Here is a 115,343-nt window from a genome sequence, read left to right on the forward strand (position 1 = left end):
TCAATAAAAACAAGAAGGCAGCCGATCAAAGTGATCGGCTGCTTTGTACGTATTTCTCCGCCGATACGAGAAAAACATCGAGAAACCAATTGTTCTCCATGCTACAATGAACGCCATGGAGGGGCAATACCAGCGTAGCTGACACCACCCGCAAACACATAGATAAAAATGTAAGAAACCTCCCCGTTAGCTGAATGACCTGTCTGTAAACTATGTACGGTTCACCGTACCGCTAAAGCCGCGAAGTCCCTGAAACCTTAAAGAACGCAGTAGGAGATTCGATGATATGAGAAAAATATTATCTTTCATGGATTGGGGTATATTCGCTCTTCGTTTATACCATTATATTTTGCTGTTCTCCCGGGTTTTGGCAGTAAATGAGTTTTCGAACCGAACGTTATTAAACGTGATCTGGCTGAGCATAGCTCTTGTCGTCCCGTTGCTGTTCTGGTTTCCTGGGCGCCGAATGAACAAAGTCTGGTTTTGCATACTGGAGCTATTGCTTGGCGGTTCTTATTATGTGAATTCTGTCATTCATCCGGATCTGACTTCAAAAGCGGACTATTTACTGCCGAGTCTTACAATGGGGTACTTATTGACTAAGCAAACCCTTTGGATCATTCCCGTCGTTGTTTTCATTCCTTTTTCCTTTCAGTCTTCTCTAAGATTATCTTGGGAGAAAACCCTAGGTATTGGAACAGACAATCTGCTGTTCTGCTTCATCGGCATGTGGGCAAGCTTCGTAGCCAATGCGTATGATCAGAAGAATAAACTGGTAGCCGAAGTGGAGCATCAAAATAAGCTCTTAACTCACTACTCGGCCGAGATCGAGAAAATGACTTTGCTTGAAGAACGCAACCGCATGTCCAAGGAGCTTCATGATACACTGGGGCATTCCTTTATCTCACTCATCCTGAGCCTTGATGCTTCTATTGCCCTTATGGATAGCAAGCCTGCCGAGGCCAAAGATCGGTTAATTCGCTTAAGAACATTGGCTGAGAAAAATCTGGACGAAATGAGGAACGTCGTACACGAAATGGGGGAAGAAGAGGACTCAAGTCTGATCCGACAGGTTGAATCCCTTGTGGTCCGTTTCCGGGAGCACACGGGTACGGCCCTGACTTTGAGTCTGCCGGAGACAGAGCGGTCCATACGTTTTGAAGTACGGCAAGCGGTCCTTCGGGTCATCCAGGAATCCTTTACAAACGCACTAAAACATGGACAGGCAACTCAACTGCATTTGGAGCTTAGATTTTCTGAGAGCCATCTGCAATTGTCCGTTCGAAATGACGGCAAACCGATCGACAAGCTAAATTATGGCTTCGGCTTGACCACGATGAATCATCGGGTCGAGCGGTTGGGAGGCAGCCTACACCTAACATCTGGAGAGGGAACTCCAGCGATAACCGAAGTCAGATGCGAAATCCCGCTGAAAGGAGTGATTCCACATGGTGAAAATTAAAGTGCTGCTTGCTGATGATCAAGAGTTAATTCTCGAGAGCTTACATATCGTCCTGTCCATGGAAGAGGATTTGGAAATTGTCGGTTTAGCCAAGAATGGGGAAGAAGCAATGAAGGGCTGCGAGCAGTTTATGCCGGATATTGTGTTGATGGATGTCAACATGCCAGTCATGGACGGCGTTGCCGCAACGGCCCTGATTAAAGAACGAATACCTGCAACCAAAATCATCATGCTGACTTCCTATAAGGAAGTAGAATATGTGTTAGCGGCGTTAAGCTATGGAGCAGAAGGTTATCTGCTCAAAGCTCTTCATCCCAAAGACCTGGCTGCAGGCATACGGGTGGTTCAGGCGGGAGGGACTTTAATCTCGCAGGAAATGGCGAGTAAAATGATCAAGAGCATCAACAATACCACCCCTGCGAAAAATAATGAATTCGGGCTCACTGCCCGTGAAATAGAAGTGCTGCATAAGCTGGCTTCTGGCCTGCGTAATCAAGACATTGCCGAGGCGCTGTATCTTAGTGAAGGGACGGTTAAAAATTATATATCAACGATTTATTCGAAGCTGAATGTGAAAGGAAGGCGGGAGGCCGCCCGTAAAGCCCGAGATTCGGGAATTATGGATCATTAAAAAGCCGATCCCCAAGAAGCTGGTAACTTATTAGGGTTACCGGCTTTTTTTGAATATAGTCATAGAATAAATTATGACAAAAGTGCACTGTCTCTTTATGACTTTTTCAGCCTATACTCATAGCATCAAACAATAGAGGAAGCGATATAAGACATGAAGAAAAAAATGTCTGAAAATAAAGAGATGCTGCAGAATGGCAGGAATTTAAGTGCTCGGAGTTCATTTTGGCGCTTTCCAATCGTCTGGATGATTGTGGGGGCTATCGGTATTGTTCTCATTGATACGTTATTCCGGCAGCTGACAGAGCGAGTAGAGGGGATGATTTCCCTTGTCCTTACACTAGTGACGGGGCTCTTGGCCATCTTGGTTTATAAGCTCACCCTGACATACTTGGCCCGGCGTTCCACTCCAGAGATAGCTAGACAACGCGCAGGGATTGAAGCCTTGCTGGGCGTACTTACCGGGACAATCTTTATCGCAGGCTCCGTCATTATTATTATGGCTCTGGGAGGTTACTCCTTTCAGTGGGCAAGTTCTGCGAATGCGGGTTCTGTTCTAATATCCTCCATTGGAGCAGCTTTAGGAGCAGCCATTGTCGAGGAACTTATCTTTCGTGGACTTATGTTTCAAGCCATTGATAGATTGGGGGGGAAATCGCTCGCACTCGCTGTGACCTCACTATTCTTTGGAGTTGCCCATCTTGGCAATCCAGGGGCAACATTATATAGCGCGTTCGCTATAGCCCTGGAAGCAGGTGTTCTGCTCGGAGCCGCCTTCTTGTGGCGGCGGAACTTGTGGTTTACCATAGGCTTGCATTTTGCTTGGAATGCCATTGAAGGCTTGCTTGGCATTCCTGTTTCTGGGCACTCTGCTGCCGGTCTATTTACTGTAAAGGTGAACGGAGCCGCTCTTCTCACAGGTGGCGATTTTGGACTTGAGGGCTCTATTGTTCCGGTTGTGGTCAGTCTTCTGATCTCCATACCTATGCTAATTTGGACTGAACGGAATCGAGGAGTTGAGGCCCGGAACCTTCCTGTATCAAAGTAAACGGCAGATGAATGAATGCAAACCTCATTGCGGTTGATTGATTTGGTGATTTCGGGTAGATGCCTGAACCTGTCTATACGAAAGACATTCCGTGTGAGTCACTTGTAGCATTGGCCGGCTTCTCTATGTCACATTTTTTGCGCGTGTTTGAGGCGTACACCGGCTTCACCTTCAGATGAGGATAAACGCGTGATGAGTTTACGGTTTGATCAAGGTTTACAGATCGACTCTCCAGTTGCCCATCATCTTGGCGACTTCCGGATCGCGGTACGATAAGAAAAGACTTTCCCGCGTATCGAGAGTGGAAATTTGTTCGATATCGTCCGTGCTCAACTCAAAATCGAAAATGTCGAAGTTTTCGACGATCCGCTCTTTGCGCACCGATTTTGGAATAGCAACGACTCCACGCTGAACAAGCCAGCGCAGGACTACCTGGGCGACGGGCTTGTTGTGTTTTTCTGCGATCGAGGCCAGCACTTCGTTGCCGAACATGTTGTTAAGTCCTTCAGCGAACGGGGCCCACGACTGGTGTTGAACACCCTGCTTTTTCATAAAAGCGGCGCTCTCGATCTGCTGGTAGAACGGGTGCGTTTCGATCTGGTTGACGGCGGGCACGATTTCGTTATGCACGATGAGGTCCATCAGACGGTCGGGCAGGAAGTTGCTGACACCGATCGCCTTGATCTTGCCTTCACGGTACAGGTCTTCCATCGCACGACAAGCGCCGTAGTAATCGCCGAACGGCTGATGAATAAGGTATAGATTGAGATAGTCGAGCTGCAGCTTCTTCATGGATTTAGCAAACGCCAGCTTGGCACTCTCGTAGCCGGCATCCTGAACCCAAAGCTTGGTCGTGATGAACAACTCCTCACGCGGCACACCGCTGCGCTTAATCGCGTCTCCGACCGCTTCCTCGTTCAGATAACCGGCGGCGGTGTCGATCAGGCGGTAACCGGCCATCAGCGCTTCATATACCGCGTTCTCGCATTCTTCAGCATCCGGAACTTGATAGACACCAAAGCCGATGATCGGCATTTTTACACCATTGTTCAATGTTACGGAATGCATTGTAATTCCTCCTAGTCAAGAAAATACTTGGTTTTAAATTGAACAACGGATAATGTGTGGGAAAAGTGGTGGGGGTGATCGGTAGCCCGTTAAAACGGGAAACGATAGCTCAATCAAGACATGTAGACAGCTACCTAGTAAGACTTTAAAACGAAGGGATATACGTAGTGAATATTGTAAAAAAAATGAAAGCGCATGGTCCTCACATTCGTTTTGAACTAGGACTCGACAACTTGATGGTTGAAGCATATCGAAGGAAGAGTCTTCGTCGTGCGCTAGCCATTTATCGTTCAATCTTTGGTTCTGAAGACGATGTGATTTTTATTCATCGCACTAGCCATTGTAAGAGTGACCCGTTGATGATTAGTTCCAACGGGTTTTTATTTTTTGTTAAAACGATTATGGAAGAAATTAAAAAGAGAAAGGGCATGTTACGGCAAAGGGTACAAGTTCTTGTCCTCCGACATCAACCGTCCTTGAGTGGGGCGGTCTTTTTTTGTATAGACATATGTACAAAATACGGCTTTTTGATGTGATTGGATAAGGCTCGTCCTCATGCTTCCATTCTGGCAGTCCTAGCAATGAGCGAACGGCTTGATCTCCACAGTATGGCTGATGGTATGTCATATCGGTCAGTAACATTCGGTCACTTCTTTGGGAAGGTGTGTCATATGACATTTTGACACTGTTGCACATGACAACGAGTGCAGTAGGATACGGAAGAGAGTTTGGGGAACAAGAATATCTCTTATCAAACCAAATCATAAAGTATTTAAGGAGAGGATTTTATGAAAAAGAAAATGGTTATCGCAATTGCTGCTTCGATGATCACACTGACTAGTTTTACAGGAGGTACTAATGCGACTTTGAAAGCAGAAGCTTCTGTTACAGCTCCCTACAACACAAATCAAATAGCCGAACAGATTAAATGGTTAGAAAAGCATGCAATGCCATTAAAGACAACGGATCCAACAGCATCTCTTCATGATTTAACTCCACTTAAGAATATGGTAGGATCAGCTACAATTGTTGGTTTAGGTGAAGCGACGCATGGAGCTCACGAAGTTTTTACCATGAAACATCGCATTGTTAATTATTTGGTACATGGAATGGGCTTTAACGCCTTAGTGTTAGAAGAGGGATGGGACAGAGCATTGGGACTCGATCGCTATGTTCTTACGGGTAAAGGGGACCCAAGCCAATATCTATCGCCAGTATTTAACACGAAAGAAATCATAGATCTACTTCAATGGATACGCCAATATAATGCTGATCCAAAGCATAAATCCAAAATACGGATCATTGGGATGGATGTACAAACAGTAAACAAGAATGTTTACAACAATATCATAGAGTATGTAAAGAAACATGATCCAAAACTTGTAACCCGTTTCGAAAAAAAGATGGAAGGCCTTATTCCTGTAACAAAGGATATAGATACCTTTGGCAACCTTAAGAAAGAAAGAAAAGAGCAATATGTTTCAGATGCGAAACAAATCAGTGCTTTATTAGAACAAAATAAAAGTAAGCTGAATGGAAAATCCCAAGAGTTCGCATGGATCAAACAAAATGCTCGTATTATCGAGCAATTTACGACAATGGCAGCTTCATATCCTGATAACCAGGAAGACTTTTATTTGAAACATGATATTGCCATGTATGAAAATGCGAAGTGGACAGAAGAACATGTAGGAAAAACAATCGTGTGGGGCCATAATGGACACGTTTCGAAAACAAACATGATCCCTTTCGTGTACCCTAAAGTAGCTGGGCAGCATTTAGCAGAACATTATGGAAAACGGTATGTATCCATTGGAACATCTGTCTATGAGGGACGTTACAATGTTTATAACAGTAACCAAGAATATGGGCCGTATGGAACATTAAAATTAGATGACCCGAATAGTTATAACTATTCGTTTGGACAAGTCAATTACGATCAGTATTTTGTTGATTTACGTAAGGCCAGCGGAGTGACAAAAACTTGGCTAAACGAGCAACATCCCGTTTTCGCTGGAATAACTACGGTAGGTCCGGATATCCCAACAACTGTTGATTTATCATTAGGTAAAACATTTGACATCATCGTTCAAATTCAGAAAGTGAATCCATCTCAACTGAATCCATAAAATCTTAATTAAAGTACAAATGGATGAGTTTTGAAGAAGCAAAAGAAAAAGTCTAGTCAATGATGAAGTCCTTGGATGACAAGAACATGTATGCTTAAAAGTCGCTTAGTTGCGGCTTTTTTTTGTTTTAACGATTTATGTTCTTGTCAAAAACCAATAGACTTGAAGTTTTTTAGTGGGATATGGATTACATGGCGCTTTGCTGCTAGAGAGCAATACTAGAATCATGTCGGGTGACAAAAACATAGTAACATTAGAAGCCGCTGATTATGCGGCTTTTTATATTTATGTTATCAAGTTCTTATCAAAATAGAATGACAAGAACTTGATAACATTCCCGACTGATGACAAGAACATTGTTACATTCCCGATATGATTTCATCAGCGGCGTGTCGCGGGACAAGATCTTGTTCCCATTGAGAGTCGCTATTTTAGCGGCTTTTTTGTTTTATCGGTACAAGTTCTTGTCCCGAGTCGAGGACAAGAACTTGTACCGATTGCCGTAATGGACAAGAACATTAGCCGATTCCCGATTAGATAAGTATCTTACTATGCTCCCACGCAATTTCATTAAGCTAACGGGCAGGATAGTTTGATAACTGTATGGGCAAAATAGCCAAAAGGAATGGAGGATATTTCTCATGTGGTGGAGATGTATTATTTTGATTTGGGCCATAGGGGTAATCAACTTTACAATATTGGATGGTGTTGATGCATACAGCGATGAGTCACCAACTTTGAATAATGTCGACATTCAACATAAGTGCTTAGAAGAAGTCCTTATTTTTGAACTTCGTCCTAAGATCATGGACGTACTTAGGAAAGAGTATGGTAGTAACTTTCTCATCGCTAGACAGCATATCTTACCTTTGAGAAAATCGAACTATTATCCTCAAGATGAGTTTATACTAGAGGGGCAAGTTACGACAAATTCTTACTCGGATATAGTTCAATTTACTTTTAAAGCTAATTTTGACGGATACAAAGTGAGTGGTTTTCATGCTGTTAGTCATTCATTGAACTAACAGGAAACGATAGAAAAATAAATATAGAAAAGCAGCTGGCCATAATCAGCTGCTTTTTGTTTAACTAACGGGCAGGATAGCGCAACAACGATTTTGTCCCCGGATGAGTTCAGCAATTCTCCGTGACGGGTAGCAGTTAGCAGTGGCAATGGTTGGTACGCTTAATTGCTACCCGGCTTTGTGCTGAGAAGTTTATAAAAAGCCGTGAACAACGGTAATCCAAAAGAGAGTGATAAGGGATATCAAGGGTTAAGATATTATTAAAATACAGAAAAAGAGCCGCAACCGCGGCTCAAATAAACTAGAAATTAAGATGTAGTAATGGCTTAATATGATCAGCAGCAGCACTAAATTGATCAGAAAATGCCTTAGAATGCTCATATTCTTTTGGCAAGTTATTCAGGAATAATTTGATCTGTTTAATCACTTTTATGTGTACATCTGAATCTACACGATTACCTTCTAATTGATCTTTTACAAGATAACCATATTCATCTCTAAATATTAAAAAGTCATTGATGAGAACATTTATATCAGGGAAACTTTTAGTATTTTCTTTAAGAAGTGTTAATCGGTCATTCACTAAAATAATGGAAGTATACACATCAAACATTTGCTCAATTTCTCTATTAGAGTCTATCTCACTGCTTTGAGCAAGTGTATCATCCAATTTCTGTACTCTTGAAACAAAACCAGTATAGTAACTCGAATTAACCTCAGCTTCTTTCTTACTGATTCGATAGAAGACCAAAGAATCTTAGTAGCGAAGAATATTTCAAAGAAGGATTCTGAAAATAAGACCTTTGCGGACCTCAAAAAGAATAACATCGAATTAAAAGGTATTGGATTTTAGGTTAAGGCGCTTCATACATTCGGTGGCTGTGATTGATCCGGACTTCCATTCCCCATACAACTGAATGAACTCTGCATTAATCTCGTGCTTACGTCGTCCGAATTTCACTCCGTTATTTTTGGCAACTTCTATTCCTTCCGCCTGCCGTTGCTTATTTTTTTTTCGTTCCTGTTCAGCTACGTAGGAAAGAAGGCTTAAAAATTGATCCTCCATTAACTTTCTGTGATTTTCTTCCATTCTCTAATGATACCATCATAATCCCGTCCTAATCGGGCGATAAGCCGTCATATGACAGTAAAAACGCATCATGGTGACATAATGGCATCTTGGCAGTATGACAATTACTTTGCAATCATAATCCCGTCCTAATCGGGCGATAGGCCGTCATATGACAGTAAAAGCGCATCATGGTGACATAATGGCATCTTGGCAGTATGACAATTACTTTGCAATACTCGGGGAGACAAATCGCTTCGCAACGAATGTCAAACAATAACCCTGGGGAGGAAAAAAATGAACAAGAAATTATTAACGAGGCTGGCACTTACTACAATATGTAGTATAAGTTTGGCCGGTTGTTCCACAGAAGAAATCCCATCAACACCATCCAGTTCGGGCAATACGCGCCTGCATCTAAACTTGAAACTGCCATGAAGGACAACCAGACTCCATTACAGTGGCTGGAGAAGAATGCAAGCAAATTAACAACAACAGAGCCTCGTGCTTCTTTGGAAGATTTACAACCACTTAAAGAGATGATAGGATCTGCTTCTATTGTTGGTTTAGGCGAAGCTTCTCATGGCATGCATGAAATATTCACGATGAAACACCGTATCGTACAGTATATGGTTACGGAATTGGGGTTTACAAACCTTGTCTTAGAGGAGAACTGGGGGAAAGGATTGATGCTTGATCAATATGTTCTTACAGGTAAAGGGCATCCAGACAAAATTCTTAGCCCCGTGTTTAACAATAAAGAAATGACGCAAATGTTGGAATGGATTCGTGACTACAATGCCAATCCCAAACATCCCAACAAAGTACGTGTAATCGGGATGGATCAAAAAAAATTAGATGAACATGTGTTTAACAAAATTTCGGACTATATCCAACAATATCATCCGGATTTGATTTCTCAATTAAATGACAAAATGAAAGAGCTTATTTCCGCAACAAAAGATGAAGGAAGTTTTGAGAAACTGCCGAAAGATGAGAAAGAAAAGCATCTTTCCAATGCCCGGTCTATTATTGAGCTGCTAGAAAAAAATAAAGCTAATGCCGGCAAGCAAAAAGAAGCTTACGCATGGGCATTGCATAGCGCCCGTATTATCGAGCAATTTATTCATATGCTTTCAGCTGAACAACAGCCGGAGTTCTTCTTAAGACATGATATTGCAATGTATGAAAATGCGAAGTGGACACAAGAACAATGGGGGAAAACCATTGTATGGGGTCATAACGGACATATATCCAAAACCAATACTCTTCCATTCGTATATCCGGAGATGTCAGGACAACATTTGGCTAAACATTACGGCGACAAATACGTATCCATCGGGACTTCAATCCATTCAGGTTCATGTAACGTTGTTAATGAAAGCGGCAAATTCGGTCCTTACGGAACGGTTAGAATCGATGACCCCAATAGCATTAACTATACCGTCGGACAAGTCAAACATGATCAATTTTTTGTAGACTTGCGCAAAGCAAGCGGTTCGGTGAAAACTTGGTTAGATGTAACCCGTCCTCTATTTGCCGGAATAACAAAATTGAGACCTGAAGTACCTTTGTTTGTAGACGCTGCATTCGGCAAGACATTTGACATCTTTTTCTATATCAAAAAGGTCACTCCATCACAAATGAATGAATAATACGATTCCTTAATCAAAAGGAGAAACGAAATGAACAAAATTTCTATGCTCACTGTATCGACAATGATTACCGCGACTCTATTACTGCCATTACTGCCATTACAAGGAACTGGTTTTGCAAAGCAGGCGGATCCCTACAGTCAAGATTCGCAGACCAAAGCCAAGCAACTTATCGATGAAGCTGCTAACCATCAAAATATACCGGGCATAATTGTAGCTTCCTCAAACAAAGGATCAAAATGGGCATATGCTTCCGGTGAAGCAAGCATTTACGGTACTGACCCGGTTAAGACGAACTTTACTTTCCGGATCGGTAGTCTAACAAAGACGTTTACTGCAATGGTCGTTCTTCAGCTTGTTGATGAACAAAAACTGAACCTGGATGACACGATAGAAAAATGGCTGCCTGATGTTGTTAAGGGTACTGAATATGAAGGGGATCATATCACGATTCGGCAACTATTAAACCAAACAAGCGGTATTCCTGACTATTCAGAACACAAGGATATTCTCGATAAATTACTCCCAAACCCGTTACATTCCTTTACTGCTGACGAATTAGTTCGTACTGGACTGAACATGAAGGCAACCTCTAAGCCTGGAGAGAAATGGGTTTATTCCAATACGAATACGGTACTGGCAGGGATGATTATTAAGAAGGCTACTGGAGAAACATACGGGGAACATATTAGGAAACGTTTCATAGCTCCCCTTAAGCTAACGAGCACTTATGTACCCGACGACTACTCGTTTATTCCAGGTGAACATGCACGAGGATACTTCGTACTCGACGGTCAATTCATAGACAGAACCGAAATGAATCCCTCTTGGGCAGATGCTGCGGGATCTATGATCTCCACAGCGGATGATATGAATACATTCTTCAGTGCTATACTTAGTGGCAAGCTATTAAAACCAGCTACTTTAGATCAGATGTTAACTGGGGTTGAAACTCCAGTAGGTGAATACGGCTTGGGGATCGTTGGAACAAAGCTGACGAATGGTATTACGATTTGGGGGCATGGCGGCAACTTTCCAGGATTCGCAACGTTCGCAGGTGGAACTCGCGGCGGGGATTATGTACAAACCCTTAATATCAATGCGATGCCTTCTGAAATTAATACGTTGCCTCTTTCCAAAAGCATTGCCGAGCAACTCATTGGCTCTTCATCACATTAAGAACACCAGCAAGCTGGCACCGGAAATTTCCTATTCCGGTGCCAGCTTGCTGCCATCTCGGCCCCGACCGTTTCCTCTGCCCGCGACGGAATGTCCGAGATAAACAGTTTCAATTTACGTTATAACTCACACCTGCGCGAACGCATGGGACATTTTCCTGATCGGATTACCGATGGATACGGGTGCAATCTTGGGCCAGCCCAAACATCCAAACATATGCGAAGTTTAGTTACACCCCATATGCTCTCAATTGTAAACCGCCGACATGTAACTGCCCAGAAGATCGATGCAGCCATACGTGACATTCTGAATCAATACAATACACTAAGCCTGCCTAAACTATGGGGAGACGGGAAGACAGCTGCTGCAGACGGAACGAAGTTCGATTTGTACGAAGAAAATTTGTTATCTGAATATCATATTTGTTATGGTGGGTATGGCGGAATTGCTTATCATCATATTTCAGATACCTACATTGCTTTATTTAGTCACTTCATTCCCTGCGGAGTATGGGAAGCTGTCTACATAATAGATGGCCTACTAAAGAACAAATCAGACATCCAACCTGATACGTTGCACGCTGATACCCAAGGACAATCTACTCCTGTTTTCGCATTAGCGTACCTGTTAGGGATCAACCTAATGCCTAGAATTCGAAATTGGAAGGATCTCATATTTTTCAGGCCAAGTGAAGACACCGTATACGAACACATAGATCCACTATTCAGTGATACTGTGGATTGGGATTTACTTGAAACCCATAGGAAAGATCTCTTACAGGTAGTTCTGTCAATCAAGGAGGGTAAAATTCTACCGTCAACCTTACTTCGGAAACTTAGTAACGAGAGTAAGAAAAATCGGCTCTATCAAGCATTTAGGGAATTAGGACGCGTTGTTCGGACCGTTTTCCTCCTGAAATACATTTCAGATATTACGTTACGTGAGCAAATAACGGCCAGTACAAATAAAGTGGAAGCATACAATGGATTTTCCAAGTGGCTCTTTTTTGGGGGAGATGGCGTGATCGCTGAGAATGATCCAGAAGAACAGGAAAAACGCATCAAGTACAACGATCTTGTAGCGAATGCAGTCATCTTTCAGAATGTTATAGATATCACCCTGATTTTACGGGACTTGATTAAAGAAGGGCAGACACTATTTAGGAATGATGTTGAAGCTCTGAGTCCTTATTTAACCAAGCATGTCAAACGATTTGGGGACTATATACTTGATTTAGAAAACATTCCGCAGGCACTTGAAGGAGCAATGTCAGTACCTATTTAATTGATGGGGTCATAGAAATGGTATTTTTTACCATGCTATGGCCCATTTTTACACGCATCTCGGCTGTACCCCAGATGCGTTCCATGAGCAGAGCTATTCTGCCGCGGGGAAGAAAACGACACAGGGCTCAAGCGGTTAAAAGAGAACCAGAAACATTCTGCGTGGACTGCTTTTGTTGTAAGGGAGAATGCTACCTTAGTAGGAAGCGTTATGACATGGATAGATGGAGATGGAGATGGAATCATTGAAGATGTATTTATCAGAGCACCTTGGCGGAAACAAGGAATTGCAAAGCATTTACTCTCTCAGGCGCTCACCTATCTCAAAGATCATAGATGCGCGCTCGCAGAACTACAAGTTGAGACGGCCAATAAATCCGCGCTATCTTTATATCACTCGGTAGGCTTCAATGAAGTATCGGAAGAAGTGCGGTATCTTCGAGAGCAATAAATCGTTCAACTAACGGGAAACGTTAGTTCAATAAAACTTAAGTTGAGCAGGCTGCAGGAGCCTGCTCATATTATTAAGCTAACGGGCAGTATAGTTCAATTATAATTGTTTTCTCAATCCTGTTGATACTTAGAAACAGTTAAACTGTATTTATACTTAACTAATTGGGGTTTAATAGTGAGCAAAGGTGATGAGAGAGGTTGACAAGAGAAAAAATATCGTTTTTTGAATATGACTTACAGTTCAGGGATAAGACAATTGCAAATGAGTTGATACAACGGGTTGTTATTTCAATTTATTATGATGAGGATATAAATCATGGAGAATAGCATAAACAGTAAAGTGTACCGATTAATTTCTTTGATATCTACGGACGCGGGGAACTATGTTAAAAATGCTCATATTAATCAAACGTTAACCCTTGTTTACTATGAAGAATCAGATCAAAATCATGGTGCATTTTGTATCGTTGAGAACGAAAATTATATCATCGCATTTGCGGCTTTTACTGATTACAGCCATGATGAAACATTACTAAATCTTATGGAGAAGCAGATTAGTAAACATTTTCAGCCGAATGAGACAAGAGCAATCTGTTTTAACGTATACGGAAAAAATAAAGAGTTAGTTCATTTTGTTAAAGAACTTGGTTTTGCGACCGATATGGAGGGTTTTCAGCTTCAATATGATTTCAGCAAAGAAATAAAAATGCCGGAGACGTTTCCGCTAGTAGAAAAGGGATTTACACCAGACATGCTTAGAAATTTTATTCAACTATTTGAGAAAGCTTATTATAACTTGAATGTTGAAAATGGCTGGAACACAAATACATACCAACAAAATCAAGATAATTTCTTGAATTTACTACAAAAAAACGAATTAGAAGAATGGGTAAGATCTTTTTGGATTGATGACAAATTGATTGGGGCCTATATTCTAGCAGGTGATTACATTCGAGACTTTGTTATACATCCCGAATATCAGAACCGCGGGTATGGAAGCCTTATTCTGAAAAATTGTATTCATCGAATGTCGAATGTAATGGGGATTAAAAATATATTATTGCGTGTTGCGCAATCGAATAGCGGAGCCAAGAGGTTTTACGAAAGGAATAATTTTATTGAAATCTCCAATTTTGCTGAGCATACGCTTGTGTCAAATCGTCTTAACTGATCAATTTTCAATATTATTAAGAAGGAAACTGTCTATATATATGTAAATTGATCGTTCAGAGGCTGAAAAAATTATGCAGCTAACGCCTATGCAGTAGGAATAAAAGAATTGAAGCCAGGCAAGTGATGAATTTGAAACAAAATGAGGTTCTATTCAGCTAACGGGAAACGATAGTTCAATAAGAACAAGAAGGGAGCCGATCAACGGGATCGGCTGCTTTTGTTCAACTAACGGGCAGTTTTCTTGAGCAAGTTGTTGACTAAGGTGACGGGAAAGAGTAATATTTAACCAATATCCGTAAATCAATGATGGAACAAAAGTAAATCATTAAACTCTTCACAGGAAAGGGTTTCATGACTGAGAAAACCCTAGAGTACTGATTGAAAATGCCAGTTCCAGAGTATGGCTAATACCCATCGGTTTGACCCGTTATAGTCAATTAAGGTGGCTGTGTGAAAATACAGCAACCTGGGTGGTACCGCGATTAATATCGTCCCAGAGCATTTTGCTTTGGGGCGTTTTTTTTTATGAAAATGAGTCTTTGCCCGAATGCTCTGCAGGCACGACGAAGCAGGGCTGCCGCGGGGCAGACCTTGGGCTGGAGGTGAGGGATTAGGCTGGTCGAGAGACTGTAAAGCCTTTGGCTTCAAGCTGGCGAATGACTTCTGCTTCGCGTCGCTTCTCACGTTCTTGCCGGAAATGTTCCAGATAGTCAGCACCAAGTTCTTTATAAGGGGTTTTGGTTGCGAGCATGTGGTAGACGATTCGCAGTAGGGTATGACCTAAAAAGCGACCAGCGCCTTTTTCTTGCCAAGACGCTTCACCCAGTTCCAGTACCTTGCGGAAAGTCTGGTATTGCGGGTCATGGAAGCAGCCCACGCACATTCACTCAACACGGCCTTCAAGTGGTTGTTTCCGGATCTGGCCCTTGTCCTTTTTTTACCGGCGCTCTGGTGATTGCCTGGAGTGACGCCAGCCCATGCCGCAAGATGGTGATCGTCCTTGAACGCGGACATGTCCGTACCGATTTCCGCGACGATGATGGAGGCAGCCTGTTCGTTAATGCCGGGAATCGATGTGAGAAGATCCATGGCTTCTTGCTTGTTGGCAAGACGGCCCCGGATATCCTGCTCTACCTGCTCGATTTGTTGTTCCAGATACATGAGGTGGTTCCAGGAAAAACGGATCATGTCGCGGTGATGCTTGCGCAGGCGTCCATTGAGGGACTGCAACAGTTTGGGCGACTTGTGTTTGAGTGCACCTCTCATATGGGTTTCAAGAAACTCCATGGTGATGACCTCGCCGTCCACGATCTTCTGGAGCAACAGCCGTCCCGATGCGCCAAAAATGTCGGACATGTGCGTCGTAAGCTTTATGTTCGCATCCTGTAGCGATTTATGGATGCGGTTCTTCTCCGAGGTGGCATCATGCACCAGCTTCTTGCGGTAACGGGTCAGATCTCGAAGATCACGGATGTCTTCGGTGGGAACGAAGCTTCCTTCAATGAGCCCGCAGCGCAGCAGCTTGGCGATCCACTCGGCGTCTTTCATGTCGGTCTTGCGTCCGGGAAGGTTCTTGACGTGATGCGCATTAGCCAGCAAAAGGTCCAGGTCGAATGCCTCGAGCACGTTCCACACGGATTTCCAGTAGATGCCGGTGCTCTCCATGGCAACGTGCGTGCAGCCTTCATTAACCAGCCACTCGCCAAGCTCCATGAGCTCGTGTGTCATGGTGCCGAACGTGCGCATCTCCAATTTCGGCGCGCGGTCAAGCGGTCCGGTGAGTACGCAGGCCACAACGGTTTCCTGGTGAACGTCAAGTCCGGCGCAGCGTTCAAGAATGGCTTCCAACATGGCAAATCCCCCCCGACATGAATAATGGAACCGGAAAGACAACCGAAACAAACGAAGATTTTTTTATCCGGACTCGCAGTCCGATAGCCTGTGCTTCAAGGTTGTTTGAGCAGTTTATTTTACGGGGTCGAACCACCGCAAAAAACCACGAACTGGCCGGTTCATCTCAAGTATGAAGGAAATGAAAGATAGAAAAAAGACTATGATTACATTTTCATCATAGCCTGTGACCCGGCTGGGTCATGAAAGTTTATTTTGGGAGGAGTCTATATGATATTAGAAAAAGTTATAAATAGAATTGTAATACAAAGTGAATATAAGGATTTTGTTGATAAGTATATAGATAATATACTTACCGAATTTAAAGGTAAGATTCATAGCATTTATATGTGTGGCTCGATTCCAAAAGGAACTGCTAAACCTTTTAAGTCAGATGCAGACTTTACTATTGTATGTGTAAATCCCAAAGATATTGATTACGAAAGATTGTCAAATATTAAAGACAGGCTTTTGGAAGAATATCCAGTAGTAACTAAGATTGATACCACAATTTGCTCGATTGACGATGTATTAAGTAAACCAAATGATTGGGGTTTTTGGGTAAAGATAATTAGTGTTTGCATATATGGTCATGACGTTGGTGAAAAAGTACCACCGATAATTATTTCTCCAGAGTTCATTTTAGACTTAAATGCAGAGACCAAGAAGGAAGTAGATCGTAGACATAGTTTACTTTCTAATGCTAGTGATAACACAATGAAAACTAGATTAATTAAAGGTTACTCTAAGAGATTAATTCGTGCATTATACTCTTTGGTTTTAGAAGATACAGGTGTATGGCAAGATGACATTATTAAGATGAAGAATGCCATATTAAACTATTGTGAGATTGACTCCGCTTTAATTGATTATCTGTATGCTTGTTACTTGGATAGTAATGTACTTGTTGAAGAGTTTCTGGGAATTGCAGATGAAGTATATAGCTATTTTGAGAACTCCTTAAATGCAATGGCTGTCCGGGTCACACTGAGAAGCGAGTGACCACATCCAGCCCCCTAAGCCCGTCGGGACGTCACTGCATTAGGTGTTCGGCAAGCCTCACAACTATAAGCAGCGACTCTAATTAAAACATAAGACTATTGAGCTAACGGGACACGATAGCTCAATAAAACAATGGAGGCAGCCGACCAACGTGATCGGCTGCCTTTGTTCATTTGCTTAATAATAGTATTGTCGAGAAATAAGAACATGGTACCATTCAGGGAAATACATTTACTAAATCTAAGAGGGAAAAGGGAGTACGGCAAAGGGTACAAGTTCTTGTCCTCCGAGAACAACTGATGATTAATCATGAACATTCCAGCCACCAGATACTTTGATCAATTACATATGTCCCAAATACAGCCTTTGACTAAGCAAAGAAGAAAAGGACCTGCGGTGTCAGGTCTTTTTCTTCAGTGAACATCGAAGACTTGCTTTAAGAAATCGGGTTACCTTTGATATTCATCTGGATGTATCCCCTTCTATATACAGACAAAGCACGATACAGACAAAGCACGGATTTTGTGATTAAATGTAAACTAAAGTTGATTGTTGGTTGGGAATTTTGGGCAAATAGGTTGGAAATTTAGGGTAATAAGTAATGGGAGCGTTCATAGGGGGAAACAATATGCATAGCAAAGGGTCTTTCAGGAAATTCGCATGGAGGACAAGCTTGCTGTCGATGGCGGCAGTATTGCTGCTGTCCGGATGTGGTGGTAAGCAGCAGGCAGAGTCTGTCCCGGCGCCGGTGGTGGAGGCTCCGATCGAGCAGCCAGTGGAAGTGCCTCAGGAGAATGCATCTTCTCCATATAAGGCACCTCTGACCGGATTGCCGTTAGAAGCGTCACTGACGCAGCGGCCGCTGGCCGTTATGATCAATAACGCCCCGGCGGCAAGGCCGCAGTCGGGTCTGGGACAAGCGGACATGGTGTATGAAGTGCTGGCGGAGGGAGGGATCACGCGTTTGATCGGCATTTTCCAAAGCCAGAGCGGCATTGAGAAGATCGGGCCGATTCGCAGCATTCGTCCTTATCTGATCAATCTAGGCGAGAGCTACGGCGGCGTTCTTGTGCATGCTGGTGGCAGCCCTGAAGCTTATAGCATCATCCAAAAGCAAGGCAAGCAGGATATGGACGAGATCGGAAATGCAGGCTCTTTCTTCTGGAGAGACAAGGAACGCAAAGCGCCGCATAATCTGTATTCCAGCGACGAGAAGCTCCGTGAAGGAGCAGCCAAGCTTAATTATGGCAACGACGTGAAAGTGCCGCAATATTCGTTCTATATGGAGCCGGCGGCTGCAAGCGGCGATGGTGCAGAGGGAACGGCGCCTGTGGAGGTTGTTTCCGGTGAACCCGGGGAGAAGGTAGAAATCAAATTTTTACTGGATAGTTATGTGGTGGCTTATGAGTATGACGGTTCGACCAATACGTACAAACGGTGGGTCAACGGATCGCCGCATGTGGATCTCAACGATAACGTTCAGTTGGAGGCCGCGAATGTAATTGTGCTGGGGGCGGATCATAAAGTGCTGGATGATGTGGGCCGGCTTGCCGTGAATGTGGAAACGGGCGGGAAAGCGATGCTGTTCCAGCGCGGAGAAGTCATCGAGGGGCAGTGGGTACGCGCAGCGGGCGATGCGATCCGTTTCGTGAAGGACGGCAAGGAAGTGCCGTTGGTGCCGGGAACGACGTATTTCAACATTGTGCCGAATTCGCCTTCTTTTGAAAGCCATGTGACCATTACGAATCCTTGATGCATAAGATGTGGATGGAAGATGCTCTGTCGGGATAATTTGCACTCATACGGAGATGTTAATAGGCAGGAGAATTGAAGCGATATCCATGCATCTTCTTTTTTGTTAGTTCCTTACATTTCTGAGTGTTACTTTTCTATACACACCCTGCCATGGATGTGATAAGATAGTCAAGGTTGTCTATCTTTTGAGGGCGTTCGCGGCAATTTATCGAAAAAAGGGGTTAAGAGTATGAAATTGAAGAAGAAGGATATATTCTTCCAAACGCTGGAGAATATGGCCGATACGGTGGTACAAGCCGCAGATTATTTTTCGCAGCACGTTTCCAATCTTCAAGATGTGCTTGAATTTGCCAATGAAATGAAAAAATACGAGTCCCAGTGTGATACCTATACACATACCATCATTACTGAACTCAACAAAACGTTTATCACGCCAATCGAACGCGATGATATTATGGACCTGACAACCAGCATGGACGATGTGATGGACGGATTGGAAGCAACCGCATCCCGGTTCTATATGTACAATTTGGGGAAACCTGACGAGTACATGGTACAGTTTGCTGAAATTCTGCGTCAATCGGCTTACGAAATTCAGAAAGCCATTCATTTGCTCTCTCAAAAGAAACTTCTGGCTATTCGTGAGTACACGATCCGCTTGAACGATCTGGAGAACCAAGGCGACGAGCTGCTGCGCATCTGCATCAAGGATCTGTTCGCCACCGTCTCTGACCCGATTCTGCTGATCAAGAAAAAAGAGATTTACGAACGTCTTGAAACGACCACGGACACCTGCGAAGACGTGGCTAATATGCTGGAATCCATCATTATGCGCAACTCGTAAGGGAGTCCTGAACAATGGATACAACGATGTTAGTATTAGTAATTGTTGTTTTTTTGGCGCTTGCATTTGACTTCATCAACGGGTTCCACGATACGGCGAATGCCATTGCAACGTCGGTATCAACCCGGGCCTTGAAGCCGCGGGTAGCCATATTGCTTGCAGCCAGCATGAACTTCATCGGTGCGATGATGTTCACGGGGGTTGCCAAAACCATCGGCGGCAGCGTCGCGGATCCGACCAAGCTGGATAACGGGATCGAGGTTGTTATTGCAACATTGCTTGCAGCCATCATCTGGAACCTGGTTACCTGGTGGTTCGGATTGCCATCATCCTCTTCCCATGCTCTAATCGGGGCATTGGCCGGTGCGGTATTTGTCGGCGCGGGAAGCGACATGCTGAATTACGCCGGATTTAAGGATATCGTCTTGGCGTTGATCCTATCGCCAATCATTGCCTTTGTGATCGGTTATCTGGTTATGCAGCTGCTCAAGGTTATCTTTGCTAAACACAGCCCGCATACGGTGAATAAAGGCTTCCGTACGATGCAAATTTTTACGGCAGCACTTCAATCCTTCACGCACGGCACCAACGATGCACAGAAGGCGATGGGGATTATCACCTTTGCTCTGGTCACCTCCGGTCAATTGACAGAGATGGAAGTTCCGCTCTGGGTTAAAATTTCTGCAGCGACAGCGATGGCGCTCGGGACCTCGATCGGTGGCTGGAAGATCATCAAGACCATGGGTACGAAAATTTTCAAAATCGAGCCGATCAACGGGTTCGCAGCTGACTTCTCGGCCGCATCCGTCATTTTCTCGGCTACGCTGCTTCATCTGCCGATCAGTACAACCCATGCGATCACCTCGGCAATTCTCGGTGTAGGCTCAGCGAAACGCTTCTCCGCCGTGAAATGGTCTCTGGCAGGACGCATTATTGTGACTTGGTTTATTACGATTCCGATTACGGCTGTACTGGCAGGAATCATATTTAAAATTCTTTTCTAAAACGTAATTACACATAGATAATGGATAGTAGTGGGCCAATCAGGAAGCGATTGGCTTTTTTTGTCTAACGAAACCGAAGGTGCAGGGAAAGGAGAGCTTATCATGATTCGCACGTTCGCTATTACGCCAAGTTATGAAGCGGTAATCGGCCTTCCACTTGAAGAGATCCATATTGAGGATTACGCCTGGGTCTGGGTCGATTTCAGTGAGCCCACGCCGGAGGAGGCCCGGATGCTGGAGAGCTACTTTCACTTTCATCCGCTGGCGGTGGAGGACTGCCTGCACATCCTGCAGCGGCCGAAGCTGGATTATTACGAACAGATGCAGTTTTTTGTTCTGCATGCCCTTCAGCCGGATACTCTGGAAGCTGTCGAGGTGGATCTGTTTCTTGCACCTTCGTTTATTGTCTCCTTCCACGAAAAGGCGCTGCCCGAAATGAATGACGCTTGGGAACGCGTGACCTCGGTCGCCGGTAAGGGTCGGCTGGGTCAGGACGGTCCGAGCTTCACGGCCTATACGATCATGGATAAGCTGGTGGATCAGTACTTCCCCAGCTTGTTTGCCATCGAGGACGAGCTGGCCGAGCTGGAAAGCCGAGGCGAGAAGGATTCGGTCGAGGAGCTAATGAATCAGGTGTTTGCGCTGCGTTCGAGGCTGCTTCGCCTGCGGCGGACGGTTGTGCCGATGCGGGATTTGCTGTACCGGATCGTGAACTCGCAGCATTTGGAGCACCACGCGCACCATGCTTATTTTTCCGACATCTACGACCATCTGCTGAAGCTGGCGGACATGATCGAGGCCGACCGCGAAATGACGGCGGATCTTCGGGACAGCTACATATCGGTGAATTCGAACCGGATGAATACCATCATGAAGACATTAACGGTGATCACGACCATCTTCATGCCGCTCACCCTGATTGCCGGGATTTATGGGATGAATTTTCAGAATATGCCGGAGCTGGAGTGGCATTACGGTTACTTCTTCGTGCTGATTCTCATGTTTGTGCTTGGCGGGGGCATGGTGATGTGGTTTATGCGCAGAGGCTGGTTTAAATAAAAAGGTTTATTATGACGTGGACATCGTGATGCCATTCGGAAATAGAGGCATGTTAGTCAGAGTATCGGTGGTCCAAGTCCTTGCTGGGGAAGTTATCGGATAGGCGGGAAAGGTTGTCCTGCATCATAAGGCGAATGCTAAATCGCTGGGGTTTCTTGTTTCTCCGTAAGGGGTAAAGGCTTGCAGAGGAGGGACTGCATATGAAACTCAGGCTCAAACCACATCCCAAGAAGCGTTCATCGCGTCAACCAGATGAGCCTTTGCGTTCCCGGCTGCTGCGCCGGATGCTTCGCTTGGCTTGGAAGCGAAAACGAAAGCTGGCCGTTACGAACCGCTATGAGGTGGGCATGGTCATCAGTGAGATTGCGACCGGCCTGTTGTTCATTGCAGGCAGCATCATGATGTTCTATCCCCATATGAAGCGAATCCCGACCGTACTGTACCTGCTGGGCAGTATTATGATGCTGCTGCGTTCCGGTTTGCGCGGCTCCTATTGGTTTCGGTTAAAATCACTCGAAAGCGTCGAGAATAAAGAAGCCAGCCCCGAAGGGGACTGGACGCGCTGATGAGGATATATAGGTTGATAAAAGGATATGGCTCCGGTCTAGAGTAACAGACTGGAGCCTGCTGCATGATGTATGATGTTCGGATGATCCCGCCTATGGCGACCTTCAAACGTTTCTGCTAAACCAATTGTGTCAAATATCCTTCAATGATCAAGGATACGGTGTTTCTGTGACTGAGACGGTACGGTTTAAAGTCTACCGAGCTACATAGATCAACGGCGACGTCTACTTTTGCCGGATGGTCTGCGCGAGCCGGAGCGGCGCCGGCTTCCCGAGGAACGGCGGCGTCTTCTCGGTCTGTATTCGTAGGCGTCCTCATTCTGGTCCGTAAATGTGTTTGGAGAGGATCCGCTTTTGCCTTTCTTCTTAAGTGCGCCTGCCAGCACGGAGAATATGGGGGCAAGCTGCTGGAAGCCCTGCATGAGCTTTTGTACCTTGCCAATGTTGTTGACGATGCCGTCGATGCCGCCCATCCGGTCGATGAGTCCCTTAACGTCGCTCATATTGTTGACCCCGAGCCCGCCGAGGAGCTTGCTTAATCCGCCTCCACTGCCGCTGCCGCTGCTGCCTCCTCCGCCAAGGAGACCTGCCAGGCCACCGCCGCCGGAATTCGTGGATGGAGCCAGAGCCGAAGCCGAAGCCTCCATGTCCGTTACACCGTCAGTATATGGATATAACGCGGTTTCGCCCACTTCCGGATAATCGCTGTATGGAGAGATGCCAGGGTATGGCGATGGCGCCTGGGGCAGTGATTCATTTTCAATGAGGGAGCGCTGGTTGGTCGGTCGACGGTGATAATAGTGAGAATGACGCGTCATGATATCACTTTCCTTTTTGAGTTAAGATACAATACTGTATGATGCGGGCGGGCGATGGGTTTAGGCGGATGTCCCGATTTTCGGGATAGGAGCGGAATCGGGCGATAGCCTAGGAAGATTTTGGCGAGCACTGGAGATGCGAAATGTGAGCGTGTATAAGGGATGCTGCCTCTGGCTAATGGTTGTCCTGTAGTGCGTGAAATCGTTAATGCTTGAAAATACTATATCCGCTCGGGTACAATGGGAGTGCGAGTGTTATACACAGTAACAATAGGGGATGATCATCCAGTGCAATTAAAGAAGCTAAATGATAAAAGCATCGATCAATTATTCGAAGCGATATTAACCCTGGGCAGTGTGGAAGAGTGCTATGTATTCTTCGATGATCTCTGCACCGTTAACGAAATTCAGTCCTTGTCGCAGCGGCTGGAAGTGGCGCGCATGCTGGGCAAGGGATGCACATACAACCAGATTGAAGCAGAAACGGGAGCCAGCACCGCAACGATTTCGCGTGTGAAGCGTTGCCTGAACTACGGCAATGACGGTTATAAAATGACGCTGGAGCGTTTAGGACGTTAAACTTATGACGAAGCCGGGTGTGCTGGTTATTAGTCATGGTTCACGTGAACAGAAATGGGTGTCGCTGGTGGACGAAGCCGTCCAGAAGCTGGCCTCTCATATGGATATACCGGTCGTATCTTCGTACCTGGAATTGGTAGAGGGCCGTCTGATTCAGGACGGCATTACGGACTTGGAAGACCAGGGTGTCACCGACATTGTGGTCATTCCTCTATTTGTCTCGTCCGGCAGCACACATGTCGACGAAATAGCTTATGCTATAGGAGCGAAGGCCGTTCCGGACATGGAGACGGACCTGGCGCCGTTTCGGGTCCAGTCCCGGGTTCATTTTGGCACACCGATGGACGACGACCCCGAGATGGCGGCCATGGTATGGGATAAGGTGAAAGAGCTGTCCGTTAACCCTGCGAAGGAGGTTATTCTTCTCGTCGGACACGGCAGCCGGCATGATCTGTTTCGCAGCCGCTGGGAAAAGGGTATTAACTCTTTGGCACAGCGAGTTAGCGAGGTAAGCGGAACAAGCGCGGATTATGCCTTACTCAGTCCCGGCGATGTTCGGGACAAGGTGACAGCATGGATGGAGCGCGGCTGCGATGTGATCGTAGCTCCGCTTTTTTTAAGTGAGGGGTATTTTACGGAGAAGGTGATACCTAATCGGCTCGAGGGGCTTGAATGCCGATATTCAGGCAGAACCTTGCTTCCGCATCCGCTGCTGCCGCAGTGGATGGAGTCGCAGGCTAAACTTCTTCTTCTATCCTTGAAATCATAAGTAGGTGGCGTATCGTTAATGAGAAATGCAAGGTTAATCTATAATCCAACCTCCGGCCGGGAGGAAATGAAGCGTCGGCTTGCTGATATATTGAACCGTCTGGACAGTGCTGGCATCGAAACCTCCTGTCATGCAACAACCGGAGAGGGGGATGCGACCCGTGAAGCGGCAGATGCCGTCGAACGCGGCTACGATCTTGTGATCGCAGCCGGCGGAGACGGTACGCTCAATGAGGTCATTAACGGGATGGCTGGCAGGGATAACCTTCCGCCGCTCGGTATTTTCCCGCTGGGCACCACGAACGATTTTGCGCGGGCGCTCGGCATCTCGAAGAACTGGGAGGAGTATTGCGATCTAGTGATTCGGGGCGAGACGCGTCCGATTGACGTGGGCAAAGCGAATGATCGTTACTTTATCAATATCGCGGGCGGCGGTACGCTGACCGAGCTCACCTACGAGGTGCCAAGCAAGCTGAAGACGATGATCGGGCAGTTGGCGTATTATTTGAAGGGGATCGAGAAAATGGTCAGCCTCACGCCGCAGGAGCTCATCATCAACGCCAGCGGTCATCCGGCGATCCATGACGAATTCATGGTGTTCCTCATCGCCAACAGCAACTCGGTCGGCGGCTTCGACAAAATCGCGCCGGGCGCAAGCATTGACGACGGCTTGTTCGACGTCATTGCCCTGCGCAAGTGCAATCTGGCGGAGTTCGTGCGCGTAGCTACGCTCGCCCTGCGCGGCGAGCACATCAACGACAAGCGGGTCGTGCATTTCCGCACCGACTATATGGAGGTCGTCTCTCCGGGACCGGTTCAGCTGAACCTGGACGGCGAGTTCGGCGGCGTCCTGCCGGGGACGTTCCGCGTCCTGCCGCAGCATTTAAGGATTTTTGGCTGAGATGGGGCAGGTACAGAGGCGGAGGGCATCTGGGCGCGTAAGATGTGATGGTTGCTGCCGATGGCTCAGCATGGACTGATAGCATTAGTGAAGGATTGGCGATTGGGGCGATGGGCCATTGAACGAGATGGATCGTGCCGATATCGCCGCTTAGGCTTCAGGCTCTTGTAAGTAAATGATTGGATTTGCAGGCTGAATGGATTGAATAACATACGAGGCTCCCGTATAATGATGGACGTGAGCTTGTGCGCTAAGCTCCCTTGGGGGAGCTTTTTGTTGTTTAAGCGAATGAAGGATAACGGAAGATCATCCGCTTTTATTATGGATAGGTCTCCGATAGGGAATATAGAGTAGTAGTAAGGGACAAGTTGAACGGAAAGAAGTGAACAGCACATCATGAAGAAGAACCGCAAGGGAAGCGACACGCGACGCAGCGGCAAGCCGGCGGCTTCGGCGGCCCTCCTGGACCTGCCGGTGGCCAAGAATGACGAGGTCGTGATCGATATTATAGGAATGAACCATGACGGGGAAGGAGTTGGCCGTGCAGACGGCTACACCCTGTTCGTTCAGGGCGCCCTGCCGGGCGAGAAGGCCCGGGTGAAGGTGCTCAAGACCAAGAAGCAGTATGGCTACGCCAAGCTGCTGGAGCTGGTCCAGCAGAGCCCGAACCGCATCGCGGCCCCGTGCCCGATCTACGACCAATGCGGCGGCTGCCAGCTGCAGCATATGAGTTATGCCGGTCAGCTGGAATGGAAGCGCCAGCTGGTGGTGGACAATCTGGAGCGGATCGGGAAGCTGCGGGTGGTGCGTGAGGCGGAAGGTGCCGGAGAGACGCGTGTGGGCAACGAGCGGAATGGCACAGATGGTGGAGGGGACATTGAGAATTCTGAAACCAATGGGGCGTATCCTGCCGTGTCCGGCGATGATTCAGATCAAGAGGGGATCCTCGTGCGGCCGACACTCGGTATGAGCGAGCCTTGGCGCTATCGCAACAAGTCCCAGGTGCCGATCGGCGTAACGGAAGGCGGCCTGGTTGGCGGCTTCTACGCCCGGGGCAGCCACCGGATCGTGGACATGGAGACGTGCCTCATCCAGCATGAGCAGAACGACGAGGTCGTCAGCCGCGTCAAAGCCATTGGACGGAAGTTAGGCATCACCGCTTACAATGAAGAGACAGGCCAAGGCCTGCTTCGCCATGTCGTGGTCAAGATTGGTTTTGCTACCCGCGAGATGATGATTGTGCTCGTCACGAACGGCGAGCGGATACCGCGCGTGAACGAGTGGATCTCTGCGATCCGTGAAGAGCTCCCTGCCGTGGTAAGCGTTTGTCAGAACGTGAACACACGCAAAACGAACGTTATTTTCGGGGATGTGACCCGCGTCCTGTGGGGGCGCGAGGTCATCCATGATTATATCGGCGATGTGAAGTTCGCGATTTCAGCGCGGTCCTTCTACCAAGTGAACCCGGTTCAGACGGAAGTACTGTACGATAAAACGGTGGAGTATGCGGGATTAACCGGGGAAGAGACCGTGATCGATGCCTATTGTGGTATCGGTACGATATCTCTGTTCCTGGCCCAGCATGCCAAGAAGGTATATGGGGTCGAGATCGTGAAGGAAGCGATCGAGGATGCGCGTGCGAATGCGGAGCTCAATGGCATGAAGCATGTGGAGTTTGAAGTCGGCGCGTCTGAGGATGTAATTCCACGCTGGAAAGAGCAGGGTATTGAGGCGGATGTCATCGTGGTCGATCCTCCGCGTAAAGGGTGCGATCCGCGTTTGCTAGAGACAATTCTTGAGATGAAGCCGGTGCGGGTGGTGTACGTGAGCTGTAACCCGTCTACGCTGGCGAGAGATTTGAGGGTGCTGGAGGATGGTGGGTATCGGACGGTGGAGGTAACGCCGGTGGATATGTTTCCGCATACGGTGCATGTGGAGAGTGTCTGTTCCTTGATTTATAAGGGTTTTGAGTGAGTGAATAGGGGAGTTGGGGACCAAATGGGGACGCTTAGTGATTTCGCGTCCCCATTTGTTTTTGCGGTGTTAGAATTGTCAGTAGTGTAGCACTTGACTAAGTGAGGCCGTTTAAGATTATTCGCGGGGAACCGTACCATAAGTGACGGCGTAAAATTTGTGGAATGCAAGGCAGGTATTAATAGGATAAAAAAAAATAAGCTCCTTCCACAAAATTAGTGGAGGAGCTAGATAGTTCAGCTTAATGTGCTTGTTTAGTTCTTTGGAGAAACTAATTCAGGTCTATTTTTTAGCTCTTCAGTCAAATGATCACTAAAAGTGATGTTTTTTGCAATGTTTATTAACTCTTGTTGTGAGCTCGTTTTTTGATAATCAGAGAGAATCTCTTTTAGAATAGAAAAAGCGATAGTAATATTTTCTTCGTTGACATTATCAGTATCAATTCCAGCAAACTCTCGATCATTATAATCTGCATTATTAAGTATTACTGACACCAAAATTCTTCCAACGTGGAAAGGATAGTTAGTCGCAATTGCATCCTCTTGAGCAGTAGTTGTAACCATGCTCCTTAATGTACGCTCAACCTGTTTCATAACTTCAATGCTTATTAAGTAAATTTCTGGTTGTCTGGTTACAGGAAAAAGACGTCTATAGTCTTTTTCGTTTTTTGTAAGAGTGGTGGGATTAGATCTTGCTTTCGATGGATTTTTTTGTACAAGTGCGGTTAAGCATTGGGATAAATATTTAATTGATATTATTTTATTTCTTGGCTTTCCTTGATTCTTGTAAAAATTTTTCCTTCTATCATAGTAGAAACCTTTAGATAGTAAGTACTCCTCAATATTCCTCTGTACTGTGTCAGTTGCTCTTAAAGTAGAAGGAGGAACATAATTTTGTGAGTTAGTGGATTTAATTATTGCGTCTGAAGTTTCCTTTTTTCCTGTGATAACTATTTTAAGTAGTAGTGACCTTTTATCGTCCTCGAAGGAGCCGTTTGATAATGCATTAAATATAGTGTAAGAAGTTTGTAGACCATTAACGATCTGAATGTTGTCTAAGTGGAGTGTTTTTCCGGCCAAGGTGCCTTTTTCAGCAATAATTGTTACCCCATTATTAAGCCACCAGAAATCAAACTCAGGTTTTTCAGTAACTGTTTCTCCAATTTCTTGATTTACATCAGTATTGTTTTGATAATCCCTTACGTTTGATTCAAATAAATATTTACGAAGTGTTCCGTCTGAGTCAGAGAGGAATTTATAATACTCAAAAAGTGTTGTCGATGCTATATATCCACCTTGTTCTTGCTGGTAATCGATTGTAATCGGTGTTTCATTTAATTTTAATGGTAAAGAGTATGTTGGATTTTTTCGAGATAATTCCATCAAAGACTCGGCATCTACAATATGGTATGAGTACTCAATAATGTTTCCACCAGTGTTTTTAACTTTTTGCGATAGCAGAACCATTTTTCTTAGATATGCATCGTTCTGTGTGTCAGGACCTAATGTTTTGGTTTTATTGCCCTTACATACGTGATAATAGTTCACGAGAATCTTTGGATGTCGTCCAGCAATCTTCATCCATGTACTGTGAAATAGTTTTATTTTTTCAATTAGTGCAGGATTGAAAATTTCACTAAGAGTATCAAAATCGGTACCGAGTTGAAAAATATGCTCTGCTGATGCGATAAAGCGGTCTACGACAAGTTCTTCCACGGAATTAGAATTTTTATATTGCATAAGGTGAAGTTCAAGCGTTGGTTGATTAGTAGCTTTAATTTCATCTGGATCATAGATGAATTCACCGTTCAAGAATACAAAAAAGCCATCAACTCCACCATCTCGTGAAGCCCCGATAAGACCAGACTCGATTTCCTCGGAACCAATATCTTTATCCTTTAGTATTTGCTCGGCAGAGAAAAATTCAAATGCTATATCAATGCTTTTGAAGGCTCCAGTATTCTTATATTCTTCTATTATACTATTTAAAAGATACAACTGCGTACTCGTGGTAATCACGCTACTTCCCAAATATGATAGTTATATATTAACAAAAATTAAATGGTTGGTGAATACTGGATTTAACCTTGCCGTTACAGACAACGCGGAGAATCTTACCATAGACAACGAAAAATTGATACGTTACGGCTTATAGATAGATTATTTTGCCATACATTTACCCTGTTCCTTTCATAAGTGATCGAAGATAATTAGATCATACAGCCACCTTTAAAGGTGGAAAGTTAGATACGAGTGAAATCAAGTAATGGGAGTACCTGTTAATTCCTTATAGATTGGAGTGCTGATTATGGGGGAGACTCAACTATTATTTTGGAAACCAACAATTAAAAGACATCAAGAAGAGCTAACGATAGTTTTAGATTACTATAATAAAACCAAAGATTACTTTAGCAATATAGAAGAGGAATCAAAGGAATATGGAAATAAACTATTCCGAGAGTATCCAGGAGGGGAAGATACTGATACTGCCTCAGTAGCAGAATGGGCACAAGAGGAAAGCGTTGAAATGTATCTATCGTTATTGACTATGAAGTCCAATCACTTACTGATGACAATTTCTCTTTTATATCATACTTGGGAACAGCAGCTTATTCGCTTTACAATTAATGAGTTGAGCCATGACCTTACATTTATTAAAAAGGCATTGGAGTTCAAAGAAGTTCAAACAATATTCAGGTTGCACGGGATAAATATCCCGGATACTATTTCATGGACAAAAATTCGAGAACTAAAGTTTCTTACAAATACAATTAAGCATGGCAATGGTGAGTCTGCGGATAAGTTGAGAAAGATAAGACCAGATTTCTTTCGTAGTGATCTATCTGGTGATTCATTTGATACTCTGGAATTGCATGGCGCAGTTCTGCTAAATGGGCACACATTAAGAGTCACAGAAAAAGACCTTGAAGCCTATGTATCTGCTGTTACTTCATTTTGGGACGAGATGCCAGAAAGAGCATATTGTGATGTTGATACATTACTCAGAGAGGCAGAGAAATAGTTTTTTTCAGTGTGGCTTTGGCCCGGGCGCGTTCTTCGGAACGGTTGGAAATTGTCCAGTTAATATTGCTGATATAACTTCAGGGCTTGGTTTCACCCAAAGGGGACTCATTAATGAACTGGAAGTTAAAGAGGCTGTCTCCTATGAATTAAAAGAAAGTCTTGTTAGAATACAACAAAAGTTGGCTTTGTTATTGGATTTAAATGTTGTGGCGGAACAAAGGAACATTGTAACTGAAAACGTTGACGAGTCAGTTGTAGATCTTGTGGTTTATAACGCTCCTATTGCGGGGAAGGTCTCGGCGCTGGACATTAATCCAGAAGGAAGTATTCTATTGAGGGAAATAAAAACGACTGAGGTTGATCTGCTGTGCCTTGATAGAGCGATGAGAATAGTAAAGCCTGGGGGCTATGTGTTAACGCTGCTTTCAGCGGGATTTCTTTTCAAAGGGGGAAGTACGCAAAAAGTTAGAGAGTCTCTTCTAAAGGAAGCACATGTTAAAGCGATTATAACGATGCCATCCAATTCGCTTATGCCTTATGCAGGGGTATCAACATGTATGATATTACTGCAAAAAAAAGCAGCGGAATTAGTTAAGCCAAAGGAAGTTATAATGGCCGATTTCAGTCATGTCAAGCTAGACCGGAAACTGAAAACTAGCCCTGTGGATATCGATGAATTTAATGAACTATGCCAATTGATCGCTGGAGGGATGAACAGTGGGAATTAAATTAGTCGAATACGATAAGTTGCAAGAAAGATGGGAGCCTATATTTTACCTTAAGCAACCATCTGAGAGGATTTATGATGAAACAAGGCTGCTAGAAGAGGTGTGTGATATTTTACCGGACAGTCGCAGGGTGAAATTTGATCAGAGGGAGGAGTATTTGCAATACGTAGATGGGAGTTGTATCGATAAAAGGACCGGAATGATAACGGAATGTAAAGAGGTAACTGAGGAAGTTTCCAAAAGGCTGCGTTATCGTATGACGGCAGGAGATATGTTGATCCCGCTAGTAGAAGTTGGGGTAATGGTACCGACTATTGTTTCCTCACCTCAGGACCGGTTTATCCTGGTATCAGACATTTTTGCAGTTGTTACTCCAAAGGTAGACCCGCTTTATCTTTATTGTGCTCTAACGACTGAATATGTTAGGGATCAATTCGAGGCAAGAAGCAAAGGTGCAGTTATCCGTAGAATCAGCTTGTCAGACCTGAAGGAAATAACTATACCTTGGCTAACTGAAGAAGAGAGGAAAGAAAAAATCCAAATGATTAAGCTGCAACTTAGCCATTTGGAAAATGAAGACAAGGAAACTATCTTAGAAAAAATCGATAAAATTGTTAGTAGTCATTATAGCATAAAAGTTCCTAATGATGCTATTGGGGCAGTAGTTAAATTACCGTATTCAGAACTGATTGAAAATCCACTATGGACATATGCGGCACTTAATCCCCAAATTTCTGAGTTTCAAGAGAAGATTCGGGGATGTGGGAATGTATATACATTGGAAGAGGTCTGCTTAACTATTGATTCCGGGGTTAATCCAACAAAGGAAAAGAACGGAGAGATTGAAATTGGGATAGTGAAATCGAAGAACATAGAAGTACTTACGCTTAAGGATGAGTTTGACACTATTTTGGTCGAACACCCCCGAGATAAGGAAACCCTCAACGTGGATGATGTATTATTTCGGCATAAAGGTACTATAGGCCCAGCTTCAATTGTAGAGCGGGAAAACCAAGGACTTCTTTTTCATGACCACTTATTGAGATTAAAGGTAGACCCAGAAATTATCGACCCGAGCTATCTTGTGATTTTGCTAAATTCTTTTGTAATCAGGGAACAAGTTAAACAATATGTAACCAGTAGTACCATTAGCTTTATATCCAAACAAAACTTTGGCAAGTTATTAATTCCGATACCCACCATTAACGAGCAAAAATCGCTTGTTGATCAGATACATCAACACTAAAGGGAGCCCCCTGAGATATCCATATTCAATAAATCCATCTCAGGGGACTACCTTCTTAATAATAATCCAAAGGAACTACTTGTAAGTATGATATTATAGGAACTAGGAACATCATGTCGAATTGATAATTATGAGTATTCTTGCGCTTTAACGAACATTCGTTTCCTGACAGCATAATAACATCATCACATGATTGAATGTTGTAAGTGCATATTCAGCCTGTTAATGATGAGGTGGATATATAAACACAAGTAACGTTGCCTTTCTAGCAGGAAAGTGGCCAATCCTAGCATTACTTGGTCAATTAACTGAGGAATACCTTCATAAAGACCCCAATACAGCAATGGTCAAGATTCGTCAGTTTGGGGAGACGTTTTAATGAATTTCGAAGAACTATAATTTAGTTAGAAATACCATATGAGAAAGGGAGTGATAATTCGTGATCAACAAAAAGCAGATGACTGAAGAAGACATCAAGCTCCGCTATATCACTCCGGCTATTACTACAAAATGGAGCGTTGATCATATTACGATGGAAACCAAGATCACAGACGGTAAAATCAACCTGAAAGGTAATCTTGTGTTCCGTGAAAAGCCGAAGAAGGCAGACTATGTTCTTTATATCCATGCGAATAATCCCATTGCTATCGTTGAGGCAAAGGACAACAATCACTCTGTATCCTTCGGATTGCAGCAAGCGATGACCTATGCGCAGATGCTTGATGTGCCGTTTGCGTACAGCTCCAACGGTGACGCTTTTTATGAGCATGACTTTCTGACCGGACAAGAACGGCAGATTCCTATGTCTGAGTTTCCCTCTCCCGATGAGCTGATGGCCCGTTATCAGGCTGCAAAGGGTCTGTCCGATAAAGAGAAGCACGTCATCTCTCAGCCTTACTACACGAGCCAGACCACACACGCACCGCGTTATTATCAGCGTAATGCAGTCAACCGCACTGTAGACGCTATTGCAAAGGGGCAGCAGCGACTTCTGCTTGTCATGGCTACTGGTACTGGTAAAACCTACACGGCATTTCAAATCGTCTATCGCTTGTTGAAAAGCGGCACTAAGAAAAAAGTGCTATATCTTGCAGACCGCAATATTCTTGTTGACCAGTCCATACAGCAGGATTTCGCTCCGCTCGAAAAGACTATCCATAAAATCAATTTTGCAAAAGATGACCCCATCACCATCACTTCTCATGAAGTTTATTTCTCGTTGTACCAGCAGCTTGCTGGAAATGATGATAGTGATGACGGCACGTCGGATGACGATTCCGTCATGCGCTTTGCGTCTTTGTTCCAGAAAGATTTCTTCGACCTCATCATCGTGGATGAGTGTCATAGGGGTTCAGCAAAGAAGGACAGCAACTGGCGTAAGATACTCGATTACTTCTCTTCGGCTACGCAGATCGGTATGACCGCCACGCCGAAGGAATCAAAATACATTTCAAACATCGATTATTTTGGTGAGCCAATTTACAGCTATAGTTTGCGCGAAGGTATCGAGGATGGTTTCCTTGCACCATTCAAGGTAATCAACATCCGTACCAATATAGGCGAAGGCTGGCGTCCGTATACAGGTCAGCTGGATAAGCACGGTCGGGAAATCGAAGATCGTATTTACACCAACAGCGACTTTGACTACAACATCATCCTCGAAGACCGCACATACGAGGTCGCCAAGGAAATCACGGAATACTTAAAAAATACGGATAGAATGCAGAAAACGATTGTGTTCTGTGCAACCGAGGATCATGCCGAGCGGATGAGAATCGCGCTGGTCAACCTTAACTCGGATATGGTGAAGAACAACCCGGATTATGTGGTTCGCATAACAGGCAGTGATGTGTACGGCAAGAGCAAACTCGATTATTTTATTTCCGTGTCTGCTCCGTACCCTGTGATAGCAACGACGTCGAAACTTCTCTCCACCGGTGCGGACTGCAAGATGACGAAGTTGATTGTCCTCGACCAAATGATCGGCTCTATGACCGAATTTAAGCAGATTATCGGTCGCGGTACTCGGCTCCGTGAGAAGGAAGGGAAAACACACTTTATTGTCATGGATTTCCGCAATGTAACACGACTGTTTGCCGACCCTGAGTGGGATGGCCCCATTGAGCAGGATGATGATTACGGCCAAGGTGGCACTAAACCTGGTGGTTCTGGCCCTATAACACCTCCCGGCCCTGGCCCTAATCCAATAGAAAAACCTATTGTTGATGAACAAGGTTGTACGGTCAAGGTAATTGGCAAGACTGTTTCTGTGTATGACGCCAACGGCAAGCTGCTCCGACAGGAAAGTATCATCGATTACACCAAATCCAACATTCTAGGCACATACGCTTCACTTGATAACTTCATCCACCAGTGGTCTGCCGAGGAGAAGAAAGAACACATCCGTGATTTGCTCTTGGAGCGCGGTATTGATTTAGAAAGTATGAAAGCTGACCAGAGTTTGTCCGATGTGGATGACTTCGATTTCATCTGTCATGTTGCATTCGACCAGAAACCGTTGACGCGGCGGGAACGTGCTAACGGCGTAAAAAAACGTGATTTTCTCAGTAGATTCCAAGGGGCGGCTCGTGACATACTAGAGGCCCTCCTTGAAAAGTATATGAATGCTGGCATTTATGAGATTGAGAAAACGGAAATATTGAAGCTTGACCCGTTCTTGAAATTCGGAAAGCCATCAAAGATTGCACAGTTTTTTGGCGGCAAGGATGGATATCTGAAAGCCGTCAAGGAACTGGAAAAAGAACTATATGAGGTAGGTTAATTCTATGAGCATATCAAATTTCATTAAAAGAATTCGTGACATCATGCGCAATGACTCAGGTATTAACGGTGACGCCCAGCGAATTGAGCAAATTGCATGGATGTTGTTTTTAAAGGTATATGACGCCAAGGAACAGGACTGGGATATGGACGAAGATGATTATCAGTCTATTATCCCAGAAGACTGCCGTTGGAACTGTTGGGCTGTGGATGACAAGAGCGGTAACGCCATGACAGGTGATACTTTACTGAACTTTGTTAACAACACGCTATTTCCAACGCTCAAGGAGCTGAATGTCACACCTGACACGCCTATTAAAAAATCCATTGTCAAGACGACCTTTGAAGACGCCAATAACTATATGAAAGACGGTGTCCTTCTTCGTCAGGTCATCAACGTCATTGACGAACTGGATCTGAGTGATTATGAGGAAAGTCATGCTTTCGGTGAAATCTATGAATCCATCCTGCGTGAATTGCAGAGTGCAGGTTCTGCTGGTGAGTTTTACACGCCACGTGCGGTAACAGAATTCATGGCGAGAGCCATACAACCGAAAATCGGTGATAGGATGGCGGACTTTGCCTGCGGCACCGGAGGCTTCATTACAAGCTGGCTGAAAGAACTCTCTCCGCGGATTCAGAACACGGATGACCAGGCTGAATATGATAACTCGATCTATGGTGTTGAGAAAAAGCAGTTCCCGTATATGTTGTGTATTACCAACATGCTTCTTCATGGCCTTGACATCCCCAAGATCTATCATGACAACTCTCTATTGCGGAATGTGCTGGACTATACGGAGGAAGAACAGTTCGATGTTATTTTGATGAATCCTCCGTACGGTGGGAGTGAAAAAGCAGACGTCAAGAAGCACTTCCCGGCCGACCTCGCTAGCAGTGAAACGGCAGACCTTTTCATGTCTGTCATCATGTATCGACTGAAGAAAAACGGTCGTGCAGCGGTCATCCTGCCGGACGGTTTCTTGTTCGGCACGGACAATGCGAAGGTTTCCATCAAGAAGAAACTCTTATCTGAATTCAATCTGCATACCATTATCCGTATGCCGGGAAGTGTGTTCTCGCCTTATACACCGATTACAACCAATATTCTGTTCTTCGACCGTACAAAACCGACCACAGAGACCTGGTTCTATCGTTTGGATAAGCCAGAGGGATATAAGAACTTCTCCAAAACAAAGCCTATGAAACTTGAGCATTTCGCACCGGTTGTCGATTGGTGGGTTAATCGGCAGGAACTAAGTGTAGACGGTTTTAACAAGGCAAAAAAATACACAGTCCAGCAACTTTCCGAGGAGTTAGGGTATAACCTCGACCAGTGTGGCTATCCAAATAAGGAAGAAGAGGTTCTAGACCCGATGGATTTAATTCTGCGGTACGAGGAGCAGCGGGCTTCGCTGAACGCCGAGATTGACCGGGTGTTGGCCGATATTACTTCTCTTCTTGGTGGTGCGAAGCAATGACCCCACAAGAACTGAAAAACAGTATTCTTCAATTAGCAATTCAAGGTAGACTGGTGGAACAGCGCCAGGAGGAAGGCACTGGAGAGGAACTGTTTCAGCAAATTCAAACTGAAAAGCAGAAACGCATCAAAGCTGGGACAATCAAGAAAGAAAAGCCTCTTCCAGAAATTACAGAGCATGAAAAACCATTTGACATTCCAGAGGGGTGGCTATGGACTCGATTTGGCTCCATCATGCAGCTTTTGTCAGGGCAGGATATGACTCCAACAGAATACAATGATATTGCGAAGGGTATTCCATACATTACAGGTGCAAGCAACATTGAAAACTCAGCCATTATTATCAATCGTTGGACAGAGTCTCCAAAGGCTATTGCCCACAAAGGTGATTTGCTGTTGACGTGTAAAGGGACTGTTGGTAAAACTGCGATTCTAACCGAAGACGAGGTTCACATTGCCCGACAGATAATGGCTATTACTCCATACGGAGTTGAAACAAAGTATATAATGTACTTTATTGATACCCAAATTAAGGCACTTAAGTCACAGGCAAAAAGCATGATCCCCGGAATTGAACGAAACAATGTTTTGAAACTCACTTTTCCGCTCCCGCCCCTTGCCGAGCAGAAACGGATTGTTGCCAAAATCGAAGAACTGCTACTGTACATCGACCGCTATGAACAGGCGTGGAGCAAGCTTGAAGATTTCAATAAGCGTTTCCCTGGCGATATGCAGAAATCAATCCTGCAGATGGCCATTCAAGGCAAGCTTGTCGAGCAAAACCCGGAGGAAGGCAACGGCGAGGAACTGTATCAGCAAATTCAAGCTGAAAAGCAGCGGCTTATTAAAGCCGGAACTATCAAAAAAGTAAAGCCTTTGCCGGAAATAACCGAGGATGAAAAACCGTTTGATATTCCTGAGAGTTGGAAGTGGGTAGCCCTTCAAAATATTGCTATATCAATTGTTGACTGTCCGCATTCTACGCCAAAGTATTACGAGTCTAAAACCGAATATCACACCATTGATACAACTTGTATAGATGCGAATGGAACAATCATAGGATGGCGTTATGTTGATGGTCCAACGTATACGTCTCGAATTTCCCGTTTAGAGCCAAAAGAAAGTGACATCATATACACTCGAGAAGGATCTATTTGCCGAGCTGCTATTCTTCCAGATTCAAAGAAAATATGTCTTGGGCAGCGGGTAATGCTTATCAGATGTTCAGAAGGAGTTTTGCCACAATACTTAAAGCAGTTCTTGATGGCACCTCAGACGGTACTATCGCTTACAGCCAAGCAGCGCGGAATTGGTGCAAAGCACATAAACGTATCTGATGTGTGTAGGTTGATGATTCCCCTCCCGCCTCTTGCCGAGCAGAAGCGTATTGTTGCCAAACTGGAAGAAATCCTGCCTTTGTGCGAGAAATTGAAATAAGTTTGGACTGCCTGTTATATACGGTTGGAATAGAAGAACTAAGATCAATTGGGCATAACTAGATGATTTTATTGTGCGGTTTCTTAAACCACTCTTCCAAACAACCTTAACATAATACTCTGGGGGATTGTGGTTTTGCTCAGCTACACTTCAGTGTTCCGAACTTCAGTCCCAACTACGAAGGGCACCCATGCGGGTGCCCTTAAAATTTGCTTTAAAGATGATACGGTGAACCGTACCATAAGTAACGGCGAAATTTTTTGCGAACATTGGATAGAAGATAATATTTAGGGGGGCTACAAATGAAGCATGGCGCTATTTCATTGATGGATGTATTAGGGTGGAAAGGAATATGGCAGCGAAAAACAGATGCAATATCAGTACTTAAGAGCCTAATACGTGCTTCACAAGTTTGGATTGATAGTTATAAAGAAGATTCTTTAATGTCATCACATTTGAGTGATTTAACGGTAGAAATCAGGAGCATTTCTGACACTATCGCTTTGGTTACATATGGAGAGGATATCAATAAAGCAATTGAATTTCATGGTATTATTAATCGATTTTTAGTTTGCAATTCAATTTCCAGAAAGATACCTCTTAGAGGAGCAACAGCTTATGGAGAGTTAGAATTAAGTGAGAATATAATGGTCGGTCCAGCGGTAGATGAAGTAGCTTCTTGGCATGAAGCATCAGACTGGATAGGTGTATTTCTAACTCCATCAGCACTATTTCAATTAAATACAGCTAATTTTTTTGGCAGTCGATTTAATCTCGAAAGTGAGACTGGAATTTATACACGTTATAATGTTCAAATAAAAGGGATGGGAACTTACGACACCTACTGTGTCAATTGGCCTACGATGTGGGAATCTGGCCGTCAAGGCTTAACTCAAAACTTTTTAAAAATGGGTCCAATAACCCCGGCTATTGCAAGTAAGTACATCAATACATTAAAGTTTTTCGATGAACAAAAGCCTCAAAGTTCTGAAGCTTAAGTCTAAAAGTTATAATTCAAACGCAGAGGCTCTTGTGGGGCTTCTGGGCAAGGGAAAGCCCCTCCGCTATATCGCCAGCGGAAGGGGCCATGCTTAAAGCTTCTCAGTCTCCTCGTTTAAGTCAAGCCCGATGCTGCCGGCACGCTCTCTGTTGTAAAGGTAATTCTCATCATAATCAATTTGGGAGTCGTCCGCCGTTCTATTCCACGCCGACTCCTTAGCCGCGTGACCTACCCGCACCATATGATGCATGTGCTTTTCTGGAGCAGGCGTATCGGGCGATTAGATTAATCGGAGGGACAGTGTCATAAGTGACGGCGAAAAATTGGATTGAAGGCGGGAAATCCATTTCCCGCATCGTCTGCTCCCAATAAGAAGAACGGCCTGTGCTGGTCAAGGCGAAACGTGTCTTCCTCGTCGTCGGTAAACTCGGCCTCCAACTGTCGAAAGTACTTCGCACTGTGCTCGGTTAATGCTGCGGACACTATTCCGTCCCGGCGAAGGTCTTCGACGTCCTGCGGGTTTGATGTTTAGCATGATCGTCCCTCCTGAAAAAGTTGAAGACCCCTCGTGAAAGGGGTCTTTCTTGAATTGAAATGGAAATGCATAATTGAATTCACAATAGTTTCATTTTATAACTCGGTATTTAACTTTGTTTCTCCGAAACTGGTCAACTGGGCTAAGTTCTTGTCGTAGGCAAGCAGAAACAAATGAAGTGATTGCTCTACTTGGGAAAACCAGCTTTTATGATCTCTGTATCGATCAATCGAGATATTGTTTATCTTCTCTAATGCTTTCAACAACGATTCAATCATGGTGCAGATACAAACGATAATTTCAAAGAATATTTGGTAGGTGTAAAACTCAACAAACAGCAATCCCATGAACGTTCCTTGAACTTGAGAATTTGGATGAACAAATTTACTTAGTCGTTGATAAACTTCGCGCTCCTTCTTTATATTTACAGGATATGTATCTGTCTTATTAAACCTGTCTGTTGCTAACCAACTCTTTATAGTTGTGGGTGTTTTCGTGAATGATTCAAGCAACCATATTGTTTCATATCCCTTGCGTATTAATAAATAGCATTCTTTTTCAAAAGCATTGCCCAATAATCTATATGATCCCACAACTAGGTTTACAAAATCCGACGACAAAATCGTTTGGGCAAATTGTAAATGCCTTAAATCTTCACGTGTAGTTTTGGACTTCTCGCATTGCTCTTTGACTGAAAGCAAAAGATTAATATTTTTCCAGAAGAAATCGTCACATTCTGTTTCAAGAAAAACCCTAGCTTTATTAGCATTTAGTTCATAATGATCTTTTAGATTGATCTTGATCACACCTAACATTGAGTACTGTAACTTAAATATAACAGAAAAAGCTGTCCCCCAAAAAACTTACCGTTACAGACAGCGGGGAGAACCGTAACCATCGGTGACGGCGAAAAAATATTCGCCTCGCCATATATTCGCCCTGTTCCCAGTCTTCTTAATCAGTGATAATTACTCTAAAAGTAGATGAGCATTATAGACAGTAATACTTTTAGGAAACAGGAGGCGGGGACGTAATGCCTTTTACATACCAAGTCAAGATTGACTTTCATAGAGATTGGGCCAGATTACTAAAACATAATATTGAGTTACAAGGATATAAAGTTAGGCAAGGGACATTGACGAAAATATAAGCTTACAATACTTCAATTTACAACGTCGTTTGGTTACACCTGTCCTGAGAGAGGTGTTATTCTCTAATAACTTTACTTGTCCGGTTCAGCTTCAAGCTGGTCTGGATTCTGTCGTAGAGAAAATAGCTAAAGGCGAGTCTATAAAATCTAATTTAAGTAAAAAAATCGTGAATCTAAAATATAACGATGATTTATTGAATGATTGGGGAGTTTACCACCTACATTTGGGGACTTCTTTAGACAATGAAGGATTTGTCGAGCGTACAGGCCCTCTGCTCTTGGCAAGGTTCGACAACGTTAAAGCATATTTAATTAATATCATGCCACACGGAAGTTGGACTAAAAAAGAAATAATTACTACAGTTCATAAGAATTGGCCAGAATCAATAGCTCATTTTAAGATGAAGCTGCAAAGACTAGAGAAAGAGATTACAGACGAGGATCGAAAAAGCTTGAGAAGGTTACATGCTAATACGGTGGTAGAGATGGGGGGTGGAGTCATCTATGGCCCTTTAGGGGGAGGCTATACAACTTCAGGATTGAATGCGGAAGTTCTTCGAGTAAGCGATTTTTGTTTTAATCAACTTAGTCTTTATGAGATCTGGATAAAGGAAAATATATCAATTTTGAGAAAAAAGTTAAAAAATCTGAATGCAAATTTTGGGGCAATATTAATCTTTTCACTTGAAGTTATAGATAATATAGCCTACGCGCTTGAAACTGTCTCAAAAGTTCGTTTTAAATTAGGGCCAGTGCTACCGTAATAAAAATGATTTGCGATTTCATATCTGTACCGACTAACCAACTGCATCGCGGCTGCTCACGCGTCGACAGGGAGCTCTCTTTTGGCCGCTGATCTATTCGCACCATATGATGCGGCGGACGCTGTTGGAGCAGATGTATTGGGCAATTAGATTAATCGGGGGAACGGTGCCACAAGTAACGGCGAGAAATGGTGGTTTGGATTTAAGTAAGAGATTATAAGTAGGGAGTGAGGCCTATGGCGAAGAGAAGACCAAAAAAGCAGGGCAAAAAGCGTCTTCATGAGATTGCAAGTATGAAAGAGCTATCTTCGAATGCAACAAGTTTGGTAAATTTGAAGCAGGCTATGCCGGTTTTAAGTCCATTTCTTAAGGAGTTTGGGGCTGAAGTTGATAAGATAATAAGTCCTCGTCACATCCTCCATGTACTGAATCACAGCATCCTGTTGCTCCACCGGGACAAATTTCAGAATCGCCGCTGTGATTGCCTGTTCACGCGCTGCTTCTCGGATCTTAATCTCTTCAAGCCCATAGTGCGTATAGCCGCCATTGCTTCCATTGGTGAGCTTGTGCTTCATCTCGATAGCCTTGATGGCGGTGACCGGACTGACTACTTCCATCTTGCTCAAGTGTCGAATCCCTTCTGAATGACTTCATCCAGTAGTTCCAGATCGTGTCGGATGCGCTTCGCACTGTCTTTATCGGCCAGTTCTTTCTCCAGCGTGGCTTTGGCCTTGGCACGTTCTTCGGCGCGGTTCTCCTTATACTGTGTATTGCCCTTTTCTCTTACCTTATCCCGCGCTGAATCTTCCAACGCCTTTTTAACGGGTCTACCTTCGCGTGTAGAAGTTCAATCGTAAGTCCATTTACAATCGCTTCCCGGCGCTGCTTGATTTAAGAGTATATGGTAGGAACGCTGATCGGGAAGCCGTTATCATTACACCACGCCACCAATTCCTTCACAGGTGTACTGTCATCAATTATCTTGTCCAGGAATGGCTTGTTATTCCCTTTGACCAGCGCCGCTATCTTGCCGGGCATGAATTGTGTTCGTGTTTTTTAGTCGCTCTTGCTTTTTCCTCATCATGCTCACCCCGTATCGTTAAGCTATATTAACGTAATATAACGATTTGGCTACGAATTAAAGGTGACTGAACCGTCTGTTAAGGTCGGGCCGGTTATCAGAATCCCACAGGAGGCACTAAGAAAGTTCACCCTTGAAGACAACAGGAGGTAATTTGAATGATTATCAATGTAAGGCAGTCTCACTCACTGAAGCCGCCAAGATGCTAGGCATGACTGAACAGGAGGTATTACGACTAAGCTAACATGGGTACTTGGAACTAAGTAAGCCTGAAAGCGGTAGACACGAGTTAGTCTCCACAGTATTGAGAGATACGCCCACCGCAACAGTATAGCCTTTCAAGAAGTCCTTAAGCCCTCGTAGAGCGTTCAGGAACTCTGACTTTAAAGGAGACAATGACAAGGCTAGGTCTGCATATGAAGCCGCATTACATCGGCTCATTCAGGCAGGAGGCGGCTAAATTAGAGATTGGCTAGGGATAACAGTGTTCATATTGTCACGCTAGACAATGCAATTAACACGCTCGCAGAGAGAAGATCAAATGTTTGGATTGTATGCTTGGATATGAGGAGGAATTACAGCGTACATCCACCAAGAATAATAGCTGCTCTTAGCAGTAAGGCAAAGAGGGGGCAGTTCAAAAGCTCTGTGCCACCATATGGTTACAGACTAGATATTGGGAAACGTGTTTTTGCAGATGGTCGAGTGCTGTGTGTCGCTGATGAGAACGTAATGAATTAGAGCCACATTTACCTGCTTGTAGGAAGTCCGAACGTATTCAGCGCTCCGGTTTCTGTGTTTGTGGAAGCCAGTTGGATTGAGAAGAATGAACTAGGAGACCTTAAAGCAGTACATCTTAATCTTGCGCATTGTTTTCAATTAGGTTTCCATAATAGAAAAGAAAATTCATTGAAGGGATCGACACTCGAAGAGACGGAATCAAAAAATCCACTTCAAACTGGCGGATCAGTCAAGTTCATTGGGACGATGAGTGTCATTGCATGCATTCCAAAAGTAGGGTATGTCGGCGTGGGCATCGTTGAAGACGAAGTCGTGCCTATCAAGGATTTTCAAGTGGTGGTCGATGAGGAGAATATACCGCTTCTCGAGGCCGACTTACAAGTTAGCATGGATACGGATGTCGATGATCCCGATCTGTGCGAGTACGTGGTACGCGTGAATTGGCTTAAGACGGTTCCGAAGCATGAAGCGATTTGGGAAAAAGGGATGTTTGCGAACCAGAACTCAGCATGTAAATTGAGAAACCAGTTCACGATCGAAACTCTGACGGAGCATTTTCAGTTAGATGAGGAATCGTAAATTATTAGAATTAAGGAAATTCCAATGATAAATATAAATAGCCAACTTGATGATCTATTTGAGCAGTGGAAAATGCATAGTGCGTGCGGTGAGGGAATTTTTATCCCAGATGGGCATGTGAACGAGGAAGCGTGGTCAGGCGCAGAGCTTAAAGTGATGGTACTTTTGAAAGAAGTGAATTCATCCGATAGTGGGTGGAATCTGCAGCAGTTTGTACGAGAGAAGGGATATTTCAAGGAAAGCAGTACCTGGCCTACACTTATTCGGTGGACATATGGAATCCTGCATGGATTCCCGGAATATCAAGAGGTTGAACGGCGATATGCCGAGATCAAGGAAGAGGCTAACGCATTTTTTCGAAAGGTCTATTTTGCCAATGTGAAGAAGATCGCTGGTGGCTCGCAGGCAAACCATACCAGTATCGAGCGCCACATGCAGGAGACCGGCGAACTTCTTCTTAAACAAATTAGGATCGTCAATCCCGATCTGGTTCTTTGCTGCGGCGATGTCATATTCCAAGGTGTTCATGACCTATTAAAGAGAGAAGGGCCTTGGTCTTTTGAGCTTAGGCAGACTTCTGGTGGCCTGGAGTACATAAGGTGGGCAGACACCCAAACAGTCATTATTCGTTACCATCACCCGAACGCATATTATCCAAGAGCAATGTCCTACACCTATCTCATGAGGGAAATTCAGAAAATCCTCTAGTCTAAAGTTGAAAAATTCACCAGCTTGAGAGGATCACTCTAATTCTCTAATTCCCTCTCATATCCCTCAATCAAAACCGAAGCCTTAACATGAAGCGCCCTTGCTAATGCAGTAATCGTTAGTAAAGTAGGCGCTTTTTCTCCGTTCTCAAGTTCACTAATATAAGACCGATCGACACGGGAATACAGGCTCAGCTCATCTTGGGTGAGCTTCTTTTCTTTACGAATATTTCGGAGAGCTCTGCCGAAGGCTAGTAACTCTATGGATTTATCATTATGATTAGCCACGTTATAACCCCTTAATAGATAGTTAAATTCATCTTATGTGTTTCTATAAGGGAATTTCCGTAGGCTATTGCCTACAAAATGGTTGGAATGTTATAATACAGATACTGGAAAATACTAAATTGGATAACTAGAGTATGTTCTTAGTGAAAAATGGGAGTGACGCTAATTATGAAATCGACGGTAACAAGAGATACCGACCTGAATGTGAATACATCCTCCCAACATGAGGAAACAGGCGGCTTTTACCAGGATATGATTGTTCTTCATGCCAGCTGCTCTCAAGAATATATGAATTTATCTATGCATTTCTTTGACAAAAACATGCATCACGTCAGTATATTACTATGCAACAGGGCATTAGAATCCATGCTAACCGCTTTATATATAAAGAAGGAGAGAAGGCAGCCTATTTCAAATATATTGTTAGAAGAAATACTGCGGATGTTCCCCAAAGACTCGGAGATGAATATAGAGCCGTTGATATTTATACAATCCTTATCCTTTTTATCACAGGAGAGCTCCCTAATTAGCAAAATGCAGCCCACACATCTAATGAACCTGATTAAGAAAGGGGATGAGTTCCTTCTTCAGATATCTAGCCAACTAGAGTTACCCTATGAAACATACCATTCTGTTTTTGAGAAATAAAGCTAGCCGTCATCTTCATTGATCATCCAACTTAGCAATTCTGAAGTGATTTCCGGATATATGTTGTCGTGTAAATAAACATATGAAGGGATATCGAGGGATGTTAGTGAGTCATTGATTCCAATCGCCTTATTTCCTTTACTATGTTTTATGCTGTTGAGAACTCTAATGATCACTGGGCTTTCATATGTGAGGAAGGAAGCCCTAATATCGAGTACAATAAAGAACCAAGGCTAATGCAGCGATCAGCCTTGGCTTTTTTCTCCGTTCTCTAATTCACTGATATCTGATCAGTCAACTCGCGATTAGATGTGTTAAGGTCATCATGGGAGTCTGCTGTTGCAGTTAAGCTACCATAACACAAGAGCTCCTGCGAAGCTAAGGATGAATAAGAGTACCGCTAACTTTTAACTTATCTCGTATTTCAGCATACCTTTCTAGATCGTCATGATTTAGCTTAGACTGTATATGCTCAATGGTTGTGCAGCATCTTACGATGTTAATTTCAAAATTGATGGTGTATGAGAATTCTAAACTATCCAGTATATATTTTGATCCTTTTTTAATGTTACCCTTCCGTATATAATACATACCGACATCGGTAAGGAATTTAGCAAATCGGTCATCAATTATATGTTCGGTGTAACTGCCAACTGATTCTCGTCGTTTGAGATGATCCTTGATCAGATTCTCAAATCTTTCGAGATATTCTTCAAATTCAAAATGATACATGTTAGCTGCTTGGATGATTTTAAATAAAGCTCTTAGTATTTCGTTCTCCCTGGAAGAGATATACTCGATGTATGGTTCAAGTACTTCTATGTTGCCTTTCATTAGTTCATAAAGATAACGGTTGCCTCTGGCCCATTCCCTGAATTGTTCCTTGGTATGTTCGGCAGTTTCATCTGATTCTATAATCCAGCTTTGATCCTCATAACAGGATAAATAACAAATTGCTTGATCATAATCATCGTTATCTGCAGCTATGGAGCCTAACAGCAGATCGGAGTATAAAATATACCCAAACAACGGTTTGGCTGGCTCTATAGGCTTCCTATGTGGCCTGTTTGTATTATGTTTCTGCGCATACAGCATTCTGGAGATGCGTCCCATTTCCTGAGCATAGTACTTTGCTTTATTCCATTTATTTAAGGACAACAACGTGTTAGTTAAGTCTTTTAAAGCATCTAATTGTACTCCCTCAGGAAGTCGCTTGATATAAGCTTCAAATTGTATGGTGCAGTTCAAATTATGCTCCTGATCCGAGTTTAGGGAGCAAGTAAATATCCTGTATTGACACAAACCTAATCTTTCGGCATGCTGGTGTTTTTCACTTTCGGCAACTTTTTTGTATATGATCAGAGCCGCTTCCCGATTTCCCTTGTGAAATAGTGCTTCAGCGCTATCAAAGAGTAGGGATGAATAAGCAGGGTTATCGATGATCAAATCAACAGCCTGATCGATGCAGTAGAGTTTCCCTAGCTCGGCACATCGCATGATAAAGGGGCCAAGTCGCCTCCAGTTCGGAGTTAACTCATTTACATATAAAGAATAAAAATATCCTTCTTCCAGTTTCATGGCTTTCGTAATTAAATCTAGACTTGAAACAGAAAGGGGTTGGTTCCCATTGATAAAGCGGCTGAGGGTTCCCGAATTGATTCCCGATTTAATTGCAAAAGAGGAAATGCTGAGTTTTTCCTTCTCCAAGTAACGTAATAGCTCCGTACTGATCGTTCTGTCTGTAGGTACCAAAGATATTCGCCTCCAGATCCGCATGCCATATTTAGGAAAATAACTTATATAAGTAAGTTAATGTATAAATATACGATGGGTCAATAACTTTGTAGTATGATTGGGGAAGCATTCTAAAAAAAGGGGAGAACGTAGCTAGTAATTAATTCTACTGAATGGAGTATACAGAGGAGTACGTCGCCTCTTAAGAGATGTATCGGTTGAATCATCATTACATATAGAACGGAGCTCTCTTATGTTTGAAAAATTAAAGTCCTTATTCAAATCCTCTGATAACCCAAAGAAAAAGCCGGCTCAACATACGAATAAAACTAAAACTTCAGGAAACAACGCCAAGCCCAAGGTCCAGCCTACTCGTATTGGTGAACTGGGCGAGCATAAGATTAACATTCAACTAGATCAACTCTCCAAAGGATGTAGATATGTAAATGATTTAATGGTGACGAATTCGAAGTCCCGAACGGGCTATTCGCAGATCGACCATGTAGTGATCACGCCACAAGGATTGTTTGTCATCGAGACGAAAAACTACACGGGAGAGATTAAGGGAACAAGAGAGATTAAGTCATGGACGGTAAGTAACCGGTTTAAAATGTATAATCCCTTTATGCAAAATTACGGCCATATTCAAGCGATTAAAAGTTTGCTCCCTGACTACCAAAAGAGCCGGTTCATTTCACTGGTTTCTTTTACGATGCGCTGTAGATTCAGCGTAGATCCGGAGCTAAGAAAAATTCAGTCGGACGAACTGATTGTGTACGATGTTGAGCTGTCCGAATATATTCAGCGCAAAATGAATCGGATTCAAGCGGAGAAGGTGGATACCGTTTTGACAGAATCAGATATTCAGAAGATCTATCAATCCTTGATTGAGGCGAACATTACTGATCCGAGGATACGGGCTGAGCATGTGGATAAAGCAAAATTACGTTAATATCAAAGAAGATATGATAACACTAGAAATGAGGGCTTATATATGAAAGGCAAATTCACTACAATGGCATTATTGCTTAGTTTGGCAGTTTTCTTTTCGTTTACGGGTGATGTCTCTGCTGCAGCAAAGAAACCGAAGGACATCTTTGCTGAAAAGTACCCTAATGAAGTGGTTAAGATCGTCAAAACCGATGACATTAACAATGACAAGAAAAAAGAATCGTTTATTCTCACTGAATCGGGTAATTTTTATCTGATTAACTCAAAGGGACGAGTTGTTTTAATTGACACAGGTATTATAAGTGATGAAGACTTTAAACAATCGACGATCCAAGTGTTTACAGTATCGAAGAACGAGAAACATGTGGCTGTTACGTTCTCTTATTTCCCCTCGAATACCCAGTTATATGTATATCGACTTCAACATGGGACATTGAGTAAAGTTCTTCAATTGATGGGCGATCAGGGAGTTATGATTGATTCAAAGGGTAAAGTACATCAGTACTGGAAGAACTTCAGAGACGAAGGCGGCTGGGATCTGGCAGAGGGAATATTCACCTGGAGTACAAAGACCAATAAATACAAAGGTTTAGGAAAATATATGCAACGGGATAATTCCTAGTGTAGATACTTTTCAAAAAAAACGATTTTCTGAACTTGATATGTCGGTCGCCGTAAGAATTATACAGGAGCATCCTCCATCCATGTATATCAAAAAGATTAAGTCCGTATATGTTTTTCATATTTTTATTGTAGATAGCCACATGCTAGCATATACAAATGCAGATAGATTAGTTGAGCTTTATTCTCCACCTATCACAAATTCGCCAATAATGTTCTTTCCAGTTTTATCATAAAGCGGTACGGTCCAAGATCCTGGGTTGTTTTTGCGATACTCAGCAGCCTCACGAGGGTTACTTACATGAGATTCAAGCTCAGATACGTATATATACCCTTCAGTGCCATCTGTACCAGTTGCAGCGATTAAGTCCGGTTCTACGCCATATAACTCATATATATCAGCTCCGTAAGTAAGTCCATATTCATTTACTGGATAAACATCTTTTGCTGATACAGATGATGGATTAGGAATAACTGCCTTTACTACTGAAGAGTTATTAGGGTTAACAGACTGTTGTGTTACTCTTGAAGAGTTAATAGGGTTACCATTTTGTTGCGTTGTCGGCAAGATGGTTTTATCAGAAGACAAACCTTTAGCAATTAGGATAATTACAATGCTGCTTAATGCAATGACGGAAACTAATATTATTCTGATTTTCTTGTTCATTCTATTTGAGCCTCCTAAGTGTGTTTGTAGAATCTTCAAATTAAGCTCAAGCATAAGAACTTTGGTTATGATTTTCTGATCATTTTATCACCAAGGCACCTTAAAATTGGCTCGTGCAGATATGATATGCTTAGGGAAGTTGTATATACAATAACCGCGCAACTGCTAGTTGAACTTTTTAAAAAAAATACCGAGAAACCCAAATGGGGATTTTCGGTATTTTGTGGAAGTATTTTGTTGGCATTGGAACGGTATCTAATAACGAAACACGGCCTGAACCTGGTCGCGCGCTATCAAACAAAAGACGTGCCGAAGCTCGAGAAAATGATTGTCGTCGGTGCCGATGCCGAGTCTGAAGCTGCCGAGGATATCAAGCAGTGGAATAACAGCGGCAATAGTGCGAAGCTGATGTTCTTGCATCGTGATATGTCGGGCCGGTTTGCAATGACCCTACATTCGAGGATTTGGCAAAACAGGAGGATATCCAGACAGCGAAATTTGCCGCTAAGCGGCTTGAATATCGTGCCACCGACCACCTGAAGCTGGAGGGCCACCCTTTCTCCTTTGAAGCGTTTGGCATACCGATTTTGCTCGGTATCCTGTCTTTGCTTGTCGCTCGGTTCATCGATAGGCGTCTTATCGGCAGAAAAAATGGATAGCTCGCGCATCGAGTGAAACGGTTCATCCGACAAAGGGCAGCCGGGGCAGGAGGTGGTTGAAAGTCAGCGTTTCGTACATCTCAGCCAGATGGTTCGGTCTAAGCTATATGGGGTCAGTTAGAGCAACTGGGTTTCTTATGAGGGGAATCCGATTTCGGCGGGTGGGGAGTAAGTGAAAAAAGAAAATAAAGTTTTAGACTGAAAGTGCTGATCGAATGCGGATTTTGGAATAGAGAGAATATAAGTGGCTGATTCAACTACTGGGAAACAATAGTTCAATACAACAGCGGTTAGTCTAGGACTTTATTTTGTCGTCCATGACTGCCGTTGCTTCAATTATTGGGGTCAACCAACCGCTTAGGGTGGCTCGATTGGTTGCGCAGGAAATTTGATTATTAAGACTGTTTTTCTGTGCGTCTCTTTTGGTACTGACACGGGCATATATTGTAACTCTCATTTGAATACTATCCCTTCTGTTTCCGTTTTAGAAGGAATAGCATCTGCTCTAGTCTCATCGTATGGAAATACGAGTTTTTGTTCAATTTGACTACGGATTACTGGTAGTAGGAAGTCTTCGAGGTTGGATGTACCTGTAAATTCCTTTTGAATATTCAACGCCATCAACTCCTTGCTATCGTGGTCGCTCTGATTGTAAAGAGGATATTGGAAAGTCTTGTCGAATAGTTCTAAATGACTACATACACATATCAGAAGGGGGTCAAAAGAAGTGAAACAAGACACTAGAACTACTACATTTAATCAGCCCAATAGGACAACGCCCACCCAAGCTAACAGGACCGTTAGCAGTAGATCTAGGCCGGCTAGTCCACAAGTAAACAGGGCAGCAACCAATAAAGTGGGGGGAGCGGATAGTCCTTCCGGTAACACGAGTAAAACAACAAAAGCCGCCATGAAGAATCAGCCAAAGGATAGACTAGGACAAGCTGTAGTATCATTAATATTCGGTATATTCGGAATATTGTTTTTCATAGTAGGGATGTTAAAGTTGGGCTTTGATTCCCAGTACAGCTACATGACTTCGCCAGGTACCATGGCCACAATTTTCTTTGCTTTTATACTTAGTGTTGTTGGTTTTATCTTAGGTATTATTGCAAGAAAATCTTCTAAAGGAAGAGGTATGGCGATAGCGGGGATTACCCTAACAACATTACCCGTTGTCGTCATGATCTTAATTATTGGTGGGGGACTGGTAGTAAACTACATGCGGTGGTAAGGTGGGTCAAATTTTGATACACCCCCGTCAATTATTGAACGGACTATCTATCTACATATGACTACAGGGCTTGATAGAACGGAGAAATTTTGATATGCAGGGGCGAATAACTCCTGTAATTGTGCTTGCATTTCTGTATAATAAAAGGCGGCTGTAGTTAGCCGCTCCAACATTGAGCAAATGCTATTCCTGTAATTTGTTATCACTGTCTACTCGTCATATGTGGAGTGTTGCGCATTGGTGCGTTAGGTGTAGAACGCAATTAAGATCATCTCAAAGCCTAAAGTTGTGTTACAAGCCGGGCGAAATTCAGGTATCCACTCCTGTTTTTCCTCGGTTTTTTTATTGAATCAGGGAGGAGCTTCAACTCGTCAAATCCCTTCATTTTTCCATAGTCTTTCTTCTGTTTTTAGCACGAATTTAATTGCCTTTTTGGTCCCGATCTTCATATCCTCCTACCGTATCATTAAAAAATTGTGGAAAGGGGCGAAAAATGGCATGGCCGTGAAATTAGTGCGTAACATGATAACCAGTTAGCACCGTGAAAATACTCGGATCTGGATTGAGCCAATCATTGGAAGCAGCCAGTTTTACAGTTGGGGACAAGGTGTGAAGAAACGATTACACGTATGCGATTTTGACTCGCAGCGATTCCATGGAGCGCACGATTTCCAAACGTAAACGTCCTAGCTGGGCTCATCCTCGGCCATTGTACGAAGCATGTAAGAGGTGACGGCTGTTATCCATGCTCGGGAACGAATTGATCTGTTGATTAGTGACGGAATGATTGTCATTCGGCGGGAACGTATCTAGTGCTACAAGAGACTTTCTGTGCGACAATAAGCAAATCACAATAAAAATAACTGCGAAGGCCCCTCCCTAAAGAGAGGCTTTTCACAGTTTCATTTTAGAAATATATAACAATATATGTTAAAAAAATTTAAAACAACCGGATTTATTTAGCAACATCCTGAATTTGATAACGTTATTACTTATATGAAGAGATTAAACCCAAGTTGCGTTGACAGTCACAATGCTATAAATATTGCGACCTCCACCATTCTTAACAACAGTCTGATCAGCCTTTTTAGCTCGAAGTTGTGTTGCCGAACTACCGTCAAGCATAACGGCACTTGAACAATTCAAGGATTTCATTACTACTCTCACATCCCACGGAGTAGCATTTAGAATATTTGCTAAAATAACTTTTTTAGTAGAACTATTGTAACCAATTGCTGCACGATCTGAATTAGCTGCTGGAGAAACGGCATTCACAGACTGACCATGTTCATTATCTACCAGCCTTTTTGTCAACGTTTTGCTATCAGTAATACTAGAATCATTGAGGTACAAGCCCAGTCCACTAATGGCCCATTTAATGTAGTTAGGACTGATACCATGTTTATTTGGTAGATCTGCGATCTGGAGCAGTTGGTATACTCCTAACTCATGAGCAGCACTTGCATTTTGCTGTAAGCAAACCATGGTTCCTCGTTGGTAAACAGCGCTACTCCCTGCTTCTCGGACGCTGTGACCAAATCGAGTACAAGCAATACCAAATACTTTTTTTAACTTATCATCAAAGAATGTCCCGTTGATTCCGAATTTGGAGCTACTACTCAATACTGCGCCACCCAAATCTTCAACATTAATCGCTTCTGGATCTGCAGCAATATAGTGAACTGTCTTTCCGCCGATTGTACTGTTGTAATATTTAGCTTGTGCCATTACTATCACTCCTTCTTTTGTTTAACTTAGAGGGTATCTGATTCGAAAATGTACCCTTCATCTTCGAATCAAACGTAAGCTATGAACATAGTATATAATATAACGTAACGTTACGCAATATAATTATTGGAGGGATTTCCTTATGCGTATTTTTTTTATTGCAATCCTGTGTGTTTGTTTTATCTTAACAGCATGTACGAGTAACTCTGAAAAAACGAATAGTGGCTCCAATCATGATCCAACATCACAGACTCAAGTACAAGAAAACTCGGAGGACACGAACCCAAGCAATAGTGGGCTGGTTGAGGATCCAAAAGAAGTGGATATCAATGAACTCGGCCCCTTCAAAAAAGGACTCTCACTAGATGAAATGAAATATGATGAGAAATATCAAGATATCGTTACCATATTCAAAGAGAATTTAACTGCATGGGCAGCGAAAGATATAACTGCATTTAAAAATAGTTTTGTTTCGGAGGATGTAGCGAATAGTCAACTGTTTTTACTTGAAAACGATGAAGACTTTGAATTTGTCGGTACACCTTATATAATCGACCAGTTCTCCGAAAACGGAAGAATTAACATTGTGTTCTATTACAGAACAAGCGGAGATGAAAAAGAACTTAAGATGCACACCACAACATTTGCAAAAAATATAGATGATTCATGGAGAGTTGCGCTAATTGATTAGGGATTAGATGAAGTCTTATTGACTTAATGGGTTGAAGTGTTATTAATGGGGAAAGTTAAAAGACTGTGAATATATCATATGAATTTCTAAATGATCACTATAATCACGGTGTTAACGGGTAGATCAAAGGCCACTTGCAAAATGCAGGTGGCCTTTCGTCTTCTATATGAGTTAATGTGTAGCATTTCTCGTTTTCGTCCGTCGTGATGTTATAAGCCAAATATGGATCGGAATTGATACTAATGAGTAAACGATAAATGCTAAGTATCAGATGCAGAAAGCACCAGGACAAAATTCGTACATATCAAACCTAAAAAAGTGAAGAAAACAGGTGTTTAATCCCCCGGTTCACCGGCCCTAAATCCCAAGCGATCCCGGAAAGACCACCCGGGTTCCATTGGGATTCTTAACGGGTCTAGCAGGTAAGCAAAAGACTCTGGGGTAATGCTCATACATCATGGGGAATGCTCCGCTCCGTTTCACTCCACTCCACAAACCCATCATGTACTACGAAGCAAAGGGAACGATGAATCCATTACGCTACGCTCCATGCCTTCATCGTTCCAAACCAGCCACTTTTGAAAGTGGATGTTTAGTAAGCGCTGAGATGATTCAACCACTTGAGATTCGGACTTTTTCCTTGCCTTCAGGTACCTTTCCAAGCATGAAGCTTTGGGATCACGGTGATTTTATGATGATTTTTGTGTGGAGCTCCCCGTTAACTTAGGGTTTTGTATGATTTAAGGATAGAAGAATAGAAGAATAGAAGAATAGAGCAAGGCTGGCCCTTAGATTAGGCCAGCCTATTAATGATCATTAAGTCTTCCCAGTTAAGATTACCATCTTCCTTATCCACTTGTTGCAATACGTAACATTACGAAGTATAATGTTTCAGTGAAATTTTCTAAATCATTACTTTATTGATCTTGGTTTTGTTCTTCGCCCGAAGGAGTTTTTGGTGTACTGCTCTGATAAACTGTTCGGACTAATAAATTCATGGTCTTATCCAGTTGCCCTAGTCGTTTTTCCAACGTATCCATCTGTTTATTAAATTTGACCAGTATCGTCTGGAGTAAGATGAGGGATAATGCGATGGGAAACCCAACATTTCCAATGAGTTGTACAAAGGCTTCGAATTCCATAAAAGTACCTCCTTTCTATATTTGATACTTTATATTCTAATATATTACGTATCGTTACGCTATATATTTGAGGACATAACATAAAAAATATGTTATAATAACATGAAAGATGTGTTATATAATAAGGAGGATGCACGAATGAGTAGTAAAGAAAAGCCCCCTAGGCTAACGGTTTATCTTCCTGATCTTGCGAAGAGTGAATTGGAACAGATGGCCAATCAGACCGGCCTATCCCAATCGCAATTAGTCGTTATGGCTACGCTAGGTCTGTTAGCAAATTATAAGGCTAGGGGTAATGGTATATTTACAGAATTATTGAAAATGGAGTCCAAGAAAGAAGAAGGTATATTGTAGTACGTAACGTTTCACTATATAATAACAACAGCGATAAGGAGGGTTTGTATGAAATACATGATTAACCTTTTTGGTTATAATGTGGATTGTGAAATCAGGGTCAACAATGATGCCTTAAGTATTGAAATTCCGGAAGAAAATCAACTTGCCCTTAAACAATACTTGATTCGAGTACTTCCAAAGTATGGGAGAGAGGCTTCAGTGGATTCACCGTTACAGTTGTTAGTGGATCTTGCAATAGAAGCTGAACGAACATTAGATGGTCGTATGGTTGAGCCTAAACTTAAGTTACCATATGAATTCCAACCGGAGATCAAAGAAAAGCTGATTGAAGCGGCTGCTTTACAGGACATGTCCGCGACGCAACTGTTAATACGCATAATCGAGAAAAAGTATCAAGAAGTCATGGGTCAATAGGAGGAGAAGGCATTGGCTTACGGTAATAAAGTAAAGTTTCATTATGATGTTCCGGCTTATATAAAAAAGCAATTGGCTGAAGCTGCCAAGAAGCTTAACATGACAGCCACAGACCTGCTCTCAAAAACGATTGAAGAAGAATATGAACGTGTAATGCAAGAACAAAAAGGGTCCACTAAACAAGATTAAGCTCATTCAGATAGCTTTCTATGAAAGCTATCTGTTCTTTTGTAACGGTCTGATAAGAATATTCTTTTCCAATATGATCAAATGAAAAAATGTGGCACATTGTATACGATTCCAATTGATTTTGTTCTACTAAACAAATTAGCATATTAGGATAGTTCTCACTGATCCTGCTGAAAAAATTAGAGGTGGGACTTGATCCTATTATATCCATGATATGTAGGTACAGTTCTGTTGATAGTCGTGGCGGTTTCAACAAATCAGATTGATTGGTAGAGAATTTGCCTTTGAAAGTTACCATATGTCACGCCCCCTTTTGTTTAATCTGTACTAGGCTTGTTAATTATACCGAACATACATTCCCGTGTTAAGGATATAATTTCCTCCATTGTATATTCTTTACGACTCTAATTGCTAAATTGTTTCAGATTATTCGGTTACATTTTTGCAATTATATTACTTTTTTGTATGTAAAACGATTATATCATATTGCGTATCGTTACGAAATACCGTATAAGGATATAATTTCCATAAAGATAACTACGTTAATAAGTGCGCTATATTTTTTTCGTTTATTCTAAGTAAGTGTGAATGCCTGGAGGGAAAAGAGGACGAGATATTTTTTTATTGGTGTATAGGGATGTTTGGAAATGGGTAATTGAATATAAATAGTTTTTTACTTTTTTGGCAACAAATTGAACATAGATTGCGTTTATATTAATGCAGATCATTTGAGGAGGTATTGTTAGTGAACAAAAAAAAGTTATTCTCGGTCTCAGCAGTAGTCCTAAGTATTTCGTTGGTAATGGGCGGGGTTTACGCTTTCGGGTCTGGGAAAATTAAAATCGTTGTGAATGGGGAGAGTATCGCGACTGATGTTGCTCCTAAGAATGTAAATGGCCGAGTGATGGTACCAATCAGTACCATTTCTAAGGCACTTGGGGCCAACGTTTCATGGGATCCCAAGTCACAGACAGTATCCATCAAACAAGGAACTTCTAATGCTCCAGTAACAAACGATGTTTGGAACCAGTCCCTTAATGATACGTATGGCGAGGAGTGGGCTGCGGTCAAGAGAGTGATTGATCAGTTTATTCTAGGGTACGATGGCCAGGATGAAGAGTTGGTTAAGAGCCTTGTCGTTGAAGGATTCGATAAGACATTCATTGCCCCAGGAGTTTATGTTCCTGTAGGCGGAAATTATCCTTCATTATTAGATCATGACATCATCGATGCGAAAAAGACGGGCACAGTAGACGGTAGAGGCGAGTATAAAGTACGCGTTAAATTTGTATCTTATGTTGGTCTCTCGTCACCTGTTGAAAACACATGGGATATTGATGTAACCCCGAAACCATCGAAAGTGGATGAATATCTAATTAAGAAAATTGATAGATCAGCAAAGAGTCTTGCATCGTACACGGTTTTCCCTGGTCTGACATTCAAAGATGAAGGCTAAAAAGTGAAGAAGGTTTCCAAGAAGCGTATACGCTTCTTGGAAACCTTCTTTGTTACGAGATACATACAATGGCAGCAGGAGTGCTTAGGGATCCGGCAGTGGATGTATAGATTTCATGGTTCACACTCGTTCCCTTCGGCACCTTTACAGTTGCCACCAGAACTCCTTCTGTGCTCGACGCAAGTTTCGGTACTTTATATGTCGTGCCATTATTCCACCTTACAGCTCCACCGTAACTTCCCCCTCGACCTGTAAGATAAATCTTAACTGTTCGATCCGTGGTGGTTGGGTTTCTAAGTGTAATAGGAGTCTTATAGACAACTCCATAGTGCCCCTTGTTCGTTGCTATTGCATTGGCTTCGTCATAACTGTCCTTTTTAACCATGATATTATCATTTACATTGTTGTTGATCGCATACGCTTTATTACCACTTCCTAGATCGTAAATAATGTTTTGGGAGAAAGTAGAATTAGCAAATCCAGTAATATTAGAGAACGGCCAGGATCCTCGAGGGTGATCACTATTTGCATCTGCAACCTTATTATTAATGGTCCTCAAATTTGTGCTTGTATTGGTCGAAGCAACGGTACGCACTTTGTAAGACATTGCTGCGGAAGAGGAGATTTGAAACTCGAGTGTGCCGCCAACAATCTGACCATTTGGAACGGTCCATTCTTGGATTAATCCGACTTTACCAGCGGCAACCGATGTGTCAATGATGGTGTCACTCGTCAAAGAAGAACCGACAAGTGAGGCTGCTGTACACTGCCCTTGTCCAATATAGTTGGTTGTTAATGCAACACAGTGTTGAAGATTAGAAACGGTAATTGGACTCGCGCCAGCATTTCCAATCGTTACACCGAATTTCATGGGTGCTCCGGTTTTATTCACATGCCAAACGTATACGCGGTAGTAAACTGTTGTTTGACCAGAGACGGAATCGTGCCAAAGTACAGCAGTTCCGTTTGTAAAGTTGTTTGTATATACAGATTCCGGATTGTCAGACATTAAGAACCGACGTGTGTTGTTTCTTTGGCCGTATAGATTTAACGTAGGTGCTACATTCGGGATAGTTACGGCGTCCAATTCATTTGTTGTACAAGTTGGTATTTTTGGCATAATTAAATTCCTCCAATAATATGTTATAATTCGTTTCGTTACGCATTATATAAGGAAGGAGATTTTCTGGGATAAGTATAACTCAAGCGTATCCCTCACTGAATTATACAAGAAAATCTCTAACCTAAATCGATTATATTATATAGCGTATCGTTACGCAATATATTTTTTCGTTGTTAGATGAATTTATATCGCAAAAAAGGGGGGGATTACCTCTTTGTATAGTAAAAGAGCTTGGAGAGAAACAATAATTTCTTCTAAGACACACTTAGTAGCCAATAAGTATTTTTCACACAAAAAATAAGCTGCCGATAGTTGATAAACTGGCAGCAAATTTATTCTAGACAATCAAACTCGAAATAAGAGCTCTCTCCATCTTTTAGGGCGCGGAGAGAGCTCTTCATATTTTATTGTGCTAGGGAAACTAATTTTTTGTTAGGACAGGTCAATTAAACCTGATGGTTCGAAAGAACTGAGAATTTTCAATGTAGTTTTACGATACTATCACTGCTTATTTAATAAATCCTCAATCAAACTGAAATTATATTGTTGGTCAAGCTTATACCAACTTTGGTATTTCTTGTTTTTGTGAATGGTACTATGAATACGCATATTATTCTTATTTGTCAAAAGTATAGTGAAATTGTTGCCGAGGTCAGCATCAACCCTGATTTCGTATGTTGTATCTGGTTTTTGGGAATTCCTTGTACTTTTTAAATTCAGATCAGAAAAACTATTTATTATATCTTCTATCGTTGATTCATCGGTTATTCGTATTTCTTTTTCATCGGGCTCACTATAGTTTTTAACTATAATAATATAATTGATCTCTTGAGTGTCCTTTATATGATCGAGAACAAGTTCTTTAAATGAAGATTTGGATTGGACTATGGATACAGTGATTCCAGCAACAACTATCAACAGGATGAAAATTAGAGCGATGTACCAAAACTTTTTTTTCTTCATAATGATAGGAAACTTTCATAGTTTTTGTCGTTCTTTACCATTTTCATTTTCGTCATTTTTTACCTCCATTTAAATGCCTATTACTGTAAATTTAAATTGATTTTAACACATATATAAGAAACTAAGAACCAAAATATTCATTTTTATTAAATTATGACAAACATTATAAAATTATTTATCCCTACATATAAGTAATGTGGTTGTTCTGGACGTGACATGATTATTCAGGTAAGGTGAGCATCCGGAATATCTTGATTGTTATTTTATCTAAAAAAATTTAAAAACCTGGCCCCGATGTACTGGGGGCCAGGTTTACAATTGTTATATTTACATTTTTTAGGACTGACTAATCCAAACACCATTTCTGCGAGCCCGCAGACATTTTCCAACACGTTGAGGGTAGCGAACTATTTGGCGGCCATAAGAAGTGGTAACAGTATACTCAAGCCATGCAATTTCGTAATCAACAGCATCGTACGTTGGGTGATCTCTCATCCAGTATTCAATATCACCCAAACCAACGTACCCTTCCTCAGCAGTTACCTTAACGTATTCATTAGTCCAACCCCCTGCGATAATTCCTAAAACCCCTGCTGCAAGGAGCGCAACAGAAGATGTACCAAAAAGGCCATATACAGCACTAGCAGCGCCAACTTTATCAAGATTAGCCTTGAATTGGTCCTGAGATAGCCTGTCCCGAGCTGCTTTAAAGATTTCATGTTGTACTTTTCGCATAGTATAAGCTTCATTAAGCGTAAGAATTGTATTATCCCAATATTCACGGACTTCTGACATTATAATCAACCTCCAAGAAAATAATAGTTTTTTAGTTAGATTGAGAACTAAAGGGATAATAATCAGAGAATAAGTTGTATCCCGCAACTTAATTGATTATTTAGTTCTTCTAACTTGTTTACATTATATTATATTACGTTACGGTACGCAATATAATATTCAAAAAAATTTGGCTTTTTTACAGATAAACGATTTCATAAATGACAGTGAAGCTAATAGAACCGATAAGCGAAGGTTGAAATTGACTAACAACTTTTGTTGGACGAATGCCGGTCATATTAGTTTGTTGGTTACGATGAAACTTTGAATATCTTAGATACTCAGTAGTCGGATCTATATAGATAGGTCAGACGCATCTTTAGGTCGAATCACGTCTTGATAAAAAAAGACGTTCAATGAGGGACAGACCCAGTTTGTGGGACAGGGATTAAGACAAGTTATAAAGAATGCGATTACATGCGGAGGCTCTTTTTTGTATTTCGAAGATGCAGAGATTGAAGGTTAGCGAAAAGATCCTAGTTGTGCGCTGGCGGCTGTTTCTCTCGTTATTTTCCGCAATGATCCGTGGGTGTGTCGTATCCGTCATGATAGCCAATCAATTCTCTCTGCATGCGGGAAATCAGATGACACCGACACTCTTTCCAATAGCGAAGAACCTACCAACACAACAAGCCCAGCACCTTCAACCAACAATACACCAACAAACACAGAAAGTCTGATCGAACCAGCCGAGAAAGAAGCAATTAAGGACATCACAGCGGCTGATTTTAAGAAAGGCGTCTCTATTGACTTTGACAAATATAAAGGTGACTTCTTTGACGAAAACATTATCTCCAAGTTAAGGAACAATCTTAAATCGGTTGTGGAGAACAACAAAGAAAAGTTTAAAGAGAATCTGAATAAGGAGTCTTTGGAATCTATAAGAGAAGGCTTCTATTACACAAACGAAAGCGATCAATTTATGTTCTATGATTTGGATCTTATAGAAAAAGTCGATCAGCCAGAACAAATTAGAGTAGGCGTGCGCTTTGCAAAAAAATCCTCAGACGGGAGTATTGAAGATCAAGGAATTACCTACTTCTTTACTAAAAACGAAGCAGGAGAATGGGGGATTGAAAATATAGATTAAAACCCATACAAAAATAGAGGCGGCTCCTCGTAAGGAGCCGCCTTGTTGTTGCTTAAGTAAGTCCGTTATCGTCAGGATCGGCAGTAATGCGGACTTCCGGATATTGCTCCTTATAAGTTTGGACGTATTGGTAAACGTCCGCTGCCGTTTCTAATGATCAGGTGCAGTCTGCCGGTCGCATTTCATGCCGTTGTATTGTTTGAATTGTAATAATCTGATTAAAAAAATTGTGGAATTAATTTGAAAAATGGAAATAAAGTAAGATAATAGTACAGTGAAAACCTGTGGCATGTCTCATGGGAGCGCTACAGATAAATAAAGAACAAGGAGGTTTGAAAATGACTAATAAAAGGTTTTCTTTTAAGCGCTTATCACTTTTGGTAGTTTTAGTAGTATTTCTATCCACATTTTGCGCAGCCTTACCGTCAGTAAACGCAGCCGCTAGAGGAGCATGGGCTCCAAATACCGCATATGCAGTAAATGACACAGTAACCTATAGTGGAAGCACTTATACCTGTCTTCAGGCACATACTTCTCTCGTAGGTTGGGAACCGTCCAATGTCCCTGCATTATGGCAGAAAGGCGGTAGCGGCGGAACTACGCCACCGACTTCGAACGGAGTAACATTTTATGCAGATATAAACTATGGAGGAAAAGCAGTGACACTCGGGATAGGCAATTATACACTGTCTCAGTTGAACGCAAACGGAATTCCGAATGACTGGATGTCGTCTCTTAAGGTTCCAAGCGGTTGGACGGTTGAAGTATATGAGAATGATAATTTTGGAGGAACCAAGTGGACCTTTACTTCGGATTCTTCCTGGGTTGGCAACACGATCAATGACAAAATGTCATCGGTCAAGATTTATACGGGTTCACCACCTCCTACAGTAACAAAGCCTGCCGAGGTTCCAAGCCATATCTGGACATATGTCATGAATGCGGACAATGCCTATGGGAAAGGCGGGGATTTTGCTTTATTGTTAAGTGCTGTTATCAAAAAGGAAAGCAGCTTTGGAGCAGGTTTACCAGGTAGTCCATCGGCCGGCGACGGATTGATGCAGGTAGAACCAAACACACGCAATGCGTATTTATCTCAATTCAGCACAAAATTTGGCCGTGCGTATAATCATAGCAGTGAACAAGATCAGGTATATCTGGGCGCGTTGATTTTAAATGAGAAGATTACGAAGTTTGGAAATATCTACAAGGGATTATTACACTACAACGGTGGAGATAACTGGTATCCGGGAGCCACGGATTCTTATGGCCGTCCTATTCTGGCAGATCAATATGCAGATGCAGTTTACGCTACTTATAAGGGCTATGGCGGTAAGAATTAAGGTGTTACATTGATATGTAAATAACGCACATTTGGGTGGTACAGCATACTTCGGACTTACTCCTGTAGCTAAAACTGTTCCTAATACGATTACTTGGAGAATTAATCTTTAATATAAATGGCCTCCTGTAAATTGGGGGCCATTTAATTAGCGTAACGAGGTTCTTTTAAACAGGTAGTGAAGAAATATTGATGTAGTTGCAATGCGGTAGCGATTTTCAAATGAAATTTGGCCGTAATTACCGTTTAACATTTGCTCCACATCGTTTTCATCTACTCTAGAATACAAGGCAATAGTTTGGCTAGTAATATTAAAAACCTGATTTAGGACCTCAATTATTCCCCGTACTCGTTCATCCTCCCCGACTTGTTCCATTCCGGTAGATAACATGACCAATAACTGTTTTAATGTAGCTAAGTCATGCCCGTACTCCTGCTTATTAATTAGCTCTTCATCAATTCCGGTTATCAAACTTAACGACTGCGTTGATATATGATACTTTTTGGTAACTATTTCAAACAACCGACCGATCTCATCTTCGTCATTGTTTGGTATAACTATTTTTTTAATAGAGTCCACAGATTCACAATCCCCTTTCGGATAGTAGTAACTCCAGCCACTTCTAATATATCCCAATTTATGGAATTAATATAAATTTTCATTAAAGGTAGTGGAATCCTCCGCTTCGCACGGTCTTCCCATAGGCTTCACAAAGTTCGCCTTCCGTAAAGTTGGGAGATGGGATCGTGATGAAGGTACATCAAAAATTGACGCACCCCCTCAATATTTTACTTCCTCTTAGCAGGCGTCCACTTTTCGGGAATAATTGAATCAAAAGGCTCCGAGCCTTGTGATATGCTCCCCTTTTAGCAGACAGGTAAAAAAACGACTGCTTGAAGGGGAGTTTTCTTTAGTCAAAATCGAACCCATTTAGTGCCGGAGCATCACATTTCAAAAAAACGATTTTCTGAACTTGATATGTCGATTGCCGTAAGAATTATTCAAGGCATCTTGCATGTATATCAAAAAGATTAAGACCTTATATGTTTTTCATATTTTTATTGTAGATAGCCACATGCTAACATATACAAATGCAGATTGAGGGGGAGTGTTATTCAGTTTCCGATTCATGGTTTTTATTCATTCGATATAGGTGGTCCTAAATGTTAAAAAAGTCAGCGTTTCCATTACTACTGCTCAACATGTTTCTCGCTAATCTAAGTATGGGTCTTGTCATTCCAATCATACCGGAACTTCTTGAGCAGTTTACGGCAAGCGGACAGGCCGCGGGCTATTTGGTCTCCTGCTTCGGCTTGACCCAGTTTCTGTTCTCACCCCTTGCAGGTAATCTGTCAGATCGATATGGCCGTAAACCCATGATTATCATAGGTTTGATCTTGTTCGCCATCTCCAACTTGCTCGCAGCGTTCGCGGGCGATCTAACTTTATTATTCGTATCGCGGTTGATTGGCGGAATAGGCTCAGCAGCCTTAATCCCGTCCATTATTGCGTATATTGCGGACATTACGGCAGATGAACAGCGCAGCAAGGCCATGTCATGGTTAGGTGCGTCGATGACATCCGGGTTTATTATTGGACCGGGTGTCGGCGGATTGCTTGCGGAATGGGGCATTAAGATGCCCTTCTATGTATCCGCATGTGTAGGGCTGCTGGCAATGGTTTGCAGTCTATGGGGATTGCCTGAATCGCTGTCGGCGGATATTCGCCAGATGCGTCGTCAAGTGAAGGAGAAGAGCGAGAATGTATTCCGGCAAATCGTGCTTTCGGTTCGGTCTCGTTATTTTGTCCTGTTGCTCATTGTTTTCGCCATGACCTTTGGTTTAACGCATTTTGAAGCGATTTTCCCGCTTTTTGTCGTACAAGTCTACGGATTCACGACGCGTCAAATTGCTATACTCCTTACCGTATGTTCGCTCATCGGCACGTTGAATCAATTGTTGTTCACTGACCGGATCACACGACGATTCGGAGAAAAACGGATCATCGTTGCCATGTTGCTGTTATCGGCAGTATCCCTTGTATTCTTATTATTCTCCGGCCATTTCTACTATGTCATGGTAGTCACGATGTTGTTCTTTACGTTCAATAATATATTGCGCCCCACGATCAATACGCTGTTGTCCAGAGTGGCCGGGGATGAACAGGGATTTGTTGCAGGGATGAATAACACTTATACAAGTCTCGGTACGATATTTGGACCGATGCTGGCAGGTATTTTATTTGAAGTCCATTTTGACTTGCCCTATCTGTTTGGCGGATTCGTACTGCTAGTGAGCAGCATTTTCACGGGAAGTCGATTGAGAAATATACTATCTGTTCAACGCGGCTGATGTGCTCTAATCTTACACAAAAACAAGAACAGTTGTCTTATGTGGACAGACGTGTTGGCAAAAAGCGAATTTTAAACATGGCCGAGAAAATGAAGTTAAAGCATCCCATTTTGCAGTTTTTTTATGAACTACGGCTCAGTACGCTATGAAAATTACTGAATTTTAAGAAAAAGAATGCCCCGGTGAGGGCATTCTTTTTTAGGCACCAAGGAACATGTTCATGTCATCTTCCACATTGGTAATGCCGCCGATACCGAAGTTTTCCACGAGGACTTTGGCGACGTTAGGCGACAGGAATGCAGGGAGCGTAGGGCCCAGATGAATATTTTTAACGCCAAGATAGAGTAGGGCAAGCAGCACGATAACCGCTTTTTGCTCATACCAGGCAATGTTATAGGAAATCGGCAAATCATTAATATCCTCAAGGCCGAATACTTCCTTCAGCTTCAATGCAATGACAACTAGAGAGTAAGAGTCATTACATTGACCAGCGTCCAGGACCCGGGGAATACCGCCGATGTCGCCTAGATCCAGTTTATTGTATTTGTATTTGGCACAGCCTGCAGTTAAAATGACCGTGTCTTTTGGAAGTTCAGCCGCAAAATCGGTGTAATAGTTGCGGGATTTCATCCGTCCATCGCAGCCGGCCATGACGAAGAAGCGGCGGATCGCCCCGGATTTCACGGCATCGACGACTTGATCGGCTACGTTCATCACAGCGGCATGAGCGAAGCCACCGATGATCTCACCCGTTTCAAGTTCCGTTGGAACTGGGCATCCTTTCGCTTGCTCGATTAGTAGGGAGAAGTCTTTGGGAGCACCGTCTTTTCCTTCTGGAATATGGCGGACACCCGGAAACCCAGTGTTGCCTGTTGTATAGATACGGTCCTTATAACTGTCTTTCGGTGGAACGATACAGTTGGTCGTCATTAATATCGGTCCGTTAAAGGCTGCGAATTCGCTATTCTGCTTCCACCAGGCATTCCCGTAATTGCCTACAAAATGCTCATATTTCTTGAATGCCGGATAATAGTGGGCAGGCAGCATTTCACTGTGCGTGTACACGTCCACGCCGGTTCCTTCCGTCTGCTTCAGCAGCTCCTCCAAATCCTTCAGATCATGACCGCTGATGAGAATGCCGGGTCGGTTTCTTACCCCGATATTAACCTTCGTAATTTCCGGATTTCCGTAAACAGAGGTGTTCGCTTCATCAAGCATCGCCATGGCGTTTACGCCGTATTTCCCGGTTTCCATCGTCAAAGCTACCAGATCCTGCACTTCAAGGCTGTCGTCAAGCGTGGCGGCAAGTGCACGGCGCATAAAACGGTTTAATTCGTTATCATCCTTCTCCAGATGCAGCGCGTGGTACGTATAAGCAGCCATCCCCTTCAAGCCGTAAGTTATCAATTCACGCAGCGAGCGGATGTCTTCATTCTTGGTCGAGAGGACACCAACCGTACGTGCCTTTTCATCAAAAGCAGCTTCGTTATCCGCTTGCCAGACGGCAGCATCAGGGAGATTGGCGGTTCCCTCCGGATATTGTTCGTTATAATAGGTGCGCACCTCGCCGCGGAGCTCTATCGCTTCCCGGATTTTTTCCACAAAAACCTCGCGGTCAAAGTTGGCGTTCGTAATTGTTGCAAACAAGGAGTCCATCATAAACAGCGATACGCGCTGTTCAAGCACCTCCGGCAGCTGGGCATCCAGACTGAGAAAAGAGATACCTTTCAGCAAATAAATCAGTAAATCTTGCAGGTTTGCCACATCATGCGGTTTGCCGCATACTCCGACAATGGTGCAGCCTGTTCCTTTGGATGCTTCCTGACATTGAAAGCAGAACATGGACGGCTGATGATTTAAGGTCTCTTGGGCGTTGTTATTCATTATTTCTCCTCCAATTTTGTGATTTTTTGTCGTAAGGTCAGTATAAGATTGCCTCGCAATTGGACTGTTGAAGACAGTATACTTCGCTCCCACAACCGACATAGTGATTGGAATCACAATTTTCTAAGTAGTGAGTTTAATCACAAGCTCGGTCCGTTTCTTCTTTTAAACTGGAATTAATGACCTTAGAAGAAATGAGGAGAGAACATGTCGATTTTACCTCAAGTGAATGAACTGGGATTTTTCGAGATCCGTCTCGAATCCATCGGCGGGTTTGGCGCCAATCTGGCCGGAAAAATGCTGGCCGAAGCCGGGGTTACCGGCTCCGGACTTAACGGTTCGAATTTTTCCAGCTATGGTTCGGAGAAAAAAGGGTCGCCAGTGAAGAGTTTCGTAAGGTTCTGCGATTCCGAGGTGGAAATCCGCGATCACAGTCCCATTGAGCAGCCGCATGTCGTCGGCGTATTTCATGAAGCATTGTATAAGACGATCGATGTCATAAGCGGATTACAGCCTGATGGAACGGTGCTGGTGAATACGGCGCGAGACCTGTCCGAAGTGGCTGTTGATCTTAAAATGACGCAGGGAACGCTGGCCGTAGTTGATGCGCTGAAAATTTCCGTTGAGGAAAAAACCAAAGTGAATACGGCCATGCTGGGGGCTTTGTTCCGGATTTGCAGCTTCCTAAACCCGGACGATATGCGGCAAGTGATCCGCACAACATTTGAGAAAAAGCTGCCCCACCTCGTGGAAGCGAATTTGCGGACCTTTGACAGAGGATATAACGAAGTCCAGTTCCTTTCCTTGGGAGATGGCTCAGAGCTTATAGACCCAATCGCTTTTGCAAGACCGCAGCCGATTCTTGGATATGAAACGCAGGAGCTGGGCGGGATTCTGAACGTTACGGCGAACAGTGTCCTGAAGGATCTTAGCGGCTCCCGGCAGGGATATTTGCCAGAGTACAAGATAGAGGACTGCATTCACTGTGCCGCCTGCGATACGGTATGTCCGGATTTCTGCATCGTGTGGGAGAAGAAACCGGATAAGCGCGGGAATATGCAGATGTTTATGAAAGGCATCGATTATCAGTATTGCAAAGGCTGCTTGAAGTGTATCGAAGCTTGCCCGACCACCGCTTTGGCTGCCATGTTAGAAGAGCCGCATTATGCGGAGCAGCACCGTGTGCCGCAATCATTTCCCTATTTAACTGCGGAGGGAGTCAGATCATGAATATGCAAATTCAAGAAACTACGGAGAACAAGCTGGCGGCCGCTCAAACGGCAGTCTTCGAATCGGGCAACGAAATGGCTGCCATGGCGGCTGCCCAGATTAACTATCACATTATGGGTTATTTTCCGATTACACCATCTACGGAAATCGCCCAATATCTTGACATGATGCGTACACGCGGCGAACATGACATCAAGCTGATTCCAGCTGACGGCGAACATGGATCGGCGGGGATTTGCTACGGTGCAGCCGCAGCCGGAGCACGGGTATTCAATGCTACCAGCGCGAATGGTTTCCTGTATATGATCGAACAGCTTCCTGTGCAGGCGGGCACACGTTTCCCGATGGTCATGAATCTGGTGACGCGTGCAGTCAGCGGACCGCTGGATATTCGTGGTGACCATTCGGATCTTTACTACGGTCTGAATACCGGCTGGGTGATTTTGACCGCCCGTTCACCGCAGGCAGTTTATGACATGAATATCATGGCGCTGCGAATCGCTGAACATGAAGACGTACGCCTGCCGGTCATTGTAGCTTATGACGGATTTTTCACATCGCACCAGAAACGCCGGGTACAAATATTTACGAACCGCGAAACCGTTCAGGAGTTTGTAGGGGAAAAGGCGCCTGAATATCCACATGTGCTGGACGAGAACAACCCGATCGTTGTTGGGGCTTATATGAACGGCGACGATTTGATGAATAACCACTTCCAACAGTCAAACGCCATGTACCGTGCGGGCGAGGTGTTCGAGGAAGTGGCAGAGGAATACGCAGCTTTATCCGGAAGATCCTATTCGCCGCTTGATCTGTATCGCATGGAAGACGCGGAGGTGGCTTTATTCCTGCTCAATTCGGCGGCCGAATCCTCCAAAGACGTCGTGGATCGGCTGCGGGCGAGAGGAATTAAAGCGGGCGTAATCAGTCCGAATATTCTCCGGCCGTTCCCGGCAAGAGAAATCCGCGAGGCGTTGACAGGTGTCAAAGCACTGCTGGTTGGCGAACGTGCTGATTCTTACGGTGCACACGGAGCTAATCTGACCCATGAGGTCAAAGCGGCCCTGCAGGAAATCCGTGGTCCGCAGCCTATTGTGCTGTCCCGCATATTTGGACTTGGCGGGAAAGACTATTACGCGGATGACGCGGAAGCTTTTTTTGCCTTGACGATCGAGGCCATGGACCTCGGTTATGCCAAAGTGCCGTTTGATTATTACGGCCAAACACCGGGAGATGAGGAGCAAAGGTTGCAGCCGGTCATTGCCCCGATGAATGGAGACACCTTTAAATCTGGCCTGATCACCGTAAAGGTGGATGAAGAGACAAGTAAACTATCCGTTAAAGTGCCGCCGATGCGGGCGCTTGCCGCGAAACCGAAACGGTTTGCTTCCGGCCACGGAGCTTGCCCGGGCTGCGGTATTTTCCCGGCGCTGGAGCTCTTTTTCAAAGGGATTGAAGGCAATGTCGTTACTTTATTCCATACCGGCTGCGCTTATATCACCACAACGGGTTATCCGTATAACTCGCATAAGCAGAGCTTCATTCATAATTTGTTCCAGAACGGACCGGCTACTTTATCCGGCACGGTAGAAGCGTTCCTTGAGAAGAAACGCCGCGGGGAAATCGAAGTTCCTGAGGATTTCACTTTTGTGATGGTGACTGGCGACGGCGGCATGGACATCGGGATGGGTTCGGCCATCGGGACGGCGCTGCGGGGCCATAACCTGATCATTCTGGAATATGATAATGAAGGCTATATGAACACCGGTGCACAGCTTTCGTACTCTACGCCATTAGGGCATATGACCAGTACGTCGGGTGTCGGCAAACAGCAGCAGGGCAAAGCGTTCCATCACAAAGATACGGTACAAATGATGGCGGCGGCACATATTCCGTATGTATTCACAGGGACGGAAGCATTTCCGCAGGATCTTGTGAAAAAGGCGGCAAAAGCGCAGTGGTACGCCCAGAATGTAGGTACCGTCTACGGCAAGCTGCTGATCACATGCCCGCTGAACTGGAAATCGAGCGACAAGGATGGGGAGAACATCGTCCGCGCGGCCGTGAATTCAAACTTCTTCCCACTGTATGAAGTAGAGCAGGGAGAAACGAATATTACGTACGATCCTGAAGCGAAGAAAAAACAGGTGCCGCTCAGCGACTGGCTGAAATATATGGGCAAATCAAGACATCTGCTCAAGGAAGAAAACAAAGAAATGCTTGGCCAATTTGAAAAAGAAGTGGAGCGGCGCTGGTCGATTCTGAAAGCGAAACACGAGAACCCGCTGCTATAAAATATTCAATTCAGCATACTAGGATTTACAGCAACGGAGCGGGCATTGTCCCGCTTCTTTTTTTGTTTATAAGTTATGATTAGGGGCCTTGACCTTGGTTGCACAAGATGTGGCTGATATGGGGATCAAAGTTATCTGGGCAGGGTGCAAACGGATATGGGAGGAGCAGATGTATCCCAAACAATCGAGGAAGGGGCAGATACGGCTGTTTGGTTGGCGCTACTTGGCGAAGATGGTCCTAATGGAGGCTACTTTCGTGAACGCCAGCTAATCGCTTGGTAGATTTTTCGAATTATAAACAGAAGTTAGTCAGTGGGCCAAGGGATTTGTATCCCTTGGTTTTAATATTTTCATTCGTTGTCTATGGTTGTACGGAGTTTGCGGTCTAGCCTCATTGAGCAAATGGCTATGGAGAACTATAACCTAAGAGGTGCTTTTTAAGTTATAATAATTAAAAATTCATGAAAAAACGGTGGGAGGGTTGATCATGCAGAGATCCTGGTACAAGCGTCTATTGCTCTCCTATATGCCCATTTTTGTTATTGTGATTACCTTTATATTTTTTGTTTTCTTTCAGCTGTTCAGCGAACAGAGTCGCCGGGAGGCCCTTAACGCCAATAAATCGCTTTCCTTGCAAGCGATGCGTATGGTGGACACCTCTCTGAAGGTGATCGACAATATGATCGTTCTTGAGAGCATCAATAGCAAGGCTTTGAACGATTTTTTTGAATCTTCTGCCGTGAGCGATCCATATATCAATATCCAAGCTGTTAAGAAGCTCAAGGAGATTATTAATTATTATCCCTTGATTGATTCGATTTATCTGGTGAGGAATTCGGACGGCTATGTGCTCAGCGATGCCACGAATGGATACATAAGTACATATCCGGACCATGAATTTATCGAGCAATATCAAGTATCGAAAACGCCGAAATGGACAGGCGCTAGAAATTTTGAACAATTTACAATGAAAGGCGGCAAACAGGTGGTCAGCCTGGTCAGAGGATCGCCTTATATGAAAAACGATTTTGGCATGATCGTCGTCAATGTGAGCGCGGAATCTTTGAACAAGCTTACCCAAGAGATGCTGGATTCCAAGATGAGCTTCATTCAGGTTGAGGATGCTTCCGGAAATCATCTGTTCGGCACCTCGATGGATCGTCCGCCATCCCAAGTCAATTCCCAGTATGTATCAAGCTATACGAATTGGAAATATGGCAGCGGTTTGTTGAACAACAGTTTTGTAAGCGCTATCTCTTATTTGTATAACCTTTGGTTTATCATCGGTCTTGGCATGATTGCCATCGGCTTCCTATGGATGATTTATGTTTCCAGGCGCAACTCCAAGCCCATTGAGGCAATCGCCGCCCGATTCAGCAGCTATTCGCTTCCGGTGGTGAGCGGAGGTCGGGGGAAGGGGAAGCTGGATGAATTTGCTTTTATCGAATCCGCCTTTGACAACATACTGGAACAATCCAAGGAATATCAGGAGAAATACCGTGAGGATCTCCATGTCAGGACCCGGTATATGTTCCGTCAGCTGATCGAGGGGGACTCTCGTCTGTCTATTTCCGAATGGAAATCTGAAGCGGTTCGGCTGAATTTGCCGCTGCCGCTGGATCGATATCGTATCCTCATCCTTGAAATCGATAAGTATGGCGATTTCTGCCGGGACTATTCCAAAGCCGATCAAGATCTGCTTAAATTCACCCTGCGGACGGTCGTGGACGAGATCGCTTCGAAAAAGGACTGCCGGCTGTGGTCGGAATGGACGTCACCTTCCAATCTGTCCATTATGCTGTTTGAAGAACGGGATCAGGACAAGTTCGAGGAGGCCGTACTGGTCCCGGTTGCAGAACAAATCCTTGCATGGACGCACCAAAACTTGAAATTTACGATTACGATTGGCATAGGCAGATGCACAGATCAAATTGGAGATATTCCGCACTCTTATAAAGATGCGATGCAAGCCTTAAAGTATAAAATCGTGCTCGGTGAAAACCGGCTGATTCGCAGCGAGGATATTTCGAGCCATGGCATCGTCGAGGTTTATACGCATTTGGGAGAAATCCGCTCGATCATCCAGTCCTTCAGAATGCTGAAAGAGCATTGGAGCGACGATTACGATCAATGGTTTGAACAGCTGAAGAACAGCTTCCTGACCAATGATGAAATATTCAGCCTGATGAATTACCTTATTTATTATATCGGCCGCGAAATGTCGGGACTGGGCAAGGAAATTTACAACAAGTGGATACAGGAGGGATTGCCGAAGCTGACAGTAAAGGTAGACAATTCTTACTCCTTGGAGCAGCTGAGACAGGAAATCAAACAAGTGCTGACGGATCATTATGAACAGATGAAACAGATTCAGGATGGAAACCAATACTCCAATATGATCAGAAACATATGCAGCCTAATCGAGTGCGATTATGCCAATCCGGATCTTTCCCTTGAAATGCTGGGGGAACAGTATCAGCTCAGCGCCAAATATGTAAGTAAATTGTTTAAGGAAAACACCGGACAAAGATTCGTTGATTTCCTGATCGATATTCGAATGAAGGAAGCGAAGCGGCTGCTGACGGAAACGGACTATTCCGTGCAGGAGATTGCAGAGCGGGTCGGATACGCCCACGCCATTTCGTTTACCCGCGTTTTCAAGAGGACGGCTGGAGTTACCCCGGGCGAATACCGGAATAACCGGAAGGCACAGCAGCGTGGAGAAAATGATTCAGTAGTAGAAAACGGTTAAGGCGGCGATCATGCATCGCTGCCTTTTTTGATTGAAAATGTACCCGTTTTTAAGGCAGTCCGCTCGCCTCCAGTAAACCTTGATGCGTTTTTACGAGGAGACCTTGGCGAAAACGGTTAACTGTTTTTATTTTTGTTTCTTGTTGCCGGATGACATTGTTGTATACACTCGGTTTACATCGCAAGGACCTGAAAGTAGGAATGGACGAAAGGAGTTAACCAGCATGACGAGACTGAACTCTAGGCTTCAAACCGAACCAAGCCTGGACCAGAAACATCCCCTACAGTTGAAAGCGCTGCCAGAAGGGGGAAGAGGAAGGTCAAGAAGAAAACAAATTAAGCGTCATTGGCAGCTGTATCTCGTTCTGCTGCTGCCCGTTCTTTATTTGATCATTTTTAAATACGTACCGATGGCCGGCATTGTAATCGCATTCAAAAATTATAACGTCATCAAGGGAATCTGGGGAAGCGACTGGGTCGGACTGAAATATTTCCACCAGTTCTTCGATTCGCCGAACTTCTGGCTCTACATTAAAAACACGCTTGGCATCAGTTTCTATGGATTGATCGTAGGCTTTCCAGCACCCATCCTATTGGCACTGGCGCTGAACGAAATTCGCAACGGTCTATTCAAAAAGACGGTGCAGATGGTATCTTATGCCCCATATTTTATTTCTACAGTCATCATGGTTTCGATCATTGTCGTCAATCTGACGCCAAACGTTGGGATGATCAGCAAATTTTTTGAGATGCTTGGTATGAGTAATACGAATTTTATGGGTATTCCGGGTCTTTTTAAGTCCATTTACGTCTGGTCGGATGTCTGGCAGTTTACAGGATACGGAGCGATTATTTACATTGCAGCGCTGTCCGGCGTCAACCCGGAGCTGTACGAATCAGCCAAAGTGGATGGCGCGTCCCGCATCCAAAAGATTCTAAACATCGATATCCCGAGCCTCATTCCCGTATCGGTCATTCTGCTCATTCTCAATCTAGGCAACATCATGAAACTAGGCTTTGAAAAAATATACCTGATGCAAAATCCGCTTAACTTAAGCACGTCAGAAGTCATATCCACTTATGTGTACAAGGTTGGTTTGCTGGGATCCAGCTTCAGTTTCTCGACGGCAATCGGTCTCTTCAACTCGGTCATTAACCTTATACTGCTGGTGTCCGTCAATTACATCGCCAGAAAGCTGTCTAACAGCAGCTTGTGGTAGGGATATCCCGCTTTTCGAAAAAACAAAACCAACTCCGGAAAGAGAGGAGACTTTATGTTCAATAAAACGGCTATACGTGAATCGAAAGGCGATCGCCTCTTCATGTTCTTGATCTATCTGTTCTTGTCATTGGTTCTTATTGCTGTAGCTGTACCACTGATCTACATTGTAAGCTCGTCCTTCAGTTCGCCTCAAGCAGTCGTAACGGGCAAAGTTTGGCTGTTTCCCGTAGATTTTACGCTGGACGGCTACAAGGCGGTGTTCAATAATCCGCAAATCGGCGTCGGCTATCTGAACTCCCTCTTTTACACCGTCGTCGGCACGATCATTAATGTAACACTAACGATTATGCTAGCTTATCCGCTGGCGAAGAAGACGCTTTACGGCCGTAATTTCTTCATGGTTCTGCTGGTGATCACGATGATGTTTGAAGGAGGACTGATTCCTTATTATCTCGTCGTCAAAAATCTCCATCTGCTGGATACGCGCTGGGCCATGATATTGCCGGGGGCGCTTGGGGTATTCCAGGTTATCGTCGCAAGGACGTTTTTCCAAACCACGATTCCCGATGAATTGGCGGAAGCCGCGGAGCTGGACGGATGCAGTGACATCCGGTTCATTTTCAGCATTGTCCTGCCGCTGTCCAAACCCATTATTGCGGTCATGACATTGATGTATGCAGTCGGGCATTGGAATGCTTATTTTGATGCACTGATCTTCTTAAGGAGTCCTGACTTGTTCCCGCTTCAAATCATTCTCAGAAACATTCTAATTCTGAATTCAGTCGATGCTTCCATGATGGCGGATGTGAGCCAGATGCAGGCGCAGCAGGGGCTCAAGGATTTGCTGAAATACTCCTTGATCGTTGTTGCGAGTTTGCCTGTGCTTATCATATATCCTTTCGTCCAGAAACATTTTGTCAAAGGCGTCATGATCGGCTCGCTAAAGGGCTGATCATGACAGAGCGATAATGGCATCAAGGAGGTGAGGCTGTACATTATTCAGATACGGCAAAAGCTCGTGGCGGCACAGGAAAGGGGCCAAGCGCCCGAAATACTGATGATAAGTGGGGGGAATATTCAATGGAAAAGAGCATGAAAAAGAAAACCTGGCTAGGCTTCATCAGCTGCCTGATGGCTTGCATGCTGCTGCTTAGCGCCTGCAGCGGCACCAAATCGGCCGATTCCGGCGATCAGGCAAACGGCAAAACGGCAGATGAAGATTTGTTTACGCCTGTCGGTTCCTATCCGATCGTGAAGGAGCCGATGACCATTAAAATGTTCGCACCGCAATACGCGTCAATCGAAAACATGGATACCAATTTATATACCAAATACCTTGAAGATAAGACGAACATCAAAATCGCTTGGGACCTTGTACCGGAAAATGCTTTGAACGACCGTAAGCAGCTCATGCTGGCCGGCGGCGATTATCCTGAAGTCATTCTCCATGGGAATTTGACCAAGGAGGAGCAGATGAAGTATGGGTCGCAGGGCGTGTTTATCCCTCTGAATGATTTGATAGACCAATATGCACCCAATATCAAGAAAGCGATGGAGGATATCCCTTACATGAAAGCCTCCATCACGACTCCGGACGGCAACATCTATGCATTGCCGCAGGTCAATGAATGCTACCATTGTGACAATGCGCTCAAAATGTGGATCAATAAAAAATGGCTCGATAAAGTGGGACTGCCTGTTCCAACGACAACTGACGAATTTTATACTGTGCTGAAAGCGTTCAAAGAGAAGGATCCGAACGGCAACGGCAAACAAGATGAACTCCCGCTGACAGGCTCGGATGAAATGTGGGCAGGCAACGTCTCCGCCTTCCTGATGAACTCGTTTATCCTTGATGATTACGTCGACAAGGGTTCGGGTACGTTCCTCCGCGTCATTGATGGCAAAGTTGATTTTACGGCAAACAAAGAAGAGTGGAAGCAAGGCCTCCTTTATCTGAATCAATTGTACAAAGAGGGATTAATTGATCCCGCAGCCTTTACCCAGAATGCGGATGCGATTCAACAAATGGCCAACCGCGAACCGGACAATATTATGGGTACGCTTTCAACTGCATTAATTAGTTATGCTTACAGCATGGATGATAAGGCGCCGCGTCATAAAGATTATGTTGCCCTGCCTCCGCTAAAAGGCCCGAATGGTGTGCAGCAGACGCTGAATTTTGCGGGAATCGCTGTCTCACAATTTGCGATTACGAATAAAGCGACGAGCGAGCAGCAGATTGCCGCCATCCGGTTAGCGGATTATCTGTATACGGAAGAAGCGATCCTGTTGCAGGAATATGGTCCTGAGGGCGAAAGGTGGCGGAAAGCGGAGTCCGGTGAAAAGGATATCGATGGGAAGCAGGCTAAATATACAGCTATTCCTGACCCCGAGAAAAAGCCGACGCATAATGACGGTTGGGAACAGATCGGTCCATCGCTCAGAACTTATGCTTATCGAGCATCCTGGACATCTCCTCAGGATCCGCTCGCTCCCGACGGATACGGTACCCGTCTGAATCAGGTTTCCAAGGAATATGAACCGTACCAATCCAAGGAGCAATATCCAACAGGACTGTTCATAGCGCTTGAAGATGCCGAGCTCGTTGCGCAGATCAAGACAACGCTTGTCGACTACGTAAAATCCAATATGGCGCAGTTTATTACAGGCTCTAAAGATATTAATAAAGAATGGGACTCTTATGTGCAAGGGCTGGAAGGAATGCAGCTTAGCCAGTACCTGGAGATCTATCAAAAGGCATTAGATGCGAGAAAATAATGCAAGATTTGTTCCCTGCACACGGAAATTCCTTGTGCAGGGATGATGATTTAACCTTCATAGAAAGCAGGTGTATGATTCAATGAATGAACTTGCAAAGCCATCTCCACAGCAGCTGGCATGGCAGGATATGGAGATGGGCATGTTTTGCCATTTCGGTATGAATACGTTTTGCGATCAGGAGTGGGGAGACGGAACGGATTCGCCGGAGCTCTTCAATCCGGAGCAGCTTGATGCCCGGCAGTGGGCTAGAACCGCAAAACGCGCGGGCTTCAAATATCTGGTATTGACCGCAAAGCATCATGACGGATTCTGTCTGTGGCCAACGAAAACGACCGATTACTCCGTGAAGTCCAGCCCGTGGAGGGACGGTAAAGGGGATGTCGTCCGTGAAGTTGCCGATGCCTGCAGAGAGGAAGGGCTCCAGTTCGGATTATATCTGTCCCCCTGGGATCGGCATGAACCTTGCTATCCCGATAAAGAGGCTTATGACGATTTTTATGCGGAGCAATTAACGGAGCTTCTGACCGGGTATGGACCGTTGGTTGAAGTATGGTTCGACGGAGCCGGTTCCCAAGGCAGGGAATACGATTGGAACAGAATCATCGGTCTGGTGGATCAATACCAGCCGGATGCAATGGTCTTTAATATGGGACGCCCGACCATCCGCTGGGTAGGGAATGAAGACGGCGTCGCCCCTTATCCGTGCTGGAATACGGCCACCACGGCGAAGGAGAGTATGTTCACCAGCGATATGATGACCTGGATGGAAGGAACCCCGGGCTGGGTACCGGCTGAATGCGATGTTCCGATCCGTAAGCTTCACTGGTTCTGGCATCCTGACGATGAAGCAAGCGTAAGAAGCCTGGAGGAAGTACTGGATATTTATTACCGCTCGGTCGGCCATGGCGCTACGCTGCTCTTAAATATATCCCCGGACAACCGCGGGCTGCTGCCTGAAGTGGATGTGAAGCGTGTCATCGAATTCGGAGATGAAATCCGCCGCAGATTCGGGCAGCCGGTTGGCCAAACGAGTGGAGAAGGAAGCGAGCTGCTTCTGAAGCTGGAGCATAGCCAGCCAGTAAATCACGTAATCATCATGGAGGACATAACCCATGGGGAGCGTGTGCGTGAATACGCGCTTGAAGCATACAGCCAAGGCGAATGGAAAGAGCTTGTACGTGGAAGTGCGATTGGGCATAAAAAAATCGACCAGTTCGACACCGTCGAAACCGATCAATTGCGTGTCAGAATCCTTTCCAGTGTGGAGAAACCTTTGATCCGCAATTTGGCTGCATATCACGTGGAATGATTTTCATAAGTGAAATTAGTAACCAAAAACAGACTGCCGCGGCAGTCTGTTTTTCGTATTTAGTACTTCGTCTCCATTTCTTAAAAGGGAGCTTAGAAAATACTGCCTGGTATCTTGATTTACGCGCTAATCACGTTACCGCAATAGTCGCATTCCTTCTCATCGTTAGCATACACGATGATTCTGGCTCCGCAGCTCGGGCATTCCATGGATCTAGGCCGCCGATCCTCGCTTTCATCGTATTCATCTACATATTCCTCATCAACATATTCATATTCTTCGTCTTCGTACTCCTCATCACCATATTCGTCTACATATTCTTCATCATAATCATCATCATAGGCTTCATGATACTCTTCAGTCTCAAGGTCGAGGATGCCATTTTGGATTCGGCCGAAGGGCAGCATGTGTTCTGTGATCATAAAATCCAAGTCTCGAATGACGTGATTGGGAGATTGTTTCGTCGCTACGGCGATATGATCAATCTCTTTGATTCTTCTGTTTATAACAAGGTGGTAATACTGGTGCAATAATAAGCTGAATTTGCGATCTGCCCGGCTGCCCAATATGAAAAAAGCGATAGCCGGAATTAGAAGTATTACTCCATATAGCCAGGCAGAATCCCAGAAAAGTTGAACATCCTCAGGGTTGTTGAGGTCAAAAGCTAAAATAAATAATCCCATGATTAAAATATAAGTATAAACCCAAAGCCATCCAATCAGTCGATGATTTCTTCCCTTGCGAGAGTGATGAACATGAGTCGTAAGTACACGGAATAATGTCATCAAGAGACCGACGGGATATAATGTGAAGGCGAGTGTTAAAATGACACGGTCGAGAACTTGGAATATTTTGATTTATAAGGTAAATAATCTTCCATCCTTAGTACTCCTTTTCGTACGGTACTTTCTGGTTCTAATATACTATCATTGTATACGATTTATGGTCTTTGTTGTTGCATTATTTGGAAAAATACGGTGCAGACATAAGAGGAACGGCAGACAAGGAAGCCTTGATGAGCTGTCTAAACGAACCTAAGAAGCAGATATTCCATTCAATATGTGGGACATGTTATGGGTTGTTTTTTGGCAGGGGTTTATTCATGCTTTGCGTAAGGACACTCGTGACTTCAGTCATGAGAGGAATTGCGTTTTTTTCCTCCTTAGAATCATCGCAAATGCTCCTTCTTTCTCAAAAAACAAACAACTACTTTGGACTAGAACAAATGTTTGGTATAATGGTAAATATAAACGTTACGTTCCTGTTCCTACTTCGATCCTCACGGAAAGGATGGGTGAGATCTGTTGAAGCTAACGGTTACCGCCAAAATCAAAATTTTACCTTCATCAGAGCAGAAAGAGTTGTTGTTCCAGACACTCCATGCCTATCGGATGGCCAGCCAATTTGTATCGAAGCTCGTCTTTGATGAGAAGGTGCTCCACCAACAGAAGCTGCATCTCTTGACGTATCGCAAGCTTCGTGCCGATTTCGGGCTTCGCTCTCAAATGGCGCAATCGGTGATGAAGACGGTCATTGCCCGCTATAAGTCCATTCAAGGAAATGGGCATCCCTGGACTCTTGTACGATTCAAGAAGCCGGAACTCGATTTGGTCTGGAACCGCGATTACTCCATGCGAAACCCAATGTTTTCAGTCAATACCTTATCCGGGAGGATCAAGGTCCCCTTTGAAAGCAAAGGCATGGAACATTATTTGGATGGAACATGGACATTCGGTACAGCCAAACTGGTGCATAAGCGCGGAAAGTTCTTCCTGCATATCCCCGTGACCCAACCTGTGGACGAATCGTCCGTGCATGACATCGAAAGAATCGTCGGTGTAGATATGGGGATCAACTTTATCGCCGTCAGCTATGATTCGCGGGGAACAACCGCATTCTTCCACGGCAGAAGGGTCAAGAACCAGCGTTCAAAGTACAAGCGGCTTCGCAAGCGGCTGCAACAGGTTGGAACAGCTTCCGCCCGCAGAGCGATCAAGCGTATCGGACAGCGAGAAAACCGTTATATGACCGATGTCAACCATCGGATATCGAAGGCACTCGTTGACCGGTACGGAGCGAATACCTTATTCGTTGTGGAAGATTTAACGGGCATTCGCCATGTGACAGAACGTATTCGCATCCGGGATCGATACGAGAGCGTGTCATGGTCGTTTTACCAACTTCGTCAGATGATCGAGTACAAAGGGATTCGTTCAGGCGCCAAGGTGATCGCAGCGAATCCGGAGTACACGTCTCAGAAGTGCCCGAAGTGCCTGCGTACAAACAAAGCGAACCGCGACAGGAAAAAGCACCACTTCTGTTGCAGAGAGTGCGGCTACGGCTCTAATGATGATCGAATTGGAGCCATGAATCTTCAGCGCATTGGAATGAAGTACATCGCTGAAGTGGCTGTGTAGGTATACCTGTACAGCCAGGCAGCAGTCAACCTGCCTATCGTAACGCCATGTTAAGGAAGGAGGCCTAACCCGCCGCTCTCACTTCCGGGCAGTTACAAGCTCGCGACTTCAGTCATGAGTTGTTGACACTGAATAAGATGTGCAGATTGATACCGCGCCCCTCAGGGTTTGAAAATATAGGAGGAACCATGTCCTGGAGCAAATTGAAGCAACAGCTGGAGAGTTTTCTCAGTCCTGCATTAGCTGGAAGAGTTGAATATCGCGCCACCGGTTATCGTTATTTACCTGATAAAGCAGGGCTTTGTTATATTTCGGTAGATAAAAAGAACGTACTCAATATGAGTGATAAAACCAGCTCCATAAGGTGGTATCAGACGGAGCTGGAAATTAAGAATGATCCCAATATCCAAATTCCGATCAGCGATGATGAATTGGAAGCCGTCAGAAAGGAAACCAAAGGGACCGTTCCAGAGGATCGTCTAAACGTAATTGCAAGAAATAGAAAAGTATCCGTACTCGCCAAGGAGCTTTTGTCAGCACAGGCTGCATTAAGTAAATCCAATTTTGTCGCTACAGCGAATAAGTTCTTATCTACTTCTATAGAAGAAAGCATAGAGAGCGATGATATCTTATTGAATATTCTAGCTTTGGTAGACAGACGAGTTGGCAAAAAGCGGATTTTAAACATGGCAGATAGGATGAAGCTAAAGCATCCGATTGTGCAATGTTTTTATGAACTGCGGCGCAGTGCGTGATGAGCATAAATAATTTTTGTTGAAAGAATCATATTGCACTTGTGGAAGAGAGGGAATTTCATGTCTGAACAAACAAAGTCGGAAAGAGTTCATCAGGTATTTGAAAAGATATCGGATCAATACGACTCGATGAACTCGGTCATCACTTTTAGGAGACATATCGCATGGCGCCATGATGTTATGAAACGGATGGATGTTAAAGAAGGTAGTAAAGCTCTTGATGTGTGCACTGGAACCGGGGATTGGGCGATTGCTTTAGCAAATGCTGTTGGAACGCATGGAGAAGTCATTGGATTAGATTTTAGCCAAAACATGCTCAAAATAGCCCAAGATAAGCAAGAGCAACAAGCTTTAAAGCAGCTTACCCTTATCCAGGGAAATGCCATGGAGCTTCCTTTTGAAGATGATTCATTTGATTATGTAACCATTGGTTTTGGTTTAAGAAATGTACCCGATTATTCAACCGTGTTGCGGGAGATGTATCGAGTAACTAAACCAGGCGGACAAGTCGTTTGTTTAGAAACATCCCAACCCACAGTAATCGGTTATAGACAAGCTTCCCTCTTTTATGTTCGCTATATCATGCCCTTGCTTGGAAAGTTTATTGCCAAAAGTTATGATGAATACTCATGGTTACAAGAATCAGCCCGTCATTTCCCCAATAAAAATGTACTGAAACAAATGTTTTTGGAAGCGGGATTTTCCAAAGTAGATGTAAAAAGCTATAGTGGCGGTGTCGCGGCAATGCATATGGCGATAAAATAAATAATAGCAAGGAGGGGCTACGCCCCTCTTTTTTTATTGGGAGTATGCACCTCTCTGGAATATGATATATTCATTAAAGTGTCTACGATTAACATATACTGCTGTTTGATATACATTGCTTAAATATGCTATAAGTGAAGAAAAAGCAAGAGCATGAACAAGATCAAGAACAGGTTGGACTTACTATTTCGGGACAAAGATTTGTCCTGATATTTATAGAGGAGTATTGAATATGAAAGACAATTTTTGGCTTGATTTGCCACGACCATTTTTTGTACTGGCGCCCATGGAAGATGTGACGGATGTTGTGTTTCGCCATGTCGTAAGTGAAGCAGCCAGACCGGATGTGTTTTTTACGGAGTTTGCGAATACAGAGAGCTATTGTCACCCAGAGGGGAACCACAGTGTGCGCGGACGTTTGGCTTTTACAGAGGATGAACAGCCCATGGTAGCCCATATCTGGGGAGATAAGCCGGAATACTTTCGTCAAATGAGTATCGGCATGGCGAAAGAAGGGTTTAAAGGCATCGATATTAATATGGGTTGTCCTGTAGCGAATGTAGCAGAGAACGGGAAGGGAAGCGGGCTGATCTGCCGTCCCGACATTGCAGCGGATATAATCCAGGCCGCCAAAGCCGGGGGACTGCCCGTCAGTGTAAAAACAAGGCTCGGTTTTAGTAGCGTAGACGAATGGCGTGACTGGTTAACCCATATTCTGAAACAAGACATTGTGAACCTGTCCATTCATCTGCGGACAAGAGATGAGATGAGCAAAGTAGACGCTCATTGGGAACTGATTCCGGAGATTAAGAAACTTCGTGATGAGGTGGCACCAGACACACTTCTAACCATTAACGGGGATATTCCTGACCGTCAGACCGGCCTCCAGCTCGCTGAACAATATGGAGTGGACGGCATTATGATTGGACGTGGTATTTTTCATAATCCGTTTGCCTTTGAGAAGGAGCCGAAGGATCATAGCAGTGAGGAATTGCTTGATCTGCTGCGGCTGCATCTGGATCTCCATGATCAATATTCAGTACAGGAGCCACGTTCATTCAAAGCTCTTCATCGCTTTTTCAAGATTTATGTCAAAGGGTTTAGAGGGGCAAGCGAACTAAGAAATCAATTGATGAGCACGGCGTCTACAGATGAAGTACGTGCGCTTCTGGACGAATTTGCACAGCATATGGAGGAGCGTTAAATTTGTTATAAGATCCACCGAATGTAAGTCTAAAAGAAAAGAAGACAACAGGATTAAACTGGTCCCCATAGACTGGACACTTAGAAAAAAGTGTTGGCTGCGGGGGCCTTTTTGTATACTGGTACTTAGCATCAGCGTACGACGCGTTATTGTTATTTATGCGAACTGCTTGTGTGTTGTCATAATTGGTGAGAAAAATCAACGGAAAAATGTTGATGCATCAAGGCGTATTTTCATATTTAATGAGAAGAGTTCCCTTAGTAAACACCGGATAAGAGACCATTTTCAGTATTAGTGAGAATTACCGCAAACCTGGACTTGCATATTTATTCACCTACATACATCGATTATGGACCAAGTCATCTCGGGCGCTATTTCGCAAATATGGAAGCCCTCGCGTTGTTTTGGCATCGGAAGAAATTAGTGGTTTGGTTTCAGGTCGACAGTAGTCCGCTAAACCGGATGCAATTCAGGGCTTAGCGTATATTTTCGTTAAATTGTTGGCGGGACCCCTAATACAACGTAGTCTGATGTTTTTATTGTCTTGATGGTTAACTGGATATTGGACTCAAGCAGTGATTATTGCAAATGCTCATTCGACTGCTCATTGATAATAATATCGAGGTCGTTATTTAACTCCTTAGATTTGGGATTATAAATAGGCAATAAGTTCAAGATATTCAAGTGCTTAATATCAGTTATCCTTCTGTTCCGTTCATTCAATGGGTAATGGTACGGTTTTACAAAAAACCAAAGTTGATAGAAGAATTAAGAATTGCCGCTGCCTATGCTCAAAAAGTTAGAATTAAATTACAGACAGGAGAAGTAATCGAAGGTAAGTCCCAATTATCAGGGGATCCGAATCGGACAAAAGTGCGTACTGATGATGGTCCATTGTGGATCCCCTATGAGGAAATTGAATTTGTTGAACGCTTAATAAAGCTGAATTGATTAAGGAAGGCCGCCTAACGGCGGGTTTTTGATAATCTTCGCACGCAAGTTTTCGTATATTTATTCATTTTCTCATTAATTGCGAAAATATTTCTCGTCAATTATGAAAAAATCATCAACAAATATGACACCACACACTGCTCAACGTCTTGCGTTCAGGATACTACAGCTACCTAATCCGCTACTACAACCATTACAGATATCAATGGAGACGAAAAAAGATGACTCCTGTACAATGATCTTGCCCCCGTTTCAAAATGATTTGTTTGATGCCATCGCTTCAGTTCCACCTGTAACAATTAATCTAAGCCCTGTCAGGAAATTTTCTTCATCTGTACCGCCGATATTAATAGCTTCCATAATGTTTGTTATTTCACCGTTGTTTATTGTACGCTCGGGCAGCGTTTCCCAGTTTTGCTCGTCTGCCTGTTCCTCAATCACACAGCCAAAGGTATAACGAATAACGGTAAGCATAACACTTCTGGCTGTCCGTATATCCATTCCTGCACTGCGAAGGGAGGCAAAAGAATCTTCCAAAAACTTCGCTAAAGTTCCATTGGGAAAAGGATGCGCGCGGGCTATCACTCGGCCGCCATCAGGATAAGAAAGCATAGCCTTACGAAACAATGAGATATGCTCAATCAGCCAATCTTGCCAGGACTGCTCACTTTCCCTTGGAACGAAATTGCCCATCTTTTTGTGTAAGATATGCTCGGCCATGTAGTCCACAATCATGGCTTTGTTTTTGAAATGCCAGTAAATGGCCGGGGCTTTTACACCAAGCTTTTTGCCAATATCACGTATAGATAATTCGTCATATCCTTTTTCCGCCATTAATTCAAGCGCCGCTTCGACGATTTGCTGTTGCCTTTCGCTTGGTTTAAAACTATCTTCCATATTCGCACCTCTCTTTTTTTTATTATAGGACATAACAAGTGTGTTTAACAGTGTTACACAATTTTCGCATAATCTATTGACACCATTCCTTAACACCGTTATAGTAAAACGCAATGTAACACTGTTAAGGGTGTGGGCAAAGATTTGCTGGTGGTAGGAGCACATGGTTTAGTCAAAACATTTGGAGCGAATAAGACAGAAAGGATTGATTGGATATGATGTCTAAAAAAATCACTAATGTTCCTGTATTGATTGTCGGAGGAGGATTGGCCGGCCTTTCTGCAGCGTTATTCTTGTCGCGGCATAGCGTACCCTATGTACTCATTGAACGTCATCAGAAAACGAACATTCATCCAAGGGCGCGGGGCTTAAACTTTCGGACAATGGAGTTATATCGAGAACTGGGGTTGGATGAAGCAATTGAAGAGACCGGTGCGCAATTGGCTAAAGGCAAAGGGTGGTACACGGCGCATACATTAAGAGAGGCAGAGCTTGATCCGGAAAAAATGAATATCCCCAAAATACTGCCAGAGTCGGTGAAATCGTATTTTGCTACACTTAAAGAGATAAGCCCTGCTTCCAGCGTTCGTGCTACACAGAATGTGGTCGAGCCCATTTTGCTTGAGGCAGCCCGCGAACGTGAAGGGGATCTGCGTTTTCATACAGAATTGACTGCTTTTGAACAAAATGAAGACCATGTCAGGGCGACCGTTCTCAATCGTACAACGGGTGTTGAAGAAACCATCGTGGCAGACTATATGATTGCTGCTGACGGTGCAAAAAGCCCGGTTCGTCAAATGCTGAACATTAAGATGACTGAAATGAATTCGCACGGTCATATCATTAATATTTATTTTGAAGCCGATCTCGAACATTTTGTAAAAGGACGTGAATTCAGTGCATGCAACATCACACGTACTGGGGCGGAAGGCGTGTTGCTTGCAATTAATAATCGTGACCGTTGGTGCTATCACGTTTCTTATGATTTTGAAGGCGGTGAGACTGCTGCTCATTTTTCAGAAGAAAGATGCCGGGAAGTCATACAAAAGGCGATTGATTTACCGGATCTCCAAGTCAAGATATTAAGTGTGCTGCCCTGGGAAGCAGCGGAAAGAATCGCTGAGCAATTTCAACAGGATCGCGTCTTTTTAATTGGAGATGCTGTTCACCTCATGCCGCCGACTGGAGGTTACGGAGCCAATACGGGTGTACAAGACGCTCATAATTTGGCATGGAAATTAGCAGCAGTCGTTAATAAAGTGGCAAACCCTGAACTGTTGAAAACGTATGAGGCTGAACGTCGTCCCGTCGCCCAAATGACGGTTTCAGAGGCCGGGCGAGTCGCCGACACAGGTGTGTTTTCGGCCATGAAAAAACAGACGGAGAAGAGAACATCGCCGTTTGATGATCTGATTGTATCGGTTGGCTATCATTACGAATCCAAAGCCATCCTTGAACAGGATGCTGCTCCTTCATCACTCGATCATTTTGGACTAAAGGGGCGCCTCGGTACACGGACCCCTCATATTTGGGGCGAATATCAAGGTAGGAAACGGTCCACGCTTGACTTGTTAGGATTAGGATTTGTTTTGTTTGCAGGGGAAAAAGCCGAGGGATGGAAGGATGCGGCGAAACACGTATCTGGGCAGTTTGGTGTCAAAATCAATACCTATAGCGTAGGGCAGAATGGAGATTTCATTGATAAAGATCTTGGCTGGCAAAATGCTTATCAAGCCACGGAAAAAAGCGTTGTTCTCGTTCGCCCAGATGGTTTTGTGTGTTGGCGTTGCGATGATCAAATCGAGCAACCGACCCTAACATTGGAAGAGGTATTTGCTCAACTTCTCGGTAAAGAAAAGAGCCTGTAAGAATAAACTTGGAAAGTATTTAAAAGCATTGTTGATAAGGTCATCATCGCACGAACGACCATCCTGAGAAACCTAATCCGTACAAGTTGATGATTCCGGATTCCGAGGGGCAAGCGAACTCCGAAATAACTTAATGAACGCAAAATCAACAAGTGAAGTACGTGCGCTGCTCGATGAATTTGCAAGCAAGGATCATGATGAGGCAGATGAACACGGAAACTAAATGGATAGGCTGGAGAAACAGACGAGTGGATGTCCAAGAAGATAAAGTTAAAGCATCCAGTCGTGCAGTATTATTATGGATTACGGCGTAATACGTTGTGAGCATAAATAACCTTTATTGACAGACCAGGATTCGCAGGGTTCATGCATCCAGCCAATGAGATTGAATTCTACCATCATTCTAAAAAAACGACAGGAATCTGCCTTTGGAGATAGACGCCTAAGGATAATATCCCAATCAGATAATCATGACATAATCATAAATGATGACATCGAAAATGCCAGGGAGGATACCAATCAGGATGTCATGGAGACACCTCCTACCTTCATGAAGTTTTACAACTATCCAATTGTGAGAACTTGTAAGAAAGATGTAAGACGAACGCATGCAGGGAACGATGTCATTGTTAATTCGGGTAGAGGCGGCAAAAATTATGAGGAACAAAAAGAAGTTAGTGTCCAAGAGTCGATTGTAGGTGGCGACACTTCTCCTATTGAATTTCAAACTTCAGAAATGATTCCAATCGCTGAAGCTATAGGCTTAGAGGACTTCTTCAAGATGAATAATGAGCTAAAGCAAATGACTGCTTATTCAATTTGGATGGCGGTAGTTCGCATTCCGGCTGGCAAGCGGTTTTCTATCTGCTCAAATGGAGCACGTCGAACTTGTGCTATTGTTCAGTTGGTTAGCCCAGTATTCACAATATATTCTAGAGATGCGCTGCCAGATGATTGGCCGAATTCTACTCTTATACTAAGCCCTACAAATCATACCGATTTCGAAATGATTGAGAAAAGTATTAAGCAGCTTCTCGAGGGTTTGGTAAAGAAAAGCGGTCATTGGGATCAAAATGTTCTTAATTGGTATAGAGAAATGATTATTGATAAGCTGAAGCATTATCGAAGTGATACTATACATGAATGGGTGTTAAGACTATTCAAAAAAATTATGATTTAAGACAAAGGGTTGACCAAAATAAAAAGCTGATTCCAGTAATTCTACTGTAATCAGCTTTTATCTGCCTATGTGGTCTGTAATTAATATGACACAACAAATGGATTGTTCTTAACAGCTTCAATTGGTGGGATTTCTAAATTTGATATTAATAATTCTTTCTCTTTTTTTGTCCCACCTGCAGAGTAATCAAAAAAGAGAGATTGTTGCTTTACGTTATCACGTTGATTTTCATATAAATATGAAATAAATTTGCAATTATCATAACTTAATAGCCAAGGAGAAGATAACCTTGTAATTGCTTTAGAGAGCTTTATATGATCTTGATCATTAAAAAACTTTCTATAAAGGGATTTGCCTTGTCCATAGTACGGAGGGTCAACATACAAAAATGTTTTATCCAATGTTTTAATCTTATTAAAGTTGCTAATAAAATTGACTGCATCGGTCCATTTTACATCAACCCTGTCTCTAAAAACTGAAAGAAGGTTAATTGTATTTATAATTCGGTTCTTATTGAATCTACAGTTAATTTTATCTTTGCTTTCTTGTGCTTGTCCACCAATAGGACCTGCCTTTATAATGCCGGAGAAATTAGTTCTATTGAAGAAAAGACCGGCAAATCCAAGTTCTAGAATCTGGGTAGATATAGGAACGTCAATGCCTCTATATTTATCCATGTTGTTCCATGTTTCAATTGATATTTCAGTTTGTTCTATTAAGTCACATAATTCATCTGTATACTGGAAAACACATGTCCAAAAAGAGAAAATTAAGGGGTCATATTCAATCAGTGTAACTTTTGAAACTAGTCCACGTTGCAATAGATGCAAAGAAATGGACGAGCCTCCTGCAAAAGGTTCATAAAAATGACAGCCAGTTAGTTCATTATTAATTATTAATTTTTCTACATAAGGCCCTAGAGCTGTCTTGCCTCCAGGATAGCGTAATGGACTTTTAAGAATGCTCATTTTTTCATCACCTGAAGGCACTATAGCAAAAAATCTTCATTTTGGCCAGTATTTTTTTTCATTTAAAATGAAGTTAATGACTTGAAACATTCCACTCTTTGCAATAGAATCAAGTCTTTCTCGAGATGGTAAAATAGTATGCGTACTATGAACAACTGTATCCATAAAAGTGATGTTTTCATCAGAAACAGCGTTAAGAAATGCTGAATATATGCCTTTCTCAACAAATAATTTTAAATATCTCTTGTTATCTTTGTAATATTTAATTAATTGACTAAGCATTGGATCTTTGCCCTGATTATTTTTGATTAGCAAGTCCCAATGTCCCATTTTTCTAAGATGAAACTTCAAACTTTGCTCTAATAATGATCTCATGAGGATTGTTGCAGATATTGGATACCAAGAGTAGTGTTTATATTTGGAGATTTTCATAATCTCCTTAGACAAAAACATTAGACCAATGTCTTGTGGATCATTGAACTGTAATGCAGTCCAACTCAGGCCTTCAAAGAACACAAATACTTTTGGATTACTAGGTTGTTGTGGAGTAGAAGGATCTTCAGGACTTGGGTCTTCAGGACTTGGATCTTCAGGACTTGGATCTTCAGGACTTGGATCTTCAGGACTTGGATCTTCAGGACTTGGATCTTCAGGACTTGGGTCTTTAGGACATGGGTCTTCAGGACTTGGGTCTTCAGGGTTTGGATCTTCAGGTTCTTGATCTTCAGGTTCTTGACCTTCGGTCTCGTAGATCTCGTTAATTAACTTCACAAAATCAGGGATATCCTCTGCATAATTACGTGTTGTGAGTTGTCCTGTTACAAAAGCCGCCTTGGCGAGAATATAAAGGCCTTTATCTAAAATTTCTTTACCAAATGAAGAAAATGGCATTTGATTCTTTTCATCAAAAGTAATTTCTAAAAGCGTTTTTACGGTTGCGTTATAAATAGGTTTGGATTTTGAATTAAAAGGTCGTAAGAAAGGATCAAGCTCAAGATTATTATGGTCAATCTTCTTCTTCTCAGATTCTTTCCAAAGTGGAAGCTTTAATGTATAGTGCAATAAGTTATATTCTTGAATTGCTTTACGAACTTTTGCTGGAGTAGAATTCGTATCATCACTAATGTTTTGAATTGATTCACCATTAAGGAATCTATTTGCAAAGAAGAATTGTTTGGCTTCTGTTGACCACGCTTTAATTCCCACTAAGTGTCTTTTATAAAGCGCTGCTTGGATGCTCTGTCTGCTTTCGACAAAATCAACATGGATAGTTGAAATGTTTTCTCTTGTTTCTTCGGAAATTGCTGGTATTCTTCTGTTAGTCTCTAGTTCTAGTAATCCCGTTAGTAATTTGCAAGCGCATATTCTTCGATTTCCTTCTAGGACAATTAACTTACCGTTTTCCTCACAAACGATAATTCTCTCTCCTGGCATAAGTCCGCCATCTTCATTAATTCCCTTTGCGATAGTAATAACATTTTCATATTGAACTAAATAGTTCATTATACTTGTCTCATCCGGGTTGGGTACTACAACAAACCGAGGATTTTGTGTGTCTAAATTAAGATCGATTAATGGTATGTAACGAGAAGTGTATTTCATTAGCTATTCTCCTTATCTTTACATGTGATACTATTGTACTATATAAGTGCACTTTTTTGACGATATGTGGAAGAAAAAAGCTAATCTATGGAATTTAAAATAGGAATTTGATTTTACAGTTGCGAATAAAATGTTCTTATATTTTAAGAAGGGTGATAGTATATGAAGCTTAATGCAGATTCAATAAAATGGGCAATTAATCATTTACAGTTTGAAAAAGATACTGATTTATTTCCCAGTCCGAAAGAAATCAATGTATTTAGCGATCTCAAAAATAAAATTGTAGAAAAATTAAAGGACTATGACATAACACAACATCAGTTTAGTCCATCAAGAAGATTTGTTATTCCTAAAACTGAGTTATCGTATAGGACTGCAACTCAACTTGATCCTATGGACAGTCTTTTATTAGCAGCTGTTATTTATGAGTATGGTCATTTAATTGAAAGACGTCGGAGACCAAAAGGAGAAAAAACTGTGTTTAGTTATAGATTTGCTCCTGAAGGCGATGGAATCTTTTATAGTAATGAGAACTCGTGGAAGGAATTTTGGACTTCATGTTTAGAGAAAAGTAAGAGAAAAAAATACGTAGTTCAAATGGATATATCAGATTTTTACAATCAAATTTATCATCATACAGTTGAAAACCAACTGGGGGAATCTGGACTACCGAACGCAATAATTAAATTCATAATGCGTATGTTAGAGGACATAACAAAAACTGTTTCAAGAGGCATACCAATAGGACCTCACTCATCACATCTACTTGCTGAAATGACATTAATTCCAATCGACGATAGTTTATCTATAAAAGGGATTGATTTTTGCCGTTATGCAGATGATATCTATGTGTTTTGTGATGAAGAAAAAGAAGCACAAATAACCGTATATCATATGGCTGAAATATTGGATAAGCAACAAAAATTAATACTACAAAAACAAAAGACGGATATCTTTAAAGCAAAGGATTTTGAGGAAATATGCAAAAAGATGTTGAATGATAATCCTCTAAATGAGAACGAAGACAAAATGATTAAAGTTTTAAAAAAGTATACTACTGGTATGTATAAAGGAATAGACTTCAAACAGTTAGACCTAGAGGACCAAAAATTGTTTGCTGATTATAACATCAACGAAGTTCTTGATAAATATTTAAATGTACATGAGCCTGATTTTAAGAAGATAAGGTGGCTTTATAGAAGGCTTGGTCAATTGGGGGCTCCAGGTGGTATTGAATATACAGTACAAAATATTAATAGGCTAATTCCTGCTATTAGTGATGTATGCCACTATTTAATTTCGGCGACTAAAAATTTCAATGGAGATTTCCTTACATTTGGAGACCAGGTAGTAACAATACTTGAAGATGATCTTATACAAGCTAATGACTATTTTTATATAGCAATCTTAAACTTATTCGCAAGTAACTCTGATCTAAATCATTTAAAAAAATTATTATCATTGTATAAATCCTCGTCTCCTGAAGCTAAAAGGAAAATTATCTTCGCAGCTTATGAAGCAGGAGCATCCACTTGGATACGGGAGTTAAAAGAATTATATTCAACTTTAGACCCGTGGAGTCGAAGGGCTATGTTAATTGCATGCAAAACACTGCCTGAAGATGAAAGAACTCATTATTTAAAACACATAAAGAAGACGCACTCTTTGAGTTTGTCAGAAGAATTAATTTTGGAATGGTCACTTAATAATAAGAGATATAACATGAATCAAGATGATGAATATGATTATGAATAACATACCGAAAACTAATGATATATAAAAGAGAAACGAACGTTATTTCCTGTACTGAGAAGAAATTGTTAAAAAATCCTTGGTTGTTTGACTCAACAATTGTATGTTCAAGTCTGATGGAACTGAAATTTTACTTACTCTCAATGTGTTCTGAGAAAAAACCTAAACTACTGATTATGATTGCTTTTATATAAAATTGTTACATAATTCAATGGCGATAAGTAGTGTTGAAGAAGTTTCAGCTCAGATGTTAGTCTAATACTTTATTCCTCGATATAAGTTCCTTGGGAGTTTTAGTTTGATCTGCAGTCTAAAACTTATTTTTCAATACCTGACGATTTTGTAACCCAAAAAAACGCGTCAAATCAACAACTCCAGTCTAACACTTTATTCTCTTTGAACTTCTACATTTAATCCACACTCATCATTTTTTGAGGTTTAATATTTTGATTTCCCATGTTGATGTCCTCCCCTTATCAGAGTATGTAAAATAAATTGTGTAAACTCCCAAATCTTTTAAAAAGGAAGTGATAGAAAGGTTGGGGAGAACACATGGGACTCTGGACAAAAGAGCAACTGCGAGCGTTCATTAAGGAGAATAAGCTGATCACAGCTCAGGATGCGCAAAATGCCTTGAAAGAACTGTTTGCTGAAACGCTGCAGGAGATGCTGGAAGCCGAATTAGACACGCATCTGGGCTACGAGAAGCATGAGCTCAAGGCCAAGATGACACCGAAAAGCCGTAATGGCAAAAGCAAGATGTCGGTGGTCAGCGAGTACGGGAGCAGGAAATCACGGTTCCACGGGATCGGCTGGGAGAGTTTGAACCGATCGTGGTCCAGAAACATCAAAAGAACGTAACCGGCATCGAGGACCAGATTATCGTGCTGTATGCCAAAGGTGTCAGTACCCGGGAGATTCAGGACCATTTTTGACAGACCCTATCATCAACGTCTTCCTGTACGATTTCCAGTTGAATTCAGTATCCATAGTAATCTCAGCCGTCCTTCTTGCTATAGCTTTTAGCTATAACTAGTTATGTTCTTTTGGTATGTCTTCTAACCCCGCTCGTCGTGATATGATCATCGTATACAACGAGGGGGTTATGTACATGACTGATAAGTTCCAGATCGTAGGAAGTTTGTTGCGGCCCGAAGAGCTGCTGAAATATAAAACGCAAATTGAACATCGCGATGATATCCAGTATCCGTTCTATGAGAATTTTGAAGGCTATGCTGAGTGCGAGACAGAGGCGATCAAACAGGTTGTGAAAAAGGAAATCGAGCATAACCTGTCGATTATTACGGACGGCGAATTCTCCAAATCGATGTGGCATCTGGATTTTGTATGGGGCTTTGGCGGAACCCAGCGTTATATCGCGGACCATGGCTACTTTTTCCGGGATGTGGACGGAACCTCGAAATATGAAACACGCAAAGATATTGGATTGCGCATTACTGGCAAACTGAGCGGAAAGAATCATCACTTCATTAAACTGTTCAAACAGCTCCAAGATACGGCTGGCGATCAGCAAACGAAACTTTGCGTACCATCTCCTTCCCATATCTTCGGTGAACTTTCCTGGTCGGATAACATTGGCGGCACGGATGCTGTTTATCAGAACAAACAGGAGCTCAAAGCGGGCCTTGTAAGCGCGTATAAAGAATTCGTGGAGGAATTCGCTGCGGCAGGCGGCAAAATCCTGCAATTCGATGATTGCTTGTGGGAGCTGTTTGCAGATGACAACCCGAACTCTCCGTTTACGGGGGAGCATATTAATCAAGCGGAAGTACAGGGTCTCGCCACCGAATTTATTGATATTAACAATACCGTGATTGACTTCGGTCATAGCCTTGGCTTGAAAATGTGGACACACAACTGCCGGGGGAACTACGATTCCCGCAACATGGGCGGTGGATCTTATGCGAAAATCGCCAACTTGTTCCTGAAGCAATTGAAATATGATCGCTTCTTCCTGGAGTGGGATGATGATCGTGCGGGTTCGATTGAAGCACTGGAAGTTTTCAAGGACAGACCGGAAACGGAGATTGTTCTGGGCTTGCTGTCTTCCAAAACAAATACGCTGGATGATGAAGCACGCGTCATCCGTCTGCTTGACGAAGCATCCAAAATCATTGATAAGGATCGTCTGCTGCTCTCGCATCAATGCGGCTTTGCGTCCTGCGATGGCGGTAACGAGCTAAGCGAAGCCGAGCAATGGGCGAAGATTGATCAAGGCCAGAAGCTTGCGAAGCAATATTGGGGTAGCTAGACAATAAAACGAGATATTAATATAAACGGCGACCTTTTCCCGGAATTCAATCAGGGGAGAGGTCGCCGTGTTTTTTTGAATGGTCTTCTTGTATATCTTGTATTATCCTTTTTTTGTTACCAAATCTCTACTCTTTGCTAAGCTGGGGGTTGCCTTGGGTTTGGCAGAAGGACTTGTCCCTTTCGATTTCTCCACTTTGGAGAACAAGTTCATCAATTTATCTTTATAGATATATCCGAGTACGAAACCAATAACGGCAATGACCGATATGATAATGGCGATGCTGTATTGTTGCATATGAATTGTGGACCCTACCGCGGCAGAGGCAATAATCCATGGCAGACGACCAACCAGAAGTATCGTGAAAAATCTTAAAGAACTCATGGATGTAAGAGCGGCAACAAATACGAGCATGTCTTTCGGCAAACCGGGAATCACGAAAAAGATAAACAAAAAGGCAGAGAACTTCTTCTCATTATGAATAAACGACATCCACTTATAGTCTTTCTTTTGCAGCAATCGCGCAATAAAATTGCGACCGATAAAACGAGTGAAATAAAAAGCAATCGCTGAGCCCAATACCAAGCCTACTGTAGTATAGAATGACCCAAGCGTAACCCCATAGATATATCCGCCTGCAACCTGTACCACTTCTCCCGGAATAGGCGCAACCACGATCTGAAGTATCTGGAATAAAATAAACATCACCGGACCCCAATGTCCCGTTGAATGAATATACGCTCTGAAATTGTCCATGGACGACATGACTTTAATAATGGCAGGAGAATAATAGACCAGTAAACCAATGGACAAAATCGTTAACAGACCCAACAGTATTTTCATAACTGTTTTTCTCGAAAGTTGTGGCATAGCTGATGACTCCTTTGCGTTATGACCTTTGCTGATTACAGTATAAAACGAAAAAATGAAGAGTCACCTACATAACTTCTGAAGAATTCTTAAGTCGATTGTCTCTGCTGGTAGTGGCTGCTAACGCATATTATACTGAAATTGGACGGAGGGATCGGATGAGCAAGCAAATTTTAATTGCTGACGATAACAGTGAGATTCGTGAAATTGTAAAGATTTTGTTAGAGAGCGAGAATTATGAAGTCATTGAAGCCGTAGATGGTCAGGACGCAATTGATAAAGTGAATGAAGAGACGGATCTCATTATCTTGGATATGATGATGCCGAATAAATCGGGGCTGAAGGCGTGTCTGGAGATTCGTGAAAAAACAAGTGCTCCGATCCTGTTTCTCACAGCTAAAACGCAGGATTCGGACAAACAATTGGCCTTCTCCTCCGGGAGTGATGATTTTTTGTCCAAACCCTTTTCCTATACAGAACTCGTTGCAAGGGTAAAGGCATTGCTTCGAAGGTATTATGTGTATCGTGGCAAGGAGAAGAGGGAAGAAACGGACCAAATCATCATGGAGGATCTTACGGTCCATCAGGATTCCAAGACTGTTTTTGTTGGGGAGAAGGAAGTGGCTTTAACCGAAATTGAATACCAGATCTTGTTGTTGCTAGCGAAGAAACGGCGAAAGGTATTTTCGGCGGAAAACATATATGAGAGTGTCTGGGGGCAGCCCTACTTTTATACGTGCAATAACACGGTTATGGTTCACATTCGCAATTTGAGAAGCAAGCTGGAGGACGACCCACAGAACCCTAAATATGTGAAGACCGTTTGGGGGAAGGGGTACAAAATTGAATAGATTGCTAATGGGGAAAAAGCTGAAGATCAAATTGGTGCTGGCGGTTATGATTTCTTTAGTCATTTCCATAAGTACACTCGTTATTTTACAAGTTGTTGGTGAGACAGTACTGGATAATTACTTAAGCAAATCCACTTTTGTAGAGAACAGGCAGCAAGATGCGCTTGATCGATTCAAAACATTTGTGAATAGCCAGAACGTGTCAACCTCTGATCATGAGCGATTGTCCGAATGGGTAAGTGAGGAACGATACTTAAATCTGTATATTTTTGCAAAAGATAAATTGATCTATTCCTCCAATACCGGGATTGATTCTGCCATCAATGAAGAGCTTTTAACCCAATTGGTACCATCGAAAATACCCATCAAGACGATTAGTTTCGCGGATCAGGATGCCCAGATATATCTGGTCGGCTTTTATGAGTATCAATATTACACCCTCATTCTGATTATTGGTATTTTCGTCGCGGCTGTTGTGTTCATTGTTTCCTTTCTACTCTTTATTAACAGGAAAACATCATATATTGGCAGGCTTGAACAAGAGATTAAGATACTCGAAGGTGGAAATTTGGATTATTCGATTACGATATCGGGAAAGGATGAACTGTCGTCTTTGGCCCAAAGTATTGATGAGATGAGAAAATCATTTATTGAGCGGCTCGGCAGCGAGGAGAGGGTGAGGATAGCCAATCGTGAATTGATCACGGCAATTTCCCATGACCTCCGTACCCCGCTTACGATTCTGTTGGGATATATGGACATTATAGAACTCAACAAATATAAGACGCAGGAGGATTTATTGCAGTATATTCATAACAGCAGGGAGAAAGCTTATCAGATCAAGGCACTGTCGGACAAACTATTCGAATATTTTACGGTATCCTCTGCTGCGGAAGAAGAGGAAGTGGAATTTGAAATCTATGAGGGCAGAGCGCTTATCGATCAACTCATTGATGAACAACTGGTCGTTTTGGATGATATCGATGTTCAGATTCAGGCCAATGCTAATCACGAGAAATTTCTGCTGGAAATCAATCTGGTCGCCATTCGCCGTGTATTCGATAACATATTTTCAAATATTCGAAAATACGCCGATCCATCAGAGCCCGTTCAGATCAGGGTCTGCTTGAAGCAGCAATGGGTCTTTCTTGTTGTAGAGAATAAGATTAAACGTGTCGGCAAAAAGAAAGATAGCAACGAAATCGGGCTCGTTAGTTGTCAGAAAATGATACAGCAGCACAACGGAACGTTGACGGTATCTCAGGAAAAAGATATCTTTTCGCTACAAATCACGCTGCCAATCATCTTAAATAAAGCGGGATAGAGCAGCGGGAATGCAGATGAGGCTCACTTCCATACAGTATGGAGTTGATTCATCTCACTTCATGACCATCCAACTATCCCCCGGCTGTGGCCATAGCACGAACAAACAAGAAGTTATATACTTCCAGGAGAGCTTGTGTAAATCGGTTACGTAGAAATTATAATCAGTTATAAGGACATGAGGGGAGAGGAAATGTTGACATATAACCATGATCTGATGAAAAAAGAGCAATTGCTCATGGAGCTGGATTCGCTGGGTTATTCGGATAGGATGAAGCGGATGGCGCTTCTGGGGCGCCAGCATAAAGGAGAAGCGGATTATTCCGCGCTGCTCGTATCTTTGCTCGAAAGCGGCACCGCCTATGAGGCGCATCTAGCTTTGACCGGTGCCGACGTAGTGCATGATGCTCATGCCGTTTTACTTGCCCTGAAGCATTCGAAGGCAGGAGTTAGGGGCCGGGCAGCTGGATTACTGCCAGAAGTGGTGACAGATCCGGACTTTTCGATTGAATCCGAAATCGCCCTGATGTCGTATCATTGCCGCCGCCAATTGCTGCGGAGCATCTTGAATACATATCGTCAGGATTGGGCGGAACGGCTGCTGCCGCTCGTGCTTGACCGGTGGGGGGCACAAGAAGCGTCCTTATTATTGGCGGTGTGCAGCGAAGAGACGGTTCGCAGCAGGCTTCCGGAGCTGGGGTATGCCCTGCAGAATTGGCGGCTCCTAACGAAGCACTATCCCGATCTGGTTGCAGCATATTTCAAGAATGCTTTGCAGAACGCAACACATCGGGAAAAGGTCAATATATGGTGGACGCTCTCATCGGCGATTGAAGTATTGAGTGTTACAAGACCCGCAATCGTGTTGGAATGTGCGCTTACGCTTGGGCCGACGGATATGATTCATCCTGTACTCAAGCAGCAATTGGGCATTCTGATTCAGGCCAGCCCTGAGGACGTATTCGAACTGCTGACACGTGAGGAGACACGGGAATATCTTTTAAATCATGGCGTTCCGGCAGGCGTTTTGAAGAAGAGAAAATGGTTCACCACAGCGCAGTGGACCACGCTGACTACCTTGCTCTCAGATCAGCCTGTACATGTAGCCAAGGTGCTGGATACCCTTGCGCCGTCTTGTCGCGAAGCGATGTTTGATGCTGCTTATAAGGAAGACGAGCGGAAGACACGCATTTTCCCTATGCCGCTGTTGGATGTACTGCCGCACCGACTGCGCGACAAGGAAGCTGCCCGCATGCTGGAACTTCGCGACATTCGTGATCATCAGGATGACATGCTCGAAACAACGGCGCGCCGTTTCATTGTTAACGCCAGGGAGAAGCTGGAGCAAGCCGTCCAGGTGTCTAAAGCGGATGAGCGTGCTGCGGCCTATGCCCACCTTGTTCGGAGTACAGCTCTATCCCGAAGCGGAATGGATGAGACGCTGCGCTTCCTGACTCGAATCAAGAACGACCAGGATCCGGTGCGCTGGCAAGTTATGGTCGAGCTCTCAAACTGTCCTGCTCCCATGTTTAAGGAAGAGCATGTGAACGATCTGACTGTGCTGGTGGATAGCGTGGTGGAAGCCAGGGACACTTCGTACGGGACAAGGTCCGCCACGGAGAAACTGGCTTTTGCCATACTGCGTGAACATGCATTGGAGCCGAAGGGCGAGCTGTTCAAGTTCGCTTTGAGAACGTTTGGAAGATTGACGATGCGGGATGGTCAGTTTGCGCTCTTCTCGATGGATTGGGATAGCATACCAAGTTCTGCACTGGAAGCGTTGTTCGATGAGATTTATGCCTTTGGTGTAGAAGCGAACAAACGCGAAAACGTAAGTGTGGTTCTGCGTATGGCTGATTTGTTCGGAAAAGCCGTGGATCGATTGCCGAAGCTTCAGTTTCTGCTGGAGGAACTGTTGAAGGCTAAAACGGTATCGCCGCAGGCGGTTCATTATTGGCTGGCACCGTATGGAACCCGGGATGCGAGGGTTAGAGAACTGCTGGACAGAGACCCATCCTTCATCTCATTCCACGACGTATTTATGCATCTGCATCTGAAGCGTCAGGAGTGGCTTACCCCGTTCATCTCGGGAAAAATCATCAAAGGCAAGCATTTATCGGGAAAAACGATTTATGTTGTGCCCGCCTATAATGGATTTCATCGGTGGCTGCCGCGTCAGCAAAAGGCATTAGCTTCCCTCTTGGAACGGGTGGCATTGGATGCCAAACGGAGTTTCCATGAACGTGCGGCGGCGATGCGGAGCTTGGCCGTCATGCCGGATTATCGCTCCGATCAACTGGAGGTCCTGCTGCAGGATGAGGAAGTGCATGTCGTCGAGGCAGCGCTTTACGCCTATTCGTTATGGGAAGAGCCGGAGAAGGCACTTCCTGTATTGCTGGGCAACCTGGATGGAGACCGTGCTCGGGTCGCCATGTACTCGATCCCCAGATGTTTGCGCAGGGTGAGCCCGGTCTTGTTGACGTCCATGCTGTCGGACCTGCTGAATCGGGAGAAATTGAAAATCACGGTCAGAAAAGAAGCCATCCGCCTGCTTGGAGCTTATAAAAGCAGTGAGAGCATGGCGCTTCTCATCCGTGAATACGAGAAACCGAATGTACACAAAGACGTGATGATCGCCATAGGTCACGCTGCCAGACAATGGCTCGATGATGAACGCAGCTGGACCCTGATGAGTGCCATGGCAGCTTCCCCGCAGCGTGATATCGCAAGAAGCCTGCTTAACCAGTACGCTGGTGGACTTCCGGTGGAGGCTCGGCCAAGGTATTTGCAATTGATTATCGAGATCGCAGGCCATGCCGATCCAGTTGTGGCAAGAGAGGCTTTCCAAGCCATGAGCCGTTGGGTGAATGGAAGCGAGGATAAGGTAGCCGCTTCCGCCAATAGAGCGATTCTTGATATGGAGGACAATGCCAGATGGAAGGCGGCGATGGATACGCTCATTGTGGCATGCCGTGACGGAAAGGTGAATGATCGGGTCATCGGCGTTTGCACACAGTTGGCTAACACGGAGACGAAGGTTGAATGGAATGCTGCCCCGGAGAGAGATCTTCCAGAGCGGCAGCGCCTGGTGGCATTGATTGACAAGTTGACCTCTTTGCCTCCCAATGCAAGATGGGTGCTCGTTCCTTTATATACGGGTATGATCGATGCTCTTAAATCCAAAGAAACCCTGAGATCAGCCGTGATCAAGTTATATTTAGCGATGGTTGAATGGAAACAGGCGGATCAGGCTGCCTTGCATTTGGACCCTGTGATTCAAATGGTGGACACCTATCCGCATCTGTTGGATTACGCCTACAGACAGATCGCTCGGGTAGCAAATGCCAGCCAGGCGTATTGGAGACCGGAGGCGATTCTGGACCTGGTGGACCATTTGAGAGATCGGCAGCCGTTTGCGGCCCAGTATATCGGGCTTTCTTTGCTGAAGGTTGCGGGAACGTACCTTTTGTGGAACCAGGCTTGTACCGACCGTTTGAGAGCGTACCGGAATCATGAGCATGAGGCGATTCGTCTGGCTGCACTGGATATTTGGACCGTGCTTGAATGAGGGGAGCGAGGGCGATGCTATATTTAACTAACTTCAAACTCTCTTCCTCCATTTCCAGTAACCCGAATATATATCCCGATCATGTGTTCAGGCACATGGCAGGGGAAGTTCTGCTGTTTGATCGAATCACGGTATTATACGGCAGTAATGGCTCCGGCAAATCCTCCTTGCTGAATCTAATCGCCAACAAATTGGGAATTGCGGGCGCTGAGCGAATGACAAGCTATGGTCACAACGTGTACGCGCAGCGGTTTATCGAGGAGAGCAGCTACCAACTCGGGCATGATGACCAGGAGCATCCCCTATATAAGCTTCCCGACGGGAGCCGGTACATCAAGTCAGAGGATCTATTGTATGAAATCAAGAAAATACAGCAGGAAAGCGTGCTTCGCGAAGGGTTGCTGCATGAGCAGTTCGTTCAGGGAAAGAGCAAGGCCGAGGTAGAAGAGCTGGAGCAGTCGTATGAGTTCAAAAAGAAGATGGATATCATTCAATTCGCTCAGGAGAAATATTCGAACGGGGAGACGTCGATGCAGTTTTTTGAGGAATATTTGCTTCCCGGGCAACTGTATTTACTGGATGAACCGGAAACGTCGCTTTCTCCGGCGAATCAAATCATGCTGGCCGAGCAAATGAACGATCTGGCGCGTTATTTTGACAGTCAATTCATTATTGCTACGCATTCTCCTTTTGTTCTGGGTACGCTTCATGCGAAGATCTACAATCTCGATGCCAAGATTTTGCAAACGGCAGAATGGTTTGAACTCGACAATGTACAATTCTTTTACCGGTTTTTTCATAAACATCAAAGGTTGTTTGAATGAATAGGTTCGAGTATCCGGAAGAGGTATCCTTTGAGTAAGGATATCTCTTTTTGATATGGGTTCCCACAAGGGTATGTACTCGACTCAGGTATTCAAATATGCAACAATAGAGGATCAGGCGCACAGGGGAATTGACCCTAGGTACAGCAAGGCAAGCCGCAAGATCGCTTACCAATTTGCGTTCCAATAATTTATACTATATAAGCTAGAATATATCTAAGGAGCTGCCGAATCCGATATGAACAAAAAAGAAGTCGCCAATATACGCAAGCAATTTAAGCTGGATCACGATTTAATGAATATTTACGATATTCTCAATGTCTATATTACGAAGGAAACGAATGAAATCTATCATTGGGAGCGCCTGCCGTTCGAGCTGGTGGATCGGGAGAAGCAAGAGTTATACATGGGTAATTTCAAAAAACTGCTGACCGGCGAACTGGATCAAAAATTGTTCGAATTGAGGTTTCAGGAAGCAGCGGAAGAACCGGCGCAGGTCATGCTTCACCAAGCGCTCGTGTCGGGTGATCCGGAAGAATGGCAGGACTTGATGCTGATGCTGGTGGATAGAATGCTGAAGGATGCCCAGTATGAGCGGGATATGGTGGTCACGTTCGTGCGGGGACAGTATTATATGCCGACCAAGGCGAGAAACGATGAAGCGGAAGAGAGCGAGAAGAACGAGGTGTTCGCCCATCCGTTCATTTTATGCAGCGTGAATTCTACGGAGAAACAACGGAAGACGCTCTTGTTCGATTATGTGGAGCGGGAGTTCAAGTACAATATCATAGTAGATCCGATTATCAAGTTAAGTACGCCGGAGCAAGGATTCCTGTACCCTAGCGTGACGGACAATTATTCCGATGTGAATCGTATTTTGTATTGTACGGGAAAATCGAATTTTCCGGATCCGCATTTTGTCGAACAGGTCTTGAACGGAGAAAGATCCGTGACGGCACTTGAAGAGCGAGCGATCTTCGAAGATATCGTCAAGGAAGTGGCCGGCGAACAGCTCGATTCAGCCACCATTGCCCAGGTGTACGAAGAAATCAACCGGGTGATCGAAATTAATGAAGAGACGAAGGAGGAAGAACCTCCGAAGCTGGATTATAAAGATCTGGAGCGCGTACTGAATGCAAGCGGCGTAGAGGACGTGACGACCGAGAAGGTGGAGCGGGCATTTGAAACCATCGTGGACAACAAGAACTATGAAATGAAAGCAACCAGCGTCATGCCGAAGTATACTTCCAAATCCATTAAGATCGAAACCAAGGTAGCTACGATTTCGGTTAGCCCGCAGGATTTAAGGTATGTCAAACAGGTGAATTTCCAAGGTAAACGCTGCATCATGATTGAAGTCGATGAAGATGTCGCGATTGAAGGGTTTACGCTAGCTTCAGAGACGCTTTTAAGTTAAATCAGTTCCATTTCAGATAAGATCAGGTATCGTACGCAGGAACAGACCGCTATCCCACAGTTGGATGGCGGTCTTTTTGTTTTTTTTTACTTTTTGGAAAATTTCGTCCGGATTCAGCAATGGAATTCCCTTAGCCAGTCGCTAAAGGGAAATCCTTCTTGAGGCTGATGATGGAATACATCGCGTGTCGGGTGTCTCTTGTACCGTAAGGTGTAATGATAAGATTAAACGCATCAAGGCCAACTGAAAATCCAATACGGGGAGATGTAAGAAGTGACAACGTTAATCGAATTCAAAAACGTAACCAAGGCCTATTCAATCGGCGAGGTGACGATTCAAGCCCTTGCGGGCGTTGACTTCTCCATATTAGAGGGGGAATTCGTCGTGATTCTAGGGGCCAGCGGGGCGGGGAAAAGCACGATTTTGAACATTCTCGGCGGGATGGATACCGCTACCTCGGGACAAGTGTTTGTTGGAGATCAAGAGATTACAGGATGGAGCGAGAAGAGATTAACCGAATATCGAGGCGAGAAGGTTGGCTTTGTATTTCAATTCTATAACCTGATTCCGAATTTGAATGCGCTGGAGAACGTGGAATTTGCAACAGAGGTATGTAAGGACCATCTGGACGCCCGTGATATTTTACATAAGGTTGGACTAACGGATCGTTTGAAGAACTTCCCTTCCCAGCTCTCTGGCGGTGAACAGCAAAGAGTTGCGATCGCAAGAGCGGTTGCCAAGAATCCCGCGCTTCTGCTCTGCGACGAACCCACCGGTGCTCTGGATTATGTGACAGGAAAATCGGTATTAAAGCTTCTTCAAGATTTGAACAAGGAAACGAAGACATCCGTCGTACTGGTCACCCATAACTCGGCCATCGCGCCGATGGCGGATAAAGTGATCCGCGTCAAGAGCGGGAAGATCGAGAGCATCACGATCAATGAGCACAAACAAAGCATTGAAGGGATCGAGTGGTGATGAAGATTTTATCGTTGAAATTATTAAGGGACATGAAACAGTCGGTAGGACAATTCATAGCCATTGTTTTGGTTATCGCGGTGGGAGCTTTTTTCTACACGGGGCTGGTTACCTTGAGCGACAATCTTAGCGCCTATACGAAGGGGTATTTTCAAGAACATAATCTAAGCGATTTGAACGTCTATTACGGTGAAATTTCCGCAGAGGATGTTGCGGATTTACGGAGCATTGAAGGCATTCATCATATTGAAGGGCGTTATACCGTCCAGGCCGAACAGGCTTTTGAAGATGATAAAGCTACATTAACGGTGCATTCGATCCCCGTACCGAATGCAATCAACACGTCCAGGATGATGGAGGGCAGGATGCCAGAAGAGCCTAATGAGATCCTGTTGGACTCCCACTATGCCGAGGCGCATCATTACCGTATCGGTGATTCCATCCGCATACGTGTGAATGACAAGGATATGACGTTCACGATCAGCGGCTTGAACGAGAATGTGGAGCATGCCAAGAAGAACGAAACCCAGGACCATCAAGTTTATGGAATCGCTTATATCCCCGAAGAGACCATTCCTGAAATCACAGGCGGCATGTTTTACAATGAGGTCATGATTGATGCCCAGGATGGTTACGATATTGACCAGTTAGGCCAAGCCATTGAGGCACATTCCCAGTCGCTCCCTTATGTAAGTCAGGTTAGTAAAGAGCGGACCTTCAACTATTCCCAGACCCAGCAAACGATTCATAATAATAAGCTGATGAGCAGGGTGATCCCGATCGTGCTCTTTTTGATTGAAGCGGTGATCCTGTTTCTGATCATGTCAAGGGTTATCGATTCTCAGCGAAATCAAGTGGGCATTATGAAGGCATTAGGGGTGAAAAAAAGAAGCATCATGCTGCATTACATGGGCTACCCTGTGCTGGCGAGTGTCATCGGCTCCATCCTGGGCTTTGCCATAGCCGCCGCCCTGTTCATTCCACTCATTACAACGTCGATTGGAAGATCCTACTCCTTGCCTGACCTGACGTTCACCCTTTCGTTCTTTACACTCCTACCTCCAATGATCTGCTCCAGTGCGTTTGGCATGCTGTCCTGCTATTTAAGTGGCAGAGCGATATTGCAAGAACGTGCTGCCCAGGCGATGCGTCCGAAACCGCCGAAGAAAATGAAGAAGCTGCTCATCGAGAACATTCCGGGGATGTGGAGTCGGCTGCCTTACAGCTACAAGATCATTCTAAGAAATATCTTCTTAAATAAACAAAAAGCATTCGCGAGCTCCGTTGGCGTTGTGGTCAGTACGGTTTTGTTGATCAGCGCTTTTGGCACGCAGACGGCCCTACTCAAAGTAGCTAGCCAGATTGAAGAGGTAAATACGTATGATTTACGAGTCGATTATTCGATGGGATCGTTCCCGGATCAGGCAGCACTGCCCTCCGGCATTGCAGACCATTATGGGTTGTCCACCTACCCGGTGGAATTCATCCAAGGGGAAAACAAAGAAAACGCTGCGCTCGTGGTTACGGAGCAGGATAATGAGTTGATTCGCTTTTATGATGAAAAAGGCAATCGGCTATCGTTAGAGGAACATGGCGTGCTGGTACCGAAATCTTACGCGGATCAGTATCATATTGCTGAAGGGGATACGATTCAGATTCAATTTACGGCACCGGAGTTTAACCAAACCATCGTCGATATGAGGGTTCTGGATATATCCACACAGTATTCGAATCCGTCGTTCTACAGCACACCAAGCTATATAAAGAGTTTGGGGATCGACTACGATCCTTCTTCGCTGTTAGTGAGCGTACATAGCGCTGCAGATCTGGCGGACGTTCGCAGCTTCTTTGAACAAGATCCACAGGTAGATGCCATTGCGGACAAGAATGATCTCAAGAAATCAGCGCAATATATGCTGAAGCAAAACAGCTTTATCTTCATCATGTTTATCGTCTGCGCCGTCATTCTGTCCTTCGGCGCCATCTATACGATCTCTTCCATCAACATTTACGAAAGGAATCGTGAGCTTGCCACCCTGAAAGTCTTAGGCTATCCCAAACGTAAAATCAATCGGTTGATCTTCTCTGAGAACATGCTATTAACCGCTTTTGCGGTCATTGTCGCTCTGCCGATCAGCGGTTATGTCTATTCCATCATCATCAATGCGCTATCGAGTACCCATCAGCAAATCCCGGATCAATTAAACCTAGTGATCCTGCTGGCATCTGTTGTGCTGGCGTTCTTCCTGACCCTTCTCTCCAACCTCATGCTTCGGAAAAAAGTGACGCGGATTCATATGATAGAGTCGTTGAAGGGTGTGGAGTGAGGTTTTTTTCATAAGGAGGACCAAGTACCCTATGACTTCCAAAAATATCGGAAGCAAGGTATAAAATCAGGGGATTGGTAGAGCGTCAGCATTTATTGAGAGAAAGCGCCATGCCTTTTTTCATGAGGCGTGGCGCTTTAATAACTTTTTAGCAGCGATAAGTTTGAAATATGACATTCTCAATAATCATCGCTTTAGGGCCTGTACGCAAACCTATTTCAGCCATATCCTTAATGCCGTTCTTTATACGTATCCTTGTCTTCGTGGATGCCTCTGCAATTCGTCGAACGCATTCAAAACTGTCGATTGACAAGGAAGCAGTTCCATTGGGACCCGCGCCTGGCGCGGGTTATTTTAATGTCGACTAAAGAATGTCTTATCGTCGTTAATTAACGAAACTCGATGGCTCAATGAAGACATTTAAAGGCAGCGAACTTTTTCTTAGAACGCATAGTGTAGGTGTTTTAAATAAAAAGTGCAGGATTTATCCTTGGATGATCCGGGCCTTGCGCGCATCATCGTGCAAGCTTACAAGCGTGTAAGTTAATTGTCATCTAAATCAATGGTACCAACCTGGCTGCTCCTCTAAAATACTCCCTAGATAGGATTATTTTTAAGGGGGAGTTGGCGTGAGGTTTTTTGAAATGCTGCTATTCTTTTCGAGTGCGTGTTTGTTGGCATTCCAGTTCATAGTCAATCAGCGTATCCGAAGACCAGCTTTGCTCCTGACAAGCGGAGCAGGCTCCATTTTTTTAGTGATCCATTTGCTTGTCGAAGGATACAGGGTTCAGCTATTATTTTTATACGGATTTACGCTCCTGATGCTTATTCTTTCACTGATAGACGCTTTCAAAACACCGGCAGTCGTTCAGACTGCTTCGCGAATCCGTAGGGTGCTGGGCCGCCTTTTTATCGGGTTTGGGTTAATCGCAACGGGATGCTTCCTCTATGTGTTTCCCGTATTCAACTTTCCGGAGCCAACTGGCGAGCTGAAGGTAAGTACACAAGTCTTTCATTTCATTGATTCAAGCCGGGAGGAGACATTTGGCACAACCACGACAGGCAAGAGGGAATTGATGGTTCAGGTATGGTATCCGGCCCAAGCTGGCTCCAGCAAGTATGCTCCCTTTATTCCCGATACCCGGATTTTACGTTATATGGCTGCGAACTATGGCCTTCCCGGGTTTACTTTTCAACACTTGAAGTACGTATCCAGTCATGCTTATTCGGGGGCCGAAGTCTCTCCAGCACAGACTTCATACCCGCTGATCCTTGCGAATCCCGGCTTCGGCTCTTCCAGGTTCCTCCATACGTCGCAAGCCGAAAATCTCGCGAGTCACGGATATATCGTGGCCGTGATCGACCACACCTTCAATACATTTGCAACAGAGTTTCCAGACGGTCGAATCACGACCAGCACAACCAACGACTTATTTTCGCCCGACCACGATTATCGGACCGAAAGCGGAAATCGCGACAAATTGGGAAAAGTTTTAACAGATGATGTGGGTTTTGCGCTGGACCAGTTTGAGCTTATCCAATCGGGGCAGATTCCAAGTCGTTTTAAAGGGAAGATTGATCTCAAGCATGTCGGGGTGTTTGGTCATTCCATCGGCGGAGCGACGGCCTATGACGCTTCTTACGATCCGCGAATCACGGCTGGAATAGACTTGGACGGAGGGCTTTACCGACTGCGTGACAGAGAGGGTCTGCAAAAGCCGTTTTTATTCATCCACTCGGAAAGCGAATTTGAACAATTAAAAATGGTGAGGGATAACCGAGTTTACACGGATGCAGAGCTTGACCGTATGGGCTCAACAAGAGAGTGGATGGATCAAGTAACGGAAGATAAAAAGCTGGAGCTTAAACGGATGCGCGAAACGGTCGGTGAAGGGGGACAAGTCCTTTATATTGAAAATACGGAGCATTTGAATTTTACCGATGTCCAGTTCATTTCACCTATTTTCAAAATACTGGGCATCACAGGGAAAATTGCACCTGAAAGAGCGAGCTCCGTTATTAATGCCTATATGCTGGATTTCTTCGACATGTATCTGAAAAATCAAGGTGGAAACTTAATGAAAGGACCGGATAGCCGCTTTCCCGAGATGAAGTTCGCAACCCCGCTATTATAAATTATGGAACAAGCTGCCGATTTCGACATGCTCCCTTATTAAGTAAACAGGTTTAAATAAACCGTTTCTTAAAGGGGAGTTTGACCAAGATTCATGCCGTGGTCGATGCACTGGGAAATCCGCTACGCTTCGAATTAACAGCTGGACAGGCACACGTTTTTTGTGGCGTGCAGTGAGATCCGAAGACTTGGAAGGACAGGGCCAGTATATTTTGGAAGGGTATATTATGCTGGTGGGAAACGCTATGGTCGATTGGTCGATTTTGCTTGCGAACCTGTGGAGTCACTGGTTGAAGCCCCGGTTGGGAGCGGAACGGTGTACAATGCAAATAAAGGAGTATCCTGGTACGAGCTTTGGCTGGATGAGAACCTAAGAACACACACTATCTTCACATCTTAGTTGATAATATATTTACAAGGGATAAATACCTTTTTGACTTCTAATTCAAGGATTACTTCTATACATTGCAATGATGAAAGGGGGAGCCCATGATCAAGAGCTTACCGCATGAAGTGAGTGTCGCGATACAACCTCATGAACCCTATAACGTTATCTACTGGATGTTATGTGATCGGAGCATAGATGGCGAAGGCTACGCACACACCTACATAATTCTAAGCAAGGAAAAGTTGCTTGTTGTATCTTACCCAGGAGATACAGCGAATGTAGAGTCCATTGATATCGACAATATTGAAACCGTATTCACCGTCAATTTAATCGCCTCCGGTATCATTGTTCTACAAGAGGATGAGGAGCGGGTCATAGGAGCATTTACGAATGGACAGATGGGGAGCGCTGCCAAGTTTGTCTCGATCTTTACTAAGATTAAGCAGAAAGAAGACATTAGCGATGAAGAGGTTGTAGATCGCCAGGAGAACATCACTTGTCCGAAATGTGGAATGAGATATCCCGAAGAAGGCAGGCCAATTTGCCCGAAATGTATGAAGAAGCATGCCATATTCTCTAGGCTGCTTAGATTTGCTGGACAGTATAAACTTCTGATGTTTTTCATTGTTCTATTTATGCTGCTCAATTCGGCTACAGGTCTTGCCATACCCTATCTGCAAGGTACGGTGTTGTTCGACCAAGCACTTGGGAATACCGGAGACTTCGCTGGACGAATTGGTCTCGTGATCCTTCTCATTTTCGTTTTTCGGACGATTTCCTTATTGTTCGGGATCCTATTTAGCACGATAAATGCCAGATTGGCGGCGAATGTAGTATTTGATTTGAAGGCAAGCGTGTTCGCTGCGATGCAGCGGTTATCGCTTAGTTTTTTTCAGAAAAAACAAACCGGTCAGCTTATGACAAGGGTTAGCAATGATGCGCAAGAACTGCAGTATTTTTTCGTAGATGGCATTTCTTACTTTATCGTCAATGCCATGAATATCATCGGTATTACAACCATTATGTTGATTATGGACTGGAAACTCACATTGATCTGCTACATCCCGATTCCATTTGTCTTGCTGCTGATACGATGGGTGTTCCCTAAGCTATGGCGGTTGTCCTGGCGGAGACATCGACGTGTGAGCATGCTCAACGCCATGATCAGTGATACGATACAGGGTACGCGAGTTGTGAAAGCATTCGGGAAAGAACGTCAAGAGCTTGAGCGTTTCCAGAGAGCGAATTCATCCTACTCAGACTCGGAACAGTCCTTTAACCTGATGAGCAGTACAATCTTCCCGATATTAACGATCCTTACTCAATTTGGGGGCATCTTAATCTGGGCTTTTGGTGGTTGGAGGGTGATGCAGGGTAGTCTCTCGTTCGGTGAAATCATGACTTTTATAAGTTATATTTACATGCTGTATGGTCCACTACAGTTTATGAATAACATTGTCAATTGGTGGTCCAGTTGTATGAGTGCGGCGCAGCGCATTTTTGAAATACAGGATGCCGTCTCCGATGTTGTAGAAAAGGAGGATGCGATTCCTATAGAGCGCTTGAATGGCGATATTCGCCTTTCCCATGTCACCTTCGGTTATGAACCGAACAAGCTGATACTGAAAGATGTGTCAATGCATGCAAAACCAGGCCAGATGATCGGTGTCGTGGGACGCTCGGGTGCCGGTAAATCCACACTCGTGAATCTGATTTCTCGCCTATATGATGTTACAGATGGTGAAATCGTGATAGACGGAGTTAACGTAAAAGATTTCCAAATCGACACGATGCGCAAAAACATCGGGATTGTGTCGCAAGAGCTATATGTGTTTATGGGAACAATCGCCGAGAATATTGCTTACGCTGATCCTGAATGCTCGCTGGATGACATCATTAACGCTGCTCGAATTGCGAATGCGCATGATTTCATTGAAAAGCTGCCCGATGGTTATGACACGATCGTTGGTACTGGAGGTCATATTCTGTCTGGTGGAGAGAAGCAAAGAATATCCATCGCACGGGCGGTTCTGCATAATCCCCAAATTTTAATCCTGGATGAAGCAACGGCATCACTGGATACGGAGACGGAACTTCAAATACAAGAAGCGCTTGAAACGTTAATCCGAGGTAGAACAACGATAGCGATCGCACATCGGTTGTCTACATTAAGAAATGCGGATTACTTACTGGTTATGGATGGAGGCAAGGTTGTTGAAGAAGGGACACATGAACAATTAATGATGATAAAAGGCGTATACCATGGCTTAGTACAAAAGCATGATGAAGCGCTGAGCATGAGAAGGGTGGGTTAATCTTTTAATGCAAATCACGGAACCTAATCAATCCGATTTGTCTGTCTCAGCGAGTATGAATTATTTAACGGCTGATAACACAGTGTTTACGAAAACGGAAGGCCAAATGCTTATGGTTCAAGTGAATGATGAGAAATATCCGGCGGTATATTTGCACTGCTCTTTCCCACACACCAATAGAAGAGAATATATATCGGTTCGCACAGGTGAGAATAAAGAAATTGGCATCATCAAGTCTTTGGATGAAGATTTTCCGAAGGATACCGTTAGCCTGCTTGAGGAGCAAATAAAAATGAGATATTTTGCTCCTGAGATCACGAAACTGATCAGAATTAAAGAAGAATTCGGGTACTCCTACTGGGAGACGGAAACCGTGTCCGGGAGTGTTCGGTTTACGGTTCGTAGCGGCGGAGGGAATGTGAAGCTCGTAACCGATCGCAAGCTGTTAATTATCGATGTGGATGGGAACCGATTCGTCATCGAGGATATCAAGCATTTAAGCGAGAAGGAATATCGACTGGTAGAAATGTATATATAGGGGAGGCTGCGATGAACCTTCAATTTAAGCTATCAGAGCAAGATCTTCTAGCTGTTCAGCAAGCCTTAGGAGAAAATATTACGTATTGCGTCCCCGTAGATTTATCGTTTGACAGCCGTAGGACGGATGGTTATTTTGTGATTGGGGAGACCAAGTGGGTCCACGTAGACAATGGGACAGTTACCGAAACCTGTGCAATTCATGAGGCACATGATTATAAGGTTGTTCCTTTAATCGGAAATGTGATCATGGAGGCGACGCATATGAAGACCCCGAGGATCATCATCCGGTGCACGATGCAGCATGCGGCAAGGCTCTCTTACATTGCTCAAATTCTGAATTACATGGCTTCGAACAGTAAGATCCGGATATACAACAATGAGAGCGAGAATGTATGTTCACAATGCGGCGGCTACCTTGTTAAAGGTACTAGGTTATGTCCGAAGTGTATGAATAAAGGAGCTGCCTTTAAGAAACTCTGGGATGTTTCGAAGTCACATTGGAAAATATTGATCACGGCACTCGCCGTTCTATTAATCATGTCGGCTGTTACGCTAACAGGCCCTTATTTTCAAAAAATACTTGTGAACTCGGCTTTGCAGCCGCCAGACGGCGTAAACCCAAGTACGCGGATATTTCTAATGGCTCTCGCTGGAATTGCATTTGGTTTAGTAGCAGGAGAGTTGTTAGGGGTATTAAGGGGTAGGATTATGGCCCGTGTAAGTTCAAGAATTGCAGCGGATCTGCGTAATCTTGTCTTTGAGAAGATTCAAAGCTTGTCGCTTGGATTCTTAACCTCGCAGCGTGCTGGCGATATCATGAACCGAATTAATTCTGATACAGATCGCATCCGGAATTTGATTCAAGAAGTATTTTCGATGGCTATTTATCAAATCATCATGCTGGCCGCTGTGAGTTTCCTGCTATTTCACACAGACTGGCAGCTTGCCCTTATTATTATTTTGCCGGCGCCGATCGTTGTTTATATTCAATATTTTGTTTGGAAAGTCGTGCTTAAAAAGCTCTTTCGCAAACAGTGGCGGGTTCATGATAAAGCCAATTCATTCCTGCATGATGTGCTGAGCGGGATTCGAGTGGTTAAAGCATTTGGTAAAGAGGAGCGGGAGATTAAGCGGTTCAGAGCATATCACCGGGAGTATGCCTTAGCTACAATCCGGAGTGAAAAAGTATACAGTTATTTATCGCCCATTTCCCATTACTTGATCCAGATTGGACAATATTTTGTATTGCTAGTAGGCTGTAATATGATTCTGGGCGGGAGGCTGTCCCTTGGTGAATTAGTTCAGTTTACTGGTTACGCAGCCATGATCTATGGTCCGCTTGGATGGTTAATGAATATGCCTAGATGGATCGCTAACGCCCTCATTTCTGTAGAGCGTGTATTCTCGGTCATTGATGAACAGCCGGAGATCACCGACACGGAGAAGTCCACGAAGCACAAGATTGATGGGACGATAAGTTTTAAGAATGTTACCTTCGGATACCAATCCTATGAACCCGTGCTCAAGTCCATCGATGTTGATATCAAGAAGGGGGAAATGATAGGACTCGTTGGTCACTCGGGATCAGGAAAGTCTACGTTTATCAATCTCATCTCCCGCTTCTATGATGTCAATGAAGGAACGATAAGCATCGACGGTGTGGATATTAGAGATATCAAGCAGGAAGATTTACGTTCTCAAATCGGGGTTGTGCTGCAGGAGACATTTTTGTTCAGTGGAACGATAATGAATAATATCAAGTATTCAAAACCAGAGGCAACGATGGAAGAAGTGATACAGGCTGCAAAAATTGCCAATGCACATCATTTTATTAGCCAGTTCCCAGACGGTTATGATACCAAACTGGAGGAGAACGGAAATAATATTTCAGGTGGTGAAAGACAGCGGCTTGCCATTGCTAGAGCCGTGTTGAACAATCCTAGAATTCTAATATTGGATGAAGCAACGGCTTCGCTAGACATCGAGACAGAATCGGAAATCCAAGAAGCGCTGCAGCGTGTCACCAAGAACCGGACAACAATTGCGATAGCACATCGATTGGCCACATTGAAAAATGCGGATCGACTTCTTGTACTGAATAAAGGAGTTATTGCAGAAATCGGGACCCATGAAGAATTGATCGAGAAGCAAGGAATATATTACAAGCTGGTAACTGCGCAGCGAAACATGTCTAAGACCCAAACCGAACGGGTATTGGAGCCCACCTTACATACTTGATGCATTCGGATAATGAAAGCCGGAGGATAGCGGCCTTGATCCCAAATGATAGAACCTATCCCGACCTTTGTCGGGATGGTTTTTTTATCCAAAGGGGGAGTCCGGTCATAAACGCTTGAAATATTCACACGAAACACACATGATAATCACTGGATATTCACACCGGATTATGAATTTTTTGATACATTATATCTAATCCATTCATCTGACATATCCAAAGGAGGGGAACGCGTCACTAAAAGTATATTCTGTACGATTTAGTGTAAGGGCTTACATGGCGAGTCTACAATTCGAATGGGGGCATATTATGAAAAAGTTCAAAAAACTACGGTTTATGTTACTTATTTCTACGTTCCTTGTTTCAATCTTACTCTCTGCATGCGTAAGTCCAAACAG

Annotated in this window: 94 protein-coding genes and 4 pseudogenes (1 of these 98 running past the window's edge); 75 read left to right on the plus strand and 23 right to left on the minus strand. The window is 43.7% G+C overall.

The window, feature by feature from the left end; genetic code table 11:
* Nucleotides 1–286 precede the first annotated feature (286 nt).
* The 3 genes from NYE54_RS05325 (at nucleotide 287) to NYE54_RS05335 (ending at nucleotide 3,140) form a co-directional block, all read left to right on the plus strand.
* Complete coding sequence (locus NYE54_RS05325; RefSeq protein ID WP_339270572.1) at nucleotides 287–1,462, plus strand: sensor histidine kinase; 1,176 nt, start codon at nucleotides 287–289, stop codon at nucleotides 1,460–1,462.
* On the plus strand, nucleotides 1,449–2,093 hold the full coding sequence (locus tag NYE54_RS05330; RefSeq protein ID WP_339270574.1) for a response regulator transcription factor: 645 nt from the start codon (nucleotides 1,449–1,451) through the stop codon (nucleotides 2,091–2,093). The genes NYE54_RS05325 and NYE54_RS05330 overlap by 14 nt, the downstream gene beginning before the upstream one ends.
* Nucleotides 2,094–2,246: 153 nt before the next feature.
* On the plus strand, nucleotides 2,247–3,140 hold the full coding sequence (locus NYE54_RS05335) for a type II CAAX endopeptidase family protein (RefSeq protein WP_339270576.1): 894 nt from the start codon (nucleotides 2,247–2,249) through the stop codon (nucleotides 3,138–3,140).
* 216 nt (nucleotides 3,141–3,356) lie between these two features.
* Here the strand turns inward: NYE54_RS05335 and NYE54_RS05340 are convergent, their stop codons facing one another.
* On the minus strand, nucleotides 3,357–4,208 hold the full coding sequence (locus tag NYE54_RS05340; RefSeq protein ID WP_339270578.1) for an aldo/keto reductase: 852 nt from the start codon (nucleotides 4,206–4,208) through the stop codon (nucleotides 3,357–3,359).
* A 167-nt stretch (nucleotides 4,209–4,375) separates the two neighbouring features.
* On the opposite strand from NYE54_RS05340, the gene NYE54_RS05345 reads away from it, so the two are divergent.
* The 3 genes from NYE54_RS05345 (at nucleotide 4,376) to NYE54_RS05355 (ending at nucleotide 7,362) form a co-directional block, all read left to right on the plus strand.
* Nucleotides 4,376–4,744, plus strand: a complete 369-nt coding sequence (locus NYE54_RS05345; protein WP_339270580.1) for a hypothetical protein — start codon at nucleotides 4,376–4,378, stop codon at nucleotides 4,742–4,744.
* A 252-nt stretch (nucleotides 4,745–4,996) separates the two neighbouring features.
* Nucleotides 4,997–6,337, plus strand: coding sequence for an erythromycin esterase family protein (locus NYE54_RS05350; protein ID WP_339270582.1), 1,341 nt, complete (start codon nucleotides 4,997–4,999; stop codon nucleotides 6,335–6,337).
* Nucleotides 6,338–6,978: 641 nt separating this feature from the next.
* Nucleotides 6,979–7,362, plus strand: a complete 384-nt coding sequence (locus NYE54_RS05355; protein WP_339270584.1) for a hypothetical protein — start codon at nucleotides 6,979–6,981, stop codon at nucleotides 7,360–7,362.
* A gap of 301 nt (nucleotides 7,363–7,663) precedes the next feature.
* On the opposite strand, the gene NYE54_RS05360 is transcribed toward NYE54_RS05355, so the two are convergent.
* Nucleotides 7,664–8,032, minus strand: coding sequence for a hypothetical protein (locus tag NYE54_RS05360; RefSeq protein WP_339270586.1), 369 nt, complete (start codon nucleotides 8,030–8,032; stop codon nucleotides 7,664–7,666).
* 758 nt (nucleotides 8,033–8,790) lie between these two features.
* On the opposite strand from NYE54_RS05360, the gene NYE54_RS05365 reads away from it, so the two are divergent.
* The 5 genes and pseudogenes from NYE54_RS05365 to NYE54_RS05385 all read left to right on the plus strand — a co-directional run bounded on the left by NYE54_RS05365 (nucleotide 8,791) and on the right by NYE54_RS05385 (nucleotide 14,172).
* Nucleotides 8,791–10,086, plus strand: coding sequence for an erythromycin esterase family protein (locus NYE54_RS05365; RefSeq protein ID WP_339270588.1), 1,296 nt, complete (start codon nucleotides 8,791–8,793; stop codon nucleotides 10,084–10,086).
* Between the two features lie 30 nt (nucleotides 10,087–10,116).
* A complete protein-coding gene (locus tag NYE54_RS05370) occupies nucleotides 10,117–11,265 on the plus strand; it encodes a serine hydrolase domain-containing protein (RefSeq protein WP_339270589.1) in 1,149 nt (382 codons plus the stop codon).
* Nucleotides 11,266–11,442: 177 nt separating this feature from the next.
* Nucleotides 11,443–12,549, plus strand: a pseudogene (locus NYE54_RS05375) (transposase); the annotation flags it as partial.
* A gap of 192 nt (nucleotides 12,550–12,741) precedes the next feature.
* A pseudogene (locus tag NYE54_RS05380) lies at nucleotides 12,742–12,999 on the plus strand (GNAT family N-acetyltransferase); the annotation flags it as partial.
* 318 nt (nucleotides 13,000–13,317) lie between these two features.
* Complete coding sequence (locus tag NYE54_RS05385) at nucleotides 13,318–14,172, plus strand: GNAT family N-acetyltransferase (protein WP_339270591.1); 855 nt, start codon at nucleotides 13,318–13,320, stop codon at nucleotides 14,170–14,172.
* A 782-nt stretch (nucleotides 14,173–14,954) separates the two neighbouring features.
* Here the strand turns inward: NYE54_RS05385 and NYE54_RS05390 are convergent.
* Nucleotides 14,955–16,025, minus strand: coding sequence for an IS110 family transposase (locus NYE54_RS05390; RefSeq protein WP_339270592.1), 1,071 nt, complete (start codon nucleotides 16,023–16,025; stop codon nucleotides 14,955–14,957).
* Between the two features lie 270 nt (nucleotides 16,026–16,295).
* On the opposite strand from NYE54_RS05390, the gene NYE54_RS05395 reads away from it, so the two are divergent.
* The 6 genes from NYE54_RS05395 to NYE54_RS05420 all read left to right on the plus strand — a co-directional run bounded on the left by NYE54_RS05395 (nucleotide 16,296) and on the right by NYE54_RS05420 (nucleotide 22,294).
* Nucleotides 16,296–17,066 (plus strand): nucleotidyltransferase domain-containing protein, encoded by a 771-nt coding sequence (locus NYE54_RS05395; RefSeq protein ID WP_281478805.1) that lies wholly within the window; start codon nucleotides 16,296–16,298, stop codon nucleotides 17,064–17,066.
* A 628-nt stretch (nucleotides 17,067–17,694) separates the two neighbouring features.
* The gene (locus NYE54_RS05400; RefSeq protein WP_339270594.1) at nucleotides 17,695–18,819 is read left to right on the plus strand and encodes a DUF3048 domain-containing protein; all 1,125 of its coding nucleotides are present in this window, start codon (nucleotides 17,695–17,697) and stop codon (nucleotides 18,817–18,819) included.
* A 231-nt stretch (nucleotides 18,820–19,050) separates the two neighbouring features.
* On the plus strand, nucleotides 19,051–19,665 hold the full coding sequence (locus tag NYE54_RS05405; RefSeq protein ID WP_053489885.1) for a DUF47 family protein: 615 nt from the start codon (nucleotides 19,051–19,053) through the stop codon (nucleotides 19,663–19,665).
* A gap of 14 nt (nucleotides 19,666–19,679) precedes the next feature.
* Nucleotides 19,680–20,669 (plus strand): inorganic phosphate transporter, encoded by a 990-nt coding sequence (locus tag NYE54_RS05410; protein ID WP_339270596.1) that lies wholly within the window; start codon nucleotides 19,680–19,682, stop codon nucleotides 20,667–20,669.
* 102 nt (nucleotides 20,670–20,771) lie between these two features.
* The gene (corA, locus tag NYE54_RS05415; RefSeq protein ID WP_339270597.1) at nucleotides 20,772–21,728 is read left to right on the plus strand and encodes a magnesium/cobalt transporter CorA; all 957 of its coding nucleotides are present in this window, start codon (nucleotides 20,772–20,774) and stop codon (nucleotides 21,726–21,728) included.
* Between the two features lie 200 nt (nucleotides 21,729–21,928).
* Nucleotides 21,929–22,294, plus strand: coding sequence for a YrhK family protein (locus NYE54_RS05420; RefSeq protein WP_076325558.1), 366 nt, complete (start codon nucleotides 21,929–21,931; stop codon nucleotides 22,292–22,294).
* Nucleotides 22,295–22,506: 212 nt separating this feature from the next.
* On the opposite strand, the gene NYE54_RS05425 is transcribed toward NYE54_RS05420, so the two are convergent.
* Nucleotides 22,507–23,112, minus strand: a complete 606-nt coding sequence (locus NYE54_RS05425; RefSeq protein WP_339270600.1) for a hypothetical protein — start codon at nucleotides 23,110–23,112, stop codon at nucleotides 22,507–22,509.
* Between the two features lie 288 nt (nucleotides 23,113–23,400).
* On the opposite strand from NYE54_RS05425, the gene NYE54_RS05430 reads away from it, so the two are divergent.
* The 4 genes from NYE54_RS05430 (at nucleotide 23,401) to rlmD (ending at nucleotide 27,334) form a co-directional block, all read left to right on the plus strand.
* Nucleotides 23,401–23,691, plus strand: coding sequence for a YerC/YecD family TrpR-related protein (locus tag NYE54_RS05430; protein ID WP_053489879.1), 291 nt, complete (start codon nucleotides 23,401–23,403; stop codon nucleotides 23,689–23,691).
* A gap of 4 nt (nucleotides 23,692–23,695) precedes the next feature.
* Nucleotides 23,696–24,460, plus strand: coding sequence for a CbiX/SirB N-terminal domain-containing protein (locus NYE54_RS05435; protein ID WP_339270602.1), 765 nt, complete (start codon nucleotides 23,696–23,698; stop codon nucleotides 24,458–24,460).
* Between the two features lie 18 nt (nucleotides 24,461–24,478).
* A complete protein-coding gene (locus tag NYE54_RS05440) occupies nucleotides 24,479–25,360 on the plus strand; it encodes a diacylglycerol kinase (RefSeq protein ID WP_076325555.1) in 882 nt (293 codons plus the stop codon).
* 396 nt (nucleotides 25,361–25,756) lie between these two features.
* Complete coding sequence (rlmD, locus tag NYE54_RS05445) at nucleotides 25,757–27,334, plus strand: 23S rRNA (uracil(1939)-C(5))-methyltransferase RlmD (RefSeq protein WP_339270604.1); 1,578 nt, start codon at nucleotides 25,757–25,759, stop codon at nucleotides 27,332–27,334.
* 254 nt (nucleotides 27,335–27,588) lie between these two features.
* On the opposite strand, the gene NYE54_RS05450 is transcribed toward rlmD, so the two are convergent.
* The gene (locus NYE54_RS05450) at nucleotides 27,589–29,352 is read right to left on the minus strand and encodes an AIPR family protein (protein WP_339270605.1); all 1,764 of its coding nucleotides are present in this window, start codon (nucleotides 29,350–29,352) and stop codon (nucleotides 27,589–27,591) included.
* A 289-nt stretch (nucleotides 29,353–29,641) separates the two neighbouring features.
* Here NYE54_RS05450 and NYE54_RS05455 point away from each other — a divergent pair, with 289 nt between their 5' ends.
* The 7 genes from NYE54_RS05455 (at nucleotide 29,642) to NYE54_RS05485 (ending at nucleotide 39,027) form a co-directional block, all read left to right on the plus strand.
* Nucleotides 29,642–30,355 carry a hypothetical protein gene (locus NYE54_RS05455; RefSeq protein ID WP_339270606.1) on the plus strand — a complete coding sequence of 238 codons (714 nt, stop codon included), beginning with the start codon at nucleotides 29,642–29,644 and terminating at the stop codon, nucleotides 30,353–30,355.
* Nucleotides 30,321–31,085 carry an N-6 DNA methylase gene (locus NYE54_RS05460; RefSeq protein WP_339270608.1) on the plus strand — a complete coding sequence of 255 codons (765 nt, stop codon included), beginning with the start codon at nucleotides 30,321–30,323 and terminating at the stop codon, nucleotides 31,083–31,085. Before NYE54_RS05455 ends, NYE54_RS05460 begins: the two co-directional genes overlap by 35 nt.
* A complete protein-coding gene (locus NYE54_RS05465; RefSeq protein WP_339270610.1) occupies nucleotides 31,075–32,331 on the plus strand; it encodes a restriction endonuclease subunit S in 1,257 nt (418 codons plus the stop codon). Before NYE54_RS05460 ends, NYE54_RS05465 begins: the two co-directional genes overlap by 11 nt.
* Before the next feature lie 439 nt (nucleotides 32,332–32,770).
* Entirely contained in the window at nucleotides 32,771–35,113 is a 2,343-nt protein-coding gene (locus tag NYE54_RS05470; protein WP_339270611.1) for a DEAD/DEAH box helicase family protein, read from the plus strand.
* Between the two features lie 4 nt (nucleotides 35,114–35,117).
* On the plus strand, nucleotides 35,118–36,593 hold the full coding sequence (locus NYE54_RS05475) for a class I SAM-dependent DNA methyltransferase (RefSeq protein ID WP_339270613.1): 1,476 nt from the start codon (nucleotides 35,118–35,120) through the stop codon (nucleotides 36,591–36,593).
* The gene (locus NYE54_RS05480) at nucleotides 36,590–38,029 is read left to right on the plus strand and encodes a restriction endonuclease subunit S (protein WP_339270615.1); all 1,440 of its coding nucleotides are present in this window, start codon (nucleotides 36,590–36,592) and stop codon (nucleotides 38,027–38,029) included. The genes NYE54_RS05475 and NYE54_RS05480 overlap by 4 nt, the downstream gene beginning before the upstream one ends.
* 302 nt (nucleotides 38,030–38,331) lie before the next feature.
* Entirely contained in the window at nucleotides 38,332–39,027 is a 696-nt protein-coding gene (locus NYE54_RS05485; protein ID WP_339270616.1) for a hypothetical protein, read from the plus strand.
* Between the two features lie 632 nt (nucleotides 39,028–39,659).
* Here NYE54_RS05485 and NYE54_RS05490 read toward each other — a convergent pair.
* Nucleotides 39,660–40,379 (minus strand): hypothetical protein, encoded by a 720-nt coding sequence (locus NYE54_RS05490; RefSeq protein WP_339270618.1) that lies wholly within the window; start codon nucleotides 40,377–40,379, stop codon nucleotides 39,660–39,662.
* A 388-nt stretch (nucleotides 40,380–40,767) separates the two neighbouring features.
* Here NYE54_RS05490 and NYE54_RS05495 point away from each other — a divergent pair, with 388 nt between their 5' ends.
* Nucleotides 40,768–41,478, plus strand: a complete 711-nt coding sequence (locus NYE54_RS05495) for a hypothetical protein (RefSeq protein WP_339270620.1) — start codon at nucleotides 40,768–40,770, stop codon at nucleotides 41,476–41,478.
* A gap of 353 nt (nucleotides 41,479–41,831) precedes the next feature.
* Here NYE54_RS05495 and NYE54_RS05500 read toward each other — a convergent pair whose 3' ends face one another.
* Together NYE54_RS05500 and NYE54_RS05505 are read right to left on the minus strand one after the other, a co-directional pair.
* A complete protein-coding gene (locus NYE54_RS05500) occupies nucleotides 41,832–42,104 on the minus strand; it encodes a hypothetical protein (protein ID WP_339270621.1) in 273 nt (90 codons plus the stop codon).
* Nucleotides 42,101–42,289, minus strand: a complete 189-nt coding sequence (locus NYE54_RS05505) for a hypothetical protein (protein WP_339270623.1) — start codon at nucleotides 42,287–42,289, stop codon at nucleotides 42,101–42,103. Before NYE54_RS05505 ends, NYE54_RS05500 begins: the two co-directional genes overlap by 4 nt.
* A gap of 1,179 nt (nucleotides 42,290–43,468) precedes the next feature.
* On the opposite strand from NYE54_RS05505, the gene NYE54_RS05510 reads away from it, so the two are divergent.
* Both NYE54_RS05510 and NYE54_RS05515 read left to right on the plus strand, forming a co-directional pair.
* Nucleotides 43,469–43,879 carry a hypothetical protein gene (locus NYE54_RS05510; protein ID WP_339270625.1) on the plus strand — a complete coding sequence of 137 codons (411 nt, stop codon included), beginning with the start codon at nucleotides 43,469–43,471 and terminating at the stop codon, nucleotides 43,877–43,879.
* 24 nt (nucleotides 43,880–43,903) lie between these two features.
* The gene (locus NYE54_RS05515; RefSeq protein WP_339270627.1) at nucleotides 43,904–44,587 is read left to right on the plus strand and encodes a hypothetical protein; all 684 of its coding nucleotides are present in this window, start codon (nucleotides 43,904–43,906) and stop codon (nucleotides 44,585–44,587) included.
* Between the two features lie 38 nt (nucleotides 44,588–44,625).
* Here the strand turns inward: NYE54_RS05515 and NYE54_RS05520 are convergent, their stop codons facing one another.
* A complete protein-coding gene (locus NYE54_RS05520) occupies nucleotides 44,626–44,874 on the minus strand; it encodes a helix-turn-helix transcriptional regulator (RefSeq protein ID WP_215160669.1) in 249 nt (82 codons plus the stop codon).
* Nucleotides 44,875–45,042: 168 nt separating this feature from the next.
* On the opposite strand from NYE54_RS05520, the gene NYE54_RS05525 reads away from it, so the two are divergent.
* Entirely contained in the window at nucleotides 45,043–45,522 is a 480-nt protein-coding gene (locus NYE54_RS05525; protein WP_339270630.1) for a hypothetical protein, read from the plus strand.
* Between the two features lie 378 nt (nucleotides 45,523–45,900).
* On the opposite strand, the gene NYE54_RS05530 is transcribed toward NYE54_RS05525, so the two are convergent.
* Nucleotides 45,901–47,229 carry an XRE family transcriptional regulator gene (locus NYE54_RS05530; RefSeq protein WP_339270632.1) on the minus strand — a complete coding sequence of 443 codons (1,329 nt, stop codon included), beginning with the start codon at nucleotides 47,227–47,229 and terminating at the stop codon, nucleotides 45,901–45,903.
* Nucleotides 47,230–47,509: 280 nt separating this feature from the next.
* Between NYE54_RS05530 and NYE54_RS05535 the strand changes: the two genes are divergently transcribed.
* Both NYE54_RS05535 and NYE54_RS05540 read left to right on the plus strand, forming a co-directional pair.
* The gene (locus NYE54_RS05535) at nucleotides 47,510–48,208 is read left to right on the plus strand and encodes a nuclease-related domain-containing protein (RefSeq protein WP_339270634.1); all 699 of its coding nucleotides are present in this window, start codon (nucleotides 47,510–47,512) and stop codon (nucleotides 48,206–48,208) included.
* A 42-nt stretch (nucleotides 48,209–48,250) separates the two neighbouring features.
* Entirely contained in the window at nucleotides 48,251–48,829 is a 579-nt protein-coding gene (locus NYE54_RS05540; RefSeq protein ID WP_339270636.1) for a hypothetical protein, read from the plus strand.
* 180 nt (nucleotides 48,830–49,009) lie between these two features.
* Here NYE54_RS05540 and NYE54_RS05545 read toward each other — a convergent pair whose 3' ends face one another.
* Nucleotides 49,010–49,495 (minus strand): hypothetical protein, encoded by a 486-nt coding sequence (locus NYE54_RS05545; protein WP_339270638.1) that lies wholly within the window; start codon nucleotides 49,493–49,495, stop codon nucleotides 49,010–49,012.
* 237 nt (nucleotides 49,496–49,732) lie between these two features.
* Here NYE54_RS05545 and NYE54_RS05550 point away from each other — a divergent pair, with 237 nt between their 5' ends.
* Nucleotides 49,733–50,035 carry a hypothetical protein gene (locus NYE54_RS05550; protein ID WP_339270639.1) on the plus strand — a complete coding sequence of 101 codons (303 nt, stop codon included), beginning with the start codon at nucleotides 49,733–49,735 and terminating at the stop codon, nucleotides 50,033–50,035.
* A 572-nt stretch (nucleotides 50,036–50,607) separates the two neighbouring features.
* Here the strand turns inward: NYE54_RS05550 and NYE54_RS05555 are convergent.
* A complete protein-coding gene (locus NYE54_RS05555) occupies nucleotides 50,608–50,769 on the minus strand; it encodes a hypothetical protein (protein ID WP_339270641.1) in 162 nt (53 codons plus the stop codon).
* A 112-nt stretch (nucleotides 50,770–50,881) separates the two neighbouring features.
* Here NYE54_RS05555 and NYE54_RS05560 point away from each other — a divergent pair, with 112 nt between their 5' ends.
* Nucleotides 50,882–51,388, plus strand: a complete 507-nt coding sequence (locus NYE54_RS05560; RefSeq protein ID WP_339270643.1) for a hypothetical protein — start codon at nucleotides 50,882–50,884, stop codon at nucleotides 51,386–51,388.
* A 1,005-nt stretch (nucleotides 51,389–52,393) separates the two neighbouring features.
* Here the strand turns inward: NYE54_RS05560 and NYE54_RS05565 are convergent.
* Complete coding sequence (locus NYE54_RS05565; RefSeq protein WP_339270644.1) at nucleotides 52,394–53,116, minus strand: phosphodiester glycosidase family protein; 723 nt, start codon at nucleotides 53,114–53,116, stop codon at nucleotides 52,394–52,396.
* A gap of 142 nt (nucleotides 53,117–53,258) precedes the next feature.
* On the opposite strand from NYE54_RS05565, the gene NYE54_RS05570 reads away from it, so the two are divergent.
* Nucleotides 53,259–53,807, plus strand: a complete 549-nt coding sequence (locus tag NYE54_RS05570) for a hypothetical protein (RefSeq protein ID WP_339270645.1) — start codon at nucleotides 53,259–53,261, stop codon at nucleotides 53,805–53,807.
* 917 nt (nucleotides 53,808–54,724) lie between these two features.
* Here NYE54_RS05570 and NYE54_RS05575 read toward each other — a convergent pair.
* The gene (locus NYE54_RS05575; protein WP_339270646.1) at nucleotides 54,725–54,949 is read right to left on the minus strand and encodes a YvrJ family protein; all 225 of its coding nucleotides are present in this window, start codon (nucleotides 54,947–54,949) and stop codon (nucleotides 54,725–54,727) included.
* 138 nt (nucleotides 54,950–55,087) lie between these two features.
* Here NYE54_RS05575 and NYE54_RS05580 point away from each other — a divergent pair, with 138 nt between their 5' ends.
* The 4 genes from NYE54_RS05580 (at nucleotide 55,088) to NYE54_RS05595 (ending at nucleotide 57,365) form a co-directional block, all read left to right on the plus strand.
* Nucleotides 55,088–55,303, plus strand: coding sequence for a CopG family transcriptional regulator (locus NYE54_RS05580; RefSeq protein ID WP_339270648.1), 216 nt, complete (start codon nucleotides 55,088–55,090; stop codon nucleotides 55,301–55,303).
* A gap of 48 nt (nucleotides 55,304–55,351) precedes the next feature.
* Entirely contained in the window at nucleotides 55,352–55,720 is a 369-nt protein-coding gene (locus NYE54_RS05585) for a hypothetical protein (RefSeq protein ID WP_339270650.1), read from the plus strand.
* Nucleotides 55,721–55,732: 12 nt separating this feature from the next.
* Complete coding sequence (locus NYE54_RS05590) at nucleotides 55,733–55,909, plus strand: hypothetical protein (protein ID WP_339270652.1); 177 nt, start codon at nucleotides 55,733–55,735, stop codon at nucleotides 55,907–55,909.
* A 745-nt stretch (nucleotides 55,910–56,654) separates the two neighbouring features.
* Nucleotides 56,655–57,365 (plus strand): copper amine oxidase N-terminal domain-containing protein, encoded by a 711-nt coding sequence (locus NYE54_RS05595; RefSeq protein ID WP_339270653.1) that lies wholly within the window; start codon nucleotides 56,655–56,657, stop codon nucleotides 57,363–57,365.
* 52 nt (nucleotides 57,366–57,417) lie between these two features.
* Here the strand turns inward: NYE54_RS05595 and NYE54_RS05600 are convergent, their stop codons facing one another.
* On the minus strand, nucleotides 57,418–58,485 hold the full coding sequence (locus tag NYE54_RS05600) for a hypothetical protein (protein ID WP_339270654.1): 1,068 nt from the start codon (nucleotides 58,483–58,485) through the stop codon (nucleotides 57,418–57,420).
* A 1,302-nt stretch (nucleotides 58,486–59,787) separates the two neighbouring features.
* Nucleotides 59,788–60,246, minus strand: a complete 459-nt coding sequence (locus tag NYE54_RS05605; RefSeq protein ID WP_339270655.1) for a hypothetical protein — start codon at nucleotides 60,244–60,246, stop codon at nucleotides 59,788–59,790.
* A 568-nt stretch (nucleotides 60,247–60,814) separates the two neighbouring features.
* Between NYE54_RS05605 and NYE54_RS05610 the strand changes: the two genes are divergently transcribed.
* Entirely contained in the window at nucleotides 60,815–61,375 is a 561-nt protein-coding gene (locus tag NYE54_RS05610; protein ID WP_339270656.1) for a hypothetical protein, read from the plus strand.
* A 338-nt stretch (nucleotides 61,376–61,713) separates the two neighbouring features.
* A complete protein-coding gene (locus tag NYE54_RS05615) occupies nucleotides 61,714–62,718 on the plus strand; it encodes a carbohydrate-binding protein (protein WP_339270657.1) in 1,005 nt (334 codons plus the stop codon).
* A 147-nt stretch (nucleotides 62,719–62,865) separates the two neighbouring features.
* Here the strand turns inward: NYE54_RS05615 and NYE54_RS05620 are convergent, their stop codons facing one another.
* A complete protein-coding gene (locus NYE54_RS05620) occupies nucleotides 62,866–63,297 on the minus strand; it encodes an HTH domain-containing protein (protein ID WP_339270659.1) in 432 nt (143 codons plus the stop codon).
* A 584-nt stretch (nucleotides 63,298–63,881) separates the two neighbouring features.
* Between NYE54_RS05620 and NYE54_RS05625 the strand changes: the two genes are divergently transcribed.
* Nucleotides 63,882–65,069 carry an MFS transporter gene (locus NYE54_RS05625; protein ID WP_339270661.1) on the plus strand — a complete coding sequence of 396 codons (1,188 nt, stop codon included), beginning with the start codon at nucleotides 63,882–63,884 and terminating at the stop codon, nucleotides 65,067–65,069.
* A gap of 198 nt (nucleotides 65,070–65,267) precedes the next feature.
* Here NYE54_RS05625 and hcp read toward each other — a convergent pair whose 3' ends face one another.
* A complete protein-coding gene (gene hcp / locus NYE54_RS05630) occupies nucleotides 65,268–66,953 on the minus strand; it encodes a hydroxylamine reductase (RefSeq protein ID WP_339270662.1) in 1,686 nt (561 codons plus the stop codon).
* A gap of 207 nt (nucleotides 66,954–67,160) precedes the next feature.
* Between hcp and NYE54_RS05635 the strand changes: the two genes are divergently transcribed.
* From NYE54_RS05635 to NYE54_RS05670, 8 genes are all read left to right on the plus strand, one after another.
* Nucleotides 67,161–68,183 (plus strand): 2-oxoacid:acceptor oxidoreductase family protein, encoded by a 1,023-nt coding sequence (locus NYE54_RS05635; RefSeq protein WP_339270663.1) that lies wholly within the window; start codon nucleotides 67,161–67,163, stop codon nucleotides 68,181–68,183.
* The gene (locus tag NYE54_RS05640; RefSeq protein ID WP_339270665.1) at nucleotides 68,180–70,477 is read left to right on the plus strand and encodes a thiamine pyrophosphate-dependent enzyme; all 2,298 of its coding nucleotides are present in this window, start codon (nucleotides 68,180–68,182) and stop codon (nucleotides 70,475–70,477) included. The genes NYE54_RS05635 and NYE54_RS05640 overlap by 4 nt, the downstream gene beginning before the upstream one ends.
* Nucleotides 70,478–70,571: 94 nt before the next feature.
* On the plus strand, nucleotides 70,572–70,748 hold the full coding sequence (locus NYE54_RS05645) for a hypothetical protein (protein WP_339270667.1): 177 nt from the start codon (nucleotides 70,572–70,574) through the stop codon (nucleotides 70,746–70,748).
* Nucleotides 70,749–70,964: 216 nt separating this feature from the next.
* Nucleotides 70,965–73,229 (plus strand): helix-turn-helix domain-containing protein, encoded by a 2,265-nt coding sequence (locus NYE54_RS05650; RefSeq protein ID WP_339270669.1) that lies wholly within the window; start codon nucleotides 70,965–70,967, stop codon nucleotides 73,227–73,229.
* Nucleotides 73,230–73,452: 223 nt separating this feature from the next.
* Nucleotides 73,453–74,448, plus strand: a complete 996-nt coding sequence (locus NYE54_RS05655) for an ABC transporter permease subunit (protein WP_339270670.1) — start codon at nucleotides 73,453–73,455, stop codon at nucleotides 74,446–74,448.
* A 54-nt stretch (nucleotides 74,449–74,502) separates the two neighbouring features.
* Nucleotides 74,503–75,402: a carbohydrate ABC transporter permease gene (locus tag NYE54_RS05660; protein ID WP_339270672.1), complete on the plus strand. Its 900-nt coding sequence runs from the start codon at nucleotides 74,503–74,505 to the stop codon at nucleotides 75,400–75,402.
* A 128-nt stretch (nucleotides 75,403–75,530) separates the two neighbouring features.
* A complete protein-coding gene (locus NYE54_RS05665; RefSeq protein ID WP_339270673.1) occupies nucleotides 75,531–77,231 on the plus strand; it encodes an ABC transporter substrate-binding protein in 1,701 nt (566 codons plus the stop codon).
* Nucleotides 77,232–77,313: 82 nt separating this feature from the next.
* Nucleotides 77,314–78,543, plus strand: a complete 1,230-nt coding sequence (locus tag NYE54_RS05670; protein WP_339270674.1) for an alpha-L-fucosidase — start codon at nucleotides 77,314–77,316, stop codon at nucleotides 78,541–78,543.
* Nucleotides 78,544–78,662: 119 nt separating this feature from the next.
* Here the strand turns inward: NYE54_RS05670 and NYE54_RS05675 are convergent, their stop codons facing one another.
* On the minus strand, nucleotides 78,663–79,328 hold the full coding sequence (locus NYE54_RS05675) for a hypothetical protein (RefSeq protein WP_339270675.1): 666 nt from the start codon (nucleotides 79,326–79,328) through the stop codon (nucleotides 78,663–78,665).
* Between the two features lie 519 nt (nucleotides 79,329–79,847).
* On the opposite strand from NYE54_RS05675, the gene NYE54_RS05680 reads away from it, so the two are divergent.
* The 5 genes from NYE54_RS05680 to NYE54_RS05700 all read left to right on the plus strand — a co-directional run bounded on the left by NYE54_RS05680 (nucleotide 79,848) and on the right by NYE54_RS05700 (nucleotide 84,635).
* Entirely contained in the window at nucleotides 79,848–80,960 is a 1,113-nt protein-coding gene (locus tag NYE54_RS05680; protein ID WP_339270677.1) for a transposase, read from the plus strand.
* Nucleotides 80,961–81,148: 188 nt separating this feature from the next.
* Entirely contained in the window at nucleotides 81,149–81,715 is a 567-nt protein-coding gene (locus NYE54_RS05685) for a hypothetical protein (RefSeq protein WP_339270679.1), read from the plus strand.
* Nucleotides 81,716–81,775: 60 nt separating this feature from the next.
* The gene (locus NYE54_RS05690) at nucleotides 81,776–82,480 is read left to right on the plus strand and encodes a demethylmenaquinone methyltransferase (protein WP_339270681.1); all 705 of its coding nucleotides are present in this window, start codon (nucleotides 81,776–81,778) and stop codon (nucleotides 82,478–82,480) included.
* Nucleotides 82,481–82,712: 232 nt separating this feature from the next.
* Entirely contained in the window at nucleotides 82,713–83,684 is a 972-nt protein-coding gene (locus NYE54_RS05695; RefSeq protein ID WP_339270683.1) for a tRNA-dihydrouridine synthase, read from the plus strand.
* A 684-nt stretch (nucleotides 83,685–84,368) separates the two neighbouring features.
* The gene (locus NYE54_RS05700; protein ID WP_339270685.1) at nucleotides 84,369–84,635 is read left to right on the plus strand and encodes a hypothetical protein; all 267 of its coding nucleotides are present in this window, start codon (nucleotides 84,369–84,371) and stop codon (nucleotides 84,633–84,635) included.
* A gap of 252 nt (nucleotides 84,636–84,887) precedes the next feature.
* Here the strand turns inward: NYE54_RS05700 and NYE54_RS05705 are convergent, their stop codons facing one another.
* Entirely contained in the window at nucleotides 84,888–85,532 is a 645-nt protein-coding gene (locus NYE54_RS05705; protein WP_339270687.1) for a TetR family transcriptional regulator, read from the minus strand.
* A gap of 215 nt (nucleotides 85,533–85,747) precedes the next feature.
* Between NYE54_RS05705 and NYE54_RS05710 the strand changes: the two genes are divergently transcribed.
* The 3 genes and pseudogenes from NYE54_RS05710 to NYE54_RS05720 all read left to right on the plus strand — a co-directional run bounded on the left by NYE54_RS05710 (nucleotide 85,748) and on the right by NYE54_RS05720 (nucleotide 88,580).
* On the plus strand, nucleotides 85,748–87,400 hold the full coding sequence (locus tag NYE54_RS05710; protein WP_339270689.1) for an FAD-dependent oxidoreductase: 1,653 nt from the start codon (nucleotides 85,748–85,750) through the stop codon (nucleotides 87,398–87,400).
* Between the two features lie 97 nt (nucleotides 87,401–87,497).
* Nucleotides 87,498–87,623, plus strand: a pseudogene (locus tag NYE54_RS05715) (tRNA-dihydrouridine synthase); the annotation flags it as partial.
* Between the two features lie 327 nt (nucleotides 87,624–87,950).
* Nucleotides 87,951–88,580, plus strand: a complete 630-nt coding sequence (locus NYE54_RS05720; protein ID WP_339270690.1) for a hypothetical protein — start codon at nucleotides 87,951–87,953, stop codon at nucleotides 88,578–88,580.
* Between the two features lie 80 nt (nucleotides 88,581–88,660).
* Here the strand turns inward: NYE54_RS05720 and NYE54_RS05725 are convergent, their stop codons facing one another.
* Together NYE54_RS05725 and NYE54_RS05730 are read right to left on the minus strand one after the other, a co-directional pair.
* Nucleotides 88,661–89,548, minus strand: coding sequence for a DNA adenine methylase (locus NYE54_RS05725; RefSeq protein ID WP_339270692.1), 888 nt, complete (start codon nucleotides 89,546–89,548; stop codon nucleotides 88,661–88,663).
* 36 nt (nucleotides 89,549–89,584) lie between these two features.
* Nucleotides 89,585–91,150, minus strand: a complete 1,566-nt coding sequence (locus tag NYE54_RS05730; protein WP_339270694.1) for a hypothetical protein — start codon at nucleotides 91,148–91,150, stop codon at nucleotides 89,585–89,587.
* A gap of 162 nt (nucleotides 91,151–91,312) precedes the next feature.
* On the opposite strand from NYE54_RS05730, the gene NYE54_RS05735 reads away from it, so the two are divergent.
* From NYE54_RS05735 to NYE54_RS05745, 3 genes and pseudogenes are all read left to right on the plus strand, one after another.
* Nucleotides 91,313–92,905, plus strand: coding sequence for an RNA-directed DNA polymerase (locus NYE54_RS05735; RefSeq protein WP_339270695.1), 1,593 nt, complete (start codon nucleotides 91,313–91,315; stop codon nucleotides 92,903–92,905).
* A gap of 549 nt (nucleotides 92,906–93,454) precedes the next feature.
* Nucleotides 93,455–93,831 (plus strand): annotated as a pseudogene (locus tag NYE54_RS05740) (transposase); the annotation flags it as partial.
* Nucleotides 93,832–94,013: 182 nt separating this feature from the next.
* Entirely contained in the window at nucleotides 94,014–95,174 is a 1,161-nt protein-coding gene (locus tag NYE54_RS05745) for a cobalamin-independent methionine synthase II family protein (RefSeq protein ID WP_339270697.1), read from the plus strand.
* A 102-nt stretch (nucleotides 95,175–95,276) separates the two neighbouring features.
* Here the strand turns inward: NYE54_RS05745 and NYE54_RS05750 are convergent, their stop codons facing one another.
* Nucleotides 95,277–96,044 carry a TVP38/TMEM64 family protein gene (locus NYE54_RS05750; protein WP_339270699.1) on the minus strand — a complete coding sequence of 256 codons (768 nt, stop codon included), beginning with the start codon at nucleotides 96,042–96,044 and terminating at the stop codon, nucleotides 95,277–95,279.
* Between the two features lie 158 nt (nucleotides 96,045–96,202).
* Here NYE54_RS05750 and NYE54_RS05755 point away from each other — a divergent pair, with 158 nt between their 5' ends.
* From NYE54_RS05755 to NYE54_RS05810, 12 genes are all read left to right on the plus strand, one after another.
* On the plus strand, nucleotides 96,203–96,895 hold the full coding sequence (locus NYE54_RS05755) for a response regulator transcription factor (protein ID WP_339270701.1): 693 nt from the start codon (nucleotides 96,203–96,205) through the stop codon (nucleotides 96,893–96,895).
* Nucleotides 96,888–98,219 (plus strand): HAMP domain-containing sensor histidine kinase, encoded by a 1,332-nt coding sequence (locus NYE54_RS05760; protein ID WP_339270702.1) that lies wholly within the window; start codon nucleotides 96,888–96,890, stop codon nucleotides 98,217–98,219. The genes NYE54_RS05755 and NYE54_RS05760 overlap by 8 nt, the downstream gene beginning before the upstream one ends.
* 192 nt (nucleotides 98,220–98,411) lie before the next feature.
* Nucleotides 98,412–101,786: a HEAT repeat domain-containing protein gene (locus NYE54_RS05765; RefSeq protein WP_339270704.1), complete on the plus strand. Its 3,375-nt coding sequence runs from the start codon at nucleotides 98,412–98,414 to the stop codon at nucleotides 101,784–101,786.
* 14 nt (nucleotides 101,787–101,800) lie between these two features.
* Nucleotides 101,801–102,610: an AAA family ATPase gene (locus tag NYE54_RS05770; protein WP_339270706.1), complete on the plus strand. Its 810-nt coding sequence runs from the start codon at nucleotides 101,801–101,803 to the stop codon at nucleotides 102,608–102,610.
* A gap of 238 nt (nucleotides 102,611–102,848) precedes the next feature.
* The gene (locus NYE54_RS05775) at nucleotides 102,849–104,027 is read left to right on the plus strand and encodes a DUF4317 domain-containing protein (protein ID WP_339270707.1); all 1,179 of its coding nucleotides are present in this window, start codon (nucleotides 102,849–102,851) and stop codon (nucleotides 104,025–104,027) included.
* 273 nt (nucleotides 104,028–104,300) lie between these two features.
* Entirely contained in the window at nucleotides 104,301–105,005 is a 705-nt protein-coding gene (locus NYE54_RS05780) for an ABC transporter ATP-binding protein (RefSeq protein WP_339270709.1), read from the plus strand.
* Nucleotides 105,005–107,332, plus strand: a complete 2,328-nt coding sequence (locus NYE54_RS05785; RefSeq protein ID WP_339270711.1) for an FtsX-like permease family protein — start codon at nucleotides 105,005–105,007, stop codon at nucleotides 107,330–107,332. The genes NYE54_RS05780 and NYE54_RS05785 overlap by 1 nt, the downstream gene beginning before the upstream one ends.
* A 629-nt stretch (nucleotides 107,333–107,961) precedes the next feature.
* Complete coding sequence (locus tag NYE54_RS05790) at nucleotides 107,962–109,467, plus strand: dienelactone hydrolase (RefSeq protein WP_339270712.1); 1,506 nt, start codon at nucleotides 107,962–107,964, stop codon at nucleotides 109,465–109,467.
* A gap of 488 nt (nucleotides 109,468–109,955) precedes the next feature.
* Nucleotides 109,956–112,169 carry an ABC transporter transmembrane domain-containing protein gene (locus tag NYE54_RS05795; protein WP_339270714.1) on the plus strand — a complete coding sequence of 738 codons (2,214 nt, stop codon included), beginning with the start codon at nucleotides 109,956–109,958 and terminating at the stop codon, nucleotides 112,167–112,169.
* A gap of 7 nt (nucleotides 112,170–112,176) precedes the next feature.
* The gene (locus NYE54_RS05800) at nucleotides 112,177–112,707 is read left to right on the plus strand and encodes a DUF1854 domain-containing protein (protein WP_339270716.1); all 531 of its coding nucleotides are present in this window, start codon (nucleotides 112,177–112,179) and stop codon (nucleotides 112,705–112,707) included.
* Between the two features lie 11 nt (nucleotides 112,708–112,718).
* Nucleotides 112,719–114,947 (plus strand): ABC transporter ATP-binding protein, encoded by a 2,229-nt coding sequence (locus tag NYE54_RS05805; RefSeq protein WP_339270718.1) that lies wholly within the window; start codon nucleotides 112,719–112,721, stop codon nucleotides 114,945–114,947.
* A 307-nt stretch (nucleotides 114,948–115,254) separates the two neighbouring features.
* Nucleotides 115,255–115,343, plus strand: partial view of an extracellular solute-binding protein gene (locus tag NYE54_RS05810; RefSeq protein WP_339270719.1) — the beginning only. It continues 1,243 nt past the right edge of the window; 89 of the gene's 1,332 nt are visible here — the first part of the coding sequence; its start codon is at nucleotides 115,255–115,257; its stop codon lies beyond the right edge, outside the window.

It is taken from the genome of Paenibacillus sp. FSL K6-1330 (genome assembly GCF_037976825.1).
GTDB lineage: Bacteria > Bacillota > Bacilli > Paenibacillales > Paenibacillaceae > Paenibacillus_AQ.

What these genes read in the sequence shown, in the direction of transcription:
- NYE54_RS05325 (WP_339270572.1), top strand. Translation starts at nt 287, where the DNA reads ATGAGAAAAATATTATCTTTCATGGATTGGGGTATATTCGCTCTTCGT.
- NYE54_RS05330 (WP_339270574.1), top strand. Translation starts at nt 1,449, where the DNA reads ATGGTGAAAATTAAAGTGCTGCTTGCTGATGATCAAGAGTTAATTCTC.
- NYE54_RS05335 (WP_339270576.1), top strand. Translation starts at nt 2,247, where the DNA reads ATGAAGAAAAAAATGTCTGAAAATAAAGAGATGCTGCAGAATGGCAGG.
- NYE54_RS05340 (WP_339270578.1), bottom strand. Translation starts at nt 4,208, where the DNA reads ATGCATTCCGTAACATTGAACAATGGTGTAAAAATGCCGATCATCGGC.
- NYE54_RS05350 (WP_339270582.1), top strand. Translation starts at nt 4,997, where the DNA reads ATGAAAAAGAAAATGGTTATCGCAATTGCTGCTTCGATGATCACACTG.
- NYE54_RS05355 (WP_339270584.1), top strand. Translation starts at nt 6,979, where the DNA reads ATGTGGTGGAGATGTATTATTTTGATTTGGGCCATAGGGGTAATCAAC.
- NYE54_RS05370 (WP_339270589.1), top strand. Translation starts at nt 10,117, where the DNA reads ATGAACAAAATTTCTATGCTCACTGTATCGACAATGATTACCGCGACT.
- NYE54_RS05385 (WP_339270591.1), top strand. Translation starts at nt 13,318, where the DNA reads ATGGAGAATAGCATAAACAGTAAAGTGTACCGATTAATTTCTTTGATA.
- NYE54_RS05390 (WP_339270592.1), bottom strand. Translation starts at nt 16,025, where the DNA reads ATGTTGGAAGCCATTCTTGAACGCTGCGCCGGACTTGACGTTCACCAG.
- NYE54_RS05395 (WP_281478805.1), top strand. Translation starts at nt 16,296, where the DNA reads ATGATATTAGAAAAAGTTATAAATAGAATTGTAATACAAAGTGAATAT.
- NYE54_RS05400 (WP_339270594.1), top strand. Translation starts at nt 17,695, where the DNA reads ATGCATAGCAAAGGGTCTTTCAGGAAATTCGCATGGAGGACAAGCTTG.
- NYE54_RS05405 (WP_053489885.1), top strand. Translation starts at nt 19,051, where the DNA reads ATGAAATTGAAGAAGAAGGATATATTCTTCCAAACGCTGGAGAATATG.
- NYE54_RS05410 (WP_339270596.1), top strand. Translation starts at nt 19,680, where the DNA reads ATGGATACAACGATGTTAGTATTAGTAATTGTTGTTTTTTTGGCGCTT.
- corA (WP_339270597.1), top strand. Translation starts at nt 20,772, where the DNA reads ATGATTCGCACGTTCGCTATTACGCCAAGTTATGAAGCGGTAATCGGC.
- NYE54_RS05420 (WP_076325558.1), top strand. Translation starts at nt 21,929, where the DNA reads ATGAAACTCAGGCTCAAACCACATCCCAAGAAGCGTTCATCGCGTCAA.
- NYE54_RS05425 (WP_339270600.1), bottom strand. Translation starts at nt 23,112, where the DNA reads ATGACGCGTCATTCTCACTATTATCACCGTCGACCGACCAACCAGCGC.
- NYE54_RS05435 (WP_339270602.1), top strand. Translation starts at nt 23,696, where the DNA reads ATGACGAAGCCGGGTGTGCTGGTTATTAGTCATGGTTCACGTGAACAG.
- NYE54_RS05440 (WP_076325555.1), top strand. Translation starts at nt 24,479, where the DNA reads ATGAGAAATGCAAGGTTAATCTATAATCCAACCTCCGGCCGGGAGGAA.
- rlmD (WP_339270604.1), top strand. Translation starts at nt 25,757, where the DNA reads ATGAAGAAGAACCGCAAGGGAAGCGACACGCGACGCAGCGGCAAGCCG.
- NYE54_RS05455 (WP_339270606.1), top strand. Translation starts at nt 29,642, where the DNA reads ATGGGGGAGACTCAACTATTATTTTGGAAACCAACAATTAAAAGACAT.
- NYE54_RS05460 (WP_339270608.1), top strand. Translation starts at nt 30,321, where the DNA reads ATGTTGATACATTACTCAGAGAGGCAGAGAAATAGTTTTTTTCAGTGT.
- NYE54_RS05475 (WP_339270613.1), top strand. Translation starts at nt 35,118, where the DNA reads ATGAGCATATCAAATTTCATTAAAAGAATTCGTGACATCATGCGCAAT.
- NYE54_RS05480 (WP_339270615.1), top strand. Translation starts at nt 36,590, where the DNA reads ATGACCCCACAAGAACTGAAAAACAGTATTCTTCAATTAGCAATTCAA.
- NYE54_RS05485 (WP_339270616.1), top strand. Translation starts at nt 38,332, where the DNA reads ATGAAGCATGGCGCTATTTCATTGATGGATGTATTAGGGTGGAAAGGA.
- NYE54_RS05490 (WP_339270618.1), bottom strand. Translation starts at nt 40,379, where the DNA reads ATGTTAGGTGTGATCAAGATCAATCTAAAAGATCATTATGAACTAAAT.
- NYE54_RS05515 (WP_339270627.1), top strand. Translation starts at nt 43,904, where the DNA reads ATGATAAATATAAATAGCCAACTTGATGATCTATTTGAGCAGTGGAAA.
- NYE54_RS05525 (WP_339270630.1), top strand. Translation starts at nt 45,043, where the DNA reads ATGAAATCGACGGTAACAAGAGATACCGACCTGAATGTGAATACATCC.
- NYE54_RS05535 (WP_339270634.1), top strand. Translation starts at nt 47,510, where the DNA reads ATGTTTGAAAAATTAAAGTCCTTATTCAAATCCTCTGATAACCCAAAG.
- NYE54_RS05540 (WP_339270636.1), top strand. Translation starts at nt 48,251, where the DNA reads ATGAAAGGCAAATTCACTACAATGGCATTATTGCTTAGTTTGGCAGTT.
- NYE54_RS05545 (WP_339270638.1), bottom strand. Translation starts at nt 49,495, where the DNA reads ATGAACAAGAAAATCAGAATAATATTAGTTTCCGTCATTGCATTAAGC.
- NYE54_RS05565 (WP_339270644.1), bottom strand. Translation starts at nt 53,116, where the DNA reads ATGGCACAAGCTAAATATTACAACAGTACAATCGGCGGAAAGACAGTT.
- NYE54_RS05570 (WP_339270645.1), top strand. Translation starts at nt 53,259, where the DNA reads ATGCGTATTTTTTTTATTGCAATCCTGTGTGTTTGTTTTATCTTAACA.
- NYE54_RS05575 (WP_339270646.1), bottom strand. Translation starts at nt 54,949, where the DNA reads ATGGAATTCGAAGCCTTTGTACAACTCATTGGAAATGTTGGGTTTCCC.
- NYE54_RS05580 (WP_339270648.1), top strand. Translation starts at nt 55,088, where the DNA reads ATGAGTAGTAAAGAAAAGCCCCCTAGGCTAACGGTTTATCTTCCTGAT.
- NYE54_RS05585 (WP_339270650.1), top strand. Translation starts at nt 55,352, where the DNA reads ATGAAATACATGATTAACCTTTTTGGTTATAATGTGGATTGTGAAATC.
- NYE54_RS05600 (WP_339270654.1), bottom strand. Translation starts at nt 58,485, where the DNA reads ATGCCAAAAATACCAACTTGTACAACAAATGAATTGGACGCCGTAACT.
- NYE54_RS05605 (WP_339270655.1), bottom strand. Translation starts at nt 60,246, where the DNA reads ATGTCAGAAGTCCGTGAATATTGGGATAATACAATTCTTACGCTTAAT.
- NYE54_RS05615 (WP_339270657.1), top strand. Translation starts at nt 61,714, where the DNA reads ATGACTAATAAAAGGTTTTCTTTTAAGCGCTTATCACTTTTGGTAGTT.
- NYE54_RS05625 (WP_339270661.1), top strand. Translation starts at nt 63,882, where the DNA reads ATGTTAAAAAAGTCAGCGTTTCCATTACTACTGCTCAACATGTTTCTC.
- hcp (WP_339270662.1), bottom strand. Translation starts at nt 66,953, where the DNA reads ATGAATAACAACGCCCAAGAGACCTTAAATCATCAGCCGTCCATGTTC.
- NYE54_RS05635 (WP_339270663.1), top strand. Translation starts at nt 67,161, where the DNA reads ATGTCGATTTTACCTCAAGTGAATGAACTGGGATTTTTCGAGATCCGT.
- NYE54_RS05640 (WP_339270665.1), top strand. Translation starts at nt 68,180, where the DNA reads ATGAATATGCAAATTCAAGAAACTACGGAGAACAAGCTGGCGGCCGCT.
- NYE54_RS05650 (WP_339270669.1), top strand. Translation starts at nt 70,965, where the DNA reads ATGCAGAGATCCTGGTACAAGCGTCTATTGCTCTCCTATATGCCCATT.
- NYE54_RS05655 (WP_339270670.1), top strand. Translation starts at nt 73,453, where the DNA reads ATGACGAGACTGAACTCTAGGCTTCAAACCGAACCAAGCCTGGACCAG.
- NYE54_RS05660 (WP_339270672.1), top strand. Translation starts at nt 74,503, where the DNA reads ATGTTCAATAAAACGGCTATACGTGAATCGAAAGGCGATCGCCTCTTC.
- NYE54_RS05665 (WP_339270673.1), top strand. Translation starts at nt 75,531, where the DNA reads ATGGAAAAGAGCATGAAAAAGAAAACCTGGCTAGGCTTCATCAGCTGC.
- NYE54_RS05670 (WP_339270674.1), top strand. Translation starts at nt 77,314, where the DNA reads ATGAATGAACTTGCAAAGCCATCTCCACAGCAGCTGGCATGGCAGGAT.
- NYE54_RS05675 (WP_339270675.1), bottom strand. Translation starts at nt 79,328, where the DNA reads ATGACATTATTCCGTGTACTTACGACTCATGTTCATCACTCTCGCAAG.
- NYE54_RS05685 (WP_339270679.1), top strand. Translation starts at nt 81,149, where the DNA reads ATGTCCTGGAGCAAATTGAAGCAACAGCTGGAGAGTTTTCTCAGTCCT.
- NYE54_RS05690 (WP_339270681.1), top strand. Translation starts at nt 81,776, where the DNA reads ATGTCTGAACAAACAAAGTCGGAAAGAGTTCATCAGGTATTTGAAAAG.
- NYE54_RS05695 (WP_339270683.1), top strand. Translation starts at nt 82,713, where the DNA reads ATGAAAGACAATTTTTGGCTTGATTTGCCACGACCATTTTTTGTACTG.
- NYE54_RS05705 (WP_339270687.1), bottom strand. Translation starts at nt 85,532, where the DNA reads ATGGAAGATAGTTTTAAACCAAGCGAAAGGCAACAGCAAATCGTCGAA.
- NYE54_RS05710 (WP_339270689.1), top strand. Translation starts at nt 85,748, where the DNA reads ATGATGTCTAAAAAAATCACTAATGTTCCTGTATTGATTGTCGGAGGA.
- NYE54_RS05720 (WP_339270690.1), top strand. Translation starts at nt 87,951, where the DNA reads ATGAAGTTTTACAACTATCCAATTGTGAGAACTTGTAAGAAAGATGTA.
- NYE54_RS05725 (WP_339270692.1), bottom strand. Translation starts at nt 89,548, where the DNA reads ATGAGCATTCTTAAAAGTCCATTACGCTATCCTGGAGGCAAGACAGCT.
- NYE54_RS05730 (WP_339270694.1), bottom strand. Translation starts at nt 91,150, where the DNA reads ATGAAATACACTTCTCGTTACATACCATTAATCGATCTTAATTTAGAC.
- NYE54_RS05735 (WP_339270695.1), top strand. Translation starts at nt 91,313, where the DNA reads ATGAAGCTTAATGCAGATTCAATAAAATGGGCAATTAATCATTTACAG.
- NYE54_RS05745 (WP_339270697.1), top strand. Translation starts at nt 94,014, where the DNA reads ATGACTGATAAGTTCCAGATCGTAGGAAGTTTGTTGCGGCCCGAAGAG.
- NYE54_RS05750 (WP_339270699.1), bottom strand. Translation starts at nt 96,044, where the DNA reads ATGCCACAACTTTCGAGAAAAACAGTTATGAAAATACTGTTGGGTCTG.
- NYE54_RS05755 (WP_339270701.1), top strand. Translation starts at nt 96,203, where the DNA reads ATGAGCAAGCAAATTTTAATTGCTGACGATAACAGTGAGATTCGTGAA.
- NYE54_RS05765 (WP_339270704.1), top strand. Translation starts at nt 98,412, where the DNA reads ATGTTGACATATAACCATGATCTGATGAAAAAAGAGCAATTGCTCATG.
- NYE54_RS05770 (WP_339270706.1), top strand. Translation starts at nt 101,801, where the DNA reads ATGCTATATTTAACTAACTTCAAACTCTCTTCCTCCATTTCCAGTAAC.
- NYE54_RS05775 (WP_339270707.1), top strand. Translation starts at nt 102,849, where the DNA reads ATGAACAAAAAAGAAGTCGCCAATATACGCAAGCAATTTAAGCTGGAT.
- NYE54_RS05785 (WP_339270711.1), top strand. Translation starts at nt 105,005, where the DNA reads ATGAAGATTTTATCGTTGAAATTATTAAGGGACATGAAACAGTCGGTA.
- NYE54_RS05795 (WP_339270714.1), top strand. Translation starts at nt 109,956, where the DNA reads ATGATCAAGAGCTTACCGCATGAAGTGAGTGTCGCGATACAACCTCAT.
- NYE54_RS05800 (WP_339270716.1), top strand. Translation starts at nt 112,177, where the DNA reads ATGCAAATCACGGAACCTAATCAATCCGATTTGTCTGTCTCAGCGAGT.
- NYE54_RS05805 (WP_339270718.1), top strand. Translation starts at nt 112,719, where the DNA reads ATGAACCTTCAATTTAAGCTATCAGAGCAAGATCTTCTAGCTGTTCAG.